The sequence below is a fragment of the Pseudoduganella rhizocola genome, assembly GCF_045984285.3.
Classification (GTDB): Bacteria; Pseudomonadota; Gammaproteobacteria; order Burkholderiales; family Burkholderiaceae_D; genus Rugamonas.
This window is the reverse complement of sequence record NZ_JBJQIK030000003.1, coordinates 281,086-395,027: the sequence shown is the minus strand read 5'-3', so window position 1 is coordinate 395,027 and position 113,942 is coordinate 281,086. Positions and strand designations below refer to the sequence as shown.

Below are 113,942 nucleotides of genomic sequence, written 5' to 3'. Positions count from 1 at the left end.
TCATCCATTATCTACATATTGTACTTTGGAGTAAGTTATGGCAAACAAATCGACTGGCGGCAAGGTAGCATCGCAAGCGGGCAAAACTCTCGCTAGCTCCACCGCATCGGGGCTCCAAAAAAGTCTCGCCGGCAGCGCTCTGGCACAATCGGGTACGAACAAAGTGACTGGGGCTGCCATGGAAAAGAAAGCCTCGTCCGCACTGCAGAGCAGTTCTAACGCAACGACAAAAGCGTTGGCTGGCTCACTTGTATCACAGTCAAAGAAGTAGGTGGCGGTGGCAAAAGTAGGGCGCAATGATGCATGCCCTTGCGGAAGTGGTGCTAAGTTCAAGCGGTGCCACGGCCGCGCGCGGCCAGCGGCGCCTGCGGGGCAGTTTGTAACGCCAGCGCAGTTAGTTGCGCGCAATATTCAACGCGAGCGTCAGCAAGGGTTGGGCAGGCCAATCATCTCAGGCAAGCTCGGCGGCCGGCGGCTTGTTGCGGTGAAGAACAAAATTTTGTACTCGGATAAGTGGAAAACCTTCCATGACTTCCTATTTGACTTCATCAAACGAAAGCTCGACCCTGACTGGGGAACCGCGGAGATCGCGAAACCGCTCGCCCAACGTCACCCCATCTTGATCTGGTACGATCATTTATGCCGGGCACAGCAGGCACACGCCATTCCAGGGAAGATATCAAGCATGGAAGCCAATGGCGCAGCCATTTCGTATCTGCGTTTGGCCTACGACCTCTATTCGATGGAGCATAACAGTGAGCTCCAGGCGAAGTTGATTAATCGACTGAAACACCCAGAACAGTTCTTAGCGGCGCGATATGAGCTCTTTGTCGCCGCAACGATGATCAGGGCGGGGTATGCGATAGTTCTCGAGGACGAAGATGATCGCACAAGCTCGCACTGCGAGTTTACTGCCACCCATACGGCCACCGGTCGACAGTTTTCAGTCGAGGCGAAATGTAGGAACGGAGCAAATTTACGTCCTGGGCGGCAGTTACAGCGGGCGCTGGCTAAACGTGCAGACCATGAACGCATTGTCTTCATCGAACTCGCGATTGGCCAGCTCACCGAAGGCGAACCATTGCCCCGGGAACTCCAAGGGGCGCTGCAGTTGCTCAGGCGGTTAGAGGGGGGCACGGACAAGGAGGGGAACGAGCTCCCGCCGGCATATGTGTTCCTGACCAACTCAACAACGCATCTCAATCTGGAATCGGTTGATAACCGATCATACGTGATCGGAGAGGGCTTCCAGATCCCTGACTTCAAGCTTGATGGGACTTTCCCCACATTCCGGGCACTCATTAATGCGAGGGAAAAAGACCGGGCGCTAACCGCGCTCCTGGAGTCGGCTCGGGACCATGCATTCCCGCCAGTTACTTTCGACGGCGAAATAGCCGAGTACGCGCTTGGCGTGCTCGACCCGAACCAACGCCTCATCATCGGACGTCGATATCAAATAGATGATGGGCATGGCCGAAAAAGACTCGGCCTCTTGACAAGTGCTACGGTGGCCGAGAACGAGTCGAAACTATATGGCGCTATGTGGTTCGACGACAATACCGCCGAAATACTCAAATGGGATATGTCCGAAGCCGAGCTCGATGCATGGCGTCGCCATGCCGATACTTTTTTCGGCGAGCCCGCGCGGCGGAGCAACAGCATGCATGGACCGCTTGAACTCTACGATTTTTTCCACAACGGATATAAGAATACGCCAAGAGAACGGCTATTAGAACTCTTGCACGGTGCGCCAGACCTCGCGCAGCTCGAAGCCATGTCGCAGCCAGAGCTAGTGTCGATTTATGCTGAGCGGATTACGTTGACGGCGCTAGCAAATATGCCGGGCCAGAACACGCCAAACGCAGTGCTGCAAAATAGCGCGGCACAAAATTGACCAGCTAATCGGTTCAGCGATCTCGAAACCGTCCCAATATGATGTCTCGATAATCTTTGCTCGCCAAATCGCCCGGGTAAAGGGGAGCCCCAAATTTACGCAAAAAGCAGGAACACGTTTGTGAAAGCGGACGGTTAGAGCACTACGGCGTTTACGCTATGCGTCTGCAGGATGGAACGTTAACAGCAGGCGACCATCCCGGGGGATATAGCATCGGTGAACATCTTACCTAAAGGTTCCATAGATAAAAAATGCAGTTTTTCGTTACATAAATCATCCTACGAAATATGAGAACTGCAATATAGCTGAACTTGAGTCAATGATTACGTAACGGACGGAGGAACAATTAGGTAAGCGCGCTGACACGCTGATGAAAATATTCTGGATCTGATCATTCTACATCATATTTCGCATAATTTATATTATGTCAAATCGTTGATCATGGCAAAGCGGCTGAACGAGCGCTCGCGCAGCGATCGTTTGGCAGCAGCTGGCATTGACGTTAGGCAGATCGAGCAGCTTATCCATGGGACACTCGCCTGCCATGTTCGTCGATCACACGCTCGCCATCTTCCTTGGTGAACGCGCCGCGTTGCGGCTCGGTCAAGATATCGAGCACCAGTTCTGATGGCCGGCACAGCCTCACCCCGACTGGCGTAACCACGAACGGCCGGTTGATCAGGATTGGGTGCGCGACCATCGCGTCCAGCAGCTCTTCGTCGCCGACAGCCGGATTGTCCAGGCCCAGCTCCGCAAAGGGCGTGCCCTTCTCGCGGATCGCGCCGCGTACCGAGAGGCCGGCGCGCGCAATCAAATTGCGCAGCGTGTCTTTCGTTGGCGGCGTCTTCAGGTATTCGATTACCAGCGGTTCGATGCCCGCATTGCGGATCAACGCAAGGGTATTGCGCGAGGTGCCGCAATCAGGGTTATGGTAAATGGTTACGCTCATGGCTTCTCCTTATCCCAGCCGCACGGCCAGCGCCGCCAGGGTCACGAACAATACCGGCAACGTCAGCACGATGCCGACACGGAAGTAGTAGCTCCAGGAAATTTCAATACTCTTGCTGGACAAGACGTGCAGCCATAATAGCGTCGCCAGGCTGCCAATCGGGGTGATCTTGGGCCCCAGGTCGCTGCCGATCACGTTTGCATAGATCATCGCTTCGCGCACCACGCCCTGCGCAGTGGTGGCGTCGATCGACAAGGCGCCCACCAGCACGGTCGGCATATTGTTCATGATCGAGGACAGGATGGCGGTGATGAAACCGGTGCCGAGCGCGGCACCCCAGACGCCATAGTCGGCGCAGCGGTTCAGCAGTGCCGTGAGGTAGTCCGTCAGGCCTGCATTGCGCAGGCCATACACCACCAGGTACATGCCCAGCGAGAAAATGACGACCTGCCATGGCGCACTGGCCAAGACTTCACGCGTCGAGATCTTGTGACCACGGGCTGCGACTGCCAGAAGCAGCGCGGCGCCGGCCGCGGCAACCACACTAATTGGCACGCCCAGTTGCTCGAGCCAGAAGAAGCCAACCAGCAGCAGGGCCAGCACCCACCAGCCGGTCAGAAAAGTCGCGCGGTCGTGAATCGCCCCGTCCGGGCGCTTCAACTGCGCCAGGTCGTAGTCGGCCGGGATGTCCTTGCCGAAGATCCATATGAGCGCTCCCAGTGTGGCCGCAATCGAGACGAAGTTTACCGGCACCATCACGGCGGCGTAGCGCGCAAAGCCGATATCGAAGTAGTCGGCCGAGACAATGTTGACCAAGTTCGACACCACCAGCGGCAGGCTGGAGGTGTCGGCGATAAAGCCTGCTGCCATCACGAAGGCCAGGGTGGCTTTATTCGAAAAGCGCAGCTCGCGTAGCATGGCAATCACAATCGGGGTCAGGATCAGCGCTGCGCCATCATTGGCGAACAAGGCCGCAACGGCGGCGCCCAGGAGAACGAGCAGCACGAACAGGCGCTTGCCGCTGCCTCGGCCCCAGCGCGCAACGTGCAAGGCCGCCCACTCGAAAAAGCCTGCCTTGTCGAGCAGCAGGCTGATGATAATGACGGCCACGAAAGTGCCGGTTGCATTCCAGACGATGTGCCAGACAACGGGGATATCGGAAGTCTGGATGACGCCGGCCAGCAACGCGACGATTGCGCCGGCAGCCGCGCTCCAGCCAATGCCGAGGCCGCGCGGCTGCCAGATCACGAAGATGAGCGTTGCCAGAAAGATGAGAAATGCGGTCAGCACATTGTGTCCTTCAAATGAGACCAGGCCTTATGCCTGCAGGGTTCCGATACGGTCCAGTTCAGCCTTGAACGCCGCCTTGTCCAGGGCCAGCACGTCAAGCGGCAGCTTCAGGAAGGCATCGATGCGCGCGCGGATGATGGCATGGGTATCCTCGAAGGCCTTGGTGATCTCCTCTTCGGTACCGGCGACGTGGCCAGGATCGTCCAGGCCCCAGTGGGTGCGAAGCACCGGGCCAAGATAGGCCGGGCAGGTCTCGCCGGCAGCGTTGCTGCAGACGGTGACGACGATATCGGGCGTTACGGGCAGGTCATGCCAGGATTTGCTGAAATAGCCTTCCGTGGAGATGCCCTTGCCATGCAGGAGTTCGACGGCGCGCGGATGGAGCTTGCCGGCCGGCTCGCTGCCGGCGCTGATGGCCTTCATGCCTTCCGGCGCCATGTGGTTGAACGTGGCTTCGGAAAGCACGGAGCGGCAAGAGTTGCCGGTACAAAGGAACAGAACAATCATTGAAGTTTCCAGAGGTTTAAACGGACATATCGCCGATGGCTTTGATTTCGTGCTGGATCGCATTTTTCTCCAGCATATGCAGCGGCAGGCTCACAAAAATGTTCATGCGCGTCATGATCTGGCGGAAGATGCGGAACGCTGCCCGCTTTTCTTCGTCGCTGCCCTCGACGGCCGCGGGATCGGCGAAGCCCCAATGCGCCGACAGTGGGTGGCCAGGCCAGTAGGGACAGGTCTCCCCGGCAGCGTTGTCGCAGACGGTGAAGATGAAATCCATCTGCGGTGCATCGGGCTTGCCGTATTCGTCCCAGCTCTTGCTGCGCAACTGCTCGACCGGGTAGCCGGTGCCGGCAATCTGCTCGATGGCGAAAGGGTTGACCTTCCCGGCCGGGTGGCTGCCGGCGGAGAATCCACGGAAGCGCCCCTTCCCCATCGTAGTGACCAGGGCTTCTGCCATGACGCTGCGCGCCGAATTGCCCGTGCACAGGAAGAGCACGTTATATACTTTCTCTTGCATTTCAGTTCTCCATCAGAGCGGTTGGCGGAACACACGATGTCGCAGCCGGCATGCAGGCGACGCCGCAGCAGCAGTTCGCCGTCAGAAACGCCACCAGTGCATTCATGGTGTCCATGCTGGCGGAGTAGAACAGGAAGCGGCCGTCCTGGCGCACGCCGATCAAGCCCGAATGGGTCAACTCCTTCAAATGGAACGACAAGGAAGACGGTGCAATGCCCATATGCTCCGCGATGCGGGTCGCCGCCATGCCTTCCGGCCCCGTCTGAACCAGCAGACGGAAGATGCCGAGCCGGGTTTCCTGCGCCAGGGCGGCCATGGCCGCTAATACCGCTTTCGTTTCCATATCGCTCATTTCCACTAAAGTCGAATGATCATATCCCAAAGCTACGACAATTCCAAGTTTATAGAAATATCTTGACAGCTTGATGACACGCGCCTATTCTTCATTCGTCGATTAGCGAATAGACCGAAATGACTACCTGTTGTGATTCCCGCGCCGCCGGCGAGGCAGTAATGGCCATTGATGCCAACGATCTGGCGCGCATGTGCAAGGCGCTCGGCCACCCTGCCCGCGTGCAGCTGCTGAAATATCTGTCGGCCTATGGCGCCTGCTATTTCGGCAACCTGGCCGAAGTGCTGCCGCTGGCCGCATCGACCATTTCGCAGCACGTCACGATCCTGAAAGAGGCCGGCCTGATCCTGGGCTCGTCCGACGAGCAGCGCGTGTGCTATTGCGTGAATCCGGATCGCCTGGCGCAACTCAAGGAATTGATGACTGGGCTGTAAATTTTTTACCTCGTTATTCGTCGTTCGACGAATGGCAAAGGGAATATGAGCTCCATATTGCTGACGCTTCGACCGAAAGGAATCAACATGAATCTGACCGACATCACGCTTCCCGTTGCCGTCCTGGGCGGCGGCCCCGTGGGCCTGGCTGCTGCTGCCCACCTGATCGAGCGCGGCATGACGCCACTCATCCTCGAATCGCATACTGCCGTTGCCGGCAATCTCGCCACCTACAGCCAGGTGCGCCTGTTCTCGCCATGGCGGTACAACGTCGACAAGGCAGCGCGCAAGCTGCTTGAAGGCGCCGGCTGGCAGATGCCGCCAGCCGATGAATTGCCGACCGCGGGCCAATTGCGCACGCGGTATCTCGAACCGCTGGCAAAGCTGCCTCAGCTGGCAGAACACCTGAAGCTGGGCCACCGCGTCACCGAGGTCGCGCGGCTCGGCTTCGACAAGGTGAAGACCCGCGGCCGCGAGGAAGCCGCCTTCGTCGTGCGCGCCATGACCGCTGAGGGCGAGCGGGAATACTATGTCAGCGCCGTGCTCGATGCGACCGGCACCTGGTCGCACCCCAATCCGCTGGGCGCCAATGGAATCGCCGCCCAGGGCGAAGAGCAATTCGCGGACCGGATCAGCTACGGCATGCCCGACGTTCTTGGAGCCCAGCGCGCCCGTTATGCCGGCAAGCGGGTGCTCGTGGTGGGCGCAGGCCATTCCGCGGCGGGCAGCCTGCTCGCGCTGGCCCAACTGGCCGATGAAGTGCCTGGCACGGTCGTGGTCTGGGCGGTGCGGGGCAACTCGCTGGCGAAGGCCTTTGGCGGCGGCGAGGCCGATGGCCTGCCGGCCCGCGGCCAGGTCGGCCTGCGCCTGCAGGCGCTGCACAAGGCGGGACTGCTGGAGATCCATACCAACTTCCGCATCCGCGCGATCACCGGGCAACATGGCCACCTGCGTTTGCTGGGCCAGGATGTCGAGGGCGTGCCGCAGTTCATCGACGGCATCGACGAAATTGTGGCCTCGACCGGCGCACGTCCTGACCTGGCGATCACACGGGAACTGCGGGTACGTCACGATCCCTGGCTCGAAAGCACCGATGCGCTCGCGCCCTTGATCGACCCGAACGAGCACAGCTGCGGAACCGTCCGCCCGCACGGCCATCGCGAACTTGCGCATCCCGAACAGGGCTACTACGCGGTCGGCGCCAAGAGCTACGGCCGGGCCCCCAACTTCCTGATGGCCACCGGCTACGAGCAGGTGCGCTCTGTCGTCGCCGCCCTGGCGGGCGACATGGCCGCAGCCGACGATGTGCAGCTTGAATTGCCGGAAACCGGCGTGTGCAACACGCGCCTGCCGGGCGTGGAGACTGCAGCCAGTGCCTGCTGTGGTGGTCCCGCGCCGGCGGCGTCCGATGCCTGCTGCGTGCTTGACGCCAACGCCAAAGCCGCGGGCGAAGCAGGATGTGGCTGCCCGCCGCCGAAGACGGCCTCGAGCTGCTGCGCTTGAGACAACATCCTTCTACGGTCGAGAAAGGTCCACATGCAGAGCCCCTGGCGCACCATCGGCATCCTCGCGGTCACGCAGATCGCCTCATGGGGCTCCCTGTACTATGCCTTCAGCATCGTCGCGGCGGCGATCGGCGCCGAGCTTCACCTGGCGCCAGAAATGGTGTTCGGCGCCTTCTCGGTCAGCCTCCTGGTCACGGGCCTGTGCTCCACACCCGTCGGAATTTTGATCGACCGTTTTGGCGGCCGCTGGATCATGGGGGCAGGCTCGGTCGTATGCGGAGCCGGCCTGATCTGGCTGAGCTATGCCAGCGGCCCCCTCTCCTACTTCGGGGCCTGGATCGTGCTGGGCGCTGCGATGGCGCTGACCCTGTATGAAGCGGCGTTTGCCACCATCAACCGCAAGTTCGTCGGCAATGCGCGGCAGGCAATCTCCACGCTCACCTTATTCGCAGGCTTCGCCAGCACCATCTTCTGGCCGTTGACGCTCAAGCTGAGCAGCGAACTGGGCTGGCGCGACACCTACTTTTGGTTCGGCGTCGCGCAGCTGGTAGTTTGCCTGCCGCTCCATCTGCTGCTAGGCGCTGACGCGCCACGCCAGCCAGCGACCGGCCGTTCCCAGGCACGCAGCCATACGCTGGCCGAGGCGCTGCGCCATGCAACGTTCTGGAAGTTGGCCTTTGCCTTCTCTGCGAACACCTTCATCTTCTCGGCGCTTTCCGTGCACCTGATCCCCTTGCTCAAAGACATGGGCCATGTTGCCGGCCTGGCAGTGCTGATGGCGACCTTGATTGGGCCGATGCAAGTGGCAGGCCGGGTGCTGGAGCGGACGGTGGCGCGCGATGCGGCGCCGCAGACAGTGGGCAAATTCGCATTCACCGCCTTGCCGGCCGCCCTCCTGGCATTGCTGTTGTTCGGCCAGCAGGCGTGGGCGGTTGCGGTGTTCTGTGCCCTGTACGGCCTCAGCAACGGCGTACTGACGATCGTCCGCGGAACCATTCCCCAAACCCTGTTCGGCCCGGAAAATTACGGAGCGATTTCTGGCGCGATGGCCGGTCCCTCCTTGCTATCGAAGGCTGCCGGGCCGCTGTTGGCGGCCTGGATCCTGGGCGCCGGCGGCGTGCCATCGGTCCTGATTGCGGTGCTGCTCGGCGGCTCCGTGCTATCCCTGGGATTTTACTTGAGTGCCGTTTCAAAATCGGCGCCCACCGCAGCGGTGGCGCAGGAAAAAACTTTGTGATGCAGCGTGAAAGGATCTATGAGGCCAGATCGATATCAGCTTCGATTCGGCCAAGGCAAAAAACTGCTGGCTTTTAGAAACACTTGTCATCACAATCGTCGAAACACGATTGGGAGACCATATGCGACACCTGTACCAATGCTGGCGTGGCCCACTTGCATTCGCTACGCTATGGCTGTCGGCCGCCGCGCTGCCGGCGCTCGCACAAATCGCGCCCGGTGACGCCGCCGGCTCCAACCCCATAATCCGCGACCGTTTCACTGCCGATCCCGCACCCTTGGTGGTCGGCGACACCCTGTATCTGTACGTAGGCCACGACGAGGCGCAACGTGACGAAATGTTCAATATGCGCGAATGGCTGGTTTACTCCACCAGGGACATGCGTACCTGGACCAGCCATGCGCCGATCATGAAGGTCAAGGATTTCAAATGGGCCAAAGCGGACGCATGGGCTTCGCAAACCATTGAAAAAAACGGAAAGTTCTACTTCTACGCGGCGGTGGAGCATGACGATACCCAACCAGGCAAGGCGATCGCGGTGGCTGTGTCCGACAAACCCACGGGCCCCTTTGTCGACGCGCGCGGTTCGGCGCTGGTAACGAACCAGATGACGCCCAAAGGCACGCACAGTTGGGAAGACATCGATCCCACCGTCTTCACCGACGATGACGGAACCACCTGGCTGGCCTGGGGCAATCGCCAGTGCTACATCGCCAAGCTGAAGCCAAATATGATAGAGCTGGATGGCCCAATCCAGGAGATCACTCCGCCACACTTTGAAGAAGGCCCGTGGCTGCACAAACGCGGCAATCTTTACTATCTGACCTACGCATCACTGGACCGCAGCACGCAGCGCGACGAGCACGTTTCCTATTCGACCGCGACATCCATCAGCGGCCCGTGGACCTATCGCGGCCTGCTGACCGGCTCGGGAAAATACAGCTTTACCATCCACCCCGGCATCGTGCAGTTCAAGGACAATTGGTATCTGTTCCTGCATAACGCCACCTTGTCGATCGGCGACCTGAATGGCGCCATCGGCCGCCGCGCGGTCACTGTCGAGCACCTTCAATACAATGCCGACGGCACCATGAAGCCTGTAGTGCAAACCAGTGCCGGTGTCACGCTTCCGCCGCCGACACAATAGGCGGCGCAGCCGTGCAAGGGCAAGGCTTGGGACAGCCGCAATGCGGGCCGCAGCTGCAGGCAAAGCGCGCAGGTTGAGCCGGGCAGCCGCAGCTGCACTGCGCGCCGCGGCAAATACGGCAGGCGCATCCCTGCCTTTGTTCTGTTTTCCGGAATAAACCCATGGCTGCTCCCCTTAGCTGGACTAAAGTTCGGAGCGTAATGCTTGCCATGATGGGAATGTCAAGCACACGGAGCCTGCACAAAGTCGTTCGGCTGATGTGAGGCCAGCCTGCCCGTTGTGGATGCGCTTTTGCGCGGAGAGCTATTGCAGCTGCAACTCCCAGTAGCCCACGTCGATCCACTGCCCGAACTTGCGGCCGACGCGTTTGAAGTGGGCCACCTTCTCGAAGCCCAGGCGCTCGTGCAGCGCCACGCTGGCGGGATTGGGCTGGGCGATGCCGCCCAGCGCTACCTGAATTCCCTTGCCGCGCAAGGCTTCGATCAGGCTTGCATATAGCTTGAAGCCGATGCCCCGGCGCGCGTAGCCAGGCGCGACGTACACCGTGGTCTCTACGGAAAAGCGATAGGCACTGCGCGCACGCCAAGGGGTCGCATAGGCATACCCCGTCACTTCGCCCCCGTTCTCCCACACATACCAGGGAAACTGCGCGTTCACGTTCTCGATGCGGGAAGCCATTTCCGCAACGGATACCGGCTCCTCCTCAAAGGTGATCGTGGTGCCGGTAACGTAATGGTTGTAGATCGCTGCAATGGCGCCGGCATCGGCGCTGGTGGCTAGTCGTATCATCGTTTATTTACGAAGGCGCAGCGTCATGACAACCGCGCTGGCGGGACATGCGCCCTGCAACTCGCGTGACTGCTGCAGTTGATCGGGAATACGGGAGCGGTCCACCTTGCGGAACCCCAGTTTCGCAAACCAGGATTCGGCGGTGGTTGTCAGCAGGTAGAGGCGGCTCGCACCGATGGCGGACGCATGCTCCATCAGGGCCGCCAGAAGCTGCTTTGCCCAGCCGCGGCCGCGCACTTCGCCATCGACCACGACCGAGCGCAGCAAGGCATCGGCGCCGTAGGCTTCGAGCCCGCCCGCGCACACTATCCTGCCGCCCTCCTCGCCTACGATGAAATGGCCGAGATGTTCCTTCGCGCCATCCAGCGGCAGGGATGCTGCCAGCAGCATGCGTTTGATGGCGGGCCAGTCCTTGCGTGCCGCCGGCCGCAACGCGAGCGCGGCGCCCGATGGCGTTCCGGACAAGGCGTCCATCAGCAGCCGCAGCGATTGCTGCACCATGGGCAGGTGCAGCGCCGGCACCCGCTCCAGCAACTGGCCTGCGTGCTGGTTGAGCTCCTGTTCCAGCCGCAGCGCGCGCACCCGGCCGGACCGTGTCAGGGCGAGCGTCACGCTGCGCCGGTCGATCGCGCTGCCCTGTTTTGAAACGCAACCCTCTTCAACGAGTGTATCGACGGCGCGGCTGATCCAGCCTTTGTCCAGACCCAGCCGCTCGACCAGCGCCTGCTGTGACAAGCCTGCTTCCCGCAGAAGTTCGGTCAGCACATGACACTGCACGGTGGATGCGCCGTCGCCGCAGCGCGCCTGCCTGCGCTGGGAACGCACATAGAGGCGGACGATTTCGCGAATAAGGGGAGCGGCCGTGGTCATGCGTCACATGATGCCGCCCTTTGGCATTGGTTGTCAACAGCAACTAATTGTTTGCCGTCCTGGACGGCCTGGATGGCATGCCCGCCCGCTGCGGCAGCAGCGCGGCGAGATAGGTGCGCACGTGCGCGATGGCCCGCGTTGCGGCCCCGGGATCCTGTCCTGCTTTGGCCAGGATGAAGGCGCCCTGGATGGCGGCCTGCACGAACAGCGCCAGGTCGAGCGGGTCCCAGTCCGCATCGGGCGCACAGGCGCGCCGTGCCTCGTCCAGGTCGGCCGCAAGGGTGCGGGCGTGGCACAGGATGGCTTCGTCGCAGGCATCGCGGATGGCCGGATGGGTGCTGTAAGTCTCCTGCACCATGGTGCCCAGCAGGCAGGTGAAGTCCGGCAGCTCGCCCCGGATCAGCGCACTGCGGAAATCCACATAGGCCAGGATGCGCTCGCGCGGATCGGCAATGGCGCGGAACGGCGCGGTGGCGAACAGTTCGCCGGTGACAGCGGTCCAATGCTCGACCGAGGAGATGGCAAGATCGTCCTTGCCCCTGAAATGATGGAAGAAACTGCCCTTCGTCACCCCTGCTTCGCGGCAGATGTCGTCCACCGACGATCCCGCATAGCCCTTGGAACGGATCACCCGCGTGGCGGCATTCAGCAGCTTGGTTTTGGGATTGGGGAATTTTTCTGCCATGCTCAGCTCCATACCATTTGCTGCCGCATGGTTCCATACCGAATGGTATGGCGTCAAGCAAGCTCCATACCGTTTAGTATGGAGTGATGCATTTTCGTCAGCAGACAAGGCAGGACCGGACGTAGAATGGCGAGCACATTCACCAACCGCCAAGGAGCAAACGCTTGGGTCCACATACTTCCTTCCGCCGGCAATTGCTGATCGCCGCCGGCATGTTCGCCCTCCTCACTCCCGCCGTCCACGCCCAGATGGTCGGCAAGGTTTCCGATCCGGTGGAATGGGTGAATCCCCTGATGGGCACGGCCAGCAAGCCGGAAATGTCGAACGGGAATACCTACCCGACCATCGCCGTTCCCTGGGGCATGAATTTCTGGACCCCGCAGACCGGCAAGATGGGCAACGGATGGGCCTACACCTATGATGCCGACAAGATCCGCGGCTTCAAGCAGACGCACCAGCCCTCGCCATGGATGAACGACTACGGCCAGTTCTCGCTGATGCCGGTGGTGGGCGCCAAGCGCTTCACGCAGGATGCGCGCGCCAGCTGGTTCTCGCACAAATCGGAAACCGCCAAGCCCTACTACTACAGCGTGTACCTGGCCGATGCAGACGTGACCACGGAAATCGCGCCGACCGAGCGCGCGGCGCAGTTCCGCATCACCTTCCCGAAATCGGACAGCGCCTATATCGTGGTTGACGCTTTCGACAAGGGCTCCTACGTCAAGGTGCTGCCGGAGCAGCGCAAGGTGGTCGGCTACAGCACGCGCTATGCGCGCGGCCCCCTGCCGAAGAACTTCCGCAACTACTTCGTGATGGTGTTCGACAAGCCTTTCACCTCGGCCGATACCTGGCAGGGCGACGCGCTGGCGGCGGGCAAGCTGGAGATGGACGGCGCGCACAGCGGCGCCATCCTCGGCTTCAGCACGAACAAGGGCGAGCAGGTGCATGTGCGCGTCGCCTCCTCCTTCATCAGCCAGGAGCAGGCGGAGCTGAACCTGCAGCGCGAGCTGGCCTCGGACAGCTTCGACCAGACCCGCGCGAAAGCGAAGGCGGCCTGGAACCAGGTGCTGGAGCGGGTGCAGCCCGAAGGCGGCAGCATCGACCAGATGCGCACCTTCTATTCCAGCCTGTACCGCATGGTGCTGTTCCCCAACAAGCTGTATGAGCTGGACGCCAAAGGCCAGCCGGTCCACTGGAGCCCCTACAACGGCGAGACGCTGCCCGGCTATATGTTCGCGGGCACCGGCTTCTGGGACACCTTCCGCGCCCTCTATCCCTTCCTGAACCTGGTCTACCCATCCATCAACCGCGAAATGCAGGCCGGGCTGGCGAATGACTTCAGGGAAGGCGGCTGGCTGCCCGAATGGTCCAGCCCCGGCTATGCGGACGTGATGGTCGGGAATAATTCGGCCTCCGTGGTGGCCGATGCCTGGATCAAGGGCGTGCGCAGCGACGATATCGAAACGCTGTGGCAGGCGCTCAAGCACGGCGCCAACAACGAGGGGCCGATGTCCGCCGTCGGCCGCGCGGGCGTGGGCTACTACAATGAACTGGGCTATGTGCCGTATGACGTGAAGATCAACGAGAACGCCGCACGCACGCTGGAATATGCCTATGACGATTTCGCCATCTACCAGCTGGGCAAGGCGCTGAACAAGCCGGAATCGGAAATCGCCATCTACAAGCAGCGCAGCCAGAACTACCGCAAGCTGTTCGACCCGGAGACGGGCCTCATGCGCGGCAGGAACAAGGACGGCAGCTTCCAGTCGCCTTTCAATCCCTTCAAATGGGGCGATGCCTTCACCGAGGGCAACAGCTGGCACTACACCTGGTCGGTGTTCCACGACGTGCACGGCCTGATGCAGCTGATGGGCGGCAAGCAGGCCTTTGTCGACAAGCTCGATATGGTGTTCTCGCTGCCGCCGGTGTTCGACGACAGCTACTACGGCCAGGTGATCCACGAGATCCGCGAGATGCAGGTGGCCAACATGGGCCAGTACGCGCATGGCAACCAGCCGATCCAGCACATGATCTACCTGTACAACTACGCGGGCGCACCGTGGAAGGCCCAGTACTGGCTGCGTGAAACCATGAACCGCATGTACAAGCCCACGCCGGACGGCTATTGCGGCGATGAAGACAACGGCCAGACCTCGGCCTGGTACGTGTTCTCTTCGATGGGCTTCTATCCGGTCACGCCGGCCGTGAACCAGTATGTGCTGGGTGCGCCGCTGTTCCGCAAGGTCACGCTGAACCTGGAGAACGGGCGCAAGGTGGTGATCAACGCCGCCGCCAACAGCGAGCAGCACCGCTATGTGGACCGCCTGCGCATGAACGGCAAGGACTACAGCCGCAACTGGATCAGCCACGAGGCCCTGCTGCGCGGCGCCGTGCTGGACTTCAGCATGTCGCGCACGCCGAACAAGCAGCGCGGCACGGCCGATGCGGATGCGCCCTATTCCATCTCCACCGCGCAGTGAAGTTCAGGGCCGCTTCGGCCCTGAACGCAGCAGTTTCAGCACCATGTCCATGCTGTAGGGCTTGGGCAGATAGTGGTAAGGACGCTGCCGCGTGCTCATCAGCGAAGGGGGCGTAAAGCCGGAAGTGAGCACGATTCGCACCCGGGGATAAAGGGCGGACACCGCATTGGCCAATTGCAGGCCCGTCATCCCCGGCATCATGATGTCGGAGAACAGCGCGTCGATCTCCGGGTCGTTTTCGAGGATAAGCAGCGCTTCCAGGCCCGAGTAGGCCACCTTCACCTCCAGGCCGCTGCCGTGCAGCAGGACTTCGGCCATGTCGGCCAGGTCGCGTTCATCATCCACCACCAGCAGCTTGCGCAGCGCCCAGGCATCGGCAGGCGCTTGCTGCCCGCCGGGCGGCAATCCGGGCGGCGGCACGCCGCGGCCGGAGGAAAAGAATGTGTTGATCAGCTTGTGCACCGGCGTTCCTCCGCCAGGCCGCGCGGCAAGGTCACGGTGAAGCTCGTGCCATCCCTTTCGTTCGAATCCACACTGATCTGCCCGCCATGGGCCTGGGCAATTTCGCGCGCAATGAAAAGGCCGATGCCCAGGCTGGTGCGTTCGGTATAGTCGCCGCCCGTGGCGGAGCTCGCGCGTACCATCGGTTCGAAAATGGTTGCAATTTGCTCGGCTGGAATCGCCGGCCCCTGGTTATGGATCTGGATGGCCACCTCGTGCTCGCCGCCGCTCATATCCACGCGCACCGGCCCGCCACTGCCGTGCTGCACGGCATTGCCGATCAGGTTGGACAGCATCTGGGCCACACGCGCCTCGTCGAAGCGGGCCTCCAGCTGGGGCGGCAGGTGCAGTTCGATGCCCCGCTCAGGGTGGAAAGTGCGCAGCTCATTCACCACCTGCTCGCACACGGCGGCGAGGTCGGCCTGCGCGCCCTGCACCGGCAGGCCGGGGCCGAGATGGCTGCGGGTGAACTCGATCAGGTCGTTGATCAGCTTGCTCATGCGCTTGGCGCTGCGGAACATGCGGGCGGCCACGTCGGCATACCGCCCGGGGATATCGGTGGCCTGCATGATGAAGTGCGAGCCCGTGACCAGCGTGCCGAGCGGATTGCGCAGGTCGTGGCCCAGGATGGCGAGGAACATGTTCTGCGACCGTGCCACCAGCTGCTGGTAGCGCGCGACGGATTCGGCCACCGCCTGGTCGACGGCTTCATTGAAACGCGTCATATCGCCCATGGTCGTGGCGCCGTCAAGGTGCGGGCTGGCCTGCCACAGCGACAGCACGCCGGAACGCAGCGCGCGGTATTCCGACACCAGCTGGACCACCGTGTAGCCCGACAGCAGGCGCGCCTCGGCATGCGCTTCGGCAGCCGTTTCGGCCGCACCGCGCCGGCCGCGGCCCCAGGCCTTGGCATCGCGCTGCACGTCGGTCTGGTAGGTGCCGAGGTCCGCGGCAAAGGCCAGCAGCATCTGGCGCGCGTGGTCGCGCAGCGCCTCGTCGTCCATGGTCAGCGCGGGCGGCTCGATGGTGCGCGCGAAGTCTTCCCATGCCTGCAGGATCGCTTCCATATTGTCGTGGATGAAGTCGGCAAGTCTGTGTGCCATGCTGGTCGATGCCCTCGTCTTGCCGGATCGCGGGAATGCGACGCCCAATCCGGATCATACCGTCGGTCCGGAAGCCCTGCTGCACGGTTGAAGGCAAAATAAATCCGAAATGCTTAGGGAATTCCGGAATGGTGCTGTATATTCAGTCTCGCACTACATCAAGTCGCCTTATTGTTGGTCTTTCTCTCCCGTTCGCCTTTGGCGGTCCTGTTTGATTTCCTCTCTTATCCACTTCTTGGTCGATTGTGCACCCGGGCGTCTTGCCCATGCAAACTAAAGGACTCAACATGACTACTCCCCAAACCGGCACCGTGAAATGGTTCAACGATTCCAAGGGCTTCGGCTTCATTACCCCTGATGCCGGCGGCGGCGACCTGTTCGCCCACTTCCAGGACATCCAGTCGAACGGCTTCAAGAGCCTGTCGGAGAACCAGCGCGTCTCCTTCGTGCGTGCCAATAGCCCAAAGGGCGAAAAGGCCTCGCAGATCTGCGCGATCTGAGCTGAATTTCCGGCCGGCCTGCACCACGCAGATTGCGTGGGCGGCGCCAAAGTAAAAGCCCGCCATCTCCGGCGGGCTTTTTGCATTTCGGGACGGCCGGGCGCAGCCTGCGCTCACCCGGCGGACTGCGGATCCGGCCGGCGGCGGCGCCAGATGTCGCGGTTGCCGACGCGGACGCCCTGCATCAGGCCGTCACGCTCCAGTTGTTCCAGCGCGGCCAGCGTGACCGCCATCGACTCCGCTGCGCCCGGCCACTGTATCCACCAATGGTGGATGCCTTCCAGCGTATCGGCGCTCTCGGGCCGCGCTTGCACGTAGTGGACAATCGCGTCTTTTGCAAAACGTAGCAGGTCTTCCATGGACATAGTCTGAGAATGGGATGCAAAAACTTGCATAGCGATGATGCAGCTTAGCACAAGGAAAGTAAAACCGGTGCCCTCCACAGGACCGTGCGGGGCGGGTGATTTTTGACCCGGCACTGGGCCGGCGCCCACCCGGATATTTCCCTCTGTGAGCCTCTGCCCCACTGGGTGAAAAATATCCCAGGCCATGTCGAGCAGCTAGAAAACCCATTTAATATCAACGGCTTAGCGCATTTTCTGGCGCTGGCACGCCGATTGCATAACAGGGGCGTGTACGATTCTGGCTCCCAAGTGTTCTGCCGTCGGGGGCGGCCAGGACTTTATTGGCGACTTTGAAACGAGGCTATGACATGACAGAGAGCATCCAACAGAAATTGCTGCGGGTACGGCCACCGAGGGTCAGGATTACCTATGACGTTGAAACCGGCGGCGCCATCGAGAAGCGCGAGCTGCCTTTCATCGTCGGCATTCTGGCCGATTTGTCGGGCGACCGCGGCGCCACCGCGGACCTGGCGCCCAAACCCCTGAAAGAGCGGAAGATGACCGACATCGACCGCGACAACTTCAACGACATCCTGAAAACGATCCGTCCGCGGGTCGACCTGGGCAAAGTGCCGCAAACGGTCCCGGCCACCGCCTCCCTGCTGGCGACGCCGGACGACAAGCAGATCATGTTCGAGCACATCGACGACTTCGCGCCGATGCAGATCATCCGCAAGCTGCCAACCTTGGCTGGCATGTACGATTCGCGCGGCCTGATCCGCAGCTTGCAGGCGAAATACGAGTCGGACGACGATGTGGCGCACCATATCGACACGCTGGCGCAGAGCAGCGATCCCCGCAAGCAGGGCGCTACGCTCAAGCTGATGGGCGGCATGGAAACCGTGGCCGAAACCGAGCGCCCTGCCCTGCGCAAGGCCCTGCTCGCGCTGGACGATACCGTCAGCGGCGCCGGCGCCGCGGCCGACAAGGCGGCCGAATACAAGAAATGGTCGCTATTGTCGGCCACCGACGCCGCGGCGCCCGCTTCCAATTCCGTGGATGCCGCGCCTGCTTTCGAGAAGCTGGTGGCCGCCGCCGGCCTGAATGCCGCGGCACTGGCGCGCGCGCTGGCGGCGCCGGACAATGCCGATAACCGGGCCAAGGCCCTGCTGGTCATCGAGCAGCTGCAGCTGACGGGCGCCGCGCCCACCGGGGACGGCACCACCGAGGAGGCGAAGGCCCCTTTCGCCAAGCGCGACGCGCTGCTGACGCGGCTGGGCTTCGACCCCACGGCCGCCGCATCGGCGGTGGATCCGGCGCTGGCTGCCGTGCAACTGGATAAGCTGAAAGCCGCGTCCGCTGCGGACAGCGGCGATCCACTGTGGGCCAAGCCCCTGCTGATCCTCGGCCTGACCCTGGCCGACGACGCGGCGCGCGATGCCTTCCTCCAGTTCGCCAAGCGCATTCACACCGACGCCGATCCCACCGATGAACAGCTGGCCATCGTGGCGGCCGTCGCGCCCCTGCTGCGCACCGATGCGGCGAAAACCCTGCTGTGGCTGAAGCACTTCGCCAAACAGGTGGGCGACCTGATCGCCGAAGGCACCCATGTCGAGGCGCTGGTGGCGGCGCAGAAGCGCGGCACGGCGGCCGTCATCGATGAACTGGTGGCCCGGATCGACCAGCTGCTGAGCGTGGCGCTCACCGCCATCCTGCACAGCCCCGGCTTCAAGCATGTGGAAGCCACCTGGCGCGGCCTGGCCCACCTGGTGTTCAATACCGAAACCAGCACCATGCTCAAGCTCAAGGTCTTCAATGCGACCCAGGACGAACTGGCCAAGGACATGGACAAGGCGGTCGAGTTCGACCAGAGCATGCTGTTCAAGCTGGTGTATGAAGCCGAGTACGGCACCTTCGGCGGCTACCCATACAGCCTGCTGATCGGCGGCTACGAGCTGGGCGCGGGCGCCGGCGACATCGCCTTCCTGCGCAAGATCTCGGAAGTGGCGGCGGCGGCCCATGCGCCCTTCATCGCGGCGGCCTCCACCGAAATGTTCGGCCTGTCCGGCTTCGACAAGCTGGACAAGCCGCGCGACCTGGCCAAGATCTTCGAGAATGCCGAGCTGACGGCCTGGCGCGAATTCCGCGAAATGGAAGATTCGCGCTACGTCACCCTGGTGCTGCCGCGCGTCATGCTGCGCCTGCCGTACGGCAAGCCGGAGAAGCGCAATACCACGCCCTGCGAAGGCGTGAACTTCGAGGAGAACGTGTCCGGCGCCGACCTGAAGCCCTTCGTCAACGCCAAGGGTGAAATCACCGGCTACCCGAAACCGGACAACGAAAGCTTCCTGTGGGGGAATGCCGCCTACGTGCTGGCCGAGCGCATCACCAATGCCTTCTCGCTGTACAACTGGACGGCGGCGATCCGCGGCGTCGAGGGCGGCGGCCTGGTGGAAGACCTGCCGCTGTACACCTATACCTCGGACGCCGGCAGCAGCGAGCTGTTCTGCCCGATCGAGGTGTCGATCACCGACCGCCGCGAGAAGGAGCTGAACGACCTGGGCTTCATCTCCCTGATCCACTGCAAGGGCTCGGGCCGCGCCGCCTTCTTCGGCGGCCAGACCACCAACCTGCCGAAGAAGTACTTCTCGGACAGCGCCAATGCGAACGCCCGCATTTCCTCGATGCTGCCTTATATCCTGGCCGCCTCGCGCTTCGCGCACTACATCAAGGTGATCATGCGCGACAAGATCGGCAGCTTCATGACGCGCGGGAACGTGGAGACCTTCCTCAACGGCTGGATCGCCAACTACGTGCTGCTGGACGATAACGCGGCCCAGAACGCCAAGGCGGCCTTCCCGCTGCGCGAAGCGTCCGTGGTCGTCACCGACGTGCCGGGCCAGCCGGGCTGCTACCGCGCCACCGTATTCCTGAAGCCGCACTTCCAGCTGGAAGAGCTGACCACTTCGATACGCCTGGTGGCCAATCTGCCGGGCTAAGCCGGACAGCCAGCAAGCCCACACCTTATCAATACAGGAGCAGTTATGGATCTGATCTTAATGCAGCCAGGGGACACCACCATCCTGGCCGGAACATCGAACTGGACAACTGCGCTGAACAGCCAGATTGCCTCGTGGCCGAGCGGCGGCCTGGGCCTGCCCACAGCGCCCTGCCTGGAGCTGACCTCGGTGCACTTCGGCATGAAGCAGCAGATGACCACCGACGTCAGCAACAATGCCCGTACCTCGGGGCGGCCGGTGATTACCGACATCACCTGCGTCAAGTACATCGATAACGCCTCGACCCTGCTGTACGACCGCTGCCTGCGCGCCTATCCGCTGGGCGCCAGCAAGGCCTGCACCACGATCTACCTGCTGCGCAACTCCGGCGACAGCCTGGCCGGCATCATGAAGATCGACCTGTACAACGCCATGGTCAGCGAGATCCAGACCCAGACCCACCCCAACGATATGCCGACCGAGCAGTTCAAGCTGAACTTCACGGACATCCTGTGGACCTACTACCCGCAGGCCAACGACACTTCGCAGCCGGGCAAGGGCCTGATCATGAAGGGCTGGAGCGTGCGCCAGAACCAGGCACTGGCCGCCGCGCCGACGGCCTGAGCATCATGCAGTACCTGCTGGAACGCCTGGCCAGTCCGCCGCTCCCGGCTTTGGGGCAGTTCGAAAGCCGCGACATGGCGGCGCTGGTGGCGGCCCAGATCCAGCGCATCGTCAGCGCGCGCGCCCTGGTGTGCGGCGGCAGCGTCAGCCTGCTCGATTTCGGCATGCCGCACGTGGTGGAACAGGGACTGCACGAGGAAGTGGCCCTGCAGCGCTACGCGGCAAGGCTGGTGCGCCTGATCCAGCAGTATGAGCCGCGCCTGCTGCACCCCAAAGCGGCGGTGCGCAAGACCGGCCGCGCGCTCATGCCCTACGAACTGGTGGTCAGCGGCTCCCTGGCGCCGGAAGCGCCGCCGGCCGAATTCGTTTTTGAAGTGCCCACGTCCTGATGAGCCGGAACCGCGATGCATAGCGCCAATACCAAGCTGAAGGATTTTTACCATTCGGAGCTCGCCGCGCTGCGCCAGGAAGGCATGGCCTTCGCGCAGCAGCATCCCGAGATGGCGCATGCCCTCGGCCTGAACCAGCGCCAAGCGCGCGACCCGCAGGTGGAGCTGCTGCTGCAGTCCTTCGCCTTTCTCACCGGCCGCCTGCAGTACCAGGTGGAGCTGGACCAGGCCAATTCGGCCAATGCCCTGCTGCAGTCGCTCTATCCGCACCTGGCGGCGCCGGTGCCGGCCATGCTGGTGGCGGAAATCGCCGTCAAGCCCAAGGGCCGCGACCTGTCGCACGAGCAGGTGCTGGAGCGCGGCCGCAGCATCAGCGCGCCCGCCTTCAATGCCCTCGGCAAGAAGATCGACTGCCGCTTCCGCACCGCCTATGAAACGCCGCTGATGCCTTTCGAGGTGAGGGAGATTGAAACCCAGTCGGTCAAGAACTATCCCTTCCTGCGCAATGAGGACGGCAGCGAGCTGCGCGGCGGCGCCGTGCTGCGCGTGCGCATCCGCAGCAAGGACGTGGCCAATGTGACGGGCCACGGGCGGCTGCGCTTCTTCCTCAACCCGGCGGAACAGGGAGCTTACGACCTGTACGACATGCTGGCGCTCTACCTCGGCAGCATGGCGATGGTGGTGCCGCACCATCCGGGCCAGGCCCAGGCGCTGGCGCCGCGCCGGATACCGGCTGCCAGCTTCCGCTGGCTGGGCGAGGCCGAGGACGAAGCCATGCTGCCCGCCAATCCGCAGACCCATCCCGGCTACCGCCTGCTGCAGGAGTACTTCACGTTCCCCGAGAAGTTCATGTTCTTTGAAGTCGGCAATATCGACTTCAACGGCGTGTGCGATGAATTCGACCTGCTGTTCGTGCTGGACAGCGACCTGCAAGCCTATGGCAGCTTCAATGCGGCGGCCATGCGCCTGAACTGCGTGCCGCTGGTTAACCTCTACCCGCAGCGCCTGAACCCGCTCAAGCTGGACCACCGCCAGCACGAATACCACCTGCTGGGCGACCTGGAAAACCACCGCTACTGCGAGATCTACGCGATCGAGATGCTGGAATCGAGCAGCCCGCGCACCGGCACGCGCGAGATCGCCCCCTATTTCGCGGTGGACCAGTCGGACCGGCTGGCGCAGCAGGACTATTTCTATACGACGCGGCGCGAAGCCAGCCTGGGCGCGGGCGTCGCGGGCAGCGAAGTGTTCATCTCCTTCCTGGACGAGCAGTTCAATACCACCCAGCTGGTGGACGAGGTGGTGGGCGGCCGCGCGCTGTGCACCAACCGCCGCCTGCCGGAGCAGATCAACAGCGGCGCCCCGCTGTACCTCGAAGGACCGGGCTCGGTGGCCATCACGGCCCTCAGCAAGCCCACGCCGCACCAGAATCCGCCCTGCATCGGCGCCCGGCCCTGGGCCCTGGTGTCGCAGCTGAGCCTGAATCACCTGTCGCTGGCCGACAGCCCGGAGGCATTGAGCGCGCTGAAAGACATCCTGCGCCTGCACCTGGGCCCCAATGCCGGCAACGGCCTGCGCCAGATCGACGGGCTGCGCGGCCTGCACTGCCACTCCATCATGCGGCACCGGCATGTGGACGGCTGGCGCGGTTTCGTGCGCGGCCACGACGTGCGCCTGCATGTGGACCAGCACTGTTTCGAAGACAGCAGCGCGGTGCTGTTCTGCGCCGTGCTGCGCCACTTTTTGCGCTCCTACGCGACCGTCAACCAGCTGGTTGAAGTCAGCCTGGAAATGAATAACCTCACCGGCGAGCAAAAACAATGGCCACCCTTGGCTGGCGTTCAGGCAGTACTGTAAAGCAGCTGATGCTGGCACAGTACAGCCGCTTCGAGCCCTTCCAGCTGCTGCGGCTGCTGCACTGGCCTGCGCCGGGCAGCCGCGCACCGGCGGCCGGCGGGCTGCGCTTCCGCGCCGACCTGTCGGGCCGCTTCGCCGGACACGAATTCAGCGGCCTGCGCAGCTACCGCGTGACGGCGCGCGTGGCGCGCGAGGTGATCGAGATCGAAACGCCGAACTACTGCATCGCCAGCCTGCTGGGGCCCTTGCCGGAACCTTTCGTGGAATGGGCGCGCGACCTGAAGCGGGCGCGCTCGCCGGCCATGGCCGATTTCTTCGACATGTTCAACCACCGCCTGAACCTGCTGCGCTACCAGATCAAGGCGCGCCAGAACCTGGGCCTGAACAACCTGCCGCCGGAGCACACCGAACACGGCGCGCAGCTGGCCGCCATCATGGGCATGGGCCTGCCCCAGCTGGCCGCCCAGATTCCACTGCCCCGGCGCGCCTGGCTGGGCCTGGCGGGCCTGCTGGCCAACTGCCGCAGGAGCGCGGCGGCCATTGCCCAGGTCATGAGCCTGTATGTGGGCGCGCGCGTGCGCGTGGTGCAGCTGGTGGGCGCCTGGCATGCGATCGCGCCGCAGGACCGCATGCAGCTGGGCCGGCGCGGCCACAGGCTGGGCCGCAACAGCCTGCTGGGCCGCCGCACCTGGGACCAGAGCGCGCGCATCCGGCTGGAAGTCGATCCGCTCGACTATGCCGCCTTCTGCCGCCTGCTGCCGCCCGGGCATCCCATGGCGCAGGCCGCGGCGGCGGGCCAGGCTTCCCACCCGGGGCTGGTAGGCCTGCTGCGCCTGCTGGTCAACGGCCTGCACGACTGCGAAGTGGAACTGAACCTGCGCGAAGACGCCGTGCCGCCGGGCCGCCTGCAGCCGGGCGGCAGCGCCGGCAATATCGGCATGCGCCTGCGCTACAGCGCCTGGCTGGGCAGCGCTCCGGCCAGTCCGGGGGCGCCGGTACGCACCGTGCGCTACCTGGTGCCCGCCTTCGCCACCACGGAGGCTGCATGAACGCGCCCTTGCAAACCGTCGCCATCACGCCCGAACTGGCGCTGCCGCAGGGGGCGCCGGCGCCCTACCTGCATGTGGCCATCTTCCTGCCGCCCGATGGGCAGCAGCCCCAGCAGATACTGGGCGACGAAACCTTCCGCCTGGTGAGTTTCGAGGGCGAGGAAAACGCCTCGGAGCTGTTCGAGTTCCAGCTGCAGCTGCATGCGAATACCGATACCAGCCTGACGCCGCCCGCCTACCTGGGCACGACGCAAGGCAATGTGCAGCTGACGATCGACGAGCTGGTGGGCCTGCCGCTAACAGTCGGCATCAATTGCCCCGGCCCGCTCAGCACGGCGGAAATGACACAGGCTTTCGCCAGCGCGGTGCGCGGCGAGGCGCAGGCGGCGAATGTGACGGAACTGGGCGGCGCGGAGGCCGTGCTGGCCTTCTTCAACGGCATCATCACCTCGATCTCGATGGCCGAACAGGGCGTGTACTACATCACCATGGGCCCGGCGCTGGCCCAGCTGATGCACACCAATGCCTACACCATCTACGGCAACCTGAACATCATCAGCGCCATCCAGGCGGTGATCCAGACCAGCGACGGTTTCCCCACGCCGGTGCGCATGCAGTCGGCCATCAGCACCACCGGCAACGCCAGCCTGGCCACGGCGCGGGTGCAGGACTGGCTGCAGGCCGGCGAAAGCCATTACGACTTCATCGAGCGGCTGGTGAAGAAGGCCAAGCTGTTCTTCTATTTCGTGCACACGCCGACCAGCCACACCGTGGTCTTTGCGGACAACAGCAACCTGAACTACCCGCCGGTGAATACCTCCATCGCCGCCTTCCGCTACACCGAGACGGATGGCACGGAAATGGGCATGGACCAGGAAGACGTGATCGCCAACTACCGCTACCAGCGTTCGCTGAGCAGCAGCAGCGTGAGCAGCACCTTCGCGCGCCAGTATGCGAACTTCGAGGAAGACCCGCCGACCACGCCCGCCTCCTACCAGGCCGCGGGCCAGGCCGTACCCTCGCAGCCGGTGCTGCTGCCGCTGGCCCTGCACAAGGCCTATGACTTCGGCGCCCTGCAGAACGAGGTGAGCGTGTACACCAATGCCGCCAATGCGGCGCTGGCGGCGCAGTCGGTGCGCTTTTCGGGGACCGCCACCTGCGCCCAGTTCCGCGCCGGGCATACCTTCCAGCTGGCCGGCATCCAGGCCCAGCATGTGGCGGCGCCGCCGCTGGGCAATACCACGCTGTTCCGCCCTTCCTTCGCCGGCGGCAGCTTTGTGCTCACCCAGGTCAAGCACCAGGCCTCGGCCGAAGGCCGCTATCAGAACGATTTCGCCGCCACCACGGCGAGCGGCCTGATCAGCGAGTTCAGGCCGGAGCAGGCGCAGCAGGAGACGCTGCTGGCCATCGTCGTAGAAACGGCGCCCAACTGGCAGTCCTTTACGCCGGACTACTTCCATCCCGAGACGGCCAACTTCTCGGCCCCGGCCGGGCCGCTGAGCTATACGCCGACCGGCGTGCACGTGGTCTTTGCCGCCGACCCGTCCGGCACGGCCTATTTCGTGAAGCTATCGGCCAGCATGCAGATCGTGCCGGAAGCCGGCGCCATTGTGGTGGTGAGCCGGGCGCAGAACGAGTCCGAGCTGCCGGAAGTGCAGAACGTGATCTCCTCCAGCGGCAGCAAGTGCGCCACGCCGTCGGGCTGGGAAGCCAGCACCCGCGTCAGCAACAACTATTCGACCAGCTTCGGCGACAACCAGAGCTACTCCTTCGGCAAGAACTCGTCCATCACGCCGGGCGGCTCGGCCTACAACACGGCGGTGGGCATCGTGTCGCGCCAGTACCGCACCGGCTACTACGGCAACGCCAGCTACGCCCAGGGCGCCAGCTTCAACTACGCGATTGCGGAAGGCATGGCGCTGTCCAGCAGCGCCAGTGTGACGGCGCTGGAGAACGAGCTCGACGATATGGCCACGGCCACCGGCGGCAGCGCCGCCGCCATCGCCCTGAATCCGGCGGCGCCGACACCGGATGCCACCGCCACGAGCCCGATTCCGCCCGCTCCCACGCTGCAGGTGCCGCCCTTGCAGAGCCTGATGCAGTCGGCAATGGGCACTGGAAATGTCAGTACGCCCTCTGTCATCAGCGCGCCACCGATCAGCAGCCCGCCGCTGGTGCCCAGCGAACTGCTGCTGAACGTGTCGGAATCCTATGGCTCCACCTATTCGCAGTCGCAGGCCAATGTTACCGCCAGCATCGAGAACGTGGGCACCGCCTACAGCCAGGCCACGGTCGGCCTGGCGGTCAACTGGAATACCACCACGGTGGGCAGCTCGGCCATCAGCAACAACCAGGGCTATAGCTACAACGTCAGCAGCACCACGGGCGAGGTGGTGAACATCAACACCAACCTGGCCAACAGCACCAGCCTGAACACGACCATGGGCAACAGTACCGAGGTCAGCGTCACCCAGGGGACCACCAGCAGCACCACCATCCAGCAGGGCGATGTCACCAATATCATCAAGCAGAACGGCTCGGTGATCACCACCACCACCCAGACCGGCAACGGCAAGATCGAGAACAAGACGACCCAGACCGGCGACGTCATCAATACCACCACCCAGGGCGGCGCGGTCACCAATACCACTACCATCGGCGGCGTCCTCACCAATACCAACAGCTACCTCGGCGCGGTATTCGACACCAATACCCATGCGGGCGCGGTGACCACGCTGAACACGCAGCTGGGCCTGGTGTCCACGGTACATACCTATGGCGGCCTGGTGTCCGAAGTGGTCGCCGCGATGACCGCCAAACAGATCTACCAATACGGCGCCGCCGATGTGTACCGGCGTGCGTTCGGCGGCAAAACCCAGACCGACAGCCACGCGGCCTCGGACGACACGGAAGTGGTGGCGGCCAAGGTGGAAACCAGGACCTTCGGCGATATCGAGCTGACCGAAATCCGCGGCACCGGTACTGTCACCACCACCCAGCCCGGCGTGGTGGAAACCAAAGTCAGCGGCCTGGTCACGCAGACCGTCGAAATGATGACCATCCTGTGAGCGCGCGATGAAGCACATTAAACCAGGCACGCTGGGCTTATTGAAAAAACCCTATCGGCACCGGGGCCGCCACTACCTGGTGGTGAGCGCGCTCGGCTTCTTCCGGCTGGGCGACGGGGCGCCGCGCTTCCTGCCCGACAGCCCGCAGTGGCAAAAACTGATGGGTGTGCTGCCGCATGGCCAGGCGCTGGACGAAATCCTGCCGAAGGCGCGCGGCGAAGTGCTGCTGAGCGGGAGCGCCTGGGCGCCGCAAGGCCGCGCGGTGCGGGAGCTGACCGTGGGCCTGCGGCTTGGCACGCTGTCCAAGCAGCTGCGGGTGCTGGGCGACCGGAATTGGCTGAACAGCCTGCTGCCAGGCTACCAGGCCACCGATCCCCTGCCCTTCACCGAAATGCCGCTGTCTTACGAACGTGCCTATGGCGGGCCCAAACACGGCGGCAACCCGCTGGGCTGCGGCTACACGGGCAACCCCTGGTCTCCGCTGTTCGGCCAGAACCATGGCGTGCTGCCGAATATCGAATACCCGCAGACGCCGGTCGCCTCGCCGGCCCGTGCCTACCTGCCGGCCAGTTTCGGCCCGGTGCCGCCCGACTGGAGCCCGCGCAAGGAAAAGCTGGGCACTTTCGATCAGCACTGGAGCGAGCACGATGCGCCGGGCTTCGCGGCAGACATGGACCCGCTGGCCTTCAACCGCGCGCCGGCCGACCAGTGGCTGGCCGAGGCCCTGGTGGGCGGCGAAGCCTACCGCCTGGACAATCTGCATCCGGAGCGGCCGCGCATCGAAGGCCGCCTGCCCTGTTTCCGGGCGCGGGCCTTCGTGCAACGCGCCGGCGGCGCACTGGAGGAAGTGCCGATGACGCTCGATACGGTATGGTTCTTCCCCGGCCAGGAGATCGGCCTGCTCACCTACCATGGCCAGGCGGTGATCGGCGATGCCGAGGCGCAGGATATCGGCGCAGTAATGGTCGCCTATGAAGCGCCGCAGGCGCCGAAGCCGCTGGCGCACTACGAGCAGGTGTTTGCGCTGCGCAGCAATGCCGATACCGCGGGCCTGCACGTCTACAACGAGGGCCAGCTGACGCCATCCCTGGGCGAGGATGCGCTGGCGCAGCGCCAGGCCGAGCAGGCCGCCGAAGCGCAGGCGCGGCAGGACAGGCAGCAGGCCGCGACGGAGGAAATCCAGCGCGACCTGTGCGCCAGGTATGCACTGCCGCTGCCGGAACCGGCGCCGCGCGCCGCGCCTGCCGTGCGCAACCGCCCCACTGCCCGCCAGATCGCCGAAGGCGACTTCGACCTGACCGACATTGTGGCCGATGCCCATGCCCGCGCGGAGGAGGTGCGCACCGACGGCGCCCGGCGCATCGCCGAACTGCAGGAGCAGAAGGCCGCGCTGGAGTCCGCCTACGGACCGCTGCAGGCCGCCCCGCCCGATATCGCGGCGCAGAAAAACACGGCCTTCGAACTGGCCAGCGTGCCGGCCTACGACCTGCTGCCAGCCGCGCTGCAGCCTGCGGCGCTGACGCCTGCGGTGGATGCGCTGGTGGCCAAGCTGAAGCTGCCCGCACCGCAAGACCCGCAACTGGTCAGCGAGCTGCGCGCGAAGTTCAGTGCCTCGCTGCTGTTGCAGCCCGGCCTGCACCGCAAGGGCCGCCACGCCGCCATGACGCCGGCCGCGCCGGCCGCGCCGCTGGCGCCCGAGGCGGCGGCCTGGCTCGGCCAGCAGGTGCGCCAGTGGCACCAGGGCGGCGCCCACCTGGCGGGCCGCGACCTGGCCGGCATCGACCTGCGCGGCGCCGACTTTTCCGGCGCGGACCTGCGCGAGGTGATGCTGGAGAACGCCGACCTGAGCGGCGCCAGCTTTGCCGGCGCCGACCTGGCCGGCGCGGTGCTGACCGGCGCTGTACTGGACGGCGCGGATTTCTCCGGCGCGCGGCTGCGGGGGGCCAATCTGTGCGGCAGCAGCGCCGTCGCCGCCAATTTTGCCGGGGCCGATATGACGCAGGTGCGCGCCAGCCGCGCGCGCTGGCGCGGCTGCGGCCTGCAGCGCGTGCGCCTTAGCGGCTGCCTGGCCCAGCATATCGACCTGAGCGGCGCCTGCCTGGACGGGGCCGACCTGGGCAGCGCCAACCTGCTGCAGGCGCAGGCCCCGCACAGCAGCTGGCAGCGCTGCGTGCTGGACAAGAGCATCCTGCTGAAGGCCAACCTGGCGCATGCAGACTTCCGCGATGCGCGGCTGGAGCGCGTCACCCTGCTGGATGCCGTGCTGCGGCACAGCCGCTGGGGCAGCGCGCGCCTGCACCGGATCGTGGGCGGCGGCAAGGCCGACTGGAGCCACGCCGACCTGCGCACGGTGCAGGCCGACCACTGCGGCTGGCATGGCGCCTGCTTCGCCGGCGCCGACCTGAGCGATGCGCAATGCCTGCACTGCAGCTTCGACGAATGCGATTTCAGCGATGCCCGCCTGTACCGCGGCCTGTTCGCCGGTTCGCGCTTCATGAATGCGAAGCTGTGCCGTGCGAATGCGGCCCAGGCCGACTTCTACCAGGCCATGGGCCGCAAGGCCGATTTCAGCGGCGCGGACCTGACGCAGGCCAGCCTGGTGCAGATGGACCTGGGCGGCGCCATTTTCACCGGCGCCCGGCTGGACAAGATGCGGAGCGTGGCATGACCCCGGACAACATCTGGAACGACATCGAGAAGGCGATGCGCCTGTCGCAGCCGGTGCACGAGCGCGAACTGCCCGGCCTGCGCCTGGACGGCCGCAAGCTGGCCGCCGCCAGCTTCCACCGCGTGAACCTGGCTGGCAGCCGCTTCGCCGACTGCGACCTGAGCGAGGCGAACTTTGTGGACTGCGACCTGAGCGGCGCGGATTTCAGCAGCAGCCTGCTGTACAAGACCAGTTTTATCCGCTGCCGTATGCCGGAAGCAAAAATGCCGGCGGCCTACCTGAAGTGGATCACCATGAGCCGCTGCGACCTGCGCGGCAGCCAATGGACGCGGTCGCACTGGCATCTGTGCACTGCCACCGAGTGCGACTTTTCCGGCGCCGTGCTGCGGCAAGCCGTGCTGGAACGCAGCGGCCTCACCCAGTGCCAGGCGGTGGATGCCGATTTCCGCGCGCTGCGGCTGGAGCGCTCCTCGCTGCAGGGCATGGACTTCCAGACCGTGGATATCATGGGCATGAGCGCCCAGGGCAGCGCGCTGATGAATGCGAACCTGCGGGGCAAGCAGCTGGCTGGTATCCAGCTGCAGCGCTGCACGCTCACCGGCAGCGATTTCAGCGATGCCAAACTGAGCGGCGCCCTGCTGGGCGAGTCCAGCTTCATGGGCGCCCGCTTCCACCGCACCGACCTGCGCCAGGTGCAGGCGCGCCACAGCATGTTCGCCACGGCCGACCTGCAGCATGCCACGCTGGACGGCAGCGATCTGCATAGCGCCATTTTCCAGCAGGCCAGGCTGCTGCATTGCAGCCTGGCGGATGCGCAACTCGGCTGCGCGGTCTTCAGCAAGAGCCGGCTGCGGGACGTCAGCTTCGCGCGCAGCGACCTGCGCTGCAGCCAGTTCGACCATACACGCGGCAGCCATGTGCTGTTCGACCAGGCCGCGCTCGACCATAGCAATTTCCACGATGCGCAGCTGGAGCACAGCTCCTTTGCGGGCGTGGACAGGAAACTCATGCGCCTGACCGATGCCGCGCTGCTCGCGGCGCAGGCAAGAACACTGTTGACGGAGGAACTATGATGCAGACGATCGAATCCACGCAATCGGCGCCCTTGCCGCTGAGCCCCAACTGGTCGGAAGCGCAGGTGGCGCTGGAACTGGCGGACGGCAGCTATCTGCTGGATGACGGGCGCATGGCGCTGCAGTCGCTGTCCTGCCTGCTCAAGCCCTGCGCCGGCGACAGGGTGCTGATCGCCGCCTGCGACCAGGGCGCGGTCTATATCCTGCACCTGCTGCAGCGGCCGCGCAGCAATAACGCCTGCCTGAACCTGCCCGGCATCCAGCAGCTGACCGTGACCCAGGCCCAGCTTGCCGTGGTGGCGAGCGACAGCCTGGGCCTGGCGGCGCTGGGCGATATCGAGGTGACGGCGGCCAGCGGCGTGCTGCGCCTGAATGCACGCAACCTGTTTACCACGGTCGCCGAGAACATGGTGGAGAACGTGCAGCACTACATTGGCCGCGCCGAGCAGTACCTGCTGGACGTAAAGCACCTGCTGCGCATGCACGGCAAGCAGGCCAGCGTCACGGCCGAAGAGGACGTCAAGATCGATGCCGAGCGCATCAGCCTGGGCTGAGCTGCCATGTTTGCCAACACCAATATGGGCTGCGTGAATATGGCGACCGTGCCCGATGTGTGCAAAACGCCGCCGCTGGCGGTGCCGGTGCCGTATCCCAATATCGCGGTGTCCACCATGCACATCCCCAATGTGCCGAACATCATCATTTGCGGCGGCTTCGCCGAGAACCTGCTCACGCCGGGCACCATCAGCAACGGCGATGAGCCGGGCGCGATGGGCGGCGTGGTCTCGGGCGTTTTCATCGGCCCCGATACCTACACCCTGGGCAGCGTCAAGGTGCTGATGGGGACGGCGTTTGCCACCCATCTCACCAGCCTGACCGCGCAGAACGGCAAGGTGCCGAATACCATCGGCATGACGATCACGCCGGCCCAGACCTGCGTCCTGATCCTGAGCTAGCCATGAAAGCCATCCTGTCCATCATGCTCCTGATCGCCGGCTGCGCCGGCAAGCCTGCGCCTACCGGCCTGCAGGGCATCGAGATCCTGGCCGCCGCCAATGCCAACCAGAACAACGCCACGGCGCTGGACCTGGTGTTCGTGTACGACAGCAGCACCCAGGGCCTGTTGCCGAAAACCGGTCCGGATTGGTTCGACAAGAAGGCGGCGCTGGTGGCCGGCCTGGCCATGGGCCTTGACGTGGTGAGCCTGCAGGTGCCGCCCGCCAGCACCGTGAACCTGCCCGCCAGCCCGCCCTTCCCGGCGCGCTACGCCAAGGCCATCGGCGTCTACGCCTATGCCAACTACGTGGCGCCGGGCGGCCAGCCCATGATGAACCTGACACCCTACGGCAGCGTTACCGTCACGCTGGCGCCGGACACCATCACGCTGGCAGGCACGGCGCCCAAGGGCATGCTGGGCAAGCTGCTGGGGGCCATCAAATGAAAGGGAGAGCACAATGACAGTCACCCAACTGCCGGATGCCGTGCAATGGTCGGAAGGCATGCTGCTCTCGCCGCAGCACCTGCAGCAGAACGATATCTATTGGCAGGAACACCTGCGCCACCGCCTGGCTTCGGTCGCCCCCAATTTCTGGGGCCTGCGCCGGCTGGAGGTGGAACTGGTGAAGGACGTGATCACCGTCAAGGCGATGGAGTGCGTGCTGCCCAATGGGCTGGCCGTGGCCTGGCCGGGCAACTTCCCGCGCAAGCCTGATGCGCTGCTGCAGGCGGACGTGAGCGGCTGCCGCGCCGGCGAGCGGCCGCAGCGCCTGTGGCTGCTGGTGCCGGAACGGGGGGCGGCCGCCGCGCGCGCCGGCGACCCGGAACGCCGCTACGACTCGCAGACAGGGCTGATGACGGCCGACGAGAACACGGGCGATGGCGAGGTGCCGGTGGGCCGCCTGCAGATCCGCTGCGAGCTGGTGCTCAGCGCGCTGAACCCTTCGCCCGGCCTGGGCGCCTGCCCGCTGCTGGAGGTGGTGCGCGACGCCCAGGGCATGCTGCATATCGGCGATTACCTGCCGCCCATGCAGTGCCTGGACGCGAGCCGGCACCTGGGCACGGCCGGCCTGCTGCACCAGCTGGGTGCGCGCCACGAACTGTGGTGGGGCTATGCCCAGCAGTTCGCTACCGAAGCCAGCGGCTACGGGCCGGAAGGCCGGCTGAACAGCGGCGGCGTGCGCAATATGCTGGTGGCGCGCCACCTGGCCGGCGCGCTGCCGCCCATGTCGGTGCTGCTGCATGGCGCGGCCCATCCGGAGCGCCTCTATGAGTGCCTGGCCGATACCGTGGGCCGCGTGGCGCAGTTCGCGGCATCTCCCCTGCCCCTGAAGATGGCGCCTTACCAGCATGAGGACTGCCTGCCGCAGTTCCAGGCGGCCTGGCGCTACATCGAGGACACGCTGGCGGCGGAGTTCGAGCGCGTGCGCCAGGACCGCCTGCGCGCGCCGCAGCCGGAATACGATATCCGGCCCTTCCAGGTGCAGGGGCCGGGGGGCTTCAGCTACAAGCTGCCGCCGCAGGTGGAAGGCCAGCTCATCATCGAAGTCAAACGCAAGGACGGCCAGACCATCGAGGAAGCGGGCCGCTGGCTGAGCCAGGCCGATATCGCCGACGCCAGCCTGATTCCGCAACTGCAGCGCCAGCGCGTGCCGGGCGCGCGCGTGCGGCCGCTGGGCGCGGATGAAGTGGCGCGCTACCAGCTGCCGACGCTGGCCGACCTGTTCCTGGTGGAGAACCGCACGGTCGACCTGGCCGAGCTGGGCAGGCGCGAGCTGTTCGTGGCGGAGCAGCCGCTGCGCATCCAGGGCCATGCGGGCTCGCACATGCCGGCCGCCATCTTCCTGTACCAGAAGATGCGCAGCGAAGCGGACACCGAAGCCGAGGCGGCCTGACACCATGATGAACCTTGCGCCAAGCCTGCAATGGAATGCCCCCGATGCCGTCCCGGCATCGGAGGCATCCTTGCTGCTGGCCAGTTTTGCTGCCTTCTACGAAGAGCTGGCCAGCATCAAGCGCTGCCAGCACGACGGCGTGCTGGCGCGCTACCTGGCGCCGGACCAGCTGGATCCCCCGCTGTCCGATACCGAATTCGCCACCCGCGCCAGCGCCCGCCTGCTGGCGCAGCTGCGCGAACAGCACCTGGCCTTCCAGCGCCGGGGCAGCGCGCAGCAGATCAGGCTGCACCAGACGGCCTTGTACGTGATGGCGGCCATGGCCGATGAAATCCTGCTGCTGGAACTGCACTGGCCTGGCGCCGACCACTGGCTGCCGGTGCTGCTGGAACGGCAGATGTTCAGCACCTCGCACTCCGGCCTGCTGTTCTTCCAGCTGGCGGACAAGCTGATCGCCGGCGCCGGCCGCGATCCCCTGCATGCCGACCTGGCCAGCGTATTCCTGCTGGCCTTGCGGCTCGGCTTCAAGGGCCAGCACCGCAACCCCGAAGGCGAAGCGCGGCTGGACCACTACCGCCAGCAGCTGCTGCGCATCGCCGGCACCGGCCAGGCGCGCGCGCAGCCTGCCGCGCCGGGCTTCTTCCAGCAGGCCTACCAGCACAACATCACGGATGGAAAGGATATGCGGCTGGCGCCCCTGTCGGCCTGGCGCAAGGCGGCCAGGGCCGCGGCAATCGGCTACCTCATCCTGTCCAGCGCCGTCTGGGCCGCGCTGGTGTATCCACTCGACCAACTCTTCAGGCCCTGAGCATGCTGCTACTCCTCGTCGCCAGTGCTGCCGTCCTGACCGGCCTCGTGCTCGCCATCCTGATCTGGCGCGCGCGCAGGCCGGCCAGGCTGCATGCCCTGCCGCTGGCGATGCTCGGCAAACCCGCCCTCGCCCTGCTGGCCCTGCGCGGCCTGCTGGCGCCGCTGCGCTACCTGGCCACGCGGCGCGAGGCGCATTACAAGAGTGCGTGGATGCTGGTGATAGGCCAGCAGGCGGCGGGCAAATCGAGCCTGCTGGCCTCCCTTGATCCGGGCAATTGGCAGCTGCCGTCGCAGGAACAGGAAAAACTGGTGGTCGAGGGCAGCAACTGGCGTTTCCTGCCGCAGGGGGTGCTGATCGATCCGCCCGGCGAATGGTCGGCGGCGGCGCCCGGCAGCGAAGGCGCGCGGAAATGGCGCCAGTTCCTGGACAAGCTGGACAGCCTGCGTCCCGAGCGGCCGGTCGACGGTGTGATCCTGGTGGTGTCGGCGCGCAGCCTGCTGGCCGGCGGCAGCCAGGAACGCAGCGTGCTGGCGGAATCGCTGCGCGCCCAGCTCGCGCTGCTGGAGAGCCAGTATGAGTTTGCGCTGCCGGTCTACGTGGTGGTCAGCGAGATGGACAGCGTAAAGGGCTTCAGCGAGTTCTGGCAGACCCAGAGCCTGGTGCAGCCGCAGGAGATGGTGGGCTGGTCCACGCCGCAGCTGCTGCCTGCCGCCGCGCCGGGCGAATGGGTGGATACGGCCTTTGACTACCTGGCCGGCCAGCTCAAGCGCCTGCAGGTGCAGACGGCGGCCGAAAGCCGCCATCCCGATCCGTCCCGGGCCGACCAGTTCTTCCTTTTCCCGCGCCACTTCCTGCAGCTGCGCGAGCCGCTGCGCCAATGCATGGCGCAGCTCATGCAGCCCTCGGCCTGGCAGAGCGGCGTATTCTGCCGCGGCCTGTACTTCACCGGCGCGCTGCCGCCTGCCTTCTCCGCCCTCGCGGGCGCCGCCCCTGCGGCCGGACTGCCGCGCAGCGATATCGCCTTTATCGATGAGCTGGTGGCGAAGAAGATCTTCGCCGAGCCCTACCTGGCGCGCCCCACCCGCCAGGGCATCTGGTCGCGCAACAAGCTGATACGGCGCGCGCAGTTCAGCGCCGTGGCGCTGGCGGCGCTGCTGCTGGCCGGCCTGCTCTGGACCGCCGTGCAGCTGCGGGAACAGGCGGCCGTGGCCGAGAGCGCTGTTGCCGCGCTGCAGAAGATCGAGCAGCAGCTTAACGCGAGCCCGCCGCCGCAGGGCAGCTGCATCGAGCGCCAGACCGTGATGCAGGCGCTGGAACAGATCGCCCGATTACCGGACGATACGGCCTACCTGACGATTCCCGCCACCTGGTTCGGCCGCCCATCCAGCGCCGGCAACATGCAGCAGGTGGTCAACGGCGTGTTCCAGAAGGCGGTGCTGGGCGGGCTCGCCTGCCGCCTGGAGCAGGAGGCCCAGGCGCTGATGACGCCGCCCGCGGCGAAGATGCCGGACAGCGCCACGCTGGCCCACGTGCAAAGCCAGCAGGCCCTGTTTGACGCCAGCCAGCGCATCGTGCGCTTCCAGAACAATCTGGCGCGTTTCCAGGAGATTGCCGGCACGCCGGTGGCGCTGAAGCGGAAAGACCTGATGCCGTCCTTCATGGCGCTGTTCAACGAGGTCTACCAGTCGCCGCTGCCGCCCCCGGTAAGAAAGGGCAACGGCGCGTTGCGGACCGCATTGCGGCAGGCGCAATATCCGCAGCCCCTGAAGCTGCCGGACGAGATGAAGCCGCGCCTGGCGGCCCAGCTGTCCTGGTCGGCCCAGAGGCTGGCCGCGCAGCTGAAGCAGGAAGTGGGCGCAGGCAGCAGCCTGCTGGCGCAGATGGACCAGGACGACGGTTCCACCGTGGCCAGGACGCGGCATTTCTCGAGCTGGCTGCAATGGGTGGGCAGCGAGTGGTCGGGCTCCACGGCCAGCAGCAATCCTTGCAGCGCCACCGAATCCCGGCTTCTCGAACAGGCCGGCCTGCTGCGCGCCCAGGGCTATCCGGACGCGGAACTGAAGAAAATGACCGGCCACTTCAGCAAGGCTTCCTGCTACCAGCCGAATATGGCCACCCTTGCCTCCATGCAGATGGCGCCCTATGGCTCGCTGTTCACGCGCGGCGACAGGGGCCTGGTGCTGAACACCCGGCTGCTGGATGAACTGGGCGGCCTGAAGGCGCTGGTGGCGCTGGACTTCATGCAGCAGCAGGATACCCAGCCCTTCTCCTGCCAGCGCAAGGTGGCCGGCTGGCGCGCCAGCGATATCGGCCTGGCGAACCGCTATGTGGGCGAATACGAGCAGCTGATGTCCAGCATGAAGCCGGCGGCCGGGGCCGGCCAGCAGCCGCTCTACCAGCGCATGGCGCTGCGCCAGCTGGAGCGGGCACTGAACAGCAGCCTCAATCGCGCGCAGATCCCGCCGGGCGCCAGCGTGGTGGCCGTCGACGCGGCGGCCAGCGAGGACCAGGCGCTGGCAAGGGAAAGCAGCAATTTCGCCGCCCTGCTGGAGCCGCTGCTGACGCTGCAGCGCAGCTACCGCAGCCTGGACTTCGCCGCCAGCGCCACCCAGGTCTACCAGTGCATCGGCACCTACAGCAGCGACAGCCTGGCGCGGGTGCAGAACCTGGGCGATATCAGCCGCCTGTACGAATCCGCCAGCAGCGAGGGACCGGGCCCCATGTTCAACCTCGGCACCACGCCCGTGATCAAGGACTTCCTGGCGCGGCAGCTGGCGCGCACCCAGGTGCTGGCGGGTTACGGCACGCCTTTCCTGAGCTACCTGAACAACAGCAGCGGCCAGAACGATGCGCAGAACAGCAATACGCAGAGCGCGGCTTACTGGAGCAACACCGTCACCGAGTTGAACCGCTATATCCAGTTCAAGGAACCGGCAGGCCAGGTGGCCCAGCTGGACAATCTGTTCCTGAAGCTGATGCCGGGCCTGGATGCCGGGAACTGCAGCAGCGCAATGGCGGACTACAAGCCGGCCGAATATGGCAATGACCTGTTCTCGGCACGCCGCCTCAAGCTGGAAAGCCAGATCCAGGCCACCTGCAAGGGCGAGCGCAATGCGCAGGCGGTAAAGGCATACAGCACGCTGTCGTCCCGCTTCAACCGCGAACTGGCCGGGCGCTACCCCTTCGGCCCGCTCAGCAGCAGCGATGCCGACCTGGCTACCGCGCGCAACTTCTTCGCGGATTACAGCGCACAGAGCGCGGCGCTGCGGCAGTCGTTGCAGGGCCTGAGCGGCGCCTACTGGACCGCGGCGCGGCAGTTCCTGTCGCAGCTGGACGCCAGCACGCGCTTCTTCCAGGGCACGCTCAACCTGGGTCCCGCCCCTGCGGACGGCAGCAGCGACAGCGCCGGCCTGGCAAGCCTGCCGGTGCGGCTCGCGGTCCAGTTCCACGCACAGCCGAAGGAATCCGCCGGCGCCGACCAGCTGGTGGGCTGGAGCCTCAGCGCCGGCAGCAAATCCGCCGCCTTCCCGAACCGCAGCAGCGCGCTGGACTGGGACTACGGCCAGGCGCTGGTGCTCGACCTGACCTGGGCCAGCGGTTCGCTGTGGCTGCCGGCGCCCGACCTGCAGCAGAGCGACCTGCAGACCAATGGCGTGGGCGCCTCCTTCGGCGCCAGCGGCAACTGGGCCCTGCTGCGCCTGATCGAGCGGCACCGTCCGGCCAATGGCGTGATTCCGAACAGCAGCGATCCGAACCGCCTGACGCTGGAATTCCTGGTGCCTGTCACCAGCAAGAACGGCGCTCCGGGCAAGGCTGCCACCGGCAGCGCCCGGCTGTACATCGGCCTCAATCTGAGCGGAAGCGATCCGAAGACCCATGCGCCTGTCAGCCTGAGGCTGCCGCAGGGTTTCCCGCGCTCCGCACCCTGATCTTTTTCGCGAAAGGAAACATCATGCCGACCGACCTTGACACCGCGAGCGATGCCTTCTTCCAGGCCCAGCTCAACATGAGCCTGGAGGCCTTGCTGGCGCCGGTGGACAGCAGCCAGCCCGCGGGCCGCTCCCTGCGCGGCAGTCCGGTGTACAGCGCCATCGCCCAGGCACGGCGGCAGGACGATGCCAGCCTGCCCATGGGCGGCTGGGAGCACGAACTGAAGCGCGCGGACTGGCGCGAGACGGGCAGGCTGTGCGCCCACGCGCTGGCCACGCAGAGCAAGGATTTGCAGCTGGCGGCCTGGCTGCTGGAAGCGCAGGTCAAGCAGTCCGGCTTCCAGGGCATCGGCCCCTGCTTCCATCTGATGCAGGAGCTCTGCCGGTCCTACTGGGCGGAGCTGTATCCGAAAGCGGCACAGGACGAGCTGGAGTACCGTGCCAATATCTTCCAGTGGATTAACGAGAAGCTGCTGCCCACCATCCGCATGGTGCCGCTGGCGTCGGCCGAGCGGCAGGGAGAGTACTGCTGGGCCGACTGGGAACTGGCGCGCCGCCAGGAACAGGTCAGAGCGGCCCTGCCGCCCGGCCAGCAGGAGGCCGATGCCAACGATGGTCCCAGCTGCAGCCAGGTGATGGCCGGCATCGGCGCCACGCCGACCGCTTTCCATGTGGCGCAGCGCGACGCGCTGTCGCTGGCCCTGTCGGCACTGGATGCGCTGACGGCCACCATCGATCCGCTGTTCGGCGACGAAGCGCCCGGCATGCAGGCGGTTGAAGGCATTTTGCAGCAGATCCTGTCCCTGGTCGAAGCCGAACTGAACAAGCGCGGCGTGCACGGCGGCTCCCCGCCGGCGGCCCAGGAGGAAGCGGCGCCGCAGGGCCAGCCCGCCGCGGCGCCCGCCGGCATCCCCAACGGCGCCATCCGCGACCGGGCCGAAGCCTACGCCCGCCTGGCCGAGACGGCGGACTACCTGATGCGGCTGGAGCCGCACAGCCCCGTGCCCTACCTGGTGCGGCGCGCCACCGAATGGGGACGGCTCAATACGGTCGAGCTTTACCAGGAATTGTTCCTGAGACTGAACGGACAGCTGAATATTTTCGAAATGCTGGGACTGGAGGCCGAGATCCAGGAAAACACGGCGCATGCCTGAATTTTCTAAGGAAAGCGAATCATGAAACGAGCTGAAAAACCCGTAAAGCGGACCACGCAACAAACCGAAATGATGGTCATGACGCCGCGGGGCGGACGGTTTCACGTCACCCAAAGGGACGGCGTGTTCGATGAGGATGGCAAGCAGGTGTACACCCACAAGGAGCTGACGGGAGCCTGGGCGAAGAGCAACCGCACGCAGTGGCGGCGGCAAAACCGGCATACCGAAACGCCTGAGAACCCGGGCCACAATTTTTCGAGCGCCTGCGTCGAGGCCAGGGCGGAGGCGCTGGTCGACCTGCGCGCGCCGAAGTCGTACAACAGGAAGCAGCTCAATGAACGCATGGAGAAGACGGACTTCAGCGAAGTCACGCGCGGAACGCATGTCATCGAGACATGCCTGACATGCCAGGCCGCCAGGAAAGCGGGTTCCTTGTAATAAGCGGCGCCCTTCGGGCATCCTCAGGAAAGGCAGATCATGTCGGCGCAAGCAGCTTCGGAAACAAGGACGATACCCACAGTCGGCCCGATGGACGGCGCGTTGGACGCATCCGCCGGCTTTGCCCGGCTGATGCAGCAGCCGGCGGCCGCGCCGAACTCCTTCGCCAGCCTGGCCAGCCCCGGCCTGGCAGGAGCCTGGGCGGATGCAATCATGCTGTACTGGCGGCACGGCATCGAAAGCGGCGCCATCGACGCCGGACAAACACTCTACCTGGTCGACCTCGCCCCCGCACAGGGCCAGCTGGCCTGGCGCCTCCTGAAGGCTTTGCGCGCCGGCCTTGAGCGCCGCAAACTTGCCCTCAATGTCTGCCTGGTCGCCTGTTGCCGCAGCCAGGAGGATGCGGATGCCTTGCTCGGCCATCCCTGCCTCAGCCCCTTTGCCGCGCAAGGCTGGCTGGACGCCGCGCCATTCGATGCGGGCAGCGATAGCGCGCTGACGCTGCGCAGCCGGAAAATCAGCCTGCTGGCCGCCGATAACCCGATGGTGCTCCTGGCGCTGGATCATTTCAGCACCCTGCCCTCGGAACTGATGGCTGTGCATTACGGCGAACTGTTCGGGTGCGCCGTCGCCGTCCATCAGGCCGAAGGCGCGGCACACCTGGACCTGGCGTACGAATGGACGCGCCGCCCCCCGGAACACGGCGCCGCCGCAACGCCGCAGGCCGCATGTGTGCTGGATCACTACCGGACCCACTTCCATAGCGCCGCGCTGCTGCTGCCGGAACAGGCGATGGCGACATTGCAGCGCCTGCAGCGCATTGCGGGCGGACGCTACCTCTTGCTGGCCGCGGACGCGGGTGTCTGCGACGAGCAGGCAATACGCCTGGGCGCCATGGCGCCGCCGAACCAGTGGCATCCCGGCGAAACCCAGGCGCCGGTCAACTACCACGCGCTGAGCCTGGCCCAGCGGCGGGACGGCGCCCTGGCCTGCAATCTCCAGCTGGAGGATGGCGGGATCGTGATGCACGCCGCCTGGCGCGCGGGCGCGCAGGCCCCGGATGAAGACGGCATGCGGCAGATCGCCGCGGTGCTGGAAGCGGCCCATCCCACCCACGAACAGGCGCTGCGCCAATTGGACGGCCTGAACGAAAAAGCCTTCCTGGCGCTGCTTCATCAGTCGCACCACGACCCGGCCATGCTCGCGGCGGCGATGGATGCGCTGTCGGGCGTGCCGTTCAGGCTGGCCGACTGTTCGCACCGGGCCTGGCGCCAGGCGCTGGGCCGTGTCTGGGAGAATTTCTTCCCGCCCCGGCACTGCGACCGGTTTGCCGCCCGCATGGCCTGGTTCGCGATGCAGCTTGGCTTCCTGGATATTGCCCAGGACTGCCTGCGGCTCGCCCTCGGCTTCTACGGCGACGATGCATACGAGCTGTATCTGCTCGCGCTGTGCGAGGCGCGTACCGGCGCCAGCCATCACGCGCTGGCCCATACCCGGCAAGCGCTCGGCCTGGAACCGGACTACGCACCCGCCGTACACCTGCAGGCGCAGCTATCGGAAAAGCTGCGGCGCTGGCAGGCACACCCGGCTTACCTGCCGCAGCCGCCAAGCGCGGGGGCGCTGCGCATCGAGCCGCTTGGTCCGGAGCATGCGCCCGACTTGCTGTTCCAGTTCCGCGACCAGCAGATCGGCGTGATGACGCGCCTGCCTCCAATGGAAAGCCTGCAGCAGGCACAGGACTGGATCGCCAGCGAAAGACCCGAAGCGGGCCACTACACCTTTGCAGCAATGCATGAGCGCTGGGGTTTCGTCGGCATCGTCAGCTGCCATTGTGTGCGGCAGTCCGCCTACTTCTACTTCTGGATCGGCAGCGATTACCAGGGCCGGGGATTCGGGCAGCAGGCGGCAAAGCTATTGTTCGCGCAACTGGCGGCGGCCGGCGTGGAGAGGATCTATACGTCGGCGGAACAGGTGAACCATTGTTCGCGCCACGTGCTGCACAAGCTGGGCTTCGAGCAAATGGATTGCAGGCCGGCCCCGCCTGACGACAGCCAGTACTTCTACTACTTGGGAGACAGGCGGCAGCCGGCCATCCTGGACGACTTTCTTGCCCTATGTGCGGAACTTGGAAACCCGGTGAGCCTGACCTGAAGGGCAAACCGTCTCAAACAGTACCTTGACCGAGGAGAAAAAGATGAGCAGGCGCACCAGAACCGATCTCTACAATGAAGCAGCCGAACGCATGAAGCCCGGCGCGGAGTTTCCCGTGCACCGGACTGCGACCATGCAGCGGGAATTCCGGCCCATGCCTGACGCAGGCCGCCCACCGCCCTTGTCGCTCTCGCAAACGCCCGGAGGAGAACGGACTATCCTTTCGACGGCTGAACGGCTTGTCAATGAAAAACGAGCGGTGACGCAAGGCGATGAGGCGCGCTTCGCCTGGGGAACGACCTGGCTGGCGGACGAATCCCATGCAGCGGTAGCACAGCATGTCGAAGACCGGCAACTGACGCCTCGCTCGTCCAGCATGCTGTCACGGGCGGTCGAGAGAGAGCTGAGCGGAAGCGGCCCCACGACGATCAGCGATCAGTAAGCGCTATATCTCCAGGGCCGGCAGGTGCAAGCCAATCCGCTCCATGGCCTGGGAAGACTGCCGGGGCACAGCTGTTGGCCCGCTTCCGTTGAGCCGCTGGCGAACCTCCGGCCCGACCTGGTAATACAAGATCGTCTGGCTGCGCTGCTCCAGCGGCTCGTCGATGGTGGCCAGGCGCGGCGCGCGCGGCGAGGCGGCGCGGTGGTCCCAGTGCCGCTGGATGTGGACACGGCGCTCCATCTCGTCGTGCTGCGGATGGGCGGTCCCCAGGACGGGCAAGGTGCTATCGTTCAGCTGCACCAGGTCAACGCGGTGCATGCCGTTACGCAGGCCGAGCAAGCGATTCATCGTCATCATTCACTCCTCTTGAACAAATCATGGCACGCATTTACCAAACCACCAATATGGGCGAGGCCAGGCTGCGGGTTGCCCTGGTCAGCCAGGGCGAAGCCGACTTGCTGGTGCACCGGGTCAGCAGCTGGGGCCTGGCGCACGGCGACGCGCTCTGGTACATCACCCGCGACAAGCAGGACGCCACGGCCTGGCTGTACTTTACCAGCGTTGGCATGGCGCAAATCAAGATCTGCTTCGTCGACAGCTACGGATCCGCGGGCTGGCAGGACCGCGGCCAGGAGGCCCTGCGCTACCGTGGCCGGTTCGGCTGATCAGCTCTTCGCGGGGGCAGGCAGCAGGATGAGCGGCAAGGGGCCGATCAGGCCCAGCTGCACCGCCACCATGCCGTTCGCCGTGCGCGCCTCGTCCAGGCTGGCGTAAGGGCCTACCGCCACCACGGTCCACAGCGCACCGCCCTGGTCCTGGACATTTGCGACTTTTTGCGCCGGCAGCTTTGCGGACCGGATCTTCGCATACATGGCCGAAGCGTCCGCCTCATGGGCGTACTGGCCGGCCTGCAGGCCGTACTTGCCCGCCTCCGGCAGCGGCGTTGGAATCAGCAGGCTGGACGCGGCAAGGGTGTCCGGCGCGCTCGCGGCGGCACTGGCAGCGGCACTGGCAGCGGCGCTTGCCGGGGGGCCGGCCGCAGCCGCGCCTGTGCCGGGCCTGGATGGACCGGCGGGCTTGAGTTCGGCCTCGATATCCCCGGCGCCGGGCAGATACGCGGCGAGCCGGTTTGCCGCCCCCGTCACGGCCTGCCCGATGCCGGGCGGCGCAAGCGTACCTGCCATGAACATCAGGGCGCCGAACAGCAGCACCAGCAGGATGAAGCCGGCTTTCGCGATCACCTGCCTGCCCTGCGTCAGGATTCGTCCAACGCGGAATGGGCGCTGGAGGGACTCAGCCCATGCTTGCGCGCCAGCTTGCCGAAGGCGCTGCGCTCCTGGCCCGCCAGCCTGGCGGCACGGGTCAGGTTGCCGTCCACCCGCGTCAGCACGTCGCGCACATAGCGCCGCTCGAAATCGAGGATCAGCTTTTCCTTCGCCGACTTGAACTGGCTGATGCCTTCGTTCTGCGCCCCCTCCGCCAGCCGCTCGCCGCCGCCAAGGTGAATCTCGCGCGTATCGCACATCAGGAACTCGCGGTGGATCATGTTCTCCAGTTCGCGGATATTGCCCGGCCAGTCATGCTGTGCAATGAATTCCAGCGCCGAAGCGTGCAGCGGTTTCTCCGGCAGGCGGTACTGGTGGGCAAAGCGTGACAGGAAGACCTGGGCCATTTCCACCGCATCGCCGCTGCGCTCGCGCAAAGGCGGCAGCTGCATCGACAGCACATTGAGGCGGTACATGAGGTCGCGCCGGAAGCGGCCCTGTTCGACCAGCGTTTCCAGCCGGCTGTTGGTGGCTGCCACCACGCGCACATTTGCCTGCCGCGTTACCCCGCTGCCGACCCGGCGATAGGTATGGTCCTGCAGGAAGCGCAGGATGGCGGCCTGCGCCTTGTAGTTCAGGGCGTCCACTTCATCCAGGAACAGGGTGCCGCCATCGGCTTCGGCCACCAGGCCGGGCGAGGCGTTCTTGGCGTCGGTGAAGGCGCCGCGCTCGTGGCCGAACAGTTCGCTTTCCACCAGCTGCTCGGGCAAGGCGCCGCAGTTGAGCGGAATGAAGGGCTTATCCCGCCGCGAACCCAGATAGTGGATGGCGCGTGCCGCCAGTTCCTTGCCGGTGCCCGTCTCGCCATTGATCAGCACGGTTGCATCGACGCCTGCGATCTTTCTCAGCTGGGCGGCCACGCGTTCCATTTGCGGTGAGGAGCCTATCAGGTTTAAGCGAAGAAAATCATTCATCATTTTAATCAGAATATTTAATATTAATTCGCAAGTTACTGGGCCGCCTGGATAATCCGCGAATAATGGCGTTCAGGAAGAATACTATAATAAGCAAGGCTGTGGCTTTTCTGCTATGCATTTTTTCTTGCCGCGGACAACATTATTATCCCTCCTCCCCCTTATGCTGTAATTGACAGCATAAGAACCCTGCGCATATTCTATATATTGGAATTTCTCTGTAGAAATTCTCTCCAAAAGTCGCATTAATTGCGGCTTTTTATTGGCAGTCATACATGATGACTGTCATATTTGAAATAATAATGTCAGAAAAGAAAGAGAGGAAATATGAATATGACGCAACGGGGGCTTCCTCTCGCCCTTGCAGCACTTCTTGCAGCCTGCGGTGGAGGAAGCGGCAGTGAATCGCCGTCACCGGTGGCTAAAACTGCGGCGCTGATGAAAGCCGGCGGCGCCGCGCCGGAAACACCGCTGACGCCGGTGGGCGCCACCGCCACTTCTGCCGAACGGGGCGACCTGTCGGCTGCGGCGGCGATCGACCACCAGCAGGACACCCGTTGGGGCAGCAATTTCAGTGACGACCAGTCGCTGACGCTGGACTTCGGCAAGTCCGAAGTCATTACCCGCGTCCGCATCGACTGGGAGAACGCGCACGCGAGCCAGTACCTGCTGCAGGTATCCGACGACAACAGGAGCTGGACCACGATCAGGGCCGTGGACAACAGCGAAGGCGGCGTGGAGGACATCGCCGGCCTGAACGGACAAGGCCGCTATCTCCGCATGCAGGGCCTCAAGCGCTCCACCGGTTACGGCTACTCGATCTTCGAGATCCAGGCCTTCTCCGGCACGCCGGTGACGGCACCACCGCCGCCGACGCCGGTGCCCGACCCGGCCGATCCCGCCAAGCCGGGCGTGGCGCTCAAGCCGCTTGCCGCCACCTCCTCGCGCCTGGAGAATCCCGGCCTCAACGCTGCCCAGACGCTGGACGGCAAGCTGAACACGCGCTGGGCCAGCGCCTTCGAGGATGGCGCATGGATCCAGTATGACTTCGGCAGCAAGACCGCCATCGGCTATATGAAACTGGTGTGGGAAAACTCGTACGGCAAGCAATATTCGCTGAACGTATCCGACGATGGCCAGAACTGGACCCAGTTGCGTTATGTGAACAATGGGCGCGGCGGCACGGAAGAATTCTTCAACCTCGGCATCAACGCCCGCTACCTGCGGCTGCAGGGCGTGGCCCGCGCCACGCAATACGGCTACTCCCTGTTCGAAGTGGAGTTCAAATCGCCCGGCAGCGACAACACGCTGCCCGCCGCTGCGACGTCGGCCATCCGCTATCCGCTGAACGGCAATGGCTGGGCGCCGCTGCCCGCTTCGTCCGAGCCCATCGAAACGCTGCAGTTCACGCTGCCGGATGGCACCCTCGTCACGCGCTTCGGCGTGCGCGCGCTGGCGCGCCATGGCCGCGAGCGCGGCGAGGAGTGGAACGAAGCGGGTTACGGTCCCAATGAAACGGTGGATCCGGTGACGGGCCTGCCGCTCGACAAGGGCCCCGGCAACTACCTGACCTTTGTGCCGCAGTACTTCAAGAACCGCACCTGGGGCTTCGAAGTCATCGACAACAGCCGCGTGGCGGGCGTCAGCAAGCCGACGCTGATCGTCAACCAGTACATCACGGTGGACTTCCTGCCGGGCGGCGTGGCCTTCTTCCGCGCCTTCGACCGGCCGGGCGTGACCGGCTACGGCTGGATGAATCCGGGCGAGCTGGTGGACCGCGATGTCCCGATCTGCAAACCGGTGCCCTACCCCGCCAATGGCAGGCTGGCTTCGGCCAATGGCATCAACGGCGCATGCACGCTGCTGATCAAGGGCTATCCCGGCCATGGCGACCTGGATGCCAACGGTTTCCCGAACGGCAAGTCGGTGCCCGGCCGCGCGCTGGTGGCGGGCGACATCATCGAAGTGTCGCCGTCGATGTTCTCCACCACCGAGTCCATGCAGGCGAAAGGCGATAACGGGGGCATCCGCTACTACTCCTATGAATGGACCTATGTGGTGGGCGCCGGCCTGCGTCCCTGGTATGGCGTGCAGCCGCGCCTGAATTCGGTGCCGCTGCCGGAAGAAACCCTGTCGGGCGGGCTGGGATCGGTGCCGTACAACTACACCGATAACGCCCTGTTCATGTTCCAGCAGCCGCACAACAATATCGGCATGCAGAACATGCAGCGCTTCGTGGAAGGCCGGCGCCTGGTGCATACGAACTTCACCACGGGCGAACATAACGAGCCCGGGAATGACCGTTATGACGCCGCCATCGGCCTGCAGGGCCAGCGCTTCAACCAGTCCGCCTGCATCGGCTGCCACGTAAACAACGGCCGCAGCCCGGCCCCGATAGCGGTCAACCAGCGCCTCGACACCATGTCGGTGCGGGTGGCCGTAAGCGGCGCGTCGGGCCAGCAGCTGCCGCACCCGCAATACGGCAGCGCGGTGCAGATGAACGCCGTGTCGGCAAGCGGCACGCCCCAGAACTGGGGCAGCGGCGTGCGCGTGGCCGGTTTCGAGACGAAGAACGCGAAGCTGGCCGACGGCACGGCGGTGGAACTGCGCAAGCCGGTGCTCGCTTTCGAAGGCGCGGTACCGGATACCGTGTCGCTGCGGGCGGCGCAGCCCATGATCGGCGCGGGCCTGCTGGAAGCCGTGCCGGAAGCCGATATACTGGCCCGTGCGCGCAGCACGCCGGATGCGGATGGCGTGCGCGGCGTGGCCAACTTCGTGTTCGACCCGGAAAGCGGCGCGGTGCGCGTGGGCCGCTTCGGCTGGAAAGCTTCCAAGGCAACGCTGCGCCAGCAGACCGCCGACGCCCTGCTGCAGGACATGTCCGTCACCTCACCCGTGTACCGCAACCGCAGCTGCAGCACCGACCCTGCCGGCTGCGCCGGCGCCGCGCCCCAGAAAGGCATTTCGGAAGCGGACCTGCAGTCGATTGCCAACTATCTGGCGCTGGTCGCGGTTCCCGCCCAGCGCAGCCTTGCCAGCGGCTTCCCGAAGGGCGTGGCGCCGCTGGAGGAACACCGGGTGGATCCGGCCCAGGTCAGCCTGGGCGCGAAGGTGTTCCAGAACATGCGCTGCTCCGCCTGCCACACGGTGGAAATGAGGACCGGGCCGGGACACCTGTTCGCCGAGCTGCGCAACCAGACCATCCGTCCCTATACGGACCTGCTGCTGCACGATATGGGCGAAGGGCTGGCGGACAAGCTGGCGGAAGGCCAGGCCAAGGGCAGCATGTGGCGTACCGCGCCGCTGTGGGGTATCGGCTACACCGAGAAAGTGATGGGCAATGGCGGCAAGGCCGGCTACCTGCACGATGGGCGCGCGCGGTCGCTGACGGAGGCCGTCATGTGGCACGGCGGCGAAGCGGAACGGGCGCGCCAGCGCTTCGAGCAGTTGCCGAAGGCGGACCGGGAAGCCGTGCTGGCATTCCTGCGGTCCTTGTAGTCCCGGCCGCCGCGGCGCCTCAATGCGGGGCTGCGGGAAAGGCGCTGGCGCCCGCCAGGCGGCGCAGCGCCTCCGGCTGCAGGATGCGCAGGTGCTGGTGGTGCATCTGGATATAGCCCAGCTTGTTGAACTCGCTGTACAGGCGCGCCGTGGTGGACTCGCTGAGGCCCAGATAGTCGGCCAGGTCGCGCCGGGTCATCGGCAGTATGAAGTCGGTGTCGGGCCGGCCGCGCTGGGCATTCTTCCACGCCGCGCTGACCAGGAAATGGGCCAGCCGCTGCGCCGCGCTGGTGTGGCGCAGCAGCTGCACGGCCAAGCCCTGGCGCGCAATCTCGCGGCTCATCAGCACGATCAGCTGGCGCTGCAGCGTCGGATTCTCCGCCGCCATCTGGCGCAGCTTGGACAGCGACAGGCGGCACAAGGTGCTGGGACTGAGTGCGCTCAGGTCGCAGGCCTTGCCGTTCAGCTCCTTGCGGTCCAGCGTGAGCAGGTCGCCGCTGTCCAGGAAGCCGGTCACGCATTCGTCCCCCTCGGCCGTCAGGAAGGAGCATTTGAGCGTTCCGGTGCGCACCAGAAAGACGCTGCCGCCCTCTTCTTCCACCAGGCGCAGGCGTTCGCCGCCGCGCACCGTGAAGCGGCCGGAAATCATCTTGTCGATATGCTCGGTATCCGCGATTTCCAGCGTGTGCGGCGCGCACAGCTTGCGCGAAGGGCAGGCGCCACAGGAGAAGCTCATTGCGCTTCTCCCGCCGTCTGGCGCAAGGCTTCTGCATCGAGGATCTCCATATTCGGCCCGTCCACCGTCACCAGGCGCTCGGCGCTGAAGCGGGCCAGCAGCCGGCTCAGCGACTCGGCCGAGATGCCGATATAGTCGGCCACGTCGGCCTTGGGCATGGGCAGCTGGAAGCGCAAGGCGGCGAAGCCCCGCACCACATAGGCTTCCGACACGCGCAGCAGGAATTCCGCCAGGCGCTGTGCTGCCTTGCCGTGGCGCAGGCGCAGCGCCGCGTCCTGCTCGCGCAGCATCTGGCGCGCCAGCAGCGATGGCAGGTGGGCCAGCACCAGGCGGTTATGCTCGGTCATCCGGTCCAGCGGGCCGTAGCTGATTTCACACACTTCGCTGTCGTCCAGTGCGGTCACGGTGCAGGGATGGTGGCGCAGACCGATGACGTTCATGTCCAGCAGGTCGGCGCTCAGGGCCAGGCCGGTCAGGCGCGGCTGGCCGTCGGGATCGGCCTGCAGGATCTTGAAACGGCCGTAGCGCACCACGTAGAAGCGGTCCTGCACTTCGTCGCCGGCCCGGTGCAGGCTGGCGCCGCGCTGGAAACGCAGCCGGCGGGTAACGATGCGGTGCGTGGTATTGCCGGCGATCTGGGCCACGGGGCACAGCCGCGCAACCCGGCATTCGGCGCAGAGGGAGGCGGCCTGCGTGCCGCCCGCCTGGGACTGCCCGAACATGACTGGATACTGCTTCATCTTGCCTCTCCGTCGTGGACGTGGCCACCTGAGATCCGGCGGCTGGATTTTTTTAATTGCTGTGCTACGGGACTAAGATTAGCAAATTTTCCATTATTTTTGTTTCAGTAATGTCAAGTGCTGAGCTCGCTGTGGTAAAAAAGAAAATGCTGCCGGGACAGGCACCAGGCAGCATTCGTAAGGCGGGCGCGCAGGCCCTCATGGGGTCAACAGCCTGCGCTCTCGCCGACCTGCGGACAATGAAAAAACGGGTTCAGGCGAAGGCGGTCGAGTCCACCTGTGGATTCTTGCCGCGGCGGCGCGACACGAACACCAGGCAGCCGATGCCGGCCAGCAGCAGTGCATAGGTTTCCGGTTCCGGCACGGCAGTGATGAGGGCCACGCCGTAGACGCCGCCGGCGACGCCGGTGGCATTGCCGCTGAGGTCGATGTGATAGCTGCCTGGCGAGCTCAGCATGATGGTATAGGTCGTGTCGTTGCCGCTGAACACGCCATAGCTGATCACGCCGTTCGGGTGGGCGTTATCCCACAACTCATAGCTGAGGCCACTGATGGCGAAGACATCGACATTGTTCAGGGTCAGCACCAGCGGATTGGCCGAGGAGCCGAGCTGGGGAGCGACAATGTCGAAGTTGACGGTGTCAAAGAACGCACCCGGCCCGTGGGTGAACACGTGGCTGAAGGGATCAGCCGGCGAGACCGGAATGGTGCCGGCGTTGACCACATCGGCCAGCGCGCTGGTGGAGAGGCTGAGAGCAGCCAGCAGTGATGCAAAAGCAAGTTTGATCTTCATTTGTACGTCCCCCTAAAAAGGTTTTCTTGGAAGCGAAAAGCACTGGTGTGCAGGAAGAACGATACGGTCTTTGATGTTGTCCAATTGTCTTAAATATCAATTCCACAACGCACACCGAACTCTTTTGTGGCTGGACAGTCAAAGCGGCATGCGATACTGTATATACATACAGTTTAATTGAGGTGACGTAAGTGAAGGTGTGGGTGGCAAGACGACGCCAATGGGGCATGCTGATCCCCGACTGCCTGTCGCAGGCGGCCGGCGTACTGCCGGAGCCCTGCGAACTGGTGGTGATGGATGTAACGGACCAGGGCCAGCGCAAGCCGGTCAAGGTGGCGCGCCTGTTCCGGCCCGGCGAGCGCGGCCCGGTGGGCGAACTGGTGGCGCCGCGCGTAGTGCACCTGCGGCGCACGCATTTTGTGCTGAGCGGCACCGAACGCCAGCGCGATACAAAGGGCAAGTTCATGGGTTTTGCCCAGAGCTGGCTGTGCCAGCTGGCGCCGCCCTTCGATACCGCGCCGCTGGAAGTCACCGACCTGTACCGCGGCGGCGTGGCGGTGGACCGCGCCGCGCGTGCCGCCGGTTATGTATATCCGCGTCAGGGCGAACTGGCCATGGTGTTCGAGCGCGATGCCGAGCTGGGCCGCATTACGCCGCTGACCCGGCTGCAGCGCAGCGACGGCAGCTTCGATGCCCGCCAGCTGCTGGATACCACGCTGGAATGGGTCAGCGGCGGCCGCTTCATGCTGGCCGGCTATGAACGCAGCCCCGGCTCGCCCGGCAAGCCGCCTGCCCTGCTGGTCCAGGCCTGGCTGGCCATCTACCGCTTGCCGCGCGTGATCGATCCCGGCATGCTGGACAAGCGCGGCGAACCCTTGCGCGAGTGCCGCTGAGGGCCGGGACTCAGCGGCTGCGGCGCACGATGTCGCCGCTGTCCACCTGCCCGCGCCCGATCTTCAGCCATTGCTTGCCGGTCAGGCGTTCAAAGCCGGAGAAAGGCGCGGGCAAGGCATCCGCGTCGAAGCCGGGACCGTTCTTCAGGTCGTAATGCAGGTGGACCAGGAAGGCATCGCCGGAAAAGCCCATCTGTCCGACCTGCTGCCCGGCCTTGACGGGGTCGCCGGGCTTTACGGTGACGCTGCCCTGCTTGAGATGGGCCAGCAGGCTGATTTCGCCGTTGCCGTGGTCGATCTCCACATGGTTGCCCCACATCAGCGATGGATCGGCAATGAACTGCTCCCGCGTGAAGGATGGCGGCTTGCCCTTGCCGTTGTCCGGCATGCCGGACACCGCGCGCAGCACCTTGCCGGCGGCTGGCGCCGACACCGGCGCGCCCCAGCCGTACCAGTCCTCGTTGCGGCTGCCGTCGCCCTTGTACATATTGCCCTTGTCGTCGGTGATGACGAAGTCGTAGCTGTAGCGCATGAAGTTGCGCTTGAAGTTCAACGCTACGGCCATGGGGTCCAGCAGCGGCAGGCGGCGGTGGTGGCCATAGAAATCATGGCCGTCATGCACCAGCACGGGACCGGTCACCGGCAGCCGCAGCTGCGCTTGCGGCTCGAAACGGCGCGGCGTGACGATGGTTTCCGCCTCGTAGCCGGGCCCTTTTTCGGTTTTGAAGTGGAAGTTAAAGCGCAGCTTGCCGAGTTCCAGCTCCTGCGGATAGGCGAACAGCGGATTGAACACCAGTTCCTGCTTGCCGGCCTCGATCACGCGGTTCGGCACCACGGCCACGCTCATGCCATTGGAGCCCACGCGGTACTGCGCCAGCAGCTTGTCCCGTTCGCCCAGGACGGACACTTCCACCTCGTCGAGCGTGACTTTTTCGGCACTGCCGTTATCGATCAGGAAGTCGATATTCAGCAGCTGCTGGTGCTTGCCCTGCTCGATCAGCGGCTGTTCCGGCAGCACCCGCACGCCGACCGGACCGGCCAGCGCGCCGCCGCACAGCAGCATCGCTGCCAGCGCCATGGTGTTCTTCATCCTGTTCTCCCTGTTGTGATTGTGGTGAGAGAACTGTAGCGCGGAGCGAGCCTGCAGGCGGCCGGCATCCGACGAACTGCGGAATTGGAGGAACAGCCTGTCAATCGCGGCAGTGCCGCAGATCGGCCAGAACCTCCACGCCAAACTGCGCCGACAGCAGGTAGCGCACGAAGCGGCGCCCGGTCTCCAGGGCATCGCTGAGGCCTCCCTCCTCCTTCAGCGCCAGGAAGCGCGCGAGCTGGGGGAAATCGGCTTCGCTTGCGCTGCGCAATTCGGCCTGCATGGCCGTGTCGATGACGCCGGGCGCCACGCTGGCGATGCGCAGGCCGGGGATCGCGTCAGCCTGCACGGCGCGAGCGTGCATGTCGAGCGCCGCCTTGCCGGCGCAGTAGGCGCTCCAGCCGGCGTAGGCGTTGCGCCCGGCGCCGCTGGAGACGTGGGCGATGCGCCGGTCCGGCACCGCTGCGCCGGCCGCGATGAAGGCGTTCGACAGCAGCAGCGGCGCCGTCACGTTCAGCGCCATGGCATGTTCCAGCAATGCCGGCTGCTGCTTGCCCGCCGGCGCCAGCGGCTGCACGACGCCCGCATTGTTCACCAGCAGCGCGCCCTGCGTGCCGGCGAGGAAGGCCGCCAGTTCCCCCGTGCCGAGCCAGGCCGCCAGCGCGCTGCTGTCGGCCAGGTCGAGCGCGATTTCGCGCAGGGCGGGAAAGCGGGCCCGCAGGCTGGCCGAAGAAGCGCGCGCAATGCCCAGCACTTCGGCGCCCTGCTCCAGCAAGGCCGCGGCGATGCCTTCACCCAGCCCGCGGCTATGTCCCGTTACGATTGCACGTATCAAAGCTCCTCCTTATTTGGGCGGTTTCACCTTCTGGCCGTATTTGCCGACGATGACGCCTTTTGCCAGCACATGACCCTTCATTGCCTGCAGTAGCTGGTCGCGGTCGGCGCCGAACTGCAGGTCCAGCTTCGTATCGAGCGCGAAGACCTGGAAATGGTAGCGGTGCGCCGGATCACCTGCGGGCGGGCGCGGGCCATAATACCCGATCGAGCCGCGCGTGGTGCGGCCCTGCAGCACGCCTTCGGGCTCGGTCAGGCGCGGCTGTTCCTGCAGGCCTTCAGGCAGCGCGCTGACTTCGGCCGGAATATTCCAGGCCAGCCAGTGCACGAAAGGTTTCACCGGCGAGGAATCGGGATCTTCCATGATGATGGCGTAGGAACGCGCGCCGTCGACCGGCTTCCATGCCAGCGGCGGCGACACGCCGTCCGCGTACTCGCTGTACTTCTGCTCCAGCATGCCGCCGTCGCGGAAGGCCGTGGAGCTCACGGCCAGCCGGCCTTTCGCCTGCGTTTCAGCGCGGTCCTGCGCCAGCGGCACGCCGTTGCCCTTGTTCGCCATGGCCAGCATGGTGCTGGCGGGCGCGGGCTGCTCAGGCTTGGCTGCAGTGCTGGCGCCGGTCCAGGCGATGCGGTAGATCACGCCATTCGCGTCGTCGGCCATCAGCAGCGAGCCGTCCTTTGCGACGGCAAGGCCGACAGGACGCGCGATATGTGTATTGCCGCCGTCCGTAAGAAAGCCCGTCACGAAAGGCTCGATGGACTTCGGCTGGCCCGCCTCGAAGCGGATACGCACGATTTCGTAGCCGGAGGCCGTGCTGCGGTTCCATGAGCCGCGCATGGTGGCAAAAGCATCACCCGCATACTCGGCCGGAAAGGCGCCCTGGCGGTAGAACAGCAGCTGCATCGGCGCCGCATGCGCCGTGTAGCCCAGCACCATGGGCGTGCTGCGCACCTGCCACTGCTCCTTCGTGATCTGGCCGGGCGGCGTGCTTTGGGGGTAGATATCGCCCTTGCCGTAGATATGCGGCCAGCCGTACTGCTTGCCCAGTTCCAGCTTGTTCAGTTCCTCTTCCTGCTGCTCGTCGCCGAGGAAGTCGATGCCGTGGTCCAGGCCCCATAGTTCGCCCGTCTTGGGGTGCCAGTCGATGCCGATGGTGTTGCGCAGGCCGCTGGCGAAGATGGCGCGGTGCTTGCCGTCCGGCGAGGCGCGCAGCACGGTGGCGTTTTCCGGGTTGCTTTCGTTGCAGGCATTGCAGGTCGAACCTGCCGTGATATAGAGCATGCCGTCCGGCCCGAAGGCCAGCGTGCGGTTCGCGTGCTGGCCCGCATCAGGCAGGTCGCCGATGATCATCTTCAGTGCGCCAAGGCGGCCGTCGATCAGGATGTCGGCAACGAAGACCTCCTTTACGGTGACGAGATAGAGCTTGTTGTCCTTGATGGCGATGCCGTGTGCGCCCGCGCGGCTGGCGACGGTCTGCGGCGGCCCGTCGGCCTTGCCGTCGCTGTCGGCATCCTTGAGGAGAATGACGTCGCCCTCGTCGCGGCGGCTCACATACACATTGCCGTTTGGTGCGACGGCGACGATGCGTGCATTCCCGAGTCCTGTTGCAAACGGCGTCACGCTGAAGCCTGCGGGCGCCCTGAGGGCGGCCATGCGCTCCGGCGTGGCCGCCACCTTGGCCGGTTTGAAAACGGCGGTGCCGATGGCTACACGGGTGCCATCGCCCTGCTGGGCGTAGGCGCCTGCCGCCAGCAGCAGCAGCATGGGCCAGGCGATATTCTTGCTCATCATTATGTACGTCCTTGCTCAAGGGGTGTGAGCCCCCGAGCGTGCCACACAGCCGGCAAAGGCTATGTGGGCTGCCGCACATAGCGCCCGCTTATGCTGCTTCGAGCTTGCGCTTCAGTGTCGCGAAGAAATGATCGCGCGAGAAGATGCTGCGTACCTGGCGGCCATTCTCGCCTTCGATATCGAGCACTTCCACCACTTCGCTGCGCATATCGTCCGGCGCGCCGCCGCTGCGCAGCAGGGCCGGCGACGGGCGGCGGTCGCTGTCGGCCACCGAAAGAATGCTGTCCACCTTGTCCACGATGACGCCATAGCGCTCCTCGCCCTGCTCCAGCACGAGGATGCGCGCCTCGCTCATGTCTTCCAGCGCCGGCATGCCGTACAGGATGCGCAGGTCGATTACGGAAATCATCTGCTGGCGCAGCTGCAGGATGCCGCGCACGCATTCCGGCGTGCCGGGCGGACGGGCCAGGTCGCGGGCGCAGGGAATGATCTCGCGCACCGAGCTGATATCCGCCGCCCATGGCGCGCCGAGGCAGAAGGCCAGGTAAACCTGGCGCCGTGAAGCCGCCGCGTGGCGTGCCGCATGTTCGGCGGCGGCGCTGGCTTCCTGCTGGTACAGGCGGCGGTGGCCCGCAGAAATCTCCCGCAGCTCGCTGCCTTCGAAGATCTGTCCATGGTCGAGGAACAGCGTATCGCGCCCGCCCGTGCGCGGCAGGCAGCCGCGAAACATGGCGGCGCGCCGGGTGCCCAGCATGGGAATGGCGAGGATATCGCCTTCGAAATAGGCGCGCACGTCATCCACCGAATCGACCAGGAAGCCCAGCAGCTCGCTGCCCATGCGCAGCACCAGGATGCGCGGCTCCTGCGCTTCGGCGGCGCGCTCGCACTGCATCAGCGCCGCGAAGTCCACGATGCCCACGGCATCGCCGCGGAAATTGATCCAGCCCAGGCACAGCCGGCTGAGCATGACCGAGCTTTTGAATTCCTGGACGGGGATAATCTCCTGCACCGCCTCCATCGGCATTGCAAAGGAGGCGCCGCCCGCGCTGAAGCTGATGCACTTGCGCCCTTCGGCGTGGCGCAGGAAGCGGCTGCGGTCGGCGGCACGGGCTGCGGCGCCCATCGAGCGCACCTGCGGCACGTTGTCGATGCGGATCAGGGCCGAGGCATCCAGCACCTGGATCAGGCGCGCGCCATCATTCAGCAGGATGGCGCCGTTGATCACCGAGGCGGCGCATTGCACGCTGCTGCGCTGCTCGGGACGCACGCGCAGCACCTCGCCGGTGGCATCGAACAGCAGGCCGACCTGCACTTCTTCATGGTCCAGGATGGCGATTTTCTGTCCCCCATGGGCGGCAGGCGATGCGGGATTGAAGATGCGCCCAAGATTGACGACCGGGATGGCGGCGCCGCGCAGCGTGAAGAAGCCTTCAAGATAGGCAGGCGACAGCGGCATGGGCGTGATGGCGTCCGGCATACTCACCACTTCGCGGATGCTGGGCGCGGAGATGGCGAACTCCTGGCCGTTCAGCATGAAGCTGCCGAACAGCTCCATGCCCCTGGCTTCTTCCAGCACCCTGGCAGCGGCGGCGCGCGCCGCTGCCATCGCCGTGGCGGCCTGGTGGGCGGCGGCGCTCATTGGCAGTTGTTCATGCGCCTGCATGGCGGTTCTCCTGTTCTGGTGCGGCGATTTTTGTGACCGAGTAGCTTTGCTGTTCGCAGTCGATGGTGAGGCGGCGTCCAAGGCAGCCGCCGACATCGGCGTAGGTAACACGCAGCCCGCGGCTGTTCAGGCATTCCTGGGCGGCAGCCACGTTGCGGCGGCCAACCGCCTCGTTGGCGTACAGCGCACTGATCATGCGTGCGCCGCCGGCCACGATCACTTCCACTTCGGCATAGTTCTCCTCCCGCACCCCCAGCGCCTGCAGCAGCGAAGGCACCGCGAGGTTCACATAGCGGGCGCCGTACATGCAGTCCGGGCCGTCCGAGGCGGGCAGGAAGCAATGGGCCAGGCCGCAGCGGCGCCTGCTGCGCCAGATCATGCCGATGCCCACGCAGGAGCCCAGCAGCGCCGTCAGCACCTGGGCGCCCTGCCCCACCCGCAGCTCGCCGCTCCAGACATGGCAGGTCAGGTCTTCGTTCATGCGTCCTCCGCGATGCGGTACACATGCTGCTGCTCGAAACGGAAGGCCGTTTCGATGCGCGTGATGGATTCCTGCTCGCCCAGCAGCAGCCGGCCTCCGGCCTGCATGGCGCTGCGCACCTGCCGCAAGGCCTTGCGCTGGTTTTCCTCATCGAAGTAGATCAGCACATTGCGCAGGAAAACCAGATCGAAGTGGCCGTGCCGCGGCGGGCTTTGCAGCAGGTTGTGGCTGGCGAACTGCAGGTGCTGGCGCAGCGCCGGCAGCACCACATGGCCGACGCCGGAAGGCAGCATGTATTTCGCGAACAGCTCGGGGTGCGCGGCGCGGAAGCGTTCCACGGAACGGCCCTGGTAGCGCGCCGCCTCCGCCGTTGCCAGCACCTCGGTCGAAATGTCGGTGCACAGCAGCCGGTAGCGGAAATCCGGATGGCGTTCCTGGAATTCGCTGCACAGCATGGCGATGGAATAGCACTCCTCGCCGCTGGCCGCAGCGGCCGACCAGATGGCCAGCGTGCGCCCGCCGTGAGCCTGGTGCCAGGCCGGCAGGAACTGCTCGCTGAAATAGCGCCACACGGCCGGCGTTCGGAAGAAGGCCGTGTCGTTGGTGGTGACGAGGTTGACGAAGGCTTCGATCTCCGGCCCGCCGCGCCGCACCGTGGCCACATAGTCGCCGTAGCCCTGCAGGCCGAGCGCGCGCAGGCGTGGCCGCAGGCGGCCCTGCAGCAGCACGCCTTTGCGCTCGCTCATGGCGATGCCCGTGTGCTGGCGTACCAGCCCGATCAGGTCCGCCAGCTGCTCGCCACTGAGCTCCGCACCCTCTTCCATGGTTCAGACCACGAAGCCGGACACGGTCTGGTTCAGGCCTTCGGCGCTCTGGTTCAGGTTTTCCGTGGAGCGGGCGATGCTGTCGCAGGAACCGGCCGATTTCTCGGTCTCTTCCGCGATGTGCTGGATGGCGATGCTGACTTCCTTTGCCGTCAGCGACTGTTCCGCCGCCGAGGCCGAAATATCGGCAATCGCCAGCGAGGTCTTGGCCACGCCGGCTGCAATGCGCTCGAAGGCATCGCTGGCCTGGCGCGAGATCTCGCTGCCCTGCGACACGCGCTTGACGGATTCATTGATCAGCTTCGAGATTTCCTTGGTGGCCTGCGAGGAGCGTTCGGCCAGCTTGCGCACTTCGTCGGCCACCACCGAGAAGCCCAGGCCATGTTCGCCGGCGCGCGCCGCTTCGATGGCGGCATTGAAGGCCAGCATATTGGTCTGGCTGGCGATTTCGCCGATGACCTTGACGATCTCGCCAATATCTTCCGAAGACTGGTTGATCAGCGCCATCGCCTCGATCGATTTGGCCACGGCCCTGGCGCCGGAATCCGCCTCCAGCTGGGTGGACTGCGCCAGCTGGTTGACGTTCTCGGTGCTGCGCGCAATCGAGGTGATGGAGGCCGTCAGGCCGTCCACCGAGGCGTTCATTTCCTCCACCGTGGCGCCCAGCGCCTGTGCGCCGCCGGCCACCGTGTTCGAACGGTCGGCGATGGTACGCGAGGAATCGGACAGCTTGCCCGCGGCGACAATCACCTTGGCGATGACTTCGCGCAGGTCGCTGATCATTTTCTTCACGCCGGCGGCCAGCTGGTCGATCGGCTGCTCCCCCTGTACCGCGATGTCGCAGGTGAGGTCGCCGCGCGAGGCGCGCGCCACCTGTTCCAGCAGGCGGTCCACTTTATCGCGTTCGGCCGCGGCGCGGGCGGCCACGGCCGCTTCCAGCTGCACCTGTTCGGTTATGTCGCTGGCGAACTTGACCACCTTGTAGGGCTTGCCGTTCAGGTCGAGGATGGGGTTGTAGGTGGCCTGGATCCAGATCACCTTGCCGTTGTTGCCGACCCGCTTGTAGCGCCCGGAATCGAACTCGCCGCGGTTCAGCTTCTGCCAGAACTTGCGGTAGTCAACGCTGGCCGCGTAATCGTCCTCGCAGAACACGCGGTGGTGCTCGCCCTTGATATCGCTGAGCTCATAGCCCATCACGGCCAGGAAATTATCGTTCGCCGTTAAAACATGGCCCCCCATATCGAACTCGATCACGGCCTGCGCCTTGCCGATTGCCGCAACCAGGCTCTGATATTCGGCGTTGCGCTGGCGTTCAGCCGTTACATCGTTGGCAAATTTAATAACTTTATACGGTTTGCCATCTATATCAAAAACAGGATTATAAGAGGCGCTGATCCATACTTCGCGGCCGTTTTTCGCCAGGCGTTTGTATTCGGCCTGCTCGAATTCGCCGCGTCCCAGCCTGTCCCAGAAATGGCGGTATTCAGCCGAATTGGCAAAGGCCGCTTCGCAGAACATGCGGTGGTGCTTGCCGACCACCTCCTCCAGCGTATAGCCCAGTGTCGACAGGAAGTTCTCGTTGGCGTGGATGATGGTGCCATCCAGTTCGAACTCGATGACGGCCTGCACCCGGTTCAGGGCGCCGTACACGCCCTCCAGGTCTTTTCCGGCAAGGCTGGATTCAGCATGGCTGATTTGCATGATGCGCCCTTTTGAAACATTGATCGTTTGAATAGGACAGGAATCGGGATTTACTACCGATCATAAAGGCGAATGTTTTGGCTCGTAAAGATTCAAACAAGCAATTCCGTTGCATGTATCCGACATATACATCATATTTAATTAAGTATCGGTTGTTTCTCTCCAATAATCACAGGGCGATAAATATAACTAATTATCAGAGTTAATATAAAACCCGAAATCTATCCCTTGCACATCTGGCACGAAACCTGCTTTAACTTGATGACCAAGTTGAAAAGGGGCGCCAGTGCAGTTCTACAATGAGATGAGGGCCGACGGGGCCGACGGAGTGCGCGAGCATTACCGCGAGTTTTGCCGCTGGCTGGACCAGCAGTCGCCGGAAACCATCGAGCGCAAACGGGCCGAAGCCGACCTGACTTTCCGCCGTGTCGGCATCACCTTTGCCGTCTATGGCGATGGCGCCGGGACCGAGCGCCTGATTCCTTTCGACATCATCCCGCGCATCATTCCGGCGGCAGAGTGGCGCCAGCTGCAAGCCGGCCTCGTTCAGCGTGTGCAGGCGCTGAACATGTTCATTCACGACATCTACCACGAGCAGAACATCATCCGCGCCGGCGTCATTCCGGCCGAGCAGATCTACCGCAATGCCCAGTACCGGCCCGAAATGCAGGGCATCAGCGTGGCCTCCGATATCTATGCCCATATTGCCGGGGTGGATATCGTGCGCGCCGGGGCCGGCGAGTTCTACGTGCTGGAAGACAATCTGCGGGTACCGTCCGGCGTTTCCTACATGCTGGAAGACCGCAAGATGATGATGCGGCTGTTCCCCGAGCTGTTCGCGCGCAACCGGGTAGCGCCGGTGGACCATTATCCCGACCTGCTGCTCGATAACCTGCGTTCGGTGGCGCCGCTGGGCGTCAGCGACCCGTTGGTGGTGGTGATGACGCCCGGCATGTACAACTCGGCCTACTTCGAACATGCCTTCCTGGCCCAGCAGATGGGCGTGGAACTGGTGGAGGGCAAAGACCTGTTCGTCAACGATAACGCGGTCTATATGCGCACCACGCACGGCCCGAAGCGGGTGGACGTGATCTACCGCCGCCTCGACGACGATTTCCTCGATCCCCTCGCCTTCCGCGCCGACTCCTCGCTTGGCGTGCCGGGCCTGCTGTCAGTCTACCGCGCCGGGCGCGTGACCCTGGCCAATGCCATCGGCACCGGCGTGGCCGACGACAAGTCGATCTATCCCTATGTGCCGGACATGATCCGCTTCTACCTGTCGGAGGAACCGGTGCTCAACAATGTGCCCACCTGGCAGTGCCGCAAGCCGGACGACCTGGCCTATACGCTGGCGCACCTGCCGGAACTGGTGGTGAAGGAAGTGCACGGCGCAGGCGGCTACGGCATGCTGGTGGGTCCGGCCTCGACCACGCAGCAGATCGAGGACTTCCGCGCCCGCCTGCTGGCGCGGCCGGACGGCTACATCGCCCAGCCCACGCTGGCCCTGTCCAACTGCCCCACTTTCGTGGAGAGCGGCGTCGCGCCACGCCATATCGACCTGCGGCCCTTCGTGCTGTCGGGTAAAACGATTTCCATGGTGCCGGGCGGCCTGACCCGGGTCGCGCTGCAGGAGGGCTCGCTGGTGGTGAATTCCTCGCAAGGGGGCGGCACCAAGGACACCTGGGTTCTGGAACGTTAAGGAGATGCCATGCTGAGCCGTACCGCCGACCACCTGTTCTGGATGGCCCGCTATACCGAGCGCGCCGAGAACACCGCACGCATGCTGGATGTAAACGTGCAGACCGCCATGCTGCCGCAGTCCGACAGCGACGCCGAGCACGCCTGGCGCGCCATACTGGGCATCTCCGAGCTGCAGTCCAGCTATGACCGGAAGTACGCGGCCGTGGCGCCGCAGGATGTGATCGACTTCATGGTGCGCGATCCCTCCAATCCCTCCTCGATCGCGGCCTGTCTGAACGAAGCGCGCGAGAATGCGCGGGCGGTGCGCGGCACCCTGACCACCGAGGTGTGGGAGATCCAGAACCAGACCTGGCTCGACCTGCAGAAACACCTGCGCAGCCGCCAGCTGGAACAGGATCCCAGCCAGTTCTTCGAATGGGTGAAGTACCGCTCCCACCTGTCGCGCGGCGTGACCCTGGGCACCATGCTGCGCGATGAAGCGGTAAACTTCATCCGCCTCGGCACCTTCCTGGAACGGGCCGACAATACGGCGCGTATCCTGGATGTGAAACTCCACGGCGCGCGCGACGCCGGCCAGGGCGACGAGAGCGCCAAGCGCGATTTCTACTACTGGGCGGCGCTGCTGCGTTCGGTATCCGGCTTCGAGATCTACCGCAAGGTCTACCGCGACGTGATCACGCCGGAGCGGGTGGCGGAACTGCTGATGCTGCGCGCCGACATGCCGCGCTCGCTGCTGGCCTGCATGGATGAAGTGGTGGGCAATTTGCGGGAAGTACGCAATGAGGTGTCGGCCGAAACCGAGCGCCTGGCCGGCCGGCTGCATGCGGAACTGCAGTTTGGCCGCATCGACGATATCCTGCGCGTCGGCCTGCACGATACGCTGACCCAGTTCCTGCAGCGGGTCTACGAGCTGGGCAACCGCGTCAGCCGCGACTTCCTTGTGCCGCTGGCGGCCTGAAAGACTGATATGCAATTGTCGATACGCCACGAGACGATATACCGCTATTCCGCGCCGCAGGCCTACGCGATCCAGCAGCTGCACCTCACGCCCCGGGCCGAGCCGCAGCAGCATGTGCTGCACTGGCAGCTGAACGCGCCCGGCAGCCTGAGCGCCTACACGGACGCCTATGGCAACCTGTCGCATATGCTGACCCTGAGCCGGCCGCACGAACACCTTGCCATCGTGGCGCACGGCATGGTGGAAACCTTTACCCCGCCCCAGGGCCGGATCGCCGGCAAGGACAGCCTGCCGCCGCTGGTCTACACCGTGTCCACGCGGCTGACCCAGCCCACCGCGGGCATCACCGAACTGGCCCAGGCCTGCCTGCCGGACGGCAGCGCCCGCACCAAGCATCTGATGCGGCTGGCCGAGCACATCTTTGGTGCGGTCAAGTATCAAAGCGGTGCAACCGAGGTGAACACCACGGCCAGTGACGCGCTGCGCATGGGCATCGGCGTATGCCAGGACCATGCGCATATTTTCCTGGCCTGCTGCCATGTGCAGGGCATCCCGGCGCGCTATGTGTCCGGCTACATCGATCCGGGCAATACGGACCATGCGGCCAGCCATGCCTGGGTCGATGCCTGGGTCCGCGACCGCGATTACGAAGGCTGGGTCAGCATCGACGTCACGCATGCGCGGCTGATGACGGATGCCTATTGCCGCATCGCCATCGGACGCGACTATGAAGCGGCGGCGCCGGTGCGCGGCGTGCGCCACGGCGGCGGCGATGAATCGCTGTCGGTCAACGTCCAGATAATTCCTCAATGAAACGCTGGTGTAAAATCGGCTTTTCCGATCGCCCCTTTGCCAAATGACTTACTGTGTTGGAATGCGCCTCGATGCAGGCCTGGTTTTCCTGTCGGACTCGCGCACCAACGCGGGTGTGGATCAGATCGGCACCTTCCGCAAGCTGAACGTGTTTGAAAACCCGGGCGACCGGATGATGGTCATGATGACGGCCGGAAATCTGTCGATTTCACAATCGATCCGCCAGCTGGTGAACGATTTCACCGGCAGCAGCGGCCATTCGATCCGGACCGCGCCGAATATGTACGAAGCGGCGCGCATCATGGGCGAAGCGGTGCGTACGGTGCATGAGCGCGAGGCCAAGGCGCTGGCCGACTTCGGCATCGAATTCAATGTGTCGATCATTTTCGGGGGGCAGGTGCGCGGCGAGCGCTGCCGCCTGTTCCAGATCTACTCGGCGGGCAACTTCATCGAGTCGCACAGCGAGAATACCTACTTCCAGATCGGCGAGGCCAAATATGGCAAGCCCATCATCGACCGCGTGGTAACGCCGGCCACTTCGCTGGACGAAGCCGCCAAGTGTGCGCTGATCTCGATGGACTCCACCCTGCGCTCGAATATCTCGGTAGGCTTGCCGCTGGACCTGCTGGTCTACGAGAACAACAGCCTGGCCGTGACGCGCTTCGTGACGGTGGACGAAAAGAACCAGTATTTCCAGATGATCCGCAGCACCTGGGGCCAGCAGCTCAAGACGATCTTCGAAGGCATCGAAGCGCCGCAGTGGGATGCCATGCCCTCGCCGGCCCAGCCGGTGCGCATGCCGCTGCCCGACACAGTCACACCCGGCAGCGCAAGCCCGGCCCCGCTGCAGTCCGTCGCCCAGCAATTCGCCAGCCGCCAGCAATAGCCTGCCCTGTCCCACCCTGGGGTCAGGCACCGTCCGGGACACGGCGCCGGCTGTCAGTTGCTGCGCCTGGCGCTATACCACGCCATGGTGGCGACCGGGATGCCGAGCGTGACGGCGGAGACCAGGTCCCACACGCCATCCCCCACCAGCGCCGAAACCAGGCCGGCCGTGGTGAGGATGCCGTGCACGATGGGTGCGCCCCACACGCGGCGGAACTGCGGGCTCACGGGGCTTCTCCGGCGCGCGCCAGGGCCGGCAGCACGGCATCGTCCTGCACGGCGCCTTCCTCTTCCTGCTTCGGCACGGTGATGCCGCGTTTCAGCCACAGATAGAGGCCGCTGCCCAGCACCACGATGGTGGCGATATCGAGCATCGCCCACAGGAACTGCATGACCGGACCGCCATAGTCGCCGAAGTGCAGCGGCTGGGAGACCAGCAGCGCGGTCAGGTACCAGGGCAGCTCAAGGCTGTCTGTTACCTGCGAGGTGCCGGCGTCCACCAGCACCGGCTTGTACAGGCGCGAGGTCAGCGCCTCGTCGCCGCGCAGGAATACGCCGTAATGGTGCGGGCTTGCATACAGCGTGCCCGGGAAAGCGACGAAAGCGATCTTCATGCCCGGCTCCCGCGCCAGCGCGTTGCTCATGGCCGTGGCCACCGAGCCCTGCTTGTCTAACGATAGGGGCGGCAACTTGCGGTAGGGCTCCAGCATCTGGCTCACTTCGGTGTGCTGCCAGTATTTCACCAGCAGGTCGGCCCAGGTATTGATGATGCCGGTGGCGCCGACCACCAGCGCCCACACCAGCGTCACCACGCCCAGCAGGTTATGGATGTCCAGCCATTTCAGGCGCGGCGCCCGCTCGCGGCGCACGGTGCCGAAGTCCAGCTTGCGCATGAAGGGCGAGTACAGCACCACGCCGGAAATGATGGCGATCACCAGCAGCAGGCCCATGAAGCCGAGGAACAGCTTGCCATATAGCCCGGCATACAGGTCCACGTGCAGGTGGAACATCACGCCGATAAAGGAATTCTCGAAGTCATGCACCTTGAGCACTTCCGTGGTGCGGGCGTCAATGGCCAGCGGCACGTAATTCCTGTCGTCGTTCGGGTGGTCGCCCAGGGTCAGGTTCCAGATATTGGGTTCATCATCCTCCTGCGACATGAACATCATGACCTTGTCCGGGTACAGGGCCTTGCCGGCGGCGATGATCCGGTCCACGCCGGCATGCGGCGTGCCCGCCGCCACTTTGGCCGGCTCCGCCTCATTGCCCAGCAGGTGGCCGATCTCGTGGTGATAGATCAGCGGCAGCCCCGTGATGCAAAGCAGGAGCATGAAAACGGTGCAAACCAGGCTGCTCCACTTGTGGAGCCAGGCCCAGCGGCGGATGGCGACTGGCGACATGGGATGAAGGAAGGCGGAAAACCATCATCATAATAGAAACGATTCTCATTTACCAGTATAATGAGAATCGTTTCCATTTACCGACAACAAATTCGTCCATGACCGCACCACGTTTCAAGCTCCATCCCCTCGCCCTCGCCGTTCTCGCGCTGATCGCAGGCTCCGCCGCAGCGCAATCCGAACAGGCCATGCCGACCGTCACCATCAGCGCCTCCGCCGACGCCTCGGCCGAAGGCCTCAGCAAGGCATATTCGGGCGGCCAGGTGGCGCGCGGCGGCCGCCTCGGCCTGCTGGGCAATGTGGACGTGATGGATACCCCCTTCAACACCACCAATTACACCCAGCAGCTGATCCAGGACCAGCAGTCGCACAGCGTGGCCGATGTGCTGCAGAACGATCCGGCGGTGCGCGTGGCGCGCGGCTTCGGCAATTACCAGGAGCTGTATGTGATACGCGGCTTCGCCGTCAATTCGGATGACCTGGCCTACAACGGCCTGTTCGGCCTGCTGCCCCGCCAGTTCGTGGCCACCGAGCTGCTGGAGCGCGTGGAAGTGTTCCGCGGCGCCAATTCCTTCCTGAATGGCGCGGCGCCGGGCGGCGGCGGCATCGGCGGCTCCATCAACCTGCTGCCTAAGCGCGCGAGCAACACCCCGCTCACCTCGGCCACCGTGGGCTTCGAAACCGGCGGCCAGAAGTACGTGGCGGCCGATGTGGGGCGCCGCTTCGGGCCGGATAACCGTGCCGGCATCCGCGTCAACGCGGTGCGCCGCGATGGCGGCACGGCCGTCGACCGCGAACAGCGCGAACTGAGCCTGGCCTCCATCGGCCTCGATTTCAATGGCGGCAACTACCGCCTGTCGGCCGATATCGGCTACCAGGATCACCAGCTGAGCAATGTGCGCCCCAGCGTAACGGTGGGCGCAGGCGTCCCGGTACCGGCTGCCCCGGATGCGGAAAGCAACTGGGCGCAGAACTGGACGCACTCGAACGAGCGCGATACCTTCGGCACCCTGCGCGGCGAATGGGACCTCGGCCAGGACAGCGTGGCCTGGGCCGCCTTCGGCGCCCGCTCCGGCCGCGAATCGAACGTGCTGGCGGCGCCCACCGTGAACGGCGCGAACGGCGCCGCCACCATGTACCGCTTCGACAACGAGCGCAAGGACACGGTACGCACCGGCGAGGCCGGCCTGCGCGGCAAACTGCGCACCGGCGGCATCGGCCATACGCTGAGCGCCACCGCATCCGGTTTCTCGCGCGAGGAGCGCAATGCCTATGCGATGAGCGACTTCTTCACCGGCTTCGCCACCAATATCTATACGCCGCGCGATGTGGCCGCCCCGCCTACCACCTTCTTTACCGGCGGCAAGCTGGATGCGCCGCTGACCGTGGGCAAGACCATCCTGTCGAGTTTCGCCGTGGCCGACACGCTGGCCATGCTGGACGAGCGCGTACTGCTGACCCTGGGCCTGCGCCACCAGCGCATCAAGGACAGCGCCTACGACTACAACACCGGCGCTGAAACCTCGTACTACGAAGCCAGCCGCAACACGCCGGTGGCCGCCATCGTGTACAAGGCAGGCAAGCAGCTGTCGCTGTACGCCAATTACAGCGAGGGCCTGCAAAAAGGCGCGGTGGCCTCGGGCACCGGCGTGATCAATGTGGGCGAAACCTTTGCGCCCTACGTCTCGCGCCAGAAGGAAGCAGGCGTGAAGTATGACGCAGGTACGGTGGGCTTCAGTGCCGCCGCCTTCGTTACGGGGCAGCCTTCGGCCTATGTGGAGAATAACCGCTTCGGCGTATTCGGCGAGCAGCGCAACCGCGGCGTGGAACTGTCTGTCTTCGGCCAGCCGCTGCGCGGCCTGCGCTTGCTGGGCGGCCTGACCTTCCTCGACGCCGAACAGCGCCGCACGGCGGGCGGCATCAACCAGGGCAAGGATGTGATCGGCGTGCCGGACAAGCAGCTCAACCTGAACGCCGACTGGGATGTGCCGGGTGTGCGCGGCCTCGCCCTGAACGGCCGCGTCAGCGCGACCGCCAGTCAGTTCGCGGATGGCGCCAACCTGCAGCAGGTGCCGGGCTGGACCCGCCTTGACCTCGGTGCGCGCTACATCACGCAGGTCGGCAACCAGACGCTGACCCTGCGCGCCCGCCTCGATAATGCACTGGGTAAAAACTACTGGGCCTCGGCCGGCGGTTATCCCGGTTCGGGCTACCTGGTGCTGGGTGCGCCGCGCACTCTGGCTGTGTCCGGCACTATTGAGTTCTGACTGGACTTGCAACGGTGGCTGTGGTGAGATACGTCAAACCGCAGCCCGGAGTGAGCCCGCATGGATGTCATTACCTCTGCACTGACCGCAGCAATTTCGGAAGGCGCCAAAAGCGCTGCATACCAGATGCTCAAATCGCGGCTGGCGGCGCGCGCGCCGGCCGTGGAAGAAGCAATTGCCGACCTGGAGCAGGATCCCGGTTCGGTCTCGCGCCGTTTTGCCCTGTCCGATGCACTGGCCAGCGCAGGCCTGGCCGGCGACCGCTACCTGCGGGCCGCAGCCCGCAATCTCATCGATGAAGTAGAGAAACGCCGCTCCAGCCAGATCGACACCCTGGCCGCCCAGGCCGCCATGGCGCCCGGCGCCAACCACGCCGTGATGGAGGTCTGGTTCGCCACCGACCGCCAGCAGACCGGCGACCGCCACCCTGCGCGCCAGTTCGGTACGGGACGCGGACCGCTCAGCTATGGCAGCTGCCAGGTCAGCATTCCGCGCGAGCACCGCATGGGCGAGCTGGAATCCCCTTCGCTGCTGCGCCTGGAATTCCGCGATAATCCGGACCGGCATGTGGTGCTGATGCAGACCACGCTGCAGGAGCGTGACAGCTATTTTTCCGCCCTCGCCGGCGCCATCGCCAAATCGGCCAGGCGCAGTGCGCTGGTCTTTGTGCACGGCTATCGCGTGAGCTTCGAGGACGCCGCCCGCCGCACCGGCCAGCTGGCCTACGACCTCGGTTTCCAGGGCGCGCCATTGTTCTACAGCTGGCCTTCACAGGGCAAGCTGTCCGGCTATATGGCGGATGAAAGCAATATCGAATGGAGCCAGGCCAGGCTGAGCGAGTTCCTGGCCGATGTGCTGGAAAAAACGGAGGCGGAAGACGTCTACCTGCTGGCGCACAGCATGGGCAACCGCGCCATGAGCCGGGCGGCGGCCAGCGTGATTGCCAGCCGCCCCGAGCTGGCGAAACGGCTGCGCGAAATCATCCTGACCGCGCCCGATATCGATGCCGATGTGTTCCGGCGCGATATCGCGCCGGCCCTGACCCGGGCGGGCACCCCGGCCACCCTGTACGCCTCCTCCGATGACGAAGCACTGGAAATGTCGCAGCGCATGCACGGCTACCCGCGCGCCGGCGACAGCGGCGACGGCCTGGTGGTGGTGCCCGGCATCGAAACCATCGACGCCAGCACGGTAGACACCAGTTTCATCGGCCACTCCTACTACGCCACGGGGCGCAGCGCCCTGTCCGACATGTTCTACCTGATCAGCCAGCACACCCGCGCCGCCCAGCGCTTCGGCCTGCACGCAGTCGACGGCCCCCAGGGCCGCTATTGGGCATTCAATGAATAGGAGCCCGCCATGACCGCGTATGCGCATTCGCCGCAGGAGGCCGTTTTCAGCGCCGACGCCCTGCTGGAAGAACTGGGAAATGATGAGCAGGCGCTGGGGCGCACCATCAAAATGGTGCGGGACGGCATCAGCCCCGGCGTGGAACCGCTCAATGCCGCCGCCGCCGCCGTGCATGAAGGCCGCCTGGGCGAGGCGCGGCACCTGGTGCAGCAGCTGCGCCACAGCCTCAGCCCCTTCGGCGCCCAGCGCCTGGCGGCCGCCTGCATGTCCCTGGAGCTCACCCTCAGCGGCAGCGAGGTGCTGGAAATACCGCTGTTGTTTTCCCGTGTCGAAATGGAGCTGGAACAGGTGCTGGAGCAGGCCGGGGCTTGGCTCGACCAGCATGCGGGAAGGTCCAGCCGGCGCTGACTCTGCCGTTCTAACGAATGGTTACAATTGTTACCCCGCACGTGTGATTTTGTCCTGTTTGGCGCAAAATCAACATGTTAAGATCCCAACGTCTTGCAATTTATCGTGCAGCGCAGCGAAATTGTGCGGCGCGTTTTATGCGAATTGCATAGAATAACGAAATGTACATGCCTTGCCAGGGCGAATATTAGCTTGTTATCAAGTTTATTCGCAGAACCGCGGTTCGCAGGTTTAACTAAGGTAAAGAAGAAGAATATGGAATTATTTAACAAGTCCGGCGTTCTGGTGGCGTCGGTACTCGTGATGGTGGGCGCCTTGATAGCCTGCCAGGCCAAGGAAGATGCGGTGCCGCCGGCCCCCGTCATTGAAGCCGTGGCCCAGAAACTGAATGAAAACGGCGGTGCGGCCGCCGAGCGCCGCCTGCGCGAATGGGCCGACCAGGGTTCCGTGGTCGCCAAACGCGAACTCGGCATGCTCTACCAGAGCAAGAATACCCGCCGCGACGAAGCCCTGCGCCTGTTCGAAGAGGCGGCCAAGGGCGGCGATTCCGAATCCGCTTTCCAGCTGGCCGAGATGGTGCGCCAGCCTGCTGTGCGCAGCCTGCGCGAAAAATCCGGCCTGCTGCTGGTCTCCATGCGCGGCACGCAGGACGCCGCCAAGTAAATCCCCCTCCCGCACCGCATGGACCGCCTGCGAGCCCTGGAGGTCTTCGTCGAGGTGGTGCGCAAGGAAGGCTTTGCGCGCGCCGCCGAAGCGCTGGACACCTCCCCCGCCAACGTTACCCGCTACATCAGCGACCTTGAGGCGCATCTCAACACGCGCCTGCTGAACCGCAGCTCGCGCAAGATGTCGCTCACCCCCAGCGGCGAAGCGCTGTTCGAGCGCGCCCGCAGCATCCTGGAGGACGTGCAGGAGGCGGAGGCCATCGTGTCCTCGGCCGCGCTGCAGCCGCACGGCACACTGCGCATCAATGCCCCGCTCAGCTTCGGCGTGCTGCACCTGGCGCCGCTATGGCCGCAGTTCGCGCAGCGCTATCCGGACGTCAAGCTGGAGATTTCCCTGGTGGACCGCGTGGTCGATATCGTCGAAGAAGGCTTCGACATGGCGATCCGCATCTCGCGCGCCGGCGCGGCCGGCAATGTGGCGCGCAAGCTTGGCGCGGCCCGCAATGTGGTGTGCGCGGCGCCGGACTACCTGCGCCGCCACGGCACGCCGCTTGCGCCCGCCGACCTGGCGCGGCACCGATGCATCGTGTATGCCAATAACGGCATGGCCGACGAATGGCCATTCCTGGATGCGGCTGGAAAACCACAGCACGTCAAGGTACAGGCCGTGATGCAGACCAATAACGGCGACACCGCGCGCGCCGCCGCCCTGGCCGGCATGGGCGTCATCTGGCAGCCGACCTTCCTGGTAGGGGAAGACCTGCGTGCCGGCCGCCTGGTGCGGCTGATGCCGGGCTGGAGCCTGCCGGACATCGACGTGCTGGCCGTCTACCCCAGCCGGCGCCACCTCAGCGCCAGGGTGCGCGTGATGATCGATTTCCTCGCCGACGCCTTCAAGGATGTGCCGCCCTGGGAGCGTTAGCAGCCTCGTTTACCGGAATTAACATCGCTTAACTTGATAACCCTCACTTGCCCATCCATCATGAATGTGTGAGAAGCAACAGCATCCCCGCTGCTGCCGAACATTCAGGAGATTCAATCATGCAAGCGAGTCAAGCCAGGGTCCATATCATGCATGCGGACGCCGTGATGACGGCCGGTCTGCGCACCATCCTCGCCGAAGCGGCGGAGTTCCAGATCAGCACCGGCGCCGGCCAGCACGGCGCCCAGGTCATCGTGGCCGACTACGAGGCCGGCATCGCCGCCGCGCGCCAGGGCCCGCAGGACCGCTTCGGCCCGGCGCCCCGGGTACTGATCGTCACCCAGCTCGACAAGGAATGGGAAGTGCGGATGGCGATGGACAGCGGCGTGCATGGCTACCTGCTGCAGAACTGCCAGCCCGAAGAGCTGGTGAAGGCCGTGCGTTCGCTGATGCAGGGCATGCGCTACCTGAGCGAGTCCGTGACCCGCTGCGTGGCCGACAGCCTGAGCCGCGAAACCCTGACCGGCCGCGAAACGGATGTGCTGCAGCTGCTGGCCAAAGGCTGCTGCAACAAGTCGATTGCGCGCGAGCTGGGCATTGGGGTCGGCACCGTCAAGACCCACGTCAAAGGCCTGATGAGCAAGCTGGATGCCACGGCACGCACCCATGCCGTCGTGGTGGCCACCCAGCGCGGCCTGATCGGCCCCGGGCAGCGCATCAGCGGCGCCCTGCACAACCGCCCCGCCTTCCACAGCAACGCGCTGCAATAAGCCATGAACAAGCTCACCACCGCGGCCGGCGCGCCGGTACCGGACAACCAGAACACGGCCACCGCTGGTCCGCGCGGCCCGGCCCTGTTGCAGGACGTCTGGTTCCTGGAGAAGCTGGCCCATTTCGACCGCGAAGTGATTCCCGAGCGCCGCATGCATGCCAAGGGCGCCGGCGCTTACGGCACCTTCACCGTGACGCACGATATCACCCGCTATACGAAGGCGAAGATCTTCTCCGCCATCGGCAAGCAGACCAGCCTGTTCGTGCGCTTTTCCACGGTGGCGGGCGAACGCGGCGCGGCGGATGCGGAGCGCGATATCCGCGGCTTCGCCATGAAGTTCTATACGGAGGAAGGCAACTGGGACCTGGTGGGCAATAACACGCCGGTGTTCTTCCTGCGCGATCCGCTGAAATTCCCGGACCTGAACCATGCCATCAAGCGCGACCCGCGCAGCGGCCTGCGCAGCGCAGACAGCAACTGGGATTTCTGGACCTCGCTGCCGGAAGCCTTGCACCAGATTACCGTCGTGATGAGCGACCGCGGCATTCCGAAGAGCTACCGCCACATGCACGGCTTCGGCAGCCATACCTTCAGCTTCCTGAACGCGGGCAATGAGCGCTTCTGGGTCAAGTTTACGCTGAAGACCCAGCAGGGCATCCAGAACTGGAGCGATGCCGAGGCCGGCGAACAGATCGGACGCGACCGCGAGACGCATCTGCGCGACCTCTACGACAGCATCGAGAACAAGGATTTCCCGCGCTGGACGCTGTATGTGCAGGTCATGCCCGAGAAGGAAGCGGCCGCCTGCCCCTACAATCCCTTCGACCTGACCAAGGTCTGGCTGCACAAGGACTATCCGCTGATCGAAGTGGGCGTGCTGGAGCTGAACCGCAATCCGGACAACCATTTCGCCGAAGTGGAACAGGCCGCCTTCAATCCGGCCAATGTGGTGCCCGGCATCGGCTTCTCGCCGGACAAGATGCTGCAGGGCCGCCTGTTCTCCTATGGCGACGCGCAGCGCTACCGGCTCGGCGTGAACCACGCGCACATTCCGGTGAATGCGCCGAGGTGCCCGGTGCACAGCTATCACCGCGACGGCCAGATGCGGGTGGACGGCAATATGGGCGGCGCCACGCCATACGAGCCGAACAGCCATGGCGAGTGGCAGGAGCAGCCGGACTTCCGCGAGCCGCCGCTGGCGCTGGAAGGCGCGGCGGATCACTGGAACCATCGGACCGACGATGACTACTTCACCCAGCCGCGCCTGCTGTTCCAGCTGATGACGCCAGCCCAGCAGGCCGTGCTGTTCGAGAACACGGCGCGCGCCATCCACGGCGCTTCGGCCCAGGTGAAGGCCCGCCATATCGAACATTGCACGCGCTGCGATCCGGCCTATGGCGCCGGCGTGGCCCATGCCATCGAAGGCCTTTCCCGGTCCGCCTGATGTCTCCCGCTTGCCGGTCTGCGCTGTGCGGCGGACCGGCTTTTTCCCTTCTGTTGAGGCCGATCAACAGCCTCCTCCGGTGATTTTCCTACGCTGGCAGTTTCGCCCGCCACGGAGATTGCCATGTCCTTCCGCACCATCCTTCCCGCCCTGCCGCTGCTGCTTGCCCTGTCCGCCTGCCACCGCGAGGCGCCTGCCGATAGCCTGCTGGCCGATGCGCGCCGCTTCCGCGCCCAGGGCGACCACCGCGCCGCCATCATCCAGCTGAAAAACGCCGTCCAGCAGCAGCCCAAGGATGCGGCCGCGCGCCGCCTGCTGGGCGAAGTCTACCTGGAGAGCGGCGACGTGCTGGCGGCAGAGAAGGAGCTGCGGCGTGCCCGGGACCTGGGCATGCGGCCCGCCGAGCTGCTGATGCCACTGGGCAAGGCCATGCTGCTGCAGGGCCAGTACCAGCGTGTGCTGGACGAGCTGGCCACCGACAGCGGCAATGCCGACGCGCTGTCGCTGCGCGGCCACGCCTTGCTGGGGTTGAAAAGCTTTGCCGAGGCCGCCCGCCAGTTCGAGGCGGCGCTGGCCCTGCAGCCGGGCAGCGCCGAGGCGCAGCTGGGCCTGGCCCGCGTGGCGCTGGCGCAGGAGCAGCCCGAACGCGCGCTGCAGCTGCTGGAAGTGGCGATCCAGCGCAGTCCGAAGGACGTGGACGCATTGCGCCTGAAAGGCGACCTGCAGCGCGCGCAAGGCCAGCCGGACGCCGCCCGTGCCAGCTACGAGGAGATCCTGAAGCAGTTCCCGAACAATGTGCAGGCCCATATCGATATTGCCAACCTGCTGACGCAGGCCGGCAACTACGAAGACGCCAAGGCGCGCATCGCGCTGGCCCGCGCCATCCAGTCCGGCTCGCTGCTGGTCTATTACGCGCAAAGCCTGCTGGACTTCCGCCAGGGCCGCCTGAAACCGGCGCAGGAGCAGCTGCAGCAGGTGCTCAAGGCCGCGCCCGACCATATGCCCAGCGTGCTGCTGGCCGGCGCGGTGGACCTGGCCATCGGTTCGCTGACCACGGCGGAAGGCCATCTGCGCAAATTCATCGAGGCCCATCCTGGCCATGTCTACGCCGGCAAGCTGCTGACCGCCGCCGTCCTGCGCAACAATAAGGTGGACGAAGCGGACCAGCTGGTGCAGAAGCTGCTGCAGGCGGCGCCCGAGGATATCGAGCTGCTGGCGGCGGCGGGCGAGATCCAGATGCGCAAGCGCCAGTTCAACAAGGCGGCCGACTACTTCCAGAAAGCCAGCGAGCTCAAGCCTGCATCGCCTTCGCTGCGCCTGGCGCACGGCATGAGCCGCCTCGGCCTGGGCGAGACGCCGCGCGCGATCGCCGAACTGGAACAGGCCGGCTCGGCGGATGGCGGCGCATCGCGCGCCGGGGTGCTGCTGGTATTGACGCAGATGCGCGGCAAGGAGTTCCCGAAGGCGCTGGCCACGGTGGATGCCATGATCGCCCACGGCGACAATGCCATGCTGCAGAACCTGCGCGCCGGCGTGCTGCTCGCGAGCGGCGACCTGGACGGCGCGCGCGCCGGCTTTGCCCGCGCGCTGGCGCTGGACCCGCTGCATATCCCCGCCCTCGACAACCTGGCCCAGCTCGACATGCTGGAGAAAAAACCGGAACAGGCGCGCAAGCGCTATGAGGCGGCCCTGGGCCGCGATCCGGCCAACGGCGCGCTGATGACGGCGCTCGCCCGCATCGCAACGGCCGAAGGCAAGCCTGCAGTGGCCGTGCAGTGGCTGGAACGCGCCGTGCAGGCCCAGCCGGACGCGGTGCCGCCTGCCGTGCTGCTGGCCAACTACCACCTGCGCACCGGCGACAAGCTGAAGGCGCTGACGCTGGCGCAGAAGCTGCACGCCACCAATCCGGCCAGCGCCGAGGCGCTGGCGCTCCTCGCGCAGGCCGAGGCCGACAACGGCAAGGTGGAGTCGGCGCTGGACAGCTACAGCAAGCTGGCCGCATTCCCGGGCCACTCGGCAACGGCCTCCTTCCGCATGGCCACCCTGTACCTGAACCAGCACAAGCTGACGGAGGCGGCGGCAGCGCTGCGCAAGGCCCTGCGCGCAGAACCCGGGCACGGCGAGGCGGCGATCCTGCTGAGCAGCGTGCTGATCGAGCAGAAGTCCTTCGGCGAGGCTGCGGCGCTGGCGCAGTCGTTGGAGAAGCGGCCGGGCAGCGAGGCCCTGGGGGCGAAGCTGGAAGGCGATGTGCTGCTGGTACAGGGCAAGGCACTGGAAGCCGTGCAGCGCTACCAGCATGCCATGGGCCTGGCGCCATCCGGCCCGATGGCGATTGCCCTGCACCGCGCCCGGTTCGCCAGCGGCGACAAGGAGGCCGCAACCAAAGGCATGCGCCAATGGCTGGACCAGCACGCGGCCGACCTGCCCACCCGCACCTACTTCGCCAGCGCCCTGCTGGTGGCAGGCATTGTGGGTGAAGCGAGCGAGCAGTACGCGGAGATCGTGCGGCGCGATCCGGACAATGTGATCGCCCTCAACGACCTGGCCTGGTGCTATGTGCAGCTGAAGGACGAGCGGGCCCAGGCGCATGCCGAACGCGCTTACAAGCTGGCGCCCGCCAATCCGGCCGTGGCCGACACGCTGGCCGCCGTACTGCTGCTCAAGGGCGACGCCGCGAAGGCGCTGCCGCTGCTGCGCAAGGCCATCGTGCAGGCGCCTGCCGCCGGGGATATCCGGCTGCGGCTGGCGCAGGCGCTGGCGAAAACCGGCGACCGCAAGGGCGCACGCGAGCAGTGCCAGCAGCTGCTGGCACAACAGGACTTCAAGCGGCAGGACGAGGTGCGCGCCCTGCTGGCCACGCTCTAGCCGCGGCCCCCGCCTCGCGCCGAATAGCGGCCCGGCGCCAGCAGGCCCTGCGGGTCGAGCGCGCCTTTGATGCGGCCGACCACGCGCCAGTAGCTGTCGTCGCCATTATCCAGGTCCGGCATCGACTGCAGGCCCACGCGGTAGGGAATGTAGCCGGCCTGCATCACCGCATCGAACAGCGCCCGGTAGCAGTGCCGGGCGCGCTGCGTTTCCGCCTCATCCTCCTTGTCGTAGGCCACGGTCAGCACTCCGCCCAGCGCACGTTCGTTGATCATGCTAAAGGTGACGAACAGGTCGAAGCCGTGCTCGTGGAAGATGGGCTCGGCCAGCGCGTGCAGGCGCAGCAGGTCGGCGCCGCGCATCGGCAAGATCGGCGACACCCACAGCATGCCGCAGTTGTCGCGGGCCGGATTGGCATGCTCGGGAAAGTCCGGCGGCAGCCCCGCGCGCCGCCGCCAGTAGGCGCCGGCCAGGAAGCGCCCGTTCGGAATGCCGCGGTTCATGTCGAGCAGCGAACGCCCCAGCTGCACATTCGCTTTCAGGCGCCGCCCCGCCGCGCTGCCGCCCAGCAGGCCCGCAATGCGGTCGGCGATATCGAGCTTGCGTTCGTCGATGAAACGGACTTTGGCGGCGGTGGGCGCCAGCGCCTTGCGCAAGGCCGAGCGCGCGGCGGCAATCTGGGCGGCATTGCCGTACAGGGCGCCGGAGACGGTCCAGGCCCCAATGCCGGCTGCGGCACGCATCTCGCGCCGCAGCGCATCGGGCAGCGGCAGCGCGCCGCCCGCCCGCTCGCGCGGGTAGACGGTGCCGCCGGACAGCACGCGCAGGTCGTTGCCGATATGCAGGATGCTGCGCAGGGTGCCATCCAGCCGCAGCGGGCGCAGCGCATCGATGACGGGCGCGATGGCCGCGTGCTCGGCCACGCTGCACAGGAAATGGCTGAGCGCGGCCGTTTTCGGCATCAGCCACAGGCCCGCCGCGGTGACGATGCCCATATTCGACTGCGTGAAGATGCCGTCGATATAAGGCCCTATCCCGTAGGGAAACACGCGCTGGTTGGCCGCACCCGGAAAGTGGCCGAAGCCCGTCTGCAGCAGTTCCCCGTTCGCCAGCACCACTTCCATCCCCGCCACATTCTGGAAGCGGTTGCCATACGGCGAGTGGCCGAAGCCGCGTTCCAGGATATTGCCCATCAGGCTGGTATCCGGCCCGGCGCCGGTGCTGTCCATCCATAGCGGCAGTTGCTGGTCGCGTAAAAAATCCGACAGCTGCCTCTGCGTCACGCCGGGTTCGATGACCACATAGGCCAGTTCGCCATCGGCCTCGCGGATGCGGTTCATGCCGCCCAGGTCCATGATCACCTGGCCGTCGGTGGGCGCGCAGGCGTCGCCATAGCCCCAGTTGCGGCCGGTGCTCAGCGGGTACAAGGGCAGGCTGTGCTCGGCAGCAATGCGCACCGCCTGCTGCACCTCGGCCGTGCTGTGCGGCCGGATCACGGCCAGCGGCCGCGTGCTGCACGAGGAGGTGCTGGCCGCGTAGGCATGCAGGGTGGCAGGGTCATTCAGCACGCGCTGTTCCCCGAGCAGCGCCCGCCAGGCCTGCAGGGCATCGAGCGCCGCCATCAGTCCCGCCCCTGCACCAGGCGCGTCGTAATACCGGGCTCATCCCTCAGCGGAAAGAAATAGGGATAAAAGGAGCGTTCGCTGCCCTGCTGGTCCGGGTGGCCGCCGAACTTGCGGATCTGCTCGCCCATATAGCTGAGGTCGAGGCGCAGCAGCACGGCCGGGGCATTGACCCGCGAGCAGTTGCGCTGGCCGCCGAAGTCCACGAAGCCCAGCATGCGCTTGTAGAAGGCCACGTGGCGCGGGTTCACCTCGATCACATAGTCCGTATACCCATGGATATTGTGCGCGTAGATATAGGAAATATGGATCAGTGCGGCGAACACCCGCTTGGTCACGTCCTTGTCGATGGCCAGCCGGGACGGTTCACACAGGCGGCGGCCCTGGGCGCGCAGCTCGTCCAGCTTGTCGCGGTAGTTTTCATCCGCCGGCAGGCCCAGTTCCGGATCGTCCAGGCACAGGGACATGGTGCCGACGGTATGGCCGCCGGTTTCCGCATACAGTGTGATGCGGTTCATGACGTGGCTCGAATCGGCTTCGACATCGTAGCCACGCCAACCGTACATCTTCCTCAGTAGCAGGCTGGCGGCCTCGCGCCGGCCTTCGGTGCTGGCCATCCGGATATGGAAGACCTGCGTATCGATCGGGTGGGTGCTGGTTGCGCCTTCTGGGGCTTCGCGAATGACCAGGTCCCGCAGACTGCCGGCTGCTTCAAAGGAAATGATGGTGTCGTCGAATGGCTGCACGTTGGCTCCTTGCTTTGAGTGAGGGGTACAGGTTCGACCGCTATGGCTGAGTGGAAGTTCCGCAAATGTCGGCGTTTTTGTCATTTCTCAGCACGCCAGCGCCGTCTTCTTTCCAAGCTATTGATTCCATTGATCTTATTTTTCTGGCACGGATGCTGCTGAGAGAAGGCATCGGCGCCAGTCGGTGACCGAAACCCCATTAAGGAGTGAGCCATGAACCTGATTAAAAAGAGCCTGCTGGTCACGGCGGCTGCAGCGGCCCTGGGGCTGGCAGCCATCGGCAGCGCCCAGGCCTCGACCTTCGCCTCCGCGATTCTGGACATCAACAACTTCCGCCTGCTGCATTCGAACGGCACCGCCTTCAGCAATGCCGATTTCTCGACGCTGACCGGCACCAACGATGCGCATGCCACGGCCTCGCTGAACGGTGTGTTCGCCAACGGCGCCGCCTCGCTCGGCATCCTGAGCGGCAGCACCCCGGATGTGGCGCACCAGTGCGTAGGCGCGCCCTGCCCTCCGCTGGCCGAAAACAACTTCACGCCGTTCGCCAGCCCGCCACCTGTGCCGGGCAACCTGGGTTACGCGGACCAGAATCTGACGGGCTCGTCCATTTCGATCAACGGCGGCCCGGCAGGCGCCCATGCCACCACGCGCGCCGATGCCTCGACGGCGATGAACTCGGTGGCCTCGGGTAACTCCGACGTCGGCACCTCGACCACCTTCCAGTTCGCGCTGGGCGTGTCCGACACCATGACGATCGCCTTCGATGCGACCCCGTTCGCCCAGGCCTTCGTGTCGGCCGACGCCGGCGCCACCTCGAATGCGAATGCCCGCATGTCCTGGAGCATCAATATCCTGGACCTGAGTACCGGCCTGTCGGTCTTCAGCTTTGCACCGAATGAACTGAACGGCCAGAGCATCGTCAGCCGCACCGACGGCCTGCCGGGCACCTCGACCTACAACGCCGCGCTGACCACCTTCGCCTTCTCGGAGATCACCCCGCTGCTGGCCGCCGGCACCACCTACCAGATCACGATCCAGCACAACACGCTGGCCAATGCCCTGCAACAGGAGGTGCCGGAACCGGGCACCCTGGCCATCGTTGCCGCCGGCCTGCTGAGCATGTCCCTGCTGAGCCGCCGCCGTAAGAGCTGAAGGTTTCCGCTGTCGTCACTTGCGGCGTGCCGTCCCCTGCGTGGCGGTACGCCGTTTTTTTGATGTGGCACAAACGCCGGGCGGGTAGCGATGGAACCAAACGGACCGATCCATATAATCGCCTAAGGGTCGCCGTTCCTTACCAGGGAGGCTGGATATGGAAGACATCGTCAAGCAGGTACTCTCCAGCCTGCAGGGAATCTGGCAATACCGCTGGTATGCGGTGGTGGTGATGTGGCTGGTCGCAACGCTGGGCTGGACCAAGGTGATGCTGCTGCCGGACGACTACCAGACCACGGCCCGCGTCTTCGTCGACACGCAGAGCATTCTGAAGCCGCTGCTGGCGGGCATGACCACCGTGCCGAACCTGGAACAGCAGGTGGCCATCATGAGCCGCACCCTGCTCAGCCGCCCCAATATCGAACGCGTGATGCGCATGGTGGACATGGATGTGGCCGCCACGACGCCGCGCGAACACGAGCAGGCGCTGGAAACGCTGATGTCGAAAATCCGCATCGGCGGCACCGCCAACTACGACATCTACACCATCAGCTATAACCACAGCGACCCGGCCATGGTGCGCGATGTGGTGCAGTCGCTGCTGACCATCTTCGTGGAAGGCAGTTTCAAGGGCAAGCGGGGCGATTCAGAAAAGGCCGTGCAGTTCATCGACGAACAGATCAAGATCTACGAGGACAAGCTGCTGGCGGCCGAGAACTCGGTGAAGGAGTTCAAGCTGAAGAACAGTTTCCTGCTGCCGCGCCAGGGCATCGATTATGGCGCACAGGTGCTGATGTCGAATGATGCGCTGAACAATGCCCGCCTCGAACTGCGTGAACTGGAGCAGGCGCGCGCCGCCATCCAGTCCCAGATCAGCGGCGACGAGCCGATTCTGGGCGCCGAACTGGCGCCGGCCCTGCCGGATAATCCGGAACTGGACGGACGCATTTCGGTACTGAACAAGAACCTGGACGCGCTGCTGCTGCAATATACCGAGCAGCATCCCGATATCGTGTCCACCCGGCGCCTGATCGCCATCCTGGAAGAACGGAAAAAACAGGAGGCCAGCCAGCGCACGGCGAGCAGCGACCCCGGCAAGAACTACAGCCCGATGCTGCAGCAGCTGAAAGTGGCGCTGGCCGAGGCTGAGGCGCGGGTGGCATCGGCCCGGGCGCGGGTCAGCGAACTGGGCATGCGGCACCAGCACCTGCTGGCCCAGAGCCAGGCCGTGCCGGAGGTGGAATCGCAGCTGTCGCAGCTGAACCGCGACTACGAGATCAACAAGGAAAACTACGAAAAGCTGATCAGCAAGCGCGAGGCGGCCAAGCTGTCCGGCGACCTGAGCTCGACCACGGAAATGATGAGCTTCAAGATCATCGATCCGCCCACGGTGCCGCTGCGGCCGGTCGGCCCCAACCGTCCCCTGCTGTTCAGCCTGGTGCTTGCAGTGGCGCTGGCGGCCGGCGCCGCCACGGCGCTGCTGATCAGCCAGGTGCGCCCGACCTACCGCAATCCGGCCGAGCTGCGCGACGCCACCGGCCTGCGCGTGCTGGGCGGGGTGTCGATGAACTGGACCGCGCCGCAGAAGGTGCGGCGCCTGCGGGGCCGCATCGGCTTCAGTGCCGGGGTGGCGGGGCTGCTGATGTCCTACGGCGGCGTGATGGCTTTTACCATGATGCGGTGAAATGATGATGCCCTTTGACGACCTTCCCCCGCACAGTGAACCGGTGCTGCTCGGGCCCGATCCGCAGTTTGGCGAAATCAACCTGGCCCAGTTGCAGCAGCTGGGCATGGTCACGCACATGGGCGGACGCACCGGCGTGGCCGAGGACTTCCGCCTCATCAAGCGGCCCCTGCTGCGTGCCGCGCGCGGCCAGGACGGTCCTGCCATCCGGCACGGCAATCTGATCGTCGTCACCAGCTCCCTGCCCGGTGAAGGCAAGACCTACTGCGCGATCAACCTCGCGATGAGCATGGCGATGGAACGCGACACCACGGTGCTGCTGGTGGATGCGGACGTGGCCCGGCCCTCGGTGCTGAACGTGCTGGGCCTGCCCGCGCGCGCCGGGCTGATGGATGTGCTGCTGGATGACGACCTCGACCTGTCGGACGTGATCCTGAAAACCAATATCCCGGCGCTGTGCCTGCTGCCCGCCGGGCGCAGCAACCGCCATGCCACGGAGCTGCTGGCCAGCCGCAGCATGAGCCGCCTGCTGGACGATATTGCCGACCGTTATCCCGACCGCATCGTCATCTTCGATTCCCCGCCGCTGCTGATCACCACCGAGGCCAGCGTGCTGGCCGCCCAGATGGGCCAGGTGGTGCTGGTGGTGGAAGCGGGCCGCACCACGCACGGTTCGGTGCGCGAGGCGCTGCGCCAGCTGGAGCCCTGCCGGCACGTCAACCTCATCTGCAACAAATCGGCGACCGGCACGGCGGGCGCCGGCTACTACAGCTACTTCGAATAAGGCCCGCCATGCTGCCCCTTGCCACCTTTTCGCTGGCCGTGCTCGCCTGCCTGCTGACCGGCTACACCCTGCACAAGACCCGGCTGGTGCACCTGCTGCTGCACGAGCTGCGCGACCAGGGCCGGCAGGACAATGCCGCCCTGTTCCGCCAGATGGAGGCCCTGCATGCGCTGTACACCGAACTCCGGCTGCGGCGCAGCCTGCCCGCGACCCGCGGCTGGGCCGCCTCGCCCGACTTCCTGCTGGAACTGGCGCGGCACGCGCTGTCGGAACGCCCTCGCACCGTGGTCGAATGCAGCAGCGGCACCTCCACCCTGGTGCTGGCGCGCTGCATGCAGCTGAACGGCAGCGGCAAGGTATACAGCCTGGAGCACGATCCCCACTACGCCCGGGCCACGCGCGCCGAGCTGGCCCGGCATGGCCTGGCCGACTGGGCCGAAGTGCTGGACAGCTCGCTCACCGCCCAGGAGTTCCGCAGCGCGACCTGGCCCTGGTATGAGACCGCCGGTCTGCCCGGCGAGCGCATCGACATGCTCGCCATCGACGGCCCGCCGCAGGCGACGCGCCGCCTGGCACGCTACCCGGCCGGTCCGGCCCTGTTCGCCAGGCTGGCACCGGACGCGGCGGTCTTCCTCGACGATGCGAAACGGCCGGACGAGCAGGAGATCCTGCGCCGCTGGGCCAATGAGTACCCGGAAATGCAGCAGCAGATGCTGAACTGCGAAAAAGGCGCGGCCCTGCTGCGCTACCGGCCCTCCACGGCACGGCAGCCCGGGCGCTTCGCCACTTCCCCGTAGCAGGCGGCGATGTCCGCCGCGACCTTCTGCCAGCTATAGCGTTCCACCAGCTTGCGCACCGCGGCGCGCGGCGGCGGACTGGCTGCGAAAGCGCGCAGCGCTTCGCGCTGCGCAGCGGCATCGTCCCACGCCACCCTGCGCAACGCCATGCCGCCATCGTCCAGCTGCAGCGCGCTCTCCGCCGTCATCACGGCCGGCGTGCCGGCCGCCAGCGCTTCCAGCACCGACAAGGGGAAGACCTCGCCCTGGCTCGGCAATGCAGCCACGCTGGCGGCGGCGTAGGCGCTGGCCAGCAAGGGCGACTCGTGCGGCAGCTCGCCCAGCCAGCGCACCCAGGGCAACTGGCGCAGCGCGCGCAGGTAGGCGCTGTCGCCAACGCCGCAGCGCCCGATCAGCACCAGCGGCAGTTCCAGCCCGCGCATCGCCTGCGCCAGGCCCAGCTGGTTCTTGTAGGGCGTGAGGGCCGCCACCATCAGCACGAAGGGGCCGGCGATCCCCGTCTCCTTACGGAACAGTTCCGGCCCGGCCTCGAAAAAGCGTGCTGCAACCCCATTCGGCAGCACGCGGATGCGCGAGGCCTCGACCCGGAAGGCCGACACGATGGCATTGCGCTCCGCATCGCCCAGGGCCAGCAGCAGGTCGGCCAGCTGCACCGCGCGCTTGGCCTGGGCGAAGCTGGTTTGCACCTGCCAGCCGGTCAGGCGGCCGGTAATGCGGCCCGCGAAGTCGGCGCACAATCCGCTGGCGCGGTTCCAGCCCGGCGAGACCAGCGGCGACAGCACCACCGGCACCCCCATCTCCCTTGCCGATTCCACGATGCGGTAGTTGCCGTTGATGGCCGAGAACACGTGGATCAGGTTGTACTGGTCCAGGCGCTCGGTATTGGGATCGACCAGCCCGGCTTCCAGTCCGGCACCGGCGAGCGCATTCAGCGCCGCGATCGTTTCCCGCACCTGCACCTGCAGGCCGCCATCACGCTGGAATAACATCGGGTAGGACAAAATACCGATACGCATCACAGGTTCTCCTTTGCCTCACGCGGGCGCAAGCGCGACAGCAGGCGCATCAGCTCGTCCGCCAGCGGATGCCGCAGCAGCAGGATGCCGGCAATCCAGGCGGCGAGCGCCGCCAGCCCGCCGCCCATCAGCTGCCAGGCTGCGCCCTGCAGCGTCAATACCGCGGCAAGTCCGGGCACAGCGCAAAATGCCGCCAGCAGCGCGCTCTGCACGACACTCTGCAACAGGGCACCGGCGCTCACGCCGTGCAGGCGGTGCAGGCAACGCCAGATCAGCCAGCTGCGCGCCAGAAAACCGAAGACGACGGCGCACGCCACCCATTCCAGGCCAATCATGGCCGCCGGCAGCAGCGCAATGATGCGCAGCAGCACCGCCCATACATCCAGCCGCGCCTGCTCGCGCACCTGTCCGCTCGCGATGAACAGATAGCGCGCCATGCTGAACATGCTGTAAAGCGCGGACGACCAGCACATCAGCCGGATCAGCGGCGCCGCCGCATCCCACTGCGGCCCGTACAGCAGGCGCAGCACAGGCAGCGCCAGAATCCCCAGCAGGCAGAAAAAAGGCCAGGACAGAGCAGTCATATAGCGCACCGTCTTCAGGTAGCAGAGCCGCAGGTCGCCGCCCTGCCGCGCTTCCGCCGCGAACAGGGGCAGCAGCACCGGCGAGACCGCGCTCCCGATGCCATGGGCGAACAGGTTGAGCAGGCTCTGCGCCTTGCCGAACAGCGCCACCTCGGCGCTGCCCAGCAGGCGTCCGATAATGAGCTCCGGCGCCGCCACGCCTGCCTCGTCGATGATGTTGCCGCCCGTGGCATAGGCGCCGAAGCGCAGCACGGCGCGCATGCCGCGCCAGCGCGGCAGCCAGGGCAGGCTGCGCGGCCGGAAAAACAGGCTTGCAAGCAATCCCGCCAGCCCGGCGCACAGCGTCGCCATGGCGAGGCCGGTGCTGCCGTAGCCGTGCATGGCCAGTGCAACGGACACCAGGCATTGCGTCAGCGCGTGCGCGGTATTGATGCAGAAGACGGCGCGCCAGTTCAGCGTGCGGCGCAGCCAGGCCAGCGTCAGCGCGGTGAACGGCACCAGTGCGAAGTTCAGCGCGAGCAGCAGCAGCACGGGCCGCAGTGCCGGCACGCCGTAGAAGCCGGCCAGCGCGTCGCTGCCAAGGGCGATCAGTGCAGCCAGCGACCACCCGGCCGTGAGCGACACGGCCAGCGCGGCGCGCAGATGCTCGCGTGTGAGCTCGCGCGCGGCGACCACATACTGGCCGACGCCGAAGTCGCGCAGCACCTGCGCCAGCCCGGCCAGCACGGCGCCGATCGCGTAAATGCCGATATCGGCCGGCGTCAGCATGCGCGCTACCAGCATGCTGGCGGCGGTGGCCAGCAGCAGCGACGTGTATTTCTCGGCGAAGGAGAACAGCAGCGAGCGGCGCGTGCTGTTCATGCTCAGACCAGGCCGCGATAGAAGGCGTGCACCTGCGCCTGCACGATACTGTGGTCGTAGCGCGCGCAGACCTCGGCCCTGCCCCGTTCGGCCATGCAGAGGCGGCGCGCCGGATCGGCCAGCAATGCGGCCACCGTGGCGGCCGTGGCGTGCAGGTCGTCCGCCGGCACCAGCACACCGCCCGCGCTGCCGCCCAGCACATCCGCATTGCCCGGCACATCGCTTGCCACGCAGGGAACGCCGCAGGCCATTGCCTCGATGGTGGCAATGCCGAAGCCTTCACGGCAGCTGAGCAGCAGGTGCAGGTCCAGTGCCGGCAGCACTTTCTCCACCTCGGACTGGAAGCCGGCGAATATCACTTGGTGGGCCACGCCGACCGCGTCCGCCCGGCGCCGCAAGGCCCGTTCCAGCGGCCCGCTGCCCGCGAACACCAGGGTCAGGCCGGGAAAGCCCGGCAGCAAAGCCTTCAGCAGGTAGATCAGCTGATCCGGACGCTTTTGCGGCGAGAGGCGGCCCACGCAGCCGATCAGGGGCGCATTGTCCGGCACGCCCCATGCCGCGCGCGTTGCCCGCCGCGCCTCGCGCGAAGGACGGAAGCGCCGGGTGTCGATGCCGTTCGGGATGACGGCCTGCCGCGCCGCGGGCGGCAGGTAGTCGCGGTAGATGGCCAGGAAATGCTCCAGCGCGGAACGGGACACGGCATACACGCCGCGCACGCCCGCAAAGGCCTGGCGCAGCAGGGGCTCATGCCAGGCGCTGACCGCTTCCCTGGGAAAGGCATTGTGCACGCTGATCACGGCAGGCAGCGCGCAGCGCGAGGCCAGCCACAGCGCGGTGCTGCCATAGCTGGTCCAGCAATAGGCCACGTGCACCAGGGCGGGGTGCGCCTTGCGCAGGCGCCGCGTGTGCCACAGCGCGGCGCGCAGCCGGTTCAGGCGCCGCCAGCGCCACTGCTCGAAGACCGGCGGCGGCGCGAATTCCAGCACGCCCTGGCCGGCTTTCCTCAAGCCATCCAGCCAGGGACGGGCGCCACGGAAAGGCGCCACGGCGAGCACGCTCTCCAGGCCCGCCGCGCGCAGGTAGCGTCCCTCCTGCGCCATGCGCATCTCCATGCCGCCCAGCTCTCCGGAGTAGGACGTGATGAATACCGGCCTGCGCGGCGGCGCGCTCCAGGCCTCTTCCAGGTAGCCGCGCAGCCGGGCCAGTTCCCAGCGGTGCATGAAGGTCTGGCTGGCGCCGCCGGTGGCGGCCGCGCGCAGCAGGCCAGCCAGTTCCTGCAGGGCCCTTGCGAACATCCAGCGCGGCACCCGCAGCAGTTCCGGGAATACGCCCTGCGGCTGCTGGTGGAACTCGCCGCGCCCGAAACGCCTGGCGCGTTCCAGCACCCAGGCCTCGCTCATCTGCCGGGCGCGGATATGGTGCGCCACGCGTGCCCCGGCGCAGAACCAGGCCCGGTGCCCCGCGTCCGCGAGGCGGCGCGTCAGCTCCACCTCGCCGCCCATCGCATAGGAACCCGCATTCGGCCCCAGCGCATCGTTGAAGCGCAGCCCGCCGGCAAAGAGATGCGCACGGATCGCCATGTTGGCGCCCCATACCAGTCCCGCGCATACCGGCCCTTCCGGCCGGCCCGCCTCCGTGATGCCGAAGGTCAGGCCGAGCGGCACCTGCTGCTGCAGCCAGTGCGGCGCTTCCATCGCCCAATCGGCTTCGATGGCGCCGCCGAAGATGTCGAACAGGGGCTGGCGCCAGCCTGCATCGAAGAAGCGCAGCAGCCAGTCCGGCTGGGGGGCTGCGTCGTCGTCGGTGAACACGAGGAGATCCTGCGGGCCGCCCGGCGCCAGCGAATCGAGGCCGCAGTTGAGGGCCATGTTCTTGCCGCGCCGTGGTTCATGCAGCACCTGCAGGGGCAGCCGCGAGGTGAAACGCATCAGCAGCGGCAAGGTATTGTCGGTGCTGCCATTATCGATGACCAGCAGCCGCCAGCCGCCCGGCGGAGCCTGCAAACGGCAGTAGGCGGCCAGCACTTTGGGCAAAGTGGCTGCGCCATTGAAGGTGGCCATGAGCACGGTCAACAAAGCACGTCCTCCTTCGACATAAGATGGCTAGCCTGAACCAGTGTACTGGCCGCCGTCCGGCCAGCCTTGCGACAGCTCAAGCCTTGCCATGCGCGATATCCTTGTTACCGTTTTCATCTTCGGCAGCCTGCCCTGGATCCTGCGCGCGCCCGCGAACGGCGCGCTGATGTGGGTGCTGGTCAGCGTGATGAATCCGCATACGCAGGGCTGGGGCTTTGCCCAAAGCTTCCCCTTCGCGCAGCTTGTGGCCGGCGCTACCCTTCTCAGCCTGCTGCTCGCGCGCGGCCCGCGCATGTGGCCCGTGGTGCCGGTGACGATGACTTTGCTGGTCTTTGTGCTGTGGATGAACCTCACCACCGCCTTCGCCATGTATCCGAATGCGGCTTCGGCGCAGTATTCGAAGGTGATGAAGATCATGCTGATGACCTTCGTGGTGGCGATGGCGATCCGTACCCGCGAGGACGTGCACCGGCTGATCTGGGTGCTGGTCATTTCGCTTGGCTTCTACGGCGTCAAGGGGGGCCTGTTCACCATCCGCAGCGGCGGCACGCAGCGCGTCTGGGGGCCGCCGGGTTCCTTCATCGGCGACAACAACGAGATCGCGCTGGCCCTGATCATGACCATTCCGCTGATGATCTACCTGTACCAGAACGCGGCGGGCATCTGGGTCAAGCGCGGCCTGGCGCTGTCCATGGGCCTGACCGCGCTGGCCGCGCTCGGCAGCTACTCGCGCGGCGGGCTGGTGGCCATTACGGCGATGCTGATGTATGTGTGGCTGCGCAGCCGGCACAAGCTGGCCGGCATTGCGCTGCTGGTGCTTGCGGTGCCGCTGCTGCTGCTTTTCATGCCCGATGCCTGGAGCGAGCGGATGGACAGCATTGCGGACTACCAGGCCGACAGTTCCGCCCAGGGACGCATCAATGCCTGGATCATGGCCTATAACCTGGCGCGCGACCGCATTCTCGGCGGCGGTTTCAGCCTGTATGAACCGATGACCTTCGCCATGTACGCGCCCGATCCCTCCGGCGTGCATGCGGCGCACAGCATCTACTTCCAGGCCATGGCCGAACACGGCTTCGTCGGCCTCGCCCTGTACCTGCTGCTCGGCTGGCTGACCTGGCGCTCCACGGCGTGGATACTGCGCCATAGCCGTGGCGTGAGCGCCCTGCACTGGGCATCCACCCTGGCCGTGGCCATCCAGGCCAGCCTGGTGGGCTTTGCGGTCGGCGGCGCCTTCCTCAGCCTCCTCTACTTCGATGTGCCCTATTACCTGATGGTGGCCGCCGTGGTAACACGCCTGCTGGTGGCACGCAAGCTCTCACTTGAGCATGCGCAAATCCGCAGCCGCTATGCGGGGGTTTAATGGCCGGATGAACCGGCTCTCCGACACTTTCCGGGAACTCGGCCCCGGATGCGCCATGCTGTATGGCCTGGCGCGCGCTGCCCGCCTTTGCGGCGCGCGCCTGTTCTGCTATCGCTTCGTGGCCCAGCCTGTGAATCCGCGCCCGCCGCGGCCGCGCCGTATTGCGGCCACCTCGTTTGCCGCCGCCAGCCGTGTGTCCGAACTCGGCGCCGGCCGCCCGCGGCCGGACGCAATCCTGGCGCAGCGCTTCGCCAGCGGCGCCCGGTGCGTCGCCGCGTCGCGCGACGGGCAGCTGGCGGGCTTCCTCTGGTACCAGCTGGGCGCCTACGACGAGGACGAGGTGCGTGCGCGCTACCGCATGGCCGGGCCGGAACTGGCATGGGACTTCGACGTCTTCGTCCAGCCGGCGCTGCGCTGCGGCCCGACCTTCGGCCGCCTGTGGGAAGAAGCGCACCGCGAACTCGATGCAGCAGGCGTGCGCTGGACCTGCAGCCGCATCTCGCCATTCAACGCAGCTTCCCTGCGCGCCCACACACGGCTCGGCGCGCGCAGCATCGGCACTGCGGCGTTTCTCTGCATCGGCCGCCTGCAGTTCATGGCCGGCACCCTCGCCCCCTACGTCCACGTATCGCTTTCCAGGCCGGTCGAACTGGAGTTCGGCCTGAGCCTCCTAAGGGAGACCCCATGCGTACAATCATCTGCTGCCTGATCCTGCTGGTCCATGCCACGGCCATGGCCTGCCCGCCATTCGTTCCACCGCAAAGCGGCGGCGACTACAACGACCCGGACGCGCGCCAGCGCCTCGATACGGTCGAACGCTTCCACTTCACTGCGCGCGTGGAAAAGCTGCTGCAGGGCGAATCCGGTTATCTCGGCGGCGACATCGGCTATACGCTGGAACACTTTGCCAACCATCCGCGTGCGCTGGCCTCCATGGCGAAACTGGCCCTGCGCGAGAAAACGCCGAAACCGCGGGGCGCCGGCTATTCCGTCGACTGCTACTTCGACCGCGCCATCCGCTTCCGGCCGGAGGATGCCCGGGTACGCGCAGTCTTCGGCGCCTGGCTGCTGGCGAACCAGAAGGAGGCGGCGGCGCTGGAACAGCTGCAGGAAGCGGCGCGGCTGGCGCCGGATAATGCGGCCAACCATTACAACCTCGGCCTGCTCTACCTGCGCCGCAAGGATTACGACAGGGCGCGCGAGGCGGCGCAGGAAGCGTATGCGATGGGATTCCCCCTGCCCGGCCTGCGCAGCAAACTGCAGGCAGCGGGAAAATGGCAGGAGTGACTACTTGATGCCGTGATGGCTCATCATGTCGTACAGCGTGGGCCGGCTTACGCCAAGCAGTTCTGCCGCCCGCGCGATATTGCCGCCGGTTCGTGCCAGCGCTTTCACCATCACCTCGTATTCCGCGGCATCGCGGGCGGCGCGCAGGTCGAGCCGTTCCTCGGCCTGGACGGCTTCCGGCAGGCCCAGGTCGGCAGCGGTCAGTGAAGGCCCATCGCACATGATGACGGCGCGCTTGATGCAGTTCTCCATCTCGCGCACATTGCCCGGCCAGCCGTAGGACTCGATGGCAGCCAGTGCGTCCGGCGCGAACGGCATGGCCTGCCGCCTTTCCTGATGGGCGTAGCGGTTGCGGAAGTGCTGGGCGAGCAGCACGCTGTCGCCGACCCGCTCGCGCAGCGCGGGGATCATCAGGACGATCTCGCTGAGCCGGTAGAACAGGTCTTCGCGGAAGGCGCCGGCGTCGACCAGCGATTTCAGGTTGCGATGGGTGGCGCAGACGATGCGCACATCGACTGCAATCTCCTTGCGGCCGCCCACGCGTTCGATCACCCGTTCCTGGATGAAGCGCAGCAGCTTGGCCTGCAGCGGCAGCGCCATATCGCCGATTTCGTCCAGGAAGAAGGTGCCCCCGTGCGCCAGTTCGATCTTGCCCAGCGTTTGCTGGGCAGCTCCGGTGAAAGCGCCCTTCTCGTAGCCGAACAGCTCACTTTCCAGCAGCTGCTCGGGAATGGCGGCGCAGTTGATGGCCACGAAGCGCTTGTCATGGCGGGCGCTCAGCTGGTGCAGCCCGCGCGCAATCACCTCTTTGCCGGTGCCCGACGCGCCCAGCAGCATCACCGTGGCCGACGACGGCGCGACCTTCTCGATGCTGCGGCACATCCTGAGCATGCCGGGATCGCGCGTCACAATGCCTGCCAGCGGCGAATCGGCCGCCGTCTGCAGCATGCGGCGGTTCTCTTCCTGCACCTGGTGCAGGAAGAAGGCGCGCTCGATCAGCAGCTGCAGCAGTTCCGGGTCCAGCGGCTTTTGCTGGAAGTCGTAGGCTCCCAGCGACACCGCTTTCAGCACGTTGGCGCGGTCTTCGTTCCCGGACAGGACGATGATCTTGGTGTCCGGCGCCAGCGCCAGCGCGTCGCGCAACAGGGCCAGCCCTTCGCGCGCACCGCCGGCGTCGGGCGGCAGGCCAAGGTCCATCGTCATCACTGCGGGCTGGTGGCGCCGCATCTGCGCCAGCGCGCCATCCCGGTCGCCGGCCAGCAGCACCTCGTAGCTGTCCAGGCACCAGCGCAACTGGCGCTGCAGTCCGGGGTCATCCTCCACCACCAGCAGTTTTCGCTTGCTCATGCGCCCTCCCCGCTATGCCGCCGCTGCTGCACTGTGCAGCGGCAGGATGACCCGGAACGTCGTACCGCTGCCCGGCGTGCTGCAAACCTCCATCCGTCCGCCCAGCGCGCGCACGTACTCGCGCGCTTCGTAGACGCCGATACCCATGCCGCCGTCCTTTGTCGTTTCGAAGGGCCGGAACAGGCGCTCGCTCAGGAACTGCTGGCTCATGCCGGCGCCCGTATCCGTCACGGCAATCTGCGCCTCGCCGCCGCGCTGGCCGAGCGTGACAACGATGCCGCCATCGGGCGGCGTCGCATCCACTGCGTTCTGCACCAGGTGGGCCAGCACGCGCTCCAACTGGCCGCCGTCCGCCTGCACCAGCAAACCATCGCGCTCGACCTGCAGCGCCGGCCGCGGCAGCGCCGTAGCGAAGCCGCGCAGCACCTCCTCGCACAGTTCCGACAGTGCCACGGCAGTATGCCCGTCGGCGGCGGGCTGCTGCCGAAGCCTGTGCAGCAGGCGTTCCATCTTGGCCGCTCCCGCCGCCAGCGTTGCCAGCAGGTCGTCCTGGAATTCCGGGTTCGAGCGATGCCGCTCCGCATTTGCCAGCAGGAGCCGCTGCTGCGCCAGCAGTCCTTTCAGGTCGTGCACGATGAAGGTCGTCATGCGGTGGAAGGAGTCGAACTGGCGGGTCACGGCCAGCTTGTCCGCCAGTTCAGCGTGTGCGAGGCAGCTGGCGGCCTGGCTGCCTGCGATGCGCAGCAGCTCGCGCAGTTCCCAGTTCAGCGGGACGAGCACACGCGGCCTGGCCAGCGCCACAAAGCCGGACAGGCCGCCGTGCAGCATCAGCGGCACCACGAGCCACAGCTGCGGAATGCCGTCCAGCCACTGCGGCACAGGCAGGCCGCTGCCGTCACCCGCCTCCACAATCCATTGCCGCTCGCGCAGCAGCTGGCTGAACGCGCTGTCCGCTGCTTCCTGCGCACTCTGGCGCGGCATGCCCCAGGCGGCGGCAGGCGTAAATACGCCGTCCCTCAGCAGCCACAACGCGCCTGCCGGGCTTTCCGCCAGTGCCGCGATGGCCTGAATCGCCTGCTCGCCGGGATTGATTCCCGGCGTGGACAACGAGTAAGTGAAGCGCTGCCACTCCTCGCGGTAGTCGAAGCCGCCGCGGAAGAAATGGCGGGCGACGAATACCCGCAGCGCTGCGCGCGCCGTGCCGGAGAACAGCGCGCCTGCCAGCAGCAGCGCCGCGCCGGACAGGCAGGCCATTTGCATCAGCGGGCCCCAGGCGCCGCCCGATTCGCGCAGGTACCAGCCGCCCACCGCCATCGCCAGCAAATAGGCCGCACTGCCAAGCAGCGCAGCTGAGCGCAAGGCCATCCGGCGCGAGATGGCGAGCCCGGTCCGCCAGGCCGGATTGCGGGCCGCCGCGATGGCCAGCAGCGGCACGCACAGTGCGTTGACGAGGCCGCGCGCTGCCAGGATATCCGGGTGAATGCGGCGGAACAGCAAGGCATCGCTATACAGGTAAAACTCATAGGCGAACACCGCACCAACGCCCAGGCAGGCGAACTTCATGCTCCAGCGCTCCCGCGCCGGCGTGTGGCGGAACAGCATTTCGGTCAGCACCAGGCCGAGCACCGCCAGCAGCAGGCGCGCGCCGATGGCCGCCACCGGCCCCTGCTCGCCGCTAGCGTGCTGCAGTTCGGCCGCGCCCAGCGCCACGCCGAGCAGCAAGGCCCCCAGCAGCAGCAAGCGCTTCATGGGAATGCCGGCAGGCGCCAGCAGGAAGGCCGGGAAGGCAAGCCAGGCGTAGATGCGCGCTGCATCCAGCAGTTCGGCGGCCACGCTCCAGTCAGCGGACGGCAGCCCGGCGGCAAAGCCCACGGCCAGCGACCAGCCGCCGCTCAGCGCGCAGGCCGCAATCAGCAGGCGCTGGTTGGCGCGGGCGCGCTGGCTGGCCAGCAGCACCATGGCGAAACCGAGAAAAGCAGCGGCCGCGATGCCATGGCTGACCACTGCCACAATTGCAGCGTGCTCCATCAGCGCGCGCCTTTGCCGAACAGGACCACCTGTATGGTCTCGATCAGGATCAGCAGGTCGAGGAACAGGCTGTTGTTCTTCACGTAGTAAAGGTCATATTGCAGCTTGCAGACGGCATCGTCCACGGTGGCGCCATACTGGTAGCGCACCTGCGCAAGCCCCGTGATGCCGGGCTTGATGCTGTGCCGGATGTCGTAGTAGGGAATCTGGCGCGACAGCTGCTCCACGAAATAGGCCCGCTCCGGCCTTGGCCCGACAAAACTCATCTCGCCCCGGAATACGTTGACCATCTGCGGCAGTTCATCGATGCGCAGCTTGCGCAGCCAGGCGCCGGTGCGGGTCACGCGCGGGTCGGCCTCGGAAGCCCAGCGCGGCTGGCCGTCGCGCTCCGCATCCGTGCGCATGCTGCGGAATTTGAGCACTTCGAACAGCTTGCCGTCCTTGCCAACGCGCTGCTGGCGGAACATCACCGGCCCGCCATCTTCGAGCAGGATGCAGGCCGCCGCCGCCAGCATCACCGGCAAAGCCAGGGTGAAGATCGCAGCACTGGCGGCCAGGTCGAAGGCGCGCTTGACCGCTGCCCGCGCAAAGCTCTGGTCGAAGCCGCCGCCGAAGATCAGGAAACTGGGCTGCACGGAGTCGACCCGGATCTGGCTGGCCTCGCGCTCGAAGAAGCTTGCCGCATCGGTCACGCGCACGCCGCCCAGCGTGCATTCGAGCAGCTCGCGCACCGGATAGCCGCCGCTGCGCCGGTCGCCTACGGAGACGATGACTTCATGCGCATTGTGGCGCCGCGCCAGTGCCAGCAGCGAGTCGCCGCCGCGCAGCAGCACCGAGGCGGGAACGCAGCACTCGTCGCCATGCACCGGCACGCAGCCTATCACCTCAAAACGGTGCAGGCCGCGCGTGCCGGCTGCCAGCTCCAGGCATTCGCGCGCCACCTGGCCTTCGCCGACCACAATCAGGCGCTCCGTCAGCATGGTGGACTGCGCCGACGAATGCAGCAGCATCCGCACCAGCAGCACGCCGCCGCCGCCGATCAGCAGCGCCAGGCCGCCAGCCTTGCCCAGCGCGATGGCGGGCAGCAGCTGGGCCAGCGCAGCGTGCAGGGCGAATCCGAGCGGCATGGCAGGCAGCAGCCGGAGCATCATGGCGCGCGCATCCTCGCGCACCTGCTGCTGGTACAGCCCGAGGCCCGCCATGCAGAGCAGCGTTACGGCGGCGAAGCTGCCCGCAGGCAGCTGGAAACCGGCCGGCGTCTGGCCCCAAAGCAGCATGGCCACGCCGCCCGCGCCAAACAGCAGCATGAGCTCCATCAGCACCAGGATGAAGGCCATGCGGGATACATAATGGTGGAAGATGCGGATCACGGCACTCGCTCCCGCGCCCCGTTGGGGGACGCCGCCGCCACCGTTGCCGATGGCTCAGCCATGATGCCGGAGCGCCGTCCGGCCCGCCTTGAGGCGGCGCAATCCGGGCCCGCTATCGGGCCATGTATGACGCGTTGATGACAAATGGCTTATAGTCATGCTTCTTTACTTGCAAAAACACGCTGAAACGCCATGAAATTTGATGTCGCCATCGTCGGCAGCGGGCTGGCTGGCCTGTCCGTCGCCCTGCACCTTGCCGAGACCCGGAAAGTTGCCATTGTTTCCAAACGCGCGCTACTGGATGGCGCCAGCAACTGGGCCCAGGGCGGCATTGCGGCGGTGCTGGACTCCGGCGACAGCCACGAACAGCATATCGCCGACACGCTGGAAGCCGGCGGCGGCCTGTGCGACGAAGGCGCCACCCGCTATATCGTGGAACATGGCCGCGAGGCCATTGAATGGCTGATCGCGCAGGGCGTGCCCTTTACCCGCGATGACAGCGCGGAACTGGGCTTCCACCTGACCCGGGAAGGCGGCCATAGCCAGCGCCGCATCATCCATGCGGCCGACGCCACCGGCCACGCGGTGCAGGTAACGCTGGAAGAAAAAGTGCGTGCGCACCCGAACATCACCCTGTTCGAGCACCACTGCGCCATCGACCTGATTACGACCGACAAGCTGGGCCCGCGCCCGGTGACTACCGGCTCCCAGACCAAATGCCATGGCCTGTATATGCAGGATACGCGCGACGGCCAGGTGCACACCGTCGCCGCCGAACACACGGTGATGGCCACCGGCGGCGCGGGCAAGGTCTATCTGTACACCACCAATCCCGATACGGCCAGCGGCGACGGCATCGCCATGGCCTGGCGCGCCGGCTGCCGCGTGTCGAACATGGAATTCATCCAGTTCCACCCTACCTGCCTGTATCACCCGTATGCGAAATCCTTCCTGATCACGGAAGCGATCCGCGGCGAAGGCGGCCTGCTCAAGCTGCCGCCGGAAGCCGGCGCCGCTGCGGGCCAGCGTTTCATGCTGCAGCACGATCCGCGCGCCGAACTGGCGCCGCGCGACGTGGTGGCGCGCGCCATCGACTTCGAGATCAAGAAGCGCGGCCTGGATTACGTGCACCTGGACATCAGCCACAAGCCGGCCGATTTCCTGATCGAGCACTTCCCTACCATCTACGCCCGCTGCCTGGAACTGGGCATCGACATCACCAAGGAACCGATTCCTATCGTTCCGGCCGCGCACTATACCTGCGGCGGCGTGGTGACGGACCTGTTCGGCCGCACCGACCTGCCAGGCCTGTATGCCGTCGGCGAAACCGCGTGCACCGGCCTGCACGGGGCCAACCGCCTGGCCAGCAATTCGCTGCTGGAATGCGTGGTGATCGGCCGCGCCTGCGCCCAGGACATCCTGGCGCAGGATAAGGAAGGCACGCCCTACCTGCCGGACTGGGACGAAAGCCGTGTGACCGATGCCGACGAAGAAGTGGTCATCGCCCACAACTGGGATGAACTGCGCCGCTCCATGTGGAACTACGTGGGCATCGTCCGCACCACCAAGCGCCTGGAACGCGCTCAGCACCGTATTGCGCTGCTGAAGGAAGAAATCGACGAGTACTACGGCAAGTTCCGCATCACGGCCGACCTGCTGGAGCTGCGCAACCTGGTCGACGTGGCCTCGATGATCGTCAACAGCGCGCTGCAGCGGCGCGAGAGCCGCGGCCTGCACTACAGCCGCGATTATCCCGGCACCCTGCCGAAGGCGCTGCCGAGCATCCTCACTCCTGCACGGCGATGACTCCGCAGGCCGTCGCCCAGGCGCAGCTGGATGCATATAACGCCCACGATGTGGACGGCTTGTGTGCGCTGTACGCTGACGGCGCCTGCCAGTACCGCCATCCCGACATCCTGCTGGCGCAGGGACGGCAGGCAATCCGCAGGCGCTATGCGGAGCGCTTCGCCGGCAGCAGCCCGCGCGCGCAACTGCTGCAGCGCATCGTGTCGGGCAACACGGTGGTCGATTCGGAGCGCGTGCACGACGGCGCTTCCTATACCGAACTGCTGGCCATCTACGAAGTAATGAACGGCCAGATCGCGAAAGCCTGGTTCCGCAACGGCGCCACCACGCAGCTGCGCGTAGCGCGCCATGAGGACATTCCGGTGATGGAGGCGCTGATCGCACGCTCCGGGATTGAACTGAGCAAAGGGTTCTACAGCGAAGAACAGGCGGCGGCCGTCACCAAACACGTATTCGGCGTCGATACCCAGCTGGTGGAAGACGCAACCTATTTCATCATTGAACGCGATGGCGAAGCGCTGGCCTGCGGCGGCTGGAGCAAGCGCGCCACGCTGTTCGGCGGCGACCGGCACAAGTCCGGCCCGGATCCGCTGCTGGACCCGGCCACGCAGCCCGGCCGCATCCGCGCCTTCTTTGTCGATCCATCGGCGCCGCGGCAAGGCCTGGGCACCATGCTGATGCAGCATTGCGAGCGCGAGGCATTGGCTCAGGGCTTCCAGCTGCTCGAACTGGCGGCAACCATGCCCGGCGTGCCGCTCTACAAGGCGGCCGGATTCGAGAGCGTGGAAGATTTCGCGCTCACGCTGCCGGGCGATGTGTCGGTACCGCTCGCCCGGATGCGCAAGCTGCTCAGCGGCTGTTGAAACCCTTGCCTTCGGCGGCCAGCTTCACCAACAGCGGCGCCGGTTTCCATGCATCGCCGTGGCGGCCCCTGGCAAAGCGCTCCACCGACGCCAGCACGTTCGGCAGACCCACCGTATCGGCGTAGAACATCGGACCGCCACGGAACAGCGGGAAACCATAACCGGTCAGGTAGACCATATCGATGTCGGACGCGCGCTGCGCAATGCCCTCTTCCAGGATCAACGCACCCTCGTTCACCAGCGCATACACCAGGCGCTCGACGATTTCCTGGTCACTGATCTTGCGGCGTTCCACGCCGATATCGGCCGAGTGCTTCACGATCATGTCGTTCACCGCCGCATTCGGGTAAGCCTTGCGGTCGCCCGCCTTGTAGTCGTACCAGCCGCCGCCGGTCTTCTGGCCGAAACGGCCCATTTCGCACAGCAGGTCGGCCGTTTTCGAGTAGCTGACTTCCGGCTTTTCGATATAGCGGCGCTTGCGGATCGCCCAGCTGATGTCATTGCCTGCCATATCGATCATGCGGAACGGGCCCATGGCGAAACCGAACTTCTCGATGGCCTTGTCCACCTGCTCCGGCAGGCAGCCTTCTTCCAGCAGGAATCCCGCCTGGCGGCTGTACTGCTCGATCATGCGGTTGCCGATAAAGCCATCGCAGACGCCGGACACCACGCCCGTCTTCTTCAGTTTTTTGGACAGCGCCATGGTGGTCGCCAGCACGTCCTTGCCGGTTTCCTTGCCGCGCACGATCTCCAGCAGCTTCATTACGTTCGCGGGGCTGAAGAAGTGGGTGCCGATTACATCCTGAGGGCGTTTGGTGAAGGCCGCGATGCGGTCCACGTCCAGCGTGGAAGTATTGGATGCCAGGATGGCGCCCGGCTTCATCACCTCATCCAGCTTGCGGAACACCGCTTCCTTCACGCCCATCTCTTCGAACACGGCTTCCACCACGATGTCCGCCTGCGCAATGGCTTCATAGTCCAGCGTGGTGCTGATCAGGGCCATGCGCTGGTCGAACTTCTCCTGCGTCAGCTTGCCCTTCTTCAGCGTGTTCTCGTAATTCTTGCGGATGGTGGCGATGCCGCGCTCCAGCGCCTCCGGTTTCGTTTCGAGGATGGTGACGGGAATGCCCGCATTCGCGAAGTTCATCGCAATGCCGCCGCCCATGGTGCCCGCGCCGATCACGGCCGCCTTCTCAATCTTGCGCACCGGCGTATCGGAAGGCACGTCGGGAATCTTGCTTGCTTCGCGTTCGGCGAAGAAGGCGTGGCGCAGCGATTTCGATTCCGGCGTCTGCATCAGGTGCAGGAAGCGTTCGCGTTCGAACTTCAGGCCGTCCTCGAACTTCTTCGTGACCGAAGCCGCCACGGTTTCCACGCATTCGATCGGCGCCGGGAACGGGCCTGCCACGGCCTTCACCGTGTTGCGGCTGAACTGGAGGAATGCTTCATGGTTGGGATAGTCCACCTTGCGGTCGCGCACACGCGGCAGCGGACGCACGTCGGCGATCTTTTCCGCGAAGGCGACGGCCGCCGGAACCAGCTCGGTTCCGGCCGCGAACACTTCGTCGAACAGGGCCGACCCGGCCAGCGTTTCCGACAGCGCCGGCGTGCCGGACACGATCATGTTGAGCGCCTTCTCCAGCCCCAGTACGCGCGGCAGGCGTTGCGTGCCGCCTGCGCCGGGTAACAGTCCAAGCTTCACTTCCGGCAGCGCGATCTGCGCGCCCGGCAGGGCCACGCGGTAATTGCAGCCCAGCGCCAGTTCCAGGCCGCCGCCCATGCAGACGGAATGGATGGCGGCCACCACGGGCTTGGCCGAGTCTTCCGCCACGCGGATCAGCGTATGCAGCGTGGGTTCCGCCAGCGCTTTGGGCGAATTGAATTCCTTGATGTCGGCGCCGCCCGAGAAGGCTTTGCCCGCACCGGTGATGACGATGGCCTTGATGGCGGCATCGTCGTTGGCGCGGCGGATACCTTCCACCGCAGCGGTGCGGGTGGCGTAACCCAGTCCATTGACCGGCGGATTGTTCAGCGTGATGACAGCTACGGAACCGTGGACCTGGTAATCGGCGCTCATTGTCTCTTTCCTCTTCTGCGATGGTCGGGATCCAGCCACTATACCCCATAATAGAGCGACCGTGCTATTTGCTCCGTCATTCCCGCGAAGGCGGGACGGTCCGCCGATGCGGTCCAGGCCAGCGGCTGCAACCCTGGGCCCCCGCCTTCGCGGGGGCGACGGGAAATCGGCGGCTGCGCTAAAATCCGCCCTGTTCATACACTGAAGCTACTGGAAAAACCATCGCCGCCCTCGCCCTTCCCTTCGAGAATTCCTTCGCGAGCCTGCCGCCCGCCTTCTACACGCGCCTGATGCCAACGCCGCTGCCGTCGCCCTACCTGGTCGCGGCCAGCCCCTCGGCCGCAAAGCTGATCGGCCTCGATCCGGCTGCGCTGGACGATCCCGATACGCTAGCCGCCATCATCGGCAACCGCGTGCCGGAGCGTTCCAAACCGCTGTCCGCCGTCTATTCCGGCCACCAGTTCGGCGTGTGGGCGGGCCAGCTCGGCGACGGCCGCGCCATCCTGCTGGGCGACCTGCCCACGGCCCAAGGCCCGGTTGAACTGCAGTTGAAAGGCGCCGGCCTCACGCCCTACTCCCGCATGGGCGACGGCCGCGCCGTGCTGCGCTCCTCGATCCGCGAATTCCTGTGTTCCGAAGCCATGCACGCGCTGGGCATTCCCACCACCCGCGCGCTGTCGGTGGCGGGCTCGGACCAGGGCGTGGTGCGCGAAACCATCGAAACCTCGGCCGTAGTGGTGCGCATGGCGCCTACCTTCGTGCGCTTCGGCTCCTTCGAGCACTGGTTCTACAAACGCCAGGAAGGCGAGCTGAAAACCCTGGCCGACTACGTGATCGAGCGTTTCTATCCTGCCCTGCGCGAGGAAGACAATCCCTACGCCGCGCTGCTGGAAGAGGTGACGCGCCGCACCGCCCACCTGGTGGCGCACTGGCAGGCGGTCGGCTTCATGCACGGGGTGCTGAACACCGACAATATGTCCATCCTCGGCCAGACCCTGGATTACGGCCCCTTCGGCTTCATGGAAGCCTTCGATTCCGGCCATATCTGCAACCACACCGACCAGGGCGGCCGCTACAGCTACGCCAACCAGCCGCAAATCGGCCACTGGAACTGCTATGCGCTAGGCCAGGCCCTGCTGCCGCTGATCGGCGAAGTGGAACTGGCGCAGGAATCGCTGGACATCTACCAGTCCGCCTTCGCCACCAAAATCGACGATCTGCTGCACGCGAAGCTGGGCCTGCGCGAGCAGCGCGACGGCGACCGCGAGCTGCTGGACAGCATGTTCGGCCTGCTGCAGACCAACCATGCCGACTTCACCCTGTTCTTCCGCCGCCTGGGCGGCCTGCGCAGCGACGGTCCGTCCGGCGACGAGCCGCTGCGCGACCTATTCATCGACCGCCCGGCCTTCGACGCCTGGGCCAACACCTACCGCGAGCGCCTGCGCGCCGAAGCCAGCGTGGATATCGAACGCAAGCTTGCGATGGATCAAACCAACCCCAAGTACATCCTGCGTAACTATCTGGCGCAAGTTGCGATCGAAAAAGCGCAAAATAAGGACTTTTCGGAGGTCGCCCGCCTGCTGCAGGTGCTGGAGCGGCCTTTCGACGAGCAGCCCGAAAACGAACGCTACGCCGCGCTGCCGCCCGACTGGGCCAGCGAACTGGAAGTCAGCTGTTCTTCTTGAGAATCTGAATATGAGCGAAAAAATCAGCAAGTCCGACGCCGAATGGCGTGCCCAGCTGGATCCCATCCAGTACCAGGTAACGCGCCACGCCGGCACCGAACGCGCCTTCACCGGCAAATACTGGGACCACCACGAGGAAGGCATCTATACCTGCGTGTGCTGCAACACGCCGCTGTTCCGCTCGGACGCCAAGTTCGATTCCGGCTGCGGCTGGCCCAGCTACTTCGAGCCGCTGGACCCGGCCAAGGTGATTGAGAAGGTGGACCGCTCGCATGGTATGCTGCGCACCGAAATCATCTGTGCGGTCTGTGACGCCCACCTGGGCCACGTCTTCCCCGATGGTCCGCCGCCGACGGGGTTGCGCTATTGCATCAATTCCGCCTCGCTGCGATTCGAGCCACAAAGCTAAATACAAGACATGAAATTTCTGTTCGACATCTTCCCGCTACTGGTCTTCTTCGGCAGCTATAAATGGGCCGGCATGCATGAAGAAGCGGCCCAGGCCTTCATCAATGGCCACCTGAGCAGCTTTATTTATGGCGGCGCGATCACGGCGGCGCAGGCGCCCATCATCGTGGCCACCATTGCCGGTATCGTGGCGACGGTGCTGCAGATCCTCTACCTGATCGCGCGTGGGCGCAAAGTCGACGGCGCGCTGTGGCTCTCGCTGATCCTGTTTGTTTTCTTCGGCGGCCTCACCATTTACTTCCACGACGATAATTTCATCAAATGGAAGCCCACCATTATTTACTGGTGCTTCGCGGTGGCGATGATTGTCGCGCAATGGCATTTCAAAAAGAACCTGATGCGCAAGGCGATGGAAAAGCAGATCAAGCTGCCGGACGAAGTCTGGCACCGCATTAACCTGGCCTGGATTACCTTCTTCGTGGTGATGGGCTTTATTAATCTGTTCGTGGCCTTCGTATTGTTCCGCACCGATACCGGCGCCTGGGTCAGTTTCAAGGCCTTCGGCGCCACCGGCCTGATGTTCGCCTTTATCATCGGCCAGACCATTTACCTGTCGAAGCACATGAAAGACGAAGCATGAGCGACCCGCGCCTGGACAAAATCCGCCAGCGCCTGGCCGTGCTGGAACCGGTGGAACTGCAGCTGGACGACGAATCCGCCCTGCACGCCGGCCATGCGGGAGCGGCCTCCGGCGGCGGCCATTACCGCTTACGAATTGTTTCAAACAAATTCGAAGGTCATAAACTCGTCATGCGCCATCGTCTGGTGTATGATTCCGTGCACGATATGATGCATAAAGAAATTCATGCATTGGCCATTACTGCATTGGCACCATCGGAAGTATGATATGCGCGAAGTTTTGGGAACCATCAAAGATTAGTGAATAGTAGAGACATCTCCGCGATCCAGGCCCTTCTCCCCGCGATTTTCAAGAACTTTTCCCGTAGGAAATAATAATGACTTTTAAGCCAGCTCGTCTGCTGCTCGCACTTATCGCTGTTGCTGCGGCTCCAGCATTCGCCCAGAACATCGCTGTGGTTAACGGCAAGGGCATCCCAACCTCGCGCGTGGACGCCATCGTCAAGCAGGTGGTCGCCCAGGGTCAGCAAACGGATTCGCCGCAACTGCGCGACGCCATCAAGAAGGAACTGATCGGCCGCGAAGTGATGATGCAGGAAGCCACCAAGCAGAAGTTCGACCAGAACGCCGAGGTCAAGCAGGCCATCGACAACGCCCGCCAGGCCATCATCGTGCAGGCCCTGGTAGCCGACTACGTGAAAAAGAACCCGGTGTCGGACGCCGACGTCAAGGCCGAGTACGACCGCTTCGTGGCCCAGACCGGCGACAAGGAATACCATGTGCGCCATATTCTGGTGGAAACCGAAGCCCAGGCCAACGACGTGATCGCCAAGCTGAAAGGCGGCGCCAAGTTCGAAGAGCTGGCCAAGCAGTCGAAGGACACCGGTTCCGCCAACAACGGCGGCGACCTGGATTGGGCTACCCCATCCTCCTTCCCGAAAATCTTCTCGGACGCCTTTGTTAACCTGAAGGCAGGCCAGGTGACCGAGAAGGCGGTGCAGACCCCGAACGGCTTCCACGTGATCAAAGTGGACGAAATCCGCGCGGCCAAGCTGCCAACCCTGGAAGAAGCCAAGCCACAGATCCAGGAAGTGCTGATGCAGCGCAAACTGGCAGGCTACCAGGAAGAACTGCTGAAGAAAGCAAAGATTCAGTAAGCTGAAGTAACGGTTCCGGCGCCCTTGTGGCGCCGGTGTTGGTTTTATTTAATAGGAATTGAGAATGATGTTGAAGCCAGCCCGTCTGTTGTTAGCAATGATCGCCGTCGCCGCCGCACCTGCCTTCGCGCAGAATGCCGCCACCGTGAACGGCAAGGCCATCACCAACGCCCGCGTTGACGCCATCGTCAAGCAGGTAGTTGCCCAGGGCAAGCAAACGGACTCGCCCCAACTGCGCGAAGCCATCAAAAAAGACCTGATCGCACGCGAAGTGATGATCCAGGAAGCCAACAAGCAAGGCTACGGCACCCGCAAGGAAGTCAAGGACGCCATCGAAAACGCGAGCCAGAGCATCGTGATCAACGCCATGCTGGCCGATTTCGTGAAGAAAAACCCGGTCAAGGACGCCGATGTGAAAGCCGAGTACGACAAGTACAAGGCATCGGTGGGCGACAAGGAATACCACGCGCGCCACATCCTGGTTGCAACCGAAAAAGAAGCTACCGACATCATCGCCAAGCTGAAAGGCGGCGCCAAGTTCGAAGAGCTGGCCAAGCAATCGAAAGACCCGGGTTCGGCAGCCAATGGCGGCGACCTGGACTGGGCCAGCCCAAGCGGCTACGTGAAGCCCTTCGCGGACGCCATGGTGGCCCTGAAAGACGGCCAGATCACCGACAAGCCAGTGCAGTCGCAATTCGGCTGGCACGTGATCAAGCTGGAAGGTTCGCGCGCGGCCAAGGTGCCGTCGCTGGAAGAAGTGAAACCGCAAATCGAGCAGGCCCTGCAGCAGCGCAAGCTGGCAGCGTTCCGCGAAGACCTGATGAAGAAAGCCAAAATCCAGTAAAGGATACGGCCCTGCAAAAAAGCGCTCTCCGGAGCGCTTTTTTATTGCCAGTGGTTTTTTACATACATTATGTAATAAGGATCATTTTTAGGCTAAAATTTGCTATTACACAAACTTGGAATCGGTTCCATGGATGAACATTTCAAGCGCCGCCGTCAACTGATCGGCGGCGCGCTGAGCCTGCCCCTGATCGGCATGGGCACGCCCGCCCGAGCGGCCGCGGATCCGCTGATCGTCGGTGGCCTGCCAGTGACCTGTAACCTCACCTTGCCCATCGCCTGCATGGCCAAAGCCGCTGCGGATGGCCAGCCGGGCAAACCCTTCACCGCTTTCGAATACCAGAAATACGCCGGCTGGCCGGAGATCAAGGAATCGCTGATGACGGGCCGCATCCAGGCCGGCTATATGCTCGCGCCCCTGGTCATGGACCTGGTGGACAAGAAGATTCCGCTCAAGATCGTGTCGCTCGGCCACCGTTCCGGCGCGGTGATCATGGTGCGCACCGATTCCAGCTACAAGAAGTTCAGCGACCTGAAAGGCAAGCGCATCGCCATTCCGAGCCGTTTCGCGGTGGACTTCCTGTTCCTGCGCAAGATGCTGGCGCGCGAGAACATGTCGCCGAAGGACATCCAGATCATCGAGATGGCGCCGCCCGACATGCCGGCCGCCTTATATGCCAAGGCGGTGGATGGCTACTGTACCGGCGAGCCATTCGGCGCAGCCGCCCAGCGTGCAGGCTATGCGCGCCCGCTGGCCATGACGCGCGATGAATGGCGCAATTACATCTGCTGCGTGCTGACCGTGCGCGAAGAACTGATCAAGACCAACCGCCCGCTGGTGCAGGAGCTGGTGAACTACGTGCAGGCTGCCGGCAACTGGCTGGATGCCACGCCGGCAAACCGCGCGAAGGCAGCAAACTTCGCCTCGGGCCGCAAAATGTTCAACCAGGATCCGAAGATTATCCAGTTCGTGATGGACAACCCGGCCGACCGCGTGACCTATGGCGACCTGCGCATGATCCGCAATGAGTTCGATGAGCTGATGCAGCTCTCCATCGAAGCGGGCACGCTGAAGAAGCCGATCGCCTACGAACGCTATGTGGACGAAAGCTTCGTCAAGAGCATCCGTCCAACCAGGGTGATGCTGTGATGCGCCGCCTGCTGTGCGGCGCCGTGCTGATTGCCACGGGCGCTGCCTGGGCAGCCTCCCCTGCTCCCAGGCTCAAGGCAGGCACCTTCGAACCCGCGCGCATGGCGCCGGAAATCGTGCAGAAAGCGGCCGATGGCAGCACCTTCAAATTGTCCGCGCTGCGCGGCAAGGTCGTGGTGCTGGAATTCGGTTTCACCCACTGCTACGAGGTGTGCCCCGTATCGCTGGCCATGCTGGCCGAAGCACGCAAGCGCCTCGGCGCAGACGCTGCGCAGCTGCAGGTGGTCTTCATCTCGGTCGACCCGGAACGCGATACGCCGGAGCGCATGAAGAGCTACCTCGCCCAGTTCGACAAAGCCTTTATCGGCCTTACCGGCACGCCCGAACAGATGGCCGCCATCCGCAAGGACTACGGCATCACCGCGACGAAGCATCCGACTGCCGGCAGCAAGACCGAGTACCAGATGGGCCACTCCTCCTACCTCTATTTCGTGGACAAGCAAGGCAAGCTGCGTGCGCTGATGCCCTATGGCCGTCCGGCCGCCGACATCGTGCATGACGTGCAGCTGCTGGCGAAGGAATAGATGAAGAAGCGCCTCCTTCCTCTCCTGCTGCTGCTTGCAACTGCCGCCCCGCTGCTGTGGGCCGCGCTGGCGCCGGTCAGTGCGGCATCGCGCGACCAGCTGTTCGAAATCCCCAAAGGCACCTGGGAGCGCCGCATGGCGGGAAAAAAGGATGAGATTCTGCCCGAACGCATTACGCTGACGCTGGGCGTGCGCGACGTGCTCCACCTGCGCAACAGCGACACGGTGCCGCAGATCTTCGGTCCCGTGCTCATCATGCCGGGCCAGGACTTCCGCCTGCCTTTCGAACAGACGGGCGAACATCCCTTCGCCTGTACCGCCCACGCCAGCGGGCAAATGACCGTCGTCGTCGAAGAAGCGCCCGCCCCAGGCTGGGCGCGCCTCCGCTGGCGTTTTCAAACCCTTCTGAATCACTTCGCCTGACTTATGGAGAAACTGAACAAGATATGGCCGCCGATGGCCGTGCTGCTTGCCATCGTTGCGGTCTGGTGGATCGTGGTCGTGCAGACGGAAAGCGTTATCTTCCCCACGCCCGGCCAGGTTGTCACCGGCACGCTGGAACTGGTGGATGACGGCACGCTGTGGGAGCACATCGCGGCCTCGCTGGGCCGGGTGGGCGCGGGCTTCTTCGTGGCGGTGCTGCTTGCCGTACCGCTCGGCCTGTGGATGGGGCGCGTGGAAGGCGCCTTCCGCACGCTGAATCCTGTATTCCAGATCCTGCGCCCCATCTCGCCGATCGCCTGGATTCCGATTGCCATCCTGTGGTTCGGCGTGGGCAACCTGTCGCCTATCTTCCTGATCTTCCTGTCTTCCGTATTCCCGATGATCGTGCAGACGGCTGCGGGCGTGCACACCATCGAGAAGCGCTACCTGCGCGCCGCCGAGAACTTCGGCGTCTCGCGCCGCAAGCTGTTCCGCCAAGTGATCATTCCCGCCGTACTGCCCGAAATTATCATCGGCATGCGCATCGGCCTTGGCGTAGCCTGGCTGGTGGTGGTGGCAGCGGAAATGATCGCACTGCGCTCCGGCCTCGGCTACCTGATCATGGACTCGCGCAATGCAGGCAACCGCTACGACCTGGTCGTGGCGGGCATGATCATCATCGGCCTGATCGGCCTCGGACTGGACGGCCTGATGCGGCTGCTGGAAGGACTCAAACAGGTAAGGTGGCGCTATGGACGCTAAGATCGTCATCAACAATATCCGCAAGGGCTTCAAGAACCTGCCGGTGGTGGACGGCGTGGACCTCACGGTCGGCGACGGCGAATTCGTGGCCATCGTCGGCCCCTCGGGCTGCGGGAAATCGACGCTGATGAAGATGATCTCGGGCTTCGAAATGCCGGACCAGGGCGAAGTCCTGATCGACGGCCAGCGCGTGTTGCGCGCCAGCCCCAAAGGCATCGTCATCTCGCAGCACGGCTCCGTATTCCCCTGGCTCACGGTGCAGCAGAACCTGATGTTCGGCCTGAACGAAGGCAGCGACGCCGAGAAAGCTGCACTGGCGGACCATTATGCCGACATGGTGGGCCTGAAAGGCTTCGAGAAGGCCTATCCAGCGGAACTGTCGGGCGGCATGCTGAAACGCGTGGAAATCGCCCGCGCGCTGGTGGTCAAGCCCGAAATTCTCTACATGGACGAGCCCTTCTCGGCGCTGGACGCGCTGATGAACCTCAAGATGCGCAACGAACTGCTGCGCGTGCTGCAGGAAGAACGCCACACGGTACTGCTGATCACGCACGACGTGGAAGAGGCGATCTACCTCGCCGACCGCATCATGGTGCTGTCGCCGCGGCCGACGAAGATACAAGCCACTTTCACCGTACCCCATCCTCATCCGCGCAAGCTCTCCCTGCCCGAGCTGCAGCAGATGAAAGAAGACATCCTCGCGCAGCTGGGACTCTGACACCATGGGGTCAGGCACCATGGTGTCAGTAGATGCGGCCCTGCTGCCGCTGGCGGATGCGGGCCGGGCGGCGGCGATGAGCGCATATATGCGCAACCAGTTTCCCTTCCTCGGCGTTCCCACCCCGGCAAGGCGGGCGGCTCTGAAGCCGGTCTTCAAGGCACTGCGCGGACTCAGCGCAGAAGATCTGTTGGCGCTCGCCGGGGCGCTTTGGGAACGTCCTCAGCGCGAGTATCAATATGCCGCGCTGGACCTGCTCTGCATGCATTGGAAAGCGCTCGACCGCACTCACCTGCCCGCACTAATGGCGCTCGTACGGCGCAAATCATGGTGGGATACGGTGGACGGCCTGGCCTCCATCATCGGCGACGTGCTGCGCCGCGAACACCACGGCATGGACGATGCATTGGCCCATGAAGATTTCTGGGTGCGCCGCATCGCCCTGCTCCACCAGCTGGGCTGGGGCAAAAGCACCGACCAGGAACGCCTGTTCCGTTATGCCGTGGCCCTGTCGCACGAAAAGGAGTTCTTCATCCAGAAAGCCATCGGCTGGGCGCTGCGCGATTACGCCCGCCACGCACCGGACGCCGTGCGTGCCTTCCTCTCAGGACCGGGCGCCTGCCTCGCGCCCCTCAGCCGGCGGGAGGCCGCGAAACACCTGTAGTATGTGACCTCCACCGAGGAGGTCCACATGATTTCGAAGAGCCATTTTGTGCTGGCAGTGCCAGATCTGCAACAATCAGCGGCCTTCTACCGCGACGTGCTGGGTTTCGAGATCCACGAAATGGGCGATCCGAGCTGGCGTTTCTTCGCCAGCGGCGGCTGCACCATCATGGCCGGCGAATGCCGCGACGCCATGCCCGTCGCCGACACCGGCTACCATTCTTATTTTGCCTATCTCGTGGTGGACGACGTGGACGCCTTCTACGCCCGCGTGAACGCCGCAGGCGCCGAGATAACCAAGCCGCTGAGCGACGAACCGTGGCAGATGCGCGAGTTCGGCCTGCGCACCATCGACGGCCACCGCATCATGGTCGGCCAGGAGATCGGCTAGCGCGCCAGTTTCCGGCATGATGGCGCCAGAATGCAGTTCAATCCGCGAGCGGACGCACCTTTTCCCTGAGCAGTTTGAGCTGCGCGTCCACCATCAGCGGGTTCGGGTCGTGGCCGACGCGCGGCAGCAGGATGAATTCTTTTTTTGGCGCATGGATGGCGTCGTAGAAGGCGCGGGCGACATCGGGCGTCGTCACCAGGTCTTCCTCACCCTGGATGATGAAGACCGGAACGTCAAAGCTTGGTCCCAGTTTGTAGGCATCGACTTTGGAGGCCATGCCGTCGCCCTTCCAGCCAACGAACTGCAGGAAGGAGTAGTCTTCACCCGCCGTGTAGTCGGCCTCATACTTCGCGGTGGCATACGGCGCTTCCGGCTTCCACCAGCTGGCGGGCGCCGGATCGGTGGCCATCGCCTCGTATTTTCGCGTAACGCGGCGCAAAATGCCGAAATTGCGCGGATTGGTCCACGGCGGCGTGCCAAGCGCTTCCAGCTTCGCGATGCTGTCCGCATCCCTGGCGGCTTTCGCCAGTTCGAGCGTGCGCGCATACGATGACTTGATATTGTCCGGATGGCGAACCATGTGCGCCGTGCCCACATAGGCCGAATACAGCTCCGGCCGCGCCTTGATCATCAGCGGACCGAGCACGGAGCTCCACGATGCCCCTTTGAGGATAGCCTTGCGCTTACCCAGGCGTTTCAGCGCATACTCGGTGACGGCAATGCCGTCATCGCGCATCAGCTCCAGCGTGAGCGGATCGTCTTTCGCTGGCGGCTTGCGGCCATAGGTCATGCCCGAACCGCGCTGGTCCCACAGCACCAGCGTAAATTCCTTTTCCCATGGTCCGTAGATAGCCTTGGCATAAGGAGTCATCGGATTTCCCGGTCCGCCATGCACGATGATCAGCACCGGCTTCTCGCACTTCTCGCCGCGGATCACAACCCACTGCTCGATACCGTTGATGGGGACGAATTTCTGTTCGTCGATGCAGGCCGCGTGGGCTGGGAGAGCAAGCAGTCCGCAGACTGAAGCAAGGGTCAGGATTATTTTTTTCATAAGCCGATCCTACAGTAAAAAAGCCGGGACATGCCCGGCTTTTTGAGGATCGGTTCCGAGAATCAGCCGATGAACTTGCGCGCGTTGCGGAACATGCGCATCCACGGCGAATCCTCGCCCCAGCCGTCCGGGTGGTAGGACATCTGCACCGTGCGGAATACGCGTTCGGCGTGCGGCATCAGCACCGAGAAGCGGCCATCCGGCGTGGTGACAGAGGTAATGCCTTGCGGCGAACCGTTCGGGTTGTAGGGATAGGCTTCGGTAGCCGAACCTTTGTTATCGATGAAGCGCATAGCAACGATCGCCTCGCCGATGCTGCCGGTCTGCGAGAAGTCCGCATAGCCTTCACCGTGCGCCACGGCGATTGGCGACTGCGTGCCTGCCATGCCGCTGAAGAAGATCGACGGCGAATCCTGCACTTCCACCATCGCAAAGCGGGCTTCGAACTTCTCCGACTTGTTGGTGGTGAACTTCGGCCACGCATGGGCGCCCGGAATCAGCGACTTCAGGTTGCTCATCATCTGGCAGCCGTTGCAGATGCCGAGGCCGAAGGTATCCTTGCGCTGGAAGAAGCGCGCGAACTGTTCCGCCATTGCAGGGTTGAACAGGATGGACTTGGCCCAGCCCTCGCCCGCCCCCAGCACGTCGCCGTAGGAGAAGCCGCCCACAGCGATCACGCCATGGAAGTCGTCCAGCTTCACGCGGCCCGAAATCAGGTCGCTCATGTGCACGTCGATGGCGGCGAAGCCTGCCTGGTGCATCACCCACGCGGTCTCGATATGCGAGTTCACGCCCTGCTCGCGCAGGATGGCCACGCGCGGACGTGCGCCCGATGCCAGGAACGGCGCCGCCACATTCTCGTTCAGGTCGAAGGTAATCTTCGGAACGATGCCTGGATCGGTTTCATCCAGCAGGCGGTCGTATTCCGCATCGGCGGTCGCCGGATTCTCGCGCATGCGCGAGATGCGCCAGCTGGTTTCGCTCCACAGGCGGTGCAGCGCGGCGCGCTGTTCGTTGTAGATCACTTTCGCGTCGCGGGTGAACTCGATCACGCCACGGTCATTCGGCTTGCCGATGATATGGCTGCAGGCGCCCAGGTTGAAGGAACGCAGCACGTCCATGACCAGCGATTTCTCGTCGGCGCGCACCTGGATCACGGCGCCCAGCTCCTCGCTGAACAGCGCACGCAGCGTGAGCTCGTTGCGGCGCTCGGCCACCTGGCCGGTCCAGTTCTTGGCATCGCCCCAGTCGGCAGCGTGCTCGCCTTCCAGCGTCAGCATGTCCAGGTTGATGGACAGGCCTGCGCGGCCTGCGAAAGCCATTTCGGTCAGGGTTGCATACAGGCCGCCGTCGGAACGGTCATGGTAGGCCAGCAGCTTGCCATCCTTATTCAGCTGCTGGATGGCGGTGAAGAAGGCTTTCAGGTCTTCCGGGCTGTCCACGTCCGGCGCTTCGTTGCCCAGCTGGCCGAGCACCTGCGACAGCGCGGAAGCGCCCATGCGGTTCTTGCCGCGGCCAAGGTCGATCAGGATGATGGAGGTTTCCCCCAGGTCCATGCGGATCTGCGGCGTCAGCGACTTGCGCACGTCGTACACCGGCGCGAAGCCGGAAACGATCAGCGAAACCGGCGAGATCACGGCCTTGTCCCGGCCTTCGTCTTTCCAGGTGGTGCGCATGGACAGCGAATCCTTGCCGACCGGGATGCTGATGCCCAGGGCCGGGCACAGTTCCATGCCGACCGCTTTCACGGTATCGAACAGCGCTGCATCCTGGCCCGGCTGACCGCAGGCGGCCATCCAGTTGGCGGACAGTTTGATGGCCGAGATATCGGCAATCGGCGCCGCAGCCAGGTTGGTAATGGTTTCGCCGACTGCCATGCGGCCCGATGCCGGCGCGTCGATCACGGCCAGCGGGGTACGCTCGCCCATCGCCATCGCTTCGCCCACATAGCCTTCGAAGCTCATTGCGGTAACGGCGCAATCGGCCACCGGCACCTGCCATGGACCGACCATCTGGTCGCGCACGGAGGTGGCGCCCACGGTACGGTCGCCAATAGTGATGAGGAAGCTCTTGTCGCCCACGGTTGGCAGCAGCAGCACGCGCTTGGCGGCTTCCTGCAGCTCCACGCCGGTGAGGTCGATGGCAGGGAAATCGTTCTGCACGTGGTTCACGTCACGGTGCATCTTCGGCGGCTTGCCGAGCAGGACTTCCATCGGCATGTCGACCGGCTCATTGCCGAGATCCCGGTCGATCAGCTTCAGCTGGCGCTCTTCGGTGGCGGTGCCGACCACGGCGAACGGGCAGCGTTCGCGCTCGCACAGGGCCTTGAAGGTGGCCAGGTTGTCCGGCGAGATCGCCAGCACATAGCGCTCCTGCGACTCGTTGCTCCAGATTTCCTTCGGCGCCATGCCGCTCTCTTCCAGCGGAATCTTGCGCAGGTCGAAAATCGCGCCGCGCTTGGCGTCGTTGGTGATTTCGGGGAAGGCATTGGACAGGCCACCCGCGCCCACATCGTGAATCGAGATGATCGGGTTGGCCGCGCCCATTTGCCAGCAGCCATTGATCACTTCCTGCGCACGGCGTTCCATCTCAGGATTGCCGCGCTGGACCGAGTCGAAGTCCAGGTCCGCAGTGTTGGTGCCGGTCGCCATCGACGAAGCGGCCGAGCCGCCCATGCCGATGCGCATGCCAGGACCGCCCAGCTGGATCAGCAGCGAGCCCACCGGAATGTCGTTCTTGTGCGTGTGCTGCGCCGAGATATTACCGATGCCGCCCGCGATCATGATCGGCTTGTGGTAGCCGAATACGGTGTCCTGCGCACCGGCGAACTGCTTGCCCACATTCTGTTCGTAGGTACGGAAGTAACCGCCCAGCACCGGACGGCCGAACTCGTTCGAGAAGGCAGCGCCGCCCAGCGGGCCGTCGATCATGATCTGCAGCGGCGAAGCGATGCGGTCCGGCTTGCCGTAGGCCTTGCTCTCGTCGCGCTTGCCCACCGGGGCGGTTACGTCGGCCGCATTTTCCCAGGCTTGCACAGCACCCGGCAGCATCAGGTTCGAGACTGTAAAGCCGGTCAGGCCGGCCTTCGGCTTCGCGCCGCGGCCGGTTGCGCCTTCGTCGCGGATCTCGCCGCCGGCGCCGGTAGAGGCGCCAGGGAAGGGGGAAATCGCGGTCGGGTGATTGTGCGTTTCCACTTTCATCAGCGTGTGGATCAGCTCTTTCGAAGCGCCGTATTCATGGCCTTCGCCGCGCGGGTAGAAGCGCGTGACCTCGGCGCCTTCCATGATGGAGGAGTTGTCCGAATACGCCACGATGGTGCCTTTCGGCTGCTTCTCGTGCGTGTTCTTGATCATCTTGAACAGCGAGCGCTCCTGCGCCTGGCCGTCGATGGTCCAGTCGGCGTTGAAGATCTTGTGACGGCAGTGTTCCGAGTTCGCCTGCGCGAACATCATCAGTTCCACATCGGTCGGGTTGCGCTTGGCGGCGGTGAAGGCATTCAGCAGGTAGTCGATTTCGTCGTCCGACATGGCCAGGCCCAGGTCCGTATTGGCCTTCTCCAGCGCGTGGCGCCCGGCGCCCAGCACATCGATCGATTCCAGCGGCTTCGCCTCCAGGCTGCGGA

At 65.1% G+C, this 113,942-nt stretch carries 99 protein-coding genes (1 of these 99 running past the window's edge); 62 read left to right on the top strand and 37 right to left on the bottom strand.

Annotated elements, in window-relative coordinates; all coding sequences use genetic code 11:
• The first annotated feature begins 277 nt into the window (after positions 1 to 277).
• Entirely contained in the window at positions 278 to 1,894 is a 1,617-nt protein-coding gene (locus tag ACJRPG_RS09015) for a YecA family protein (RefSeq protein ID WP_407999726.1), read from the top strand.
• A 520-nt stretch (positions 1,895 to 2,414) separates the two neighbouring features.
• Here the strand turns inward: ACJRPG_RS09015 and arsC are convergent.
• Genes arsC through ACJRPG_RS08990 form a run of 5 tightly spaced genes read right to left on the bottom strand, consistent with a single transcriptional unit; the run spans position 2,415 to position 5,497 of the window.
• Positions 2,415 to 2,843, bottom strand: coding sequence for an arsenate reductase (glutaredoxin) (arsC, locus tag ACJRPG_RS09010; RefSeq protein WP_407999725.1), 429 nt, complete (start codon positions 2,841 to 2,843; stop codon positions 2,415 to 2,417).
• 9 nt (positions 2,844 to 2,852) lie between these two features.
• The gene (locus tag ACJRPG_RS09005) at positions 2,853 to 4,133 is read right to left on the bottom strand and encodes an arsenic transporter (RefSeq protein ID WP_407999724.1); all 1,281 of its coding nucleotides are present in this window, start codon (positions 4,131 to 4,133) and stop codon (positions 2,853 to 2,855) included.
• Between the two features lie 27 nt (positions 4,134 to 4,160).
• Complete coding sequence (locus ACJRPG_RS09000; RefSeq protein ID WP_407999723.1) at positions 4,161 to 4,640, bottom strand: arsenate reductase ArsC; 480 nt, start codon at positions 4,638 to 4,640, stop codon at positions 4,161 to 4,163.
• Between the two features lie 16 nt (positions 4,641 to 4,656).
• On the bottom strand, positions 4,657 to 5,154 hold the full coding sequence (locus ACJRPG_RS08995; RefSeq protein ID WP_407999722.1) for an arsenate reductase ArsC: 498 nt from the start codon (positions 5,152 to 5,154) through the stop codon (positions 4,657 to 4,659).
• Between the two features lies 1 nt (position 5,155).
• Positions 5,156 to 5,497: an ArsR/SmtB family transcription factor gene (locus ACJRPG_RS08990; RefSeq protein ID WP_407999721.1), complete on the bottom strand. Its 342-nt coding sequence runs from the start codon at positions 5,495 to 5,497 to the stop codon at positions 5,156 to 5,158.
• A 170-nt stretch (positions 5,498 to 5,667) separates the two neighbouring features.
• Between ACJRPG_RS08990 and ACJRPG_RS08985 the strand changes: the two genes are divergently transcribed.
• From ACJRPG_RS08985 to ACJRPG_RS08970, 4 genes are all read left to right on the top strand, one after another.
• Entirely contained in the window at positions 5,668 to 5,940 is a 273-nt protein-coding gene (locus ACJRPG_RS08985; RefSeq protein WP_407999720.1) for an ArsR/SmtB family transcription factor, read from the top strand.
• A gap of 87 nt (positions 5,941 to 6,027) precedes the next feature.
• Positions 6,028 to 7,443: an NAD(P)-binding domain-containing protein gene (locus ACJRPG_RS08980; protein WP_407999719.1), complete on the top strand. Its 1,416-nt coding sequence runs from the start codon at positions 6,028 to 6,030 to the stop codon at positions 7,441 to 7,443.
• Between the two features lie 33 nt (positions 7,444 to 7,476).
• On the top strand, positions 7,477 to 8,682 hold the full coding sequence (locus ACJRPG_RS08975) for an MFS transporter (RefSeq protein WP_407999718.1): 1,206 nt from the start codon (positions 7,477 to 7,479) through the stop codon (positions 8,680 to 8,682).
• 121 nt (positions 8,683 to 8,803) lie between these two features.
• Entirely contained in the window at positions 8,804 to 9,829 is a 1,026-nt protein-coding gene (locus tag ACJRPG_RS08970; protein WP_407999717.1) for a glycoside hydrolase family 43 protein, read from the top strand.
• 303 nt (positions 9,830 to 10,132) lie between these two features.
• Here ACJRPG_RS08970 and ACJRPG_RS08965 read toward each other — a convergent pair whose 3' ends face one another.
• The 3 genes from ACJRPG_RS08965 to ACJRPG_RS08955 are packed head-to-tail and all read right to left on the bottom strand — an operon-like array spanning position 10,133 to position 12,173.
• On the bottom strand, positions 10,133 to 10,618 hold the full coding sequence (locus tag ACJRPG_RS08965; protein WP_407999716.1) for an arsinothricin resistance N-acetyltransferase ArsN1 family B: 486 nt from the start codon (positions 10,616 to 10,618) through the stop codon (positions 10,133 to 10,135).
• Between the two features lie 3 nt (positions 10,619 to 10,621).
• Positions 10,622 to 11,488 (bottom strand): arsenic resistance N-acetyltransferase ArsN2, encoded by an 867-nt coding sequence (arsN2, locus tag ACJRPG_RS08960; RefSeq protein ID WP_407999715.1) that lies wholly within the window; start codon positions 11,486 to 11,488, stop codon positions 10,622 to 10,624.
• Between the two features lie 43 nt (positions 11,489 to 11,531).
• Positions 11,532 to 12,173, bottom strand: coding sequence for a TetR/AcrR family transcriptional regulator (locus ACJRPG_RS08955; RefSeq protein WP_407999714.1), 642 nt, complete (start codon positions 12,171 to 12,173; stop codon positions 11,532 to 11,534).
• 164 nt (positions 12,174 to 12,337) lie between these two features.
• Between ACJRPG_RS08955 and ACJRPG_RS08950 the strand changes: the two genes are divergently transcribed.
• Positions 12,338 to 14,653 (top strand): GH92 family glycosyl hydrolase, encoded by a 2,316-nt coding sequence (locus ACJRPG_RS08950; RefSeq protein ID WP_407999713.1) that lies wholly within the window; start codon positions 12,338 to 12,340, stop codon positions 14,651 to 14,653.
• Between the two features lie 3 nt (positions 14,654 to 14,656).
• Here the strand turns inward: ACJRPG_RS08950 and ACJRPG_RS08945 are convergent, their stop codons facing one another.
• Together ACJRPG_RS08945 and ACJRPG_RS08940 are read right to left on the bottom strand one after the other, a co-directional pair.
• Positions 14,657 to 15,115 carry a response regulator gene (locus ACJRPG_RS08945; RefSeq protein WP_407999712.1) on the bottom strand — a complete coding sequence of 153 codons (459 nt, stop codon included), beginning with the start codon at positions 15,113 to 15,115 and terminating at the stop codon, positions 14,657 to 14,659.
• On the bottom strand, positions 15,103 to 16,257 hold the full coding sequence (locus ACJRPG_RS08940; protein ID WP_407999711.1) for a sensor histidine kinase: 1,155 nt from the start codon (positions 16,255 to 16,257) through the stop codon (positions 15,103 to 15,105). Before ACJRPG_RS08940 ends, ACJRPG_RS08945 begins: the two co-directional genes overlap by 13 nt.
• Before the next feature lie 287 nt (positions 16,258 to 16,544).
• Here ACJRPG_RS08940 and ACJRPG_RS08935 point away from each other — a divergent pair, with 287 nt between their 5' ends.
• Positions 16,545 to 16,757, top strand: a complete 213-nt coding sequence (locus ACJRPG_RS08935; RefSeq protein ID WP_407999710.1) for a cold-shock protein — start codon at positions 16,545 to 16,547, stop codon at positions 16,755 to 16,757.
• A 113-nt stretch (positions 16,758 to 16,870) separates the two neighbouring features.
• Here the strand turns inward: ACJRPG_RS08935 and ACJRPG_RS08930 are convergent, their stop codons facing one another.
• Entirely contained in the window at positions 16,871 to 17,116 is a 246-nt protein-coding gene (locus tag ACJRPG_RS08930) for a hypothetical protein (RefSeq protein ID WP_407999709.1), read from the bottom strand.
• Positions 17,117 to 17,469: 353 nt separating this feature from the next.
• Here ACJRPG_RS08930 and tssC point away from each other — a divergent pair, with 353 nt between their 5' ends.
• The 18 genes from tssC to ACJRPG_RS08840 all read left to right on the top strand — a co-directional run bounded on the left by tssC (position 17,470) and on the right by ACJRPG_RS08840 (position 42,644).
• A complete protein-coding gene (gene tssC, locus ACJRPG_RS08925; RefSeq protein WP_407999708.1) occupies positions 17,470 to 20,100 on the top strand; it encodes a type VI secretion system contractile sheath large subunit in 2,631 nt (876 codons plus the stop codon).
• A gap of 45 nt (positions 20,101 to 20,145) precedes the next feature.
• Positions 20,146 to 20,724: a type VI secretion system tube protein Hcp gene (locus ACJRPG_RS08920; RefSeq protein ID WP_407999707.1), complete on the top strand. Its 579-nt coding sequence runs from the start codon at positions 20,146 to 20,148 to the stop codon at positions 20,722 to 20,724.
• Positions 20,725 to 20,729: 5 nt separating this feature from the next.
• Complete coding sequence (locus ACJRPG_RS08915) at positions 20,730 to 21,113, top strand: GPW/gp25 family protein (RefSeq protein WP_407999706.1); 384 nt, start codon at positions 20,730 to 20,732, stop codon at positions 21,111 to 21,113.
• A 15-nt stretch (positions 21,114 to 21,128) separates the two neighbouring features.
• Positions 21,129 to 22,970, top strand: coding sequence for a type VI secretion system baseplate subunit TssF (gene tssF / locus ACJRPG_RS08910; protein WP_407999705.1), 1,842 nt, complete (start codon positions 21,129 to 21,131; stop codon positions 22,968 to 22,970).
• Between the two features lie 8 nt (positions 22,971 to 22,978).
• Entirely contained in the window at positions 22,979 to 24,019 is a 1,041-nt protein-coding gene (gene tssG, locus ACJRPG_RS08905) for a type VI secretion system baseplate subunit TssG (RefSeq protein WP_407999704.1), read from the top strand.
• The gene (locus ACJRPG_RS08900) at positions 24,016 to 27,087 is read left to right on the top strand and encodes a contractile injection system protein, VgrG/Pvc8 family (RefSeq protein ID WP_407999703.1); all 3,072 of its coding nucleotides are present in this window, start codon (positions 24,016 to 24,018) and stop codon (positions 27,085 to 27,087) included. The genes tssG and ACJRPG_RS08900 overlap by 4 nt, the downstream gene beginning before the upstream one ends.
• 7 nt (positions 27,088 to 27,094) lie before the next feature.
• Positions 27,095 to 29,755: a DUF2169 family type VI secretion system accessory protein gene (locus tag ACJRPG_RS08895; RefSeq protein ID WP_407999702.1), complete on the top strand. Its 2,661-nt coding sequence runs from the start codon at positions 27,095 to 27,097 to the stop codon at positions 29,753 to 29,755.
• Entirely contained in the window at positions 29,752 to 30,828 is a 1,077-nt protein-coding gene (locus ACJRPG_RS08890) for a pentapeptide repeat-containing protein (RefSeq protein WP_407999701.1), read from the top strand. Before ACJRPG_RS08895 ends, ACJRPG_RS08890 begins: the two co-directional genes overlap by 4 nt.
• Positions 30,825 to 31,382, top strand: a complete 558-nt coding sequence (locus ACJRPG_RS08885; protein WP_407999700.1) for a DUF3540 domain-containing protein — start codon at positions 30,825 to 30,827, stop codon at positions 31,380 to 31,382. Before ACJRPG_RS08890 ends, ACJRPG_RS08885 begins: the two co-directional genes overlap by 4 nt.
• A 6-nt stretch (positions 31,383 to 31,388) precedes the next feature.
• Positions 31,389 to 31,784 carry a DUF4150 domain-containing protein gene (locus ACJRPG_RS08880; protein ID WP_407999699.1) on the top strand — a complete coding sequence of 132 codons (396 nt, stop codon included), beginning with the start codon at positions 31,389 to 31,391 and terminating at the stop codon, positions 31,782 to 31,784.
• A gap of 2 nt (positions 31,785 to 31,786) precedes the next feature.
• A complete protein-coding gene (locus tag ACJRPG_RS08875) occupies positions 31,787 to 32,269 on the top strand; it encodes a hypothetical protein (RefSeq protein ID WP_407999698.1) in 483 nt (160 codons plus the stop codon).
• Between the two features lie 13 nt (positions 32,270 to 32,282).
• A complete protein-coding gene (gene tssK, locus ACJRPG_RS08870; RefSeq protein ID WP_407999697.1) occupies positions 32,283 to 33,719 on the top strand; it encodes a type VI secretion system baseplate subunit TssK in 1,437 nt (478 codons plus the stop codon).
• Positions 33,720 to 33,723: 4 nt separating this feature from the next.
• Complete coding sequence (locus ACJRPG_RS08865; RefSeq protein ID WP_407999696.1) at positions 33,724 to 34,527, top strand: DotU family type IV/VI secretion system protein; 804 nt, start codon at positions 33,724 to 33,726, stop codon at positions 34,525 to 34,527.
• 2 nt (positions 34,528 to 34,529) lie between these two features.
• Positions 34,530 to 38,459, top strand: coding sequence for a type VI secretion system protein (locus ACJRPG_RS08860; protein WP_407999695.1), 3,930 nt, complete (start codon positions 34,530 to 34,532; stop codon positions 38,457 to 38,459).
• 23 nt (positions 38,460 to 38,482) lie between these two features.
• Positions 38,483 to 39,613, top strand: coding sequence for a type VI secretion system protein TssA (gene tssA / locus ACJRPG_RS08855; RefSeq protein ID WP_407999694.1), 1,131 nt, complete (start codon positions 38,483 to 38,485; stop codon positions 39,611 to 39,613).
• A gap of 21 nt (positions 39,614 to 39,634) precedes the next feature.
• Entirely contained in the window at positions 39,635 to 40,051 is a 417-nt protein-coding gene (locus tag ACJRPG_RS08850; protein WP_407999693.1) for a hypothetical protein, read from the top strand.
• Between the two features lie 102 nt (positions 40,052 to 40,153).
• Entirely contained in the window at positions 40,154 to 42,202 is a 2,049-nt protein-coding gene (locus tag ACJRPG_RS08845) for a GNAT family N-acetyltransferase (protein ID WP_407999692.1), read from the top strand.
• Between the two features lie 43 nt (positions 42,203 to 42,245).
• Complete coding sequence (locus ACJRPG_RS08840; RefSeq protein ID WP_407999691.1) at positions 42,246 to 42,644, top strand: hypothetical protein; 399 nt, start codon at positions 42,246 to 42,248, stop codon at positions 42,642 to 42,644.
• Positions 42,645 to 42,647: 3 nt separating this feature from the next.
• Here ACJRPG_RS08840 and ACJRPG_RS08835 read toward each other — a convergent pair whose 3' ends face one another.
• Positions 42,648 to 43,001, bottom strand: coding sequence for a hypothetical protein (locus ACJRPG_RS08835; RefSeq protein WP_407999690.1), 354 nt, complete (start codon positions 42,999 to 43,001; stop codon positions 42,648 to 42,650).
• Between the two features lie 20 nt (positions 43,002 to 43,021).
• On the opposite strand from ACJRPG_RS08835, the gene ACJRPG_RS08830 reads away from it, so the two are divergent.
• Complete coding sequence (locus tag ACJRPG_RS08830) at positions 43,022 to 43,309, top strand: 7(1) septoil knot domain-containing protein (protein ID WP_407999689.1); 288 nt, start codon at positions 43,022 to 43,024, stop codon at positions 43,307 to 43,309.
• Here ACJRPG_RS08830 and ACJRPG_RS08825 read toward each other — a convergent pair whose 3' ends face one another.
• Both ACJRPG_RS08825 and ACJRPG_RS08820 read right to left on the bottom strand, forming a co-directional pair.
• Positions 43,310 to 43,885, bottom strand: coding sequence for an SPOR domain-containing protein (locus ACJRPG_RS08825; protein ID WP_407999688.1), 576 nt, complete (start codon positions 43,883 to 43,885; stop codon positions 43,310 to 43,312).
• A 14-nt stretch (positions 43,886 to 43,899) separates the two neighbouring features.
• Positions 43,900 to 44,883 (bottom strand): sigma-54 interaction domain-containing protein, encoded by a 984-nt coding sequence (locus ACJRPG_RS08820; protein WP_407999687.1) that lies wholly within the window; start codon positions 44,881 to 44,883, stop codon positions 43,900 to 43,902.
• A 327-nt stretch (positions 44,884 to 45,210) separates the two neighbouring features.
• On the opposite strand from ACJRPG_RS08820, the gene ACJRPG_RS08815 reads away from it, so the two are divergent.
• Positions 45,211 to 48,381: a di-heme oxidoredictase family protein gene (locus ACJRPG_RS08815; protein ID WP_407999686.1), complete on the top strand. Its 3,171-nt coding sequence runs from the start codon at positions 45,211 to 45,213 to the stop codon at positions 48,379 to 48,381.
• A gap of 19 nt (positions 48,382 to 48,400) precedes the next feature.
• On the opposite strand, the gene ACJRPG_RS08810 is transcribed toward ACJRPG_RS08815, so the two are convergent.
• The 3 genes from ACJRPG_RS08810 to ACJRPG_RS08800 form a co-directional block, all read right to left on the bottom strand.
• Positions 48,401 to 49,117, bottom strand: coding sequence for a helix-turn-helix domain-containing protein (locus ACJRPG_RS08810; RefSeq protein WP_407999685.1), 717 nt, complete (start codon positions 49,115 to 49,117; stop codon positions 48,401 to 48,403).
• On the bottom strand, positions 49,114 to 49,857 hold the full coding sequence (locus tag ACJRPG_RS08805) for a helix-turn-helix domain-containing protein (RefSeq protein ID WP_407999684.1): 744 nt from the start codon (positions 49,855 to 49,857) through the stop codon (positions 49,114 to 49,116). The genes ACJRPG_RS08810 and ACJRPG_RS08805 overlap by 4 nt, the downstream gene beginning before the upstream one ends.
• 253 nt (positions 49,858 to 50,110) lie before the next feature.
• The gene (locus tag ACJRPG_RS08800; RefSeq protein ID WP_407999683.1) at positions 50,111 to 50,650 is read right to left on the bottom strand and encodes an FxDxF family PEP-CTERM protein; all 540 of its coding nucleotides are present in this window, start codon (positions 50,648 to 50,650) and stop codon (positions 50,111 to 50,113) included.
• 203 nt (positions 50,651 to 50,853) lie between these two features.
• On the opposite strand from ACJRPG_RS08800, the gene ACJRPG_RS08795 reads away from it, so the two are divergent.
• Complete coding sequence (locus ACJRPG_RS08795) at positions 50,854 to 51,543, top strand: hypothetical protein (RefSeq protein ID WP_407999682.1); 690 nt, start codon at positions 50,854 to 50,856, stop codon at positions 51,541 to 51,543.
• A 10-nt stretch (positions 51,544 to 51,553) separates the two neighbouring features.
• Here ACJRPG_RS08795 and ACJRPG_RS08790 read toward each other — a convergent pair whose 3' ends face one another.
• The 7 genes from ACJRPG_RS08790 to ACJRPG_RS08760 all read right to left on the bottom strand — a co-directional run bounded on the left by ACJRPG_RS08790 (position 51,554) and on the right by ACJRPG_RS08760 (position 59,928).
• Positions 51,554 to 52,633 carry a M23 family metallopeptidase gene (locus ACJRPG_RS08790; RefSeq protein WP_407999681.1) on the bottom strand — a complete coding sequence of 360 codons (1,080 nt, stop codon included), beginning with the start codon at positions 52,631 to 52,633 and terminating at the stop codon, positions 51,554 to 51,556.
• A gap of 100 nt (positions 52,634 to 52,733) precedes the next feature.
• The gene (locus ACJRPG_RS08785) at positions 52,734 to 53,468 is read right to left on the bottom strand and encodes an SDR family oxidoreductase (protein WP_407999680.1); all 735 of its coding nucleotides are present in this window, start codon (positions 53,466 to 53,468) and stop codon (positions 52,734 to 52,736) included.
• A 9-nt stretch (positions 53,469 to 53,477) separates the two neighbouring features.
• A complete protein-coding gene (locus ACJRPG_RS08780; protein ID WP_407999679.1) occupies positions 53,478 to 55,259 on the bottom strand; it encodes a YbhB/YbcL family Raf kinase inhibitor-like protein in 1,782 nt (593 codons plus the stop codon).
• 88 nt (positions 55,260 to 55,347) lie between these two features.
• Positions 55,348 to 56,922 (bottom strand): chemotaxis protein CheW, encoded by a 1,575-nt coding sequence (locus ACJRPG_RS08775; protein WP_407999678.1) that lies wholly within the window; start codon positions 56,920 to 56,922, stop codon positions 55,348 to 55,350.
• Positions 56,909 to 57,403 carry a chemotaxis protein CheD gene (locus tag ACJRPG_RS08770; RefSeq protein WP_407999677.1) on the bottom strand — a complete coding sequence of 165 codons (495 nt, stop codon included), beginning with the start codon at positions 57,401 to 57,403 and terminating at the stop codon, positions 56,909 to 56,911. Before ACJRPG_RS08770 ends, ACJRPG_RS08775 begins: the two co-directional genes overlap by 14 nt.
• Positions 57,400 to 58,227, bottom strand: a complete 828-nt coding sequence (locus tag ACJRPG_RS08765; protein ID WP_407999676.1) for a CheR family methyltransferase — start codon at positions 58,225 to 58,227, stop codon at positions 57,400 to 57,402. Before ACJRPG_RS08765 ends, ACJRPG_RS08770 begins: the two co-directional genes overlap by 4 nt.
• 3 nt (positions 58,228 to 58,230) lie before the next feature.
• Positions 58,231 to 59,928, bottom strand: a complete 1,698-nt coding sequence (locus tag ACJRPG_RS08760) for a methyl-accepting chemotaxis protein (protein ID WP_407999675.1) — start codon at positions 59,926 to 59,928, stop codon at positions 58,231 to 58,233.
• A gap of 304 nt (positions 59,929 to 60,232) precedes the next feature.
• Here ACJRPG_RS08760 and ACJRPG_RS08755 point away from each other — a divergent pair, with 304 nt between their 5' ends.
• From ACJRPG_RS08755 to ACJRPG_RS08740, 4 genes are read left to right on the top strand one after another with little or no spacing between them, the layout of a single operon-like run.
• The gene (locus ACJRPG_RS08755; RefSeq protein WP_407999994.1) at positions 60,233 to 61,627 is read left to right on the top strand and encodes a circularly permuted type 2 ATP-grasp protein; all 1,395 of its coding nucleotides are present in this window, start codon (positions 60,233 to 60,235) and stop codon (positions 61,625 to 61,627) included.
• 9 nt (positions 61,628 to 61,636) lie between these two features.
• A complete protein-coding gene (locus ACJRPG_RS08750) occupies positions 61,637 to 62,587 on the top strand; it encodes an alpha-E domain-containing protein (protein ID WP_407999674.1) in 951 nt (316 codons plus the stop codon).
• Positions 62,588 to 62,596: 9 nt separating this feature from the next.
• On the top strand, positions 62,597 to 63,400 hold the full coding sequence (locus tag ACJRPG_RS08745) for a transglutaminase family protein (protein WP_407999673.1): 804 nt from the start codon (positions 62,597 to 62,599) through the stop codon (positions 63,398 to 63,400).
• 43 nt (positions 63,401 to 63,443) lie between these two features.
• Positions 63,444 to 64,286: a proteasome-type protease gene (locus ACJRPG_RS08740; RefSeq protein WP_407999672.1), complete on the top strand. Its 843-nt coding sequence runs from the start codon at positions 63,444 to 63,446 to the stop codon at positions 64,284 to 64,286.
• Between the two features lie 53 nt (positions 64,287 to 64,339).
• Here ACJRPG_RS08740 and ACJRPG_RS08735 read toward each other — a convergent pair whose 3' ends face one another.
• Together ACJRPG_RS08735 and ACJRPG_RS08730 are read right to left on the bottom strand one after the other, a co-directional pair.
• Positions 64,340 to 64,513: a hypothetical protein gene (locus tag ACJRPG_RS08735; RefSeq protein ID WP_407999671.1), complete on the bottom strand. Its 174-nt coding sequence runs from the start codon at positions 64,511 to 64,513 to the stop codon at positions 64,340 to 64,342.
• Positions 64,510 to 65,685 (bottom strand): PepSY-associated TM helix domain-containing protein, encoded by a 1,176-nt coding sequence (locus tag ACJRPG_RS08730; RefSeq protein WP_407999670.1) that lies wholly within the window; start codon positions 65,683 to 65,685, stop codon positions 64,510 to 64,512. Before ACJRPG_RS08730 ends, ACJRPG_RS08735 begins: the two co-directional genes overlap by 4 nt.
• Positions 65,686 to 65,783: 98 nt before the next feature.
• Here ACJRPG_RS08730 and ACJRPG_RS08725 point away from each other — a divergent pair, with 98 nt between their 5' ends.
• The 8 genes from ACJRPG_RS08725 to prsT all read left to right on the top strand — a co-directional run bounded on the left by ACJRPG_RS08725 (position 65,784) and on the right by prsT (position 76,378).
• Complete coding sequence (locus ACJRPG_RS08725; RefSeq protein WP_407999669.1) at positions 65,784 to 67,952, top strand: TonB-dependent receptor; 2,169 nt, start codon at positions 65,784 to 65,786, stop codon at positions 67,950 to 67,952.
• A 60-nt stretch (positions 67,953 to 68,012) separates the two neighbouring features.
• Positions 68,013 to 69,302 carry an alpha/beta hydrolase gene (locus tag ACJRPG_RS08720; RefSeq protein ID WP_407999668.1) on the top strand — a complete coding sequence of 430 codons (1,290 nt, stop codon included), beginning with the start codon at positions 68,013 to 68,015 and terminating at the stop codon, positions 69,300 to 69,302.
• Between the two features lie 9 nt (positions 69,303 to 69,311).
• Positions 69,312 to 69,710 carry a hypothetical protein gene (locus ACJRPG_RS08715; RefSeq protein ID WP_407999667.1) on the top strand — a complete coding sequence of 133 codons (399 nt, stop codon included), beginning with the start codon at positions 69,312 to 69,314 and terminating at the stop codon, positions 69,708 to 69,710.
• Between the two features lie 255 nt (positions 69,711 to 69,965).
• Complete coding sequence (locus ACJRPG_RS08710; protein ID WP_407999666.1) at positions 69,966 to 70,373, top strand: SEL1-like repeat protein; 408 nt, start codon at positions 69,966 to 69,968, stop codon at positions 70,371 to 70,373.
• A gap of 18 nt (positions 70,374 to 70,391) precedes the next feature.
• Complete coding sequence (locus ACJRPG_RS08705; RefSeq protein WP_407999665.1) at positions 70,392 to 71,297, top strand: LysR family transcriptional regulator; 906 nt, start codon at positions 70,392 to 70,394, stop codon at positions 71,295 to 71,297.
• 119 nt (positions 71,298 to 71,416) lie between these two features.
• The gene (locus tag ACJRPG_RS08700) at positions 71,417 to 72,067 is read left to right on the top strand and encodes a LuxR C-terminal-related transcriptional regulator (RefSeq protein ID WP_407999664.1); all 651 of its coding nucleotides are present in this window, start codon (positions 71,417 to 71,419) and stop codon (positions 72,065 to 72,067) included.
• Between the two features lie 3 nt (positions 72,068 to 72,070).
• Positions 72,071 to 73,513, top strand: coding sequence for a catalase (locus ACJRPG_RS08695; protein ID WP_407999663.1), 1,443 nt, complete (start codon positions 72,071 to 72,073; stop codon positions 73,511 to 73,513).
• Between the two features lie 123 nt (positions 73,514 to 73,636).
• On the top strand, positions 73,637 to 76,378 hold the full coding sequence (gene prsT, locus ACJRPG_RS08690; RefSeq protein WP_407999662.1) for an XrtA/PEP-CTERM system TPR-repeat protein PrsT: 2,742 nt from the start codon (positions 73,637 to 73,639) through the stop codon (positions 76,376 to 76,378).
• On the opposite strand, the gene ACJRPG_RS08685 is transcribed toward prsT, so the two are convergent.
• Together ACJRPG_RS08685 and ACJRPG_RS08680 are read right to left on the bottom strand one after the other, a co-directional pair.
• Positions 76,375 to 78,000 (bottom strand): FAD-binding oxidoreductase, encoded by a 1,626-nt coding sequence (locus ACJRPG_RS08685; protein ID WP_407999661.1) that lies wholly within the window; start codon positions 77,998 to 78,000, stop codon positions 76,375 to 76,377. The genes prsT and ACJRPG_RS08685 overlap by 4 nt on opposite strands.
• The gene (locus ACJRPG_RS08680) at positions 78,000 to 78,746 is read right to left on the bottom strand and encodes an N-acyl amino acid synthase FeeM domain-containing protein (RefSeq protein ID WP_407999660.1); all 747 of its coding nucleotides are present in this window, start codon (positions 78,744 to 78,746) and stop codon (positions 78,000 to 78,002) included. The genes ACJRPG_RS08685 and ACJRPG_RS08680 overlap by 1 nt, the downstream gene beginning before the upstream one ends.
• A 213-nt stretch (positions 78,747 to 78,959) precedes the next feature.
• On the opposite strand from ACJRPG_RS08680, the gene ACJRPG_RS08675 reads away from it, so the two are divergent.
• The 4 genes from ACJRPG_RS08675 (at position 78,960) to ACJRPG_RS08660 (ending at position 83,166) form a co-directional block, all read left to right on the top strand.
• Complete coding sequence (locus tag ACJRPG_RS08675) at positions 78,960 to 79,901, top strand: EDSAP-1 family PEP-CTERM protein (protein WP_407999659.1); 942 nt, start codon at positions 78,960 to 78,962, stop codon at positions 79,899 to 79,901.
• 157 nt (positions 79,902 to 80,058) lie between these two features.
• Entirely contained in the window at positions 80,059 to 81,585 is a 1,527-nt protein-coding gene (locus tag ACJRPG_RS08670; RefSeq protein ID WP_407999658.1) for an XrtA system polysaccharide chain length determinant, read from the top strand.
• A gap of 1 nt (position 81,586) precedes the next feature.
• Entirely contained in the window at positions 81,587 to 82,369 is a 783-nt protein-coding gene (locus ACJRPG_RS08665; protein ID WP_407999657.1) for an XrtA-associated tyrosine autokinase, read from the top strand.
• 8 nt (positions 82,370 to 82,377) lie between these two features.
• The gene (locus ACJRPG_RS08660; protein ID WP_407999656.1) at positions 82,378 to 83,166 is read left to right on the top strand and encodes a class I SAM-dependent methyltransferase; all 789 of its coding nucleotides are present in this window, start codon (positions 82,378 to 82,380) and stop codon (positions 83,164 to 83,166) included.
• Here ACJRPG_RS08660 and ACJRPG_RS08655 read toward each other — a convergent pair.
• The 3 genes from ACJRPG_RS08655 to ACJRPG_RS08645 are packed head-to-tail and all read right to left on the bottom strand — an operon-like array spanning position 83,115 to position 87,693.
• Complete coding sequence (locus ACJRPG_RS08655) at positions 83,115 to 84,182, bottom strand: glycosyltransferase family 4 protein (protein WP_407999655.1); 1,068 nt, start codon at positions 84,180 to 84,182, stop codon at positions 83,115 to 83,117. The two genes, ACJRPG_RS08660 and ACJRPG_RS08655, sit on opposite strands and share 52 nt — an antisense overlap.
• Positions 84,182 to 85,627, bottom strand: a complete 1,446-nt coding sequence (locus ACJRPG_RS08650; RefSeq protein ID WP_407999654.1) for an oligosaccharide flippase family protein — start codon at positions 85,625 to 85,627, stop codon at positions 84,182 to 84,184. Before ACJRPG_RS08650 ends, ACJRPG_RS08655 begins: the two co-directional genes overlap by 1 nt.
• Positions 85,628 to 85,629: 2 nt before the next feature.
• Positions 85,630 to 87,693, bottom strand: a complete 2,064-nt coding sequence (locus tag ACJRPG_RS08645; protein ID WP_407999993.1) for a glycosyltransferase — start codon at positions 87,691 to 87,693, stop codon at positions 85,630 to 85,632.
• Between the two features lie 97 nt (positions 87,694 to 87,790).
• Here ACJRPG_RS08645 and ACJRPG_RS08640 point away from each other — a divergent pair, with 97 nt between their 5' ends.
• From ACJRPG_RS08640 to ACJRPG_RS08630, 3 genes are read left to right on the top strand one after another with little or no spacing between them, the layout of a single operon-like run.
• On the top strand, positions 87,791 to 89,065 hold the full coding sequence (locus ACJRPG_RS08640) for a putative O-glycosylation ligase, exosortase A system-associated (RefSeq protein ID WP_407999653.1): 1,275 nt from the start codon (positions 87,791 to 87,793) through the stop codon (positions 89,063 to 89,065).
• Positions 89,066 to 89,120: 55 nt separating this feature from the next.
• The gene (locus tag ACJRPG_RS08635) at positions 89,121 to 89,774 is read left to right on the top strand and encodes a GNAT family N-acetyltransferase (RefSeq protein WP_407999652.1); all 654 of its coding nucleotides are present in this window, start codon (positions 89,121 to 89,123) and stop codon (positions 89,772 to 89,774) included.
• Entirely contained in the window at positions 89,750 to 90,352 is a 603-nt protein-coding gene (locus ACJRPG_RS08630; RefSeq protein ID WP_407999651.1) for a tetratricopeptide repeat protein, read from the top strand. The genes ACJRPG_RS08635 and ACJRPG_RS08630 overlap by 25 nt, the downstream gene beginning before the upstream one ends.
• Here ACJRPG_RS08630 and prsR read toward each other — a convergent pair whose 3' ends face one another.
• The 3 genes from prsR to ACJRPG_RS08615 are packed head-to-tail and all read right to left on the bottom strand — an operon-like array spanning position 90,353 to position 95,097.
• Positions 90,353 to 91,699: a PEP-CTERM-box response regulator transcription factor gene (gene prsR, locus ACJRPG_RS08625; RefSeq protein ID WP_407999650.1), complete on the bottom strand. Its 1,347-nt coding sequence runs from the start codon at positions 91,697 to 91,699 to the stop codon at positions 90,353 to 90,355.
• A 12-nt stretch (positions 91,700 to 91,711) separates the two neighbouring features.
• Positions 91,712 to 93,727, bottom strand: coding sequence for an XrtA/PEP-CTERM system histidine kinase PrsK (prsK, locus tag ACJRPG_RS08620; RefSeq protein WP_407999649.1), 2,016 nt, complete (start codon positions 93,725 to 93,727; stop codon positions 91,712 to 91,714).
• Positions 93,727 to 95,097, bottom strand: a complete 1,371-nt coding sequence (locus tag ACJRPG_RS08615; RefSeq protein ID WP_407999648.1) for a TIGR03013 family XrtA/PEP-CTERM system glycosyltransferase — start codon at positions 95,095 to 95,097, stop codon at positions 93,727 to 93,729. The genes prsK and ACJRPG_RS08615 overlap by 1 nt, the downstream gene beginning before the upstream one ends.
• Positions 95,098 to 95,289: 192 nt before the next feature.
• Here ACJRPG_RS08615 and nadB point away from each other — a divergent pair, with 192 nt between their 5' ends.
• Together nadB and ACJRPG_RS08605 are read left to right on the top strand one after the other, a co-directional pair.
• Entirely contained in the window at positions 95,290 to 96,903 is a 1,614-nt protein-coding gene (nadB, locus tag ACJRPG_RS08610) for an L-aspartate oxidase (protein WP_407999647.1), read from the top strand.
• Complete coding sequence (locus ACJRPG_RS08605) at positions 96,900 to 97,766, top strand: GNAT family N-acetyltransferase (RefSeq protein WP_407999646.1); 867 nt, start codon at positions 96,900 to 96,902, stop codon at positions 97,764 to 97,766. Before nadB ends, ACJRPG_RS08605 begins: the two co-directional genes overlap by 4 nt.
• On the opposite strand, the gene ACJRPG_RS08600 is transcribed toward ACJRPG_RS08605, so the two are convergent.
• Positions 97,753 to 99,843: a 3-hydroxyacyl-CoA dehydrogenase NAD-binding domain-containing protein gene (locus ACJRPG_RS08600; RefSeq protein WP_407999645.1), complete on the bottom strand. Its 2,091-nt coding sequence runs from the start codon at positions 99,841 to 99,843 to the stop codon at positions 97,753 to 97,755. The genes ACJRPG_RS08605 and ACJRPG_RS08600 overlap by 14 nt on opposite strands.
• 221 nt (positions 99,844 to 100,064) lie before the next feature.
• Here ACJRPG_RS08600 and ACJRPG_RS08595 point away from each other — a divergent pair, with 221 nt between their 5' ends.
• The 13 genes from ACJRPG_RS08595 to ACJRPG_RS08535 all read left to right on the top strand — a co-directional run bounded on the left by ACJRPG_RS08595 (position 100,065) and on the right by ACJRPG_RS08535 (position 109,266).
• Positions 100,065 to 101,528, top strand: coding sequence for a protein adenylyltransferase SelO (locus ACJRPG_RS08595; RefSeq protein WP_407999992.1), 1,464 nt, complete (start codon positions 100,065 to 100,067; stop codon positions 101,526 to 101,528).
• A 10-nt stretch (positions 101,529 to 101,538) separates the two neighbouring features.
• Positions 101,539 to 101,937, top strand: coding sequence for a peptide-methionine (R)-S-oxide reductase MsrB (gene msrB / locus ACJRPG_RS08590; RefSeq protein ID WP_407999644.1), 399 nt, complete (start codon positions 101,539 to 101,541; stop codon positions 101,935 to 101,937).
• Between the two features lie 9 nt (positions 101,938 to 101,946).
• The gene (locus ACJRPG_RS08585; protein ID WP_407999643.1) at positions 101,947 to 102,576 is read left to right on the top strand and encodes a septation protein A; all 630 of its coding nucleotides are present in this window, start codon (positions 101,947 to 101,949) and stop codon (positions 102,574 to 102,576) included.
• Positions 102,573 to 102,842: a BolA family protein gene (locus ACJRPG_RS08580; RefSeq protein ID WP_407999642.1), complete on the top strand. Its 270-nt coding sequence runs from the start codon at positions 102,573 to 102,575 to the stop codon at positions 102,840 to 102,842. The genes ACJRPG_RS08585 and ACJRPG_RS08580 overlap by 4 nt, the downstream gene beginning before the upstream one ends.
• Before the next feature lie 110 nt (positions 102,843 to 102,952).
• Complete coding sequence (locus tag ACJRPG_RS08575) at positions 102,953 to 103,732, top strand: peptidylprolyl isomerase (RefSeq protein WP_407999641.1); 780 nt, start codon at positions 102,953 to 102,955, stop codon at positions 103,730 to 103,732.
• 64 nt (positions 103,733 to 103,796) lie between these two features.
• Entirely contained in the window at positions 103,797 to 104,576 is a 780-nt protein-coding gene (locus tag ACJRPG_RS08570) for a peptidylprolyl isomerase (RefSeq protein ID WP_407999640.1), read from the top strand.
• Positions 104,577 to 104,705: 129 nt separating this feature from the next.
• On the top strand, positions 104,706 to 105,725 hold the full coding sequence (locus tag ACJRPG_RS08565; RefSeq protein ID WP_407999639.1) for an ABC transporter substrate-binding protein: 1,020 nt from the start codon (positions 104,706 to 104,708) through the stop codon (positions 105,723 to 105,725).
• Complete coding sequence (locus ACJRPG_RS08560; RefSeq protein ID WP_407999638.1) at positions 105,725 to 106,309, top strand: SCO family protein; 585 nt, start codon at positions 105,725 to 105,727, stop codon at positions 106,307 to 106,309. Before ACJRPG_RS08565 ends, ACJRPG_RS08560 begins: the two co-directional genes overlap by 1 nt.
• The gene (locus tag ACJRPG_RS08555) at positions 106,310 to 106,732 is read left to right on the top strand and encodes a cupredoxin domain-containing protein (protein ID WP_407999637.1); all 423 of its coding nucleotides are present in this window, start codon (positions 106,310 to 106,312) and stop codon (positions 106,730 to 106,732) included. It abuts the gene before it with no gap.
• A gap of 3 nt (positions 106,733 to 106,735) precedes the next feature.
• A complete protein-coding gene (locus ACJRPG_RS08550) occupies positions 106,736 to 107,494 on the top strand; it encodes an ABC transporter permease (protein ID WP_407999636.1) in 759 nt (252 codons plus the stop codon).
• Positions 107,484 to 108,212 carry an ABC transporter ATP-binding protein gene (locus tag ACJRPG_RS08545; protein ID WP_407999635.1) on the top strand — a complete coding sequence of 243 codons (729 nt, stop codon included), beginning with the start codon at positions 107,484 to 107,486 and terminating at the stop codon, positions 108,210 to 108,212. Before ACJRPG_RS08550 ends, ACJRPG_RS08545 begins: the two co-directional genes overlap by 11 nt.
• 19 nt (positions 108,213 to 108,231) lie before the next feature.
• Positions 108,232 to 108,876, top strand: coding sequence for a DNA alkylation repair protein (locus ACJRPG_RS08540; protein ID WP_407999634.1), 645 nt, complete (start codon positions 108,232 to 108,234; stop codon positions 108,874 to 108,876).
• A gap of 27 nt (positions 108,877 to 108,903) precedes the next feature.
• Complete coding sequence (locus ACJRPG_RS08535; protein ID WP_407999633.1) at positions 108,904 to 109,266, top strand: VOC family protein; 363 nt, start codon at positions 108,904 to 108,906, stop codon at positions 109,264 to 109,266.
• A gap of 37 nt (positions 109,267 to 109,303) precedes the next feature.
• On the opposite strand, the gene ACJRPG_RS08530 is transcribed toward ACJRPG_RS08535, so the two are convergent.
• Positions 109,304 to 110,320, bottom strand: a complete 1,017-nt coding sequence (locus ACJRPG_RS08530) for an alpha/beta fold hydrolase (RefSeq protein WP_407999632.1) — start codon at positions 110,318 to 110,320, stop codon at positions 109,304 to 109,306.
• Positions 110,321 to 110,382: 62 nt separating this feature from the next.
• On the bottom strand, positions 110,383 to 113,942 hold the 3' portion of the coding sequence (gene purL, locus ACJRPG_RS08525; RefSeq protein ID WP_407999631.1) for a phosphoribosylformylglycinamidine synthase. The gene runs 487 nt beyond the window's last position; the window shows 3,560 of its 4,047 coding nt (coding positions 488–4,047); its start codon lies off the right edge, out of view — the gene reads right to left on this strand; the stop codon is at positions 110,383 to 110,385.

What these genes read in the sequence shown, in the direction of transcription:
- ACJRPG_RS08640 (WP_407999653.1), top strand. Translation starts at nt 87,791, where the DNA reads ATGCGCGATATCCTTGTTACCGTTTTCATCTTCGGCAGCCTGCCCTGG.
- ACJRPG_RS08850 (WP_407999693.1), top strand. Translation starts at nt 39,635, where the DNA reads ATGAAACGAGCTGAAAAACCCGTAAAGCGGACCACGCAACAAACCGAA.
- ACJRPG_RS08820 (WP_407999687.1), bottom strand. Translation starts at nt 44,883, where the DNA reads ATGAATGATTTTCTTCGCTTAAACCTGATAGGCTCCTCACCGCAAATG.
- ACJRPG_RS08540 (WP_407999634.1), top strand. Translation starts at nt 108,232, where the DNA reads ATGGTGTCAGTAGATGCGGCCCTGCTGCCGCTGGCGGATGCGGGCCGG.
- ACJRPG_RS08565 (WP_407999639.1), top strand. Translation starts at nt 104,706, where the DNA reads ATGGATGAACATTTCAAGCGCCGCCGTCAACTGATCGGCGGCGCGCTG.
- ACJRPG_RS08975 (WP_407999718.1), top strand. Translation starts at nt 7,477, where the DNA reads ATGCAGAGCCCCTGGCGCACCATCGGCATCCTCGCGGTCACGCAGATC.
- ACJRPG_RS08985 (WP_407999720.1), top strand. Translation starts at nt 5,668, where the DNA reads ATGGCCATTGATGCCAACGATCTGGCGCGCATGTGCAAGGCGCTCGGC.
- ACJRPG_RS08815 (WP_407999686.1), top strand. Translation starts at nt 45,211, where the DNA reads ATGAATATGACGCAACGGGGGCTTCCTCTCGCCCTTGCAGCACTTCTT.
- ACJRPG_RS08775 (WP_407999678.1), bottom strand. Translation starts at nt 56,922, where the DNA reads ATGCAGGCGCATGAACAACTGCCAATGAGCGCCGCCGCCCACCAGGCC.
- ACJRPG_RS08800 (WP_407999683.1), bottom strand. Translation starts at nt 50,650, where the DNA reads ATGAAGATCAAACTTGCTTTTGCATCACTGCTGGCTGCTCTCAGCCTC.
- ACJRPG_RS08900 (WP_407999703.1), top strand. Translation starts at nt 24,016, where the DNA reads ATGAACGCGCCCTTGCAAACCGTCGCCATCACGCCCGAACTGGCGCTG.
- ACJRPG_RS08895 (WP_407999702.1), top strand. Translation starts at nt 27,095, where the DNA reads ATGAAGCACATTAAACCAGGCACGCTGGGCTTATTGAAAAAACCCTAT.
- ACJRPG_RS08585 (WP_407999643.1), top strand. Translation starts at nt 101,947, where the DNA reads ATGAAATTTCTGTTCGACATCTTCCCGCTACTGGTCTTCTTCGGCAGC.
- ACJRPG_RS08695 (WP_407999663.1), top strand. Translation starts at nt 72,071, where the DNA reads ATGAACAAGCTCACCACCGCGGCCGGCGCGCCGGTACCGGACAACCAG.
- ACJRPG_RS08760 (WP_407999675.1), bottom strand. Translation starts at nt 59,928, where the DNA reads ATGCAAATCAGCCATGCTGAATCCAGCCTTGCCGGAAAAGACCTGGAG.
- ACJRPG_RS08740 (WP_407999672.1), top strand. Translation starts at nt 63,444, where the DNA reads ATGACTTACTGTGTTGGAATGCGCCTCGATGCAGGCCTGGTTTTCCTG.
- ACJRPG_RS09000 (WP_407999723.1), bottom strand. Translation starts at nt 4,640, where the DNA reads ATGATTGTTCTGTTCCTTTGTACCGGCAACTCTTGCCGCTCCGTGCTT.
- nadB (WP_407999647.1), top strand. Translation starts at nt 95,290, where the DNA reads ATGAAATTTGATGTCGCCATCGTCGGCAGCGGGCTGGCTGGCCTGTCC.
- ACJRPG_RS08765 (WP_407999676.1), bottom strand. Translation starts at nt 58,227, where the DNA reads ATGGAAGAGGGTGCGGAGCTCAGTGGCGAGCAGCTGGCGGACCTGATC.
- ACJRPG_RS08605 (WP_407999646.1), top strand. Translation starts at nt 96,900, where the DNA reads ATGACTCCGCAGGCCGTCGCCCAGGCGCAGCTGGATGCATATAACGCC.
- ACJRPG_RS08865 (WP_407999696.1), top strand. Translation starts at nt 33,724, where the DNA reads ATGATGAACCTTGCGCCAAGCCTGCAATGGAATGCCCCCGATGCCGTC.
- ACJRPG_RS08890 (WP_407999701.1), top strand. Translation starts at nt 29,752, where the DNA reads ATGACCCCGGACAACATCTGGAACGACATCGAGAAGGCGATGCGCCTG.
- ACJRPG_RS08755 (WP_407999994.1), top strand. Translation starts at nt 60,233, where the DNA reads ATGAGGGCCGACGGGGCCGACGGAGTGCGCGAGCATTACCGCGAGTTT.
- ACJRPG_RS08750 (WP_407999674.1), top strand. Translation starts at nt 61,637, where the DNA reads ATGCTGAGCCGTACCGCCGACCACCTGTTCTGGATGGCCCGCTATACC.
- ACJRPG_RS08700 (WP_407999664.1), top strand. Translation starts at nt 71,417, where the DNA reads ATGCAAGCGAGTCAAGCCAGGGTCCATATCATGCATGCGGACGCCGTG.
- ACJRPG_RS08550 (WP_407999636.1), top strand. Translation starts at nt 106,736, where the DNA reads ATGGAGAAACTGAACAAGATATGGCCGCCGATGGCCGTGCTGCTTGCC.
- ACJRPG_RS08990 (WP_407999721.1), bottom strand. Translation starts at nt 5,497, where the DNA reads ATGGAAACGAAAGCGGTATTAGCGGCCATGGCCGCCCTGGCGCAGGAA.
- ACJRPG_RS08560 (WP_407999638.1), top strand. Translation starts at nt 105,725, where the DNA reads ATGCGCCGCCTGCTGTGCGGCGCCGTGCTGATTGCCACGGGCGCTGCC.
- ACJRPG_RS08535 (WP_407999633.1), top strand. Translation starts at nt 108,904, where the DNA reads ATGATTTCGAAGAGCCATTTTGTGCTGGCAGTGCCAGATCTGCAACAA.
- ACJRPG_RS08530 (WP_407999632.1), bottom strand. Translation starts at nt 110,320, where the DNA reads ATGAAAAAAATAATCCTGACCCTTGCTTCAGTCTGCGGACTGCTTGCT.
- ACJRPG_RS08665 (WP_407999657.1), top strand. Translation starts at nt 81,587, where the DNA reads ATGATGATGCCCTTTGACGACCTTCCCCCGCACAGTGAACCGGTGCTG.
- tssF (WP_407999705.1), top strand. Translation starts at nt 21,129, where the DNA reads ATGCATAGCGCCAATACCAAGCTGAAGGATTTTTACCATTCGGAGCTC.
- ACJRPG_RS08875 (WP_407999698.1), top strand. Translation starts at nt 31,787, where the DNA reads ATGAAAGCCATCCTGTCCATCATGCTCCTGATCGCCGGCTGCGCCGGC.
- ACJRPG_RS08780 (WP_407999679.1), bottom strand. Translation starts at nt 55,259, where the DNA reads ATGATGAGCAAGAATATCGCCTGGCCCATGCTGCTGCTGCTGGCGGCA.
- ACJRPG_RS08980 (WP_407999719.1), top strand. Translation starts at nt 6,028, where the DNA reads ATGAATCTGACCGACATCACGCTTCCCGTTGCCGTCCTGGGCGGCGGC.
- ACJRPG_RS08725 (WP_407999669.1), top strand. Translation starts at nt 65,784, where the DNA reads ATGACCGCACCACGTTTCAAGCTCCATCCCCTCGCCCTCGCCGTTCTC.
- ACJRPG_RS08635 (WP_407999652.1), top strand. Translation starts at nt 89,121, where the DNA reads ATGCTGTATGGCCTGGCGCGCGCTGCCCGCCTTTGCGGCGCGCGCCTG.
- ACJRPG_RS08970 (WP_407999717.1), top strand. Translation starts at nt 8,804, where the DNA reads ATGCGACACCTGTACCAATGCTGGCGTGGCCCACTTGCATTCGCTACG.
- prsK (WP_407999649.1), bottom strand. Translation starts at nt 93,727, where the DNA reads ATGGAGCACGCTGCAATTGTGGCAGTGGTCAGCCATGGCATCGCGGCC.
- ACJRPG_RS08705 (WP_407999665.1), top strand. Translation starts at nt 70,392, where the DNA reads ATGGACCGCCTGCGAGCCCTGGAGGTCTTCGTCGAGGTGGTGCGCAAG.
- ACJRPG_RS08555 (WP_407999637.1), top strand. Translation starts at nt 106,310, where the DNA reads ATGAAGAAGCGCCTCCTTCCTCTCCTGCTGCTGCTTGCAACTGCCGCC.
- prsT (WP_407999662.1), top strand. Translation starts at nt 73,637, where the DNA reads ATGTCCTTCCGCACCATCCTTCCCGCCCTGCCGCTGCTGCTTGCCCTG.
- tssK (WP_407999697.1), top strand. Translation starts at nt 32,283, where the DNA reads ATGACAGTCACCCAACTGCCGGATGCCGTGCAATGGTCGGAAGGCATG.
- ACJRPG_RS08655 (WP_407999655.1), bottom strand. Translation starts at nt 84,182, where the DNA reads ATGCGTATCGGTATTTTGTCCTACCCGATGTTATTCCAGCGTGATGGC.
- ACJRPG_RS08580 (WP_407999642.1), top strand. Translation starts at nt 102,573, where the DNA reads ATGAGCGACCCGCGCCTGGACAAAATCCGCCAGCGCCTGGCCGTGCTG.
- ACJRPG_RS08600 (WP_407999645.1), bottom strand. Translation starts at nt 99,843, where the DNA reads ATGAGCGCCGATTACCAGGTCCACGGTTCCGTAGCTGTCATCACGCTG.
- ACJRPG_RS08710 (WP_407999666.1), top strand. Translation starts at nt 69,966, where the DNA reads ATGGAATTATTTAACAAGTCCGGCGTTCTGGTGGCGTCGGTACTCGTG.
- ACJRPG_RS08920 (WP_407999707.1), top strand. Translation starts at nt 20,146, where the DNA reads ATGGATCTGATCTTAATGCAGCCAGGGGACACCACCATCCTGGCCGGA.
- tssA (WP_407999694.1), top strand. Translation starts at nt 38,483, where the DNA reads ATGCCGACCGACCTTGACACCGCGAGCGATGCCTTCTTCCAGGCCCAG.
- ACJRPG_RS08575 (WP_407999641.1), top strand. Translation starts at nt 102,953, where the DNA reads ATGACTTTTAAGCCAGCTCGTCTGCTGCTCGCACTTATCGCTGTTGCT.
- ACJRPG_RS08885 (WP_407999700.1), top strand. Translation starts at nt 30,825, where the DNA reads ATGATGCAGACGATCGAATCCACGCAATCGGCGCCCTTGCCGCTGAGC.
- ACJRPG_RS08685 (WP_407999661.1), bottom strand. Translation starts at nt 78,000, where the DNA reads ATGGCGGCGCTCGATGCCCTGCAGGCCTGGCGGGCGCTGCTCGGGGAA.
- ACJRPG_RS08675 (WP_407999659.1), top strand. Translation starts at nt 78,960, where the DNA reads ATGAACCTGATTAAAAAGAGCCTGCTGGTCACGGCGGCTGCAGCGGCC.
- ACJRPG_RS08570 (WP_407999640.1), top strand. Translation starts at nt 103,797, where the DNA reads ATGATGTTGAAGCCAGCCCGTCTGTTGTTAGCAATGATCGCCGTCGCC.
- arsN2 (WP_407999715.1), bottom strand. Translation starts at nt 11,488, where the DNA reads ATGACCACGGCCGCTCCCCTTATTCGCGAAATCGTCCGCCTCTATGTG.
- ACJRPG_RS08965 (WP_407999716.1), bottom strand. Translation starts at nt 10,618, where the DNA reads ATGATACGACTAGCCACCAGCGCCGATGCCGGCGCCATTGCAGCGATC.
- ACJRPG_RS08840 (WP_407999691.1), top strand. Translation starts at nt 42,246, where the DNA reads ATGAGCAGGCGCACCAGAACCGATCTCTACAATGAAGCAGCCGAACGC.
- arsC (WP_407999725.1), bottom strand. Translation starts at nt 2,843, where the DNA reads ATGAGCGTAACCATTTACCATAACCCTGATTGCGGCACCTCGCGCAAT.
- ACJRPG_RS08880 (WP_407999699.1), top strand. Translation starts at nt 31,389, where the DNA reads ATGTTTGCCAACACCAATATGGGCTGCGTGAATATGGCGACCGTGCCC.
- ACJRPG_RS08720 (WP_407999668.1), top strand. Translation starts at nt 68,013, where the DNA reads ATGGATGTCATTACCTCTGCACTGACCGCAGCAATTTCGGAAGGCGCC.
- ACJRPG_RS08830 (WP_407999689.1), top strand. Translation starts at nt 43,022, where the DNA reads ATGGCACGCATTTACCAAACCACCAATATGGGCGAGGCCAGGCTGCGG.
- ACJRPG_RS08630 (WP_407999651.1), top strand. Translation starts at nt 89,750, where the DNA reads ATGCGTACAATCATCTGCTGCCTGATCCTGCTGGTCCATGCCACGGCC.
- ACJRPG_RS08730 (WP_407999670.1), bottom strand. Translation starts at nt 65,685, where the DNA reads ATGTCGCCAGTCGCCATCCGCCGCTGGGCCTGGCTCCACAAGTGGAGC.
- ACJRPG_RS08935 (WP_407999710.1), top strand. Translation starts at nt 16,545, where the DNA reads ATGACTACTCCCCAAACCGGCACCGTGAAATGGTTCAACGATTCCAAG.
- ACJRPG_RS08660 (WP_407999656.1), top strand. Translation starts at nt 82,378, where the DNA reads ATGCTGCCCCTTGCCACCTTTTCGCTGGCCGTGCTCGCCTGCCTGCTG.
- tssG (WP_407999704.1), top strand. Translation starts at nt 22,979, where the DNA reads ATGCTGGCACAGTACAGCCGCTTCGAGCCCTTCCAGCTGCTGCGGCTG.
- ACJRPG_RS08955 (WP_407999714.1), bottom strand. Translation starts at nt 12,173, where the DNA reads ATGGCAGAAAAATTCCCCAATCCCAAAACCAAGCTGCTGAATGCCGCC.
- ACJRPG_RS08715 (WP_407999667.1), top strand. Translation starts at nt 69,312, where the DNA reads ATGACCGCGTATGCGCATTCGCCGCAGGAGGCCGTTTTCAGCGCCGAC.
- ACJRPG_RS08770 (WP_407999677.1), bottom strand. Translation starts at nt 57,403, where the DNA reads ATGAACGAAGACCTGACCTGCCATGTCTGGAGCGGCGAGCTGCGGGTG.
- ACJRPG_RS08930 (WP_407999709.1), bottom strand. Translation starts at nt 17,116, where the DNA reads ATGGAAGACCTGCTACGTTTTGCAAAAGACGCGATTGTCCACTACGTG.
- ACJRPG_RS08940 (WP_407999711.1), bottom strand. Translation starts at nt 16,257, where the DNA reads ATGGCACACAGACTTGCCGACTTCATCCACGACAATATGGAAGCGATC.
- ACJRPG_RS08745 (WP_407999673.1), top strand. Translation starts at nt 62,597, where the DNA reads ATGCAATTGTCGATACGCCACGAGACGATATACCGCTATTCCGCGCCG.
- ACJRPG_RS08545 (WP_407999635.1), top strand. Translation starts at nt 107,484, where the DNA reads ATGGACGCTAAGATCGTCATCAACAATATCCGCAAGGGCTTCAAGAAC.
- ACJRPG_RS08670 (WP_407999658.1), top strand. Translation starts at nt 80,059, where the DNA reads ATGGAAGACATCGTCAAGCAGGTACTCTCCAGCCTGCAGGGAATCTGG.
- prsR (WP_407999650.1), bottom strand. Translation starts at nt 91,699, where the DNA reads ATGAGCAAGCGAAAACTGCTGGTGGTGGAGGATGACCCCGGACTGCAG.
- ACJRPG_RS08995 (WP_407999722.1), bottom strand. Translation starts at nt 5,154, where the DNA reads ATGCAAGAGAAAGTATATAACGTGCTCTTCCTGTGCACGGGCAATTCG.
- ACJRPG_RS08805 (WP_407999684.1), bottom strand. Translation starts at nt 49,857, where the DNA reads ATGAAGCAGTATCCAGTCATGTTCGGGCAGTCCCAGGCGGGCGGCACG.
- ACJRPG_RS08860 (WP_407999695.1), top strand. Translation starts at nt 34,530, where the DNA reads ATGCTGCTACTCCTCGTCGCCAGTGCTGCCGTCCTGACCGGCCTCGTG.
- ACJRPG_RS08790 (WP_407999681.1), bottom strand. Translation starts at nt 52,633, where the DNA reads ATGAAGAACACCATGGCGCTGGCAGCGATGCTGCTGTGCGGCGGCGCG.
- ACJRPG_RS08810 (WP_407999685.1), bottom strand. Translation starts at nt 49,117, where the DNA reads ATGAGCTTCTCCTGTGGCGCCTGCCCTTCGCGCAAGCTGTGCGCGCCG.
- msrB (WP_407999644.1), top strand. Translation starts at nt 101,539, where the DNA reads ATGAGCGAAAAAATCAGCAAGTCCGACGCCGAATGGCGTGCCCAGCTG.
- ACJRPG_RS08915 (WP_407999706.1), top strand. Translation starts at nt 20,730, where the DNA reads ATGCAGTACCTGCTGGAACGCCTGGCCAGTCCGCCGCTCCCGGCTTTG.
- ACJRPG_RS08650 (WP_407999654.1), bottom strand. Translation starts at nt 85,627, where the DNA reads ATGAACAGCACGCGCCGCTCGCTGCTGTTCTCCTTCGCCGAGAAATAC.
- tssC (WP_407999708.1), top strand. Translation starts at nt 17,470, where the DNA reads ATGACAGAGAGCATCCAACAGAAATTGCTGCGGGTACGGCCACCGAGG.
- ACJRPG_RS08835 (WP_407999690.1), bottom strand. Translation starts at nt 43,001, where the DNA reads ATGATGACGATGAATCGCTTGCTCGGCCTGCGTAACGGCATGCACCGC.